Origin of the sequence: Chryseobacterium cucumeris (assembly GCF_001593385.1) — a bacterium.
GTDB classification, from domain to species: domain Bacteria; phylum Bacteroidota; class Bacteroidia; order Flavobacteriales; family Weeksellaceae; genus Chryseobacterium; species Chryseobacterium cucumeris.
The window spans coordinates 1-115,343 of record NZ_LUVZ01000045.1; the positions used below are offsets into that span (position 1 = coordinate 1).

Genomic DNA, 115,343 nt, shown 5'->3' on the forward strand with positions numbered 1-115,343 from the left:
ATCTTTATATCTTTCGCTTTTCAACGAAGCAATCTCTCTGTCAGTGTCGCTCCGTATTTGCGAGTGCAAAAGTAAAACTTTATTTTTTAATGACCAAATGTTTTTGAAGAAAATTTTAAAGTTTTTTTAAGTAACCTTAATCCTTCTCAAAACCTTAATCTCTCTACTCCTGCGCTCCCTCTAATTGGGACTGCAAAGATACAAACTCTTTTTAAACTGGCAACTTTTTTTTCAAAAAGTTTTAAAGTTTTTTTCGTCCGTCTCTTTTTGGAAGTAATATCGTTTCTGCCCAGCTAAAGGCTCTTCTGCGCTACTGAATGTCTTTCGTTTTTCAGTGGGGCAAAGATAGTAACTTCATACAACGCAAAACAAGTTTATTTAACATAAATTTCATATTCGGATAGGTTTTTATCCTAATCAGCTGGAAGGCAGAGAGAAAAATTTTAAACATTTGTTTGGAGGAGTAGACGAGAGGGGATTATTCGGCCGATGAGATGTGGGATTTTGGGGGTGGAACATCAAATAAGGTATCTATAATAATAAGGTGCAGGTTTGAATTGAATTCAAATGGAGGGAGTATCTTTATTAAATGGGATTCATTTGACTAAGCTCAGGATTATAGCCCGTTCCCTATTGATATATATAATAAGATAAGGGAAGATTTTCAATAAAGCCTGTAAAAAATGTGACTGGAAATACATTTGAGCTAAAGCTCAGTACAAAGATTATATAAAAGAACGGGCTGAAGCCCGTTCCTATTGTTGATTTATATAGGCCAAAACCTACAATTGTTTAGTATAGAATGTTTCTAATGTTTGATTTCCTTATATATTAAGCTCAAAAACTCAGCGTAGGACTTCTCCAGGCCAATAATATCCCCGGATTTCAGATTCAAACCTCCTACTCCTGAGTTATCTGGTTTTACTTTTAGAGAAGAAACCTGAAAATAGAGGTTGTCATCATTAGCTTTTGGCTGAACTTTCACCGTAGAGCCTAAAAGTTTTTTGGTTGAGATGGTATAAATTTCTCCCGGGACAATTTTTAATTTTAAAAAAGATCTTGGAGAGATTGTATAATCTTTACGGTTGATGTTGATCTTTTGATCTTTTTCAGAAGAGGCAAATATATACATCTCACCATGTTTAGCTGCTAGTTTTTCTTTGGGTGTATAATATAAAGCGATTTTATAATTGGCAGCATTGAATGCCTGAGGTGTACCATCAACATTTTCGAAAGGTTTTAATTCGAATGTATTGGCACCAATCTCTTTTGCTTTTTTATATACCAGAGAAAATACGAGTGCATCATCTTTTGAAAAACCCTGTACTTCTACTTCTCCTAAATAAATAGCATCTGCTACGGCTTCTTTTCTTAGTAAGAATTTATCTGAGTTGTCATTTGTTTTTTCAACTCTGGTCATATAAACATTTTGTGCGCTCCACAACTGGATACATAACATGGAAAAGAGGATTGCAATATTTTTCATATATATAGTATTAGTGTGAAAGGATATCGACACATTCTTCAAGACTGTTTTCCCAATGTTTAGGTTCTATTTTGTAAACTTCCTCTATTTTATCCAAAGACATGGTACTTCTTACAGGTCTTTGGGCAGGTGTTGGGTACTGTTCGGTTGTTAATGGATTTAATTTTATTGATGATTTTGAAAATTCAGCAATTTTTCTGGCAAATTCAAACCAGGTTGTCTCCGGATAGTTTGAGAAGTGGAAAATCCCATAGGTTTTCTGTGGCGTTTCAATAATCCTCATAATAGCTTCTGCCAAATCGTTTGCGTTAGTAGGCTGCCCAAACTGATCAGCAACGATTCCCAGCTCTTCTTTTTGAGAGAAAAGATTTAACATTGTTTTCACAAAATTCTTATTAAATTCAGAATACAGCCATGAAGTTCTTAGGATGATTGTTTTTGGATTAATTTCCAGAGCAAGCTCTTCTCCTTCTCTTTTTGATGCACCATATACTCCTATCGGGTTTGTAAAATCATCTTCAGAGTATGGAAGATTTGTGGTACCATCAAAAACATAATCTGTAGAAACATGAATCAGAACAGATTTATAATCTGCGCATGCCTGAGCAAGATGAGCTACTCCACCAGCATTTACGGCAAAGGCTTTTTCTTTTTCTTTTTCCGCCAGATCAACTGCGGTATATGCAGAGGCATTGATGCAATAATCAGGTTTGTTATCATAAAAGAAATCATTCACCTGCTCTTCATTGGTAACATCTAAAATGGATGAGTCTGTAAATAAGAATTCATATAGATGTTCAAAATCCGGAGCAATCTTTTTTATGCAGTTTCCTAATTGTCCGTTACTCCCTATTACTGCTATTTTTTTCATTTGTTTATTATTAATTTTTAAATTGGGACCTTCAACAAGAAGTAGGTTTAAGAGTTCTTGGCATTCTGAGATCTTAAGAACTTCACTCTTGACTGGAAGTCTTTTTGGATAAGATCTACATAAAATTTATCAAAAATTTCTTTGATATCTTCGGGATGAACTTCAGATTTTCTTGTTTTGACATTAAAATAAATAACGGTTACCCAAAGTACAGCATGAATTGTTTTTTCATCAAGGCTTTTCATCAGAATTTCGACTTTTGCTGTTCTATCCTGTACATCGATGGTCTTGCTGCTGATCACTACCTGCGTATTATATCTTACTTCTTTCAGATAGGCTATTTCATTTTGAATAGCAATCCAGGTACAGCCGGTTTGCTTGGTATATTCTTCATAGGTAAATCCATAAAATGTTTCTACATGATCTTCCCGGGCATTGAACATATACTCAAGATATTTTACATTATTCAAATGTCCGATTGGATCACAGTCACTAAACCTAACTTTGACCGTAGTTGATACTTCTTTTTCCATTCGGCAAAAATAAAAAAACCACCTCTAAAAGAGGTGGTTAGTTTTATAAATCTTTGTTAATTTGCTGAAATTATTGAATTCCTAGTTCTTTCTTCACAGCTGGAGTAGCGTCTGGTCCTGCTTTATAAAGGAATGCTGTTGAGTTTGCATCCATAATATAATCATATCCACTAGCTTTAGCTACTTTTTCTACGGCATCGTTTAATTTTTTCTCAATAGGAGCGAAAGCTACATCTTGTTTAGACTGAAGATCTTTTTGAGCTTTTTCCTGCATTTGCTGGATTTCTTCAGCTAATTTTTTCATTTCTGCTTCTCTAGCATTGTTTTCCTCAGCTGTTTTCTTAGGAGCTTCAGTTTGGTATTGCTGATATTTAGTTTGAGCTGCGTCAGCTTTTTTCTTAATCTCAGCTTGTTTAGTATCCAAGAATGTTTTAAGATCAGCATCTGCTTTCTTTTTCTCCGGCATTGCGTTAAGAACTCCCATTACATCTAAAGTAGCAATTTTTTGAGCTTTTGCCATACCTACAGATACAACCATCATTACTGCTGCAAATAATACACTTAATTTTTTCATAACTGGTAAATAAATAATTTAATTTGTTTTTAGATTTTAAAATATAGCAAAAGTTAATTCTCTGATTATTTTTTGCCTTTGCTATTTGTCTTTTCCTTCTTGTCTGTCCCTTTTAATAGAATAGACAATACTTTTTCGGTGTAATCATATTTTGACTGAAGGAAAATAACACTAATGTTATTGCTTTTATCAAGAACTATGCCCAAGCCATTTTTTTCGGACATTGTTTTGATAGCTCCCCAAATCTGATCCTGAAATGGCTGAACAAGATTTGTTCTCAGTTTTGTAATTTCACCGTTAGCTCCAAAACGTAAGCTTGTTGTTGTTTTAATATTTTTATCAAGATCGATAACTTCTTTTTCTCTAAGTTTAAGCTGGTCACCTATCAATAAAACTTTTTCACTTTCAAAAGCAGCCTTTTTTCTTTCATATTCAGACTGAAGGCTTTGAAGTTCAGATTCCCAGGTATCAATCTGAGAATTCAACCTAGCTTCAGCTTCTTTATACTGAGGTAATTTATTCAAAATTTCATTAGTATCCACTACTCCTATTTTTTGGGCATTGTTCAACCCGAAAAGCAAGAGGAATGCGAACGTGAAAATTATTTTAAAGTGCTTCATATTTATAATTATAATGTTTGGTTCATCAAGAAGTGGTTTCTCCATCCAGACTTATCACCAGAAATAGTCTTATCAAGACCTAGCGCAAAGTCGAATCCGATCAATCCAAATGCTCCCATATAAACTCTTACACCAATTCCGACAGATCTTTTCAACTGGAATGGGCTGTAAGAACTCCATGAATTCCATACGTTACCACCTTCAGCGAATGTCAATGCGTAGATTTTTGCAGTCTGGCTCATTGAGATCGGATATCTTAATTCTAAAGTAAATCTGTTATAGATTGTACCTCCTCCTTTCTGTGTAATATCTTCTGCCTGGCCTCCTTCTGTAGTGGCATTTTCATAACCTCTTAAAGGAATCAATTCTCTACCATCATATCGACCTCCGAAAAGACCTGTACCTCCCATATAGAATCTTTCGAATGGCGGAGCACCCAATTGGCTGTTATATCCATCCATGAATCCCATTTCTGCAGAAGATCTCAAGACCAGTTTTCCAATGATTTCATTGTAAACATCTGCTTTAAACTTGATTTTATAGAATTCCATCCACTTATATTTGTCAATGGCAGACATTGTGGAGTAATCTTTCTTCTTAAACAATGAGTATGGAGGAGTCAGTTTTGCTGAAAGCTCGATATTGGATCCAGTTGTTGGGAAAATAGGGTCAATACCTGCAGAGTTTCTGCTCAATCCTAAGTTGACACTGAAGTTATTGGCAGTACCATTATTTTCAGTGGAATCTCCAAACTGGAATGGATAGTTTTTGAAGTCATACTTCTGGAACTGTAAACCAGTATAAAGAGAGAAATAGTCATCCGGCCAGTTCAATAGTCTGTTCAGACCTACTGAAGCAGAGAAAATGTTCAATTTCTGAGCGTCTCCATATTGATCTGTATATCTTACTCTTGAGTTATTCAAACTTACAGAAAGAGCTGTTGGTCTTGTACCAAATAGCCAAGGTTCAGTGAATGATACTCCATAGTTCTGGAAGTACTGTCCTGCCTGCACCTGAACCGAGAACGTTTGTCCGTCTCCCTGAGGTACCGGTTTGAAATCTTTAAACTTAAGGAAATTCTTTAATGAGAAGTTATTAAATGTTAATCCTAAAGTACCGATGAAGCTGTTACCACCGTAACCTGCCTGTAGCTGAACCTGAGAAGATCCTTTTTCTACTAGTTTCCAGTTGATATCTACAGTATTATCCACCTGATTTGGCTGGATATCCTGTCCGATTTGCTGAGGGTCAAAGAATGACATCCCTGCTAAATCGAAATAGGTTCTCTTAATTTCTGTTTTCTTGAATAGCTCTCCTGGTTTTGTTCTTAGTGCTCTAAGAATTACGTGGTCATGGGTTGTTGTATTCCCTTGCCATGTTACCTTATTCCAGGTAGCCTGCTCACCTTCATTAATTCTAACTTCAAGGTTTACAGTATCTCCTGTTACTGATTTTTCAACAGGTGTTACGTTTGAGAAAAGATAACCATTGTTCATGTAAACAGATTTAATATCTGAATCATCCTCTTTACCTCCGTCTTCACCGACTTTTTTGTTGAAACCTACAGCATCGTAGATATCACCTTTCTTATATCCTAATAATCTTTGTAAATATTCTGTCGCGTATACAGTATTACCCGTGAATGTAACATCCCCGATATAATATTTTTTACCCTCGCTAAGTTTTACATTGATTTCGTAGTTATTTCTTTTGTTTCTCCATACTGAATCTGAAACAATTTTAGCGTCTCTGTATCCGAGGGAGTTGTAATAACTGATAAGACTTTGCTTGTCTTCCTGATATTTATCTTCAATGAATTTTGAGGACTTTAATATTCCACCGATACCGAAACGCTTTTGCTTAGTTTCTTTGAAAGCTTTATTTCTAAGTTTTCTATCGGTTACATTATCGTTTCCTTCAAATTCAATATGATCAATTTTGATTCTTTTACCCTTATCTACATTGATTGTCCAGTCTACCAAAGAAGGATCACCTGCATTGACTTTATCCTCAATAGTGATTTTAGCATCTGCAAAACCTTTTTTGATATAATCTTTAGGAACATGGGTTTTAAGGCTTGAAACTAAGTTCTGAGTAATCTTAGTTCCTGGTTTAAGGTTATTATCCTTTGCCAGTTTTTCACTTTTAGATTTACCGATTCCTTTTCCTGCAAATTTAACTTCTCCAAGTTCTTTCAGATCCTGTAGATGAAATTTCAGAACAATCGTTTGTCCTTCAATACTTTGAACATAAACTTCCACTTCAGAAAAAGATTGGGTATCCCAAAGCTTTTTTACAGCGTTGCTGATTTTCTGTCCCGGAATGTCTACACTTTCTCCTTTTGTAAGGCCCGTAAATCTTAAGATCTGAGCTGGTGTATATTTTTTTACCCCATCTACAACGATGTCTTTAAGTGTATAAGTTCCTGCCTCATTTTCTGCATGTACAGCATTATTTACTTTTGTGCTGTCTTGTGGAGTTACTTGTCCATAAAAATGTGCAGAAGCAGCAAACATAATGATGGGTAATAGTCTAAACTTCATTTTATCGAGTCTTTCTTTTCTTAAAATTTTATTGGCCATTTACCTGTTCACCGGTTAAACCATATCTTCTTTCCTTGTTTTGATAATCAACAATACATTGGAAGAAAATATCTTTGGTGAAATCCGGCCACAGAACATTTAAAAACTGTAATTCTGCATAAGCAATCTGCCAAAGCAGGAAGTTGCTTATCCTTATTTCGCCGCTGGTTCTGATCAGTAAATCTACAGGAGGAAAATCTTTTGTATAAAGATAGTTTTCGAATAAACTTTCGTTTATATTTTCTATCTCTACTTTTCCCTCTTTTACATCAGAACTTATATTTTTTACGGCTTCCAGTATTTCATTTTGCGAGCCATAGCTAATAGCCAATACAAGGTTTCCTTTTGTGTTTTCTTTTGTAAGCTCTACCACACGTTCCAACTGCTCTTTTACTATTGTAGGCAGTTTCTCAAGATTCCCTATAACATGCATTCTCAATCCTTTGCTGAAGATCTCTTCTGCTTCCAGCAGTAAGGTCTCTACCAACAGATTCATAAGGGTATTCACTTCTTCACTTGGACGATTCCAATTTTCTGAAGAGAATGTATACAGTGTTAAATAAGGGATATTAATCTCATTACATGCATTAATGGCATTTCTTACTGCATTAATAGCATTTTTGTGACCGAAAGTTCTTTCTTCGCCACGAGATTTTGCCCATCTCCCATTACCATCCATAATGATGGCTACGTGTTTTGGTAAATTCTCAGAATTTATTTTTTCTTTAATCAACGACATATTATTCACAATAACATGGAGGTCTTCCGAACGAATATGTAAGTCCTAAACTGAAAGTATTTATCCAGTCGTTGGATCTTCCATCTCCAATATTTCTCTTTTTAATAAACTCTGCTTCTCTTTCTTTAGAAACCGCATAATAATTTCCTGACTGTAATAATGAACCACCTGTAGCGGGATCCAAAATATCAGCATTAAAAGAAGTTTTTACATCTTTGGAAAGGATCTTACTATGATCCAACTGATCCGTCAATGTATATCTGAATGTAGCTTCTGCAAATATAGCCCAGGAATGGTTGAATTTATACTTCAAACCCACCCCAAAAGGAATATGCATTGTTACTTTTTTCCCTAGTGAATAATCTGTGGTGGTTGTAAAATCCAATTCATTGATTGGAGCTTGTGCTACACCATCAGCATCTCTCCTGAAATCATTTACAAGAGTAGCTTTAGGAGCATCAAACATCAAAGCACCAATACCTCCGAAGATGTAAGGGCTCAGCATGCTGATCTGCTCATTATTTACAGGGAAAAAATTATATTCAAACATTAAACTCGCCTCATACACATTGTTTTTTCCGTATGAGTTTCTATTTCTTCTATAATCTTCTTTCGCCGCTTTATCACTAAACTGAATCTGATTGTATCCCAAATCCAATCTAACGGTCTGATGCGGATTAAAATTAAATCTATATAATAAACCACCATAAAATGGGATGCCCCAATCTGACGCTCTGCTTAAATCCAACGGCTTCTGTAAAATATAATTTGTCCTTCCTACATCTCCCACTAGGTTACTCATACCTAGACGAACTCCCAATTCGTTTCTTTGTGCTTTAACACTTACCACTCCAAGGAAGGCAAGGAAGCTAAACAATAATTTTTTATTCATAAAAGAATATGGATTTATGGTTATTTTAAAATTTAATTTTTGCAAATATAAAACATTTTTATATTAATGATAATCTTAATGTTTAGTTAAAAATAAACAAAAAAACATAATTTGTTATAAAGTAAACGGCAAAGTGGCAAAAATATTCTTTTTTTCATAGAATGAAAATACTTTAAATATGAAAAAACCCCCATTAAATGAGGGTTTAATGCTTTATTTTTTGTTGAATAATACCTGTACTTTATTTCTGATCCTTATCAGTAATGGCTCTTTATAATTTTTATCTTCATCAAAATAACCGTAACCATAGCCATATCCATAACCGTAACCATAGCCATATCCGTAGCCTTGCTTGGTATTATAGTCATTATAGACAAGTCCTAAATTATTAACTTCGTCATTATGATACTTTTCAGTAATCATTTTAAGCATATATTTTTCTGTGTATTCATGGCGTACAACATAAATATTAGCATCCGAATACTTCATCAGCTCATAGGAGTCCGCCACAAGCCCTACAGGTGGTGAATCTATAATAATGAAATCGTATTTTTCTTTAAGTTCTTCTATAAATCTGATATTTTTCTGGCTCATTAATAGCTCAGATGGATTTGGAGGGATAGGACCTGAAGTAGCAACATCAAGATTAGGGATCTTGGTTTTATTAATAATCTGGTCAATATCTACTTCACCTGTAAGATAATTTGAGATCCCATATTTATTATCAATCTTAAAGTCTCCAAAGATTTTCGGTTTTCTAAGGTCCATTCCTAATAAGATTGTTTTTTTATCACTTAATCCTATTACGGATGCCAGATTGATAGAAATATAAGTTTTTCCTTCTCCCCCAATGGATGAAGTAATCAAAATAACTTTTCCTTTTTCACTTTCATTGTCCATCAGGAATCTCATATTGGCTCTTATTCCCCTGAAGGCTTCTGATACAGATGATTTTGGCTGCTCCAGAACGGTAAGCATATTTTCATTGCTGTTATTTCCTATTACTCCGAGAAGTGGAATTTTTGTAGCACTTAAAAGCTCTTTAATATTTCTGATTTTACTGTCTAATACTTCACCTACAAAGATAAAGAGTAATGGAAGCAGCAACAATCCAGAGATAATGGCAGTTTTCGCTAACTTGACATTAGGCCCGATAGGTCTTTGTCCCAGATTTTTTGCAGGGTCAATCACTGTAATATCGGATTGATTGGTCGCCATTCTCATCTTAGTATCACTCTGTCTTCCCAGAAGACTATTATAAGTGGCCTCGATCATATTATAACCTCTTTCTGCATCCAGATATCTTCTTTCTTTTTCAGGATAAGATGCTAAATCTGAATTGGCTCCTGAAATATCACGGTCAATTTTGTTGATCTCATCATAATATCTGCTATAATATCCTCTTAAGCTATTCGATGATCCCATTCTTGCTTCATCAATAAGCCTGTTGATTTCTCTCATCGGCTCTGATGAAGGCTTATAAATAGAAGCCATTTCTGCTTTTTTGGTATACAGAGCTTTCAGTTCAGAAACGGTTGCTGAGAATACGCCATCTTCAAAACCAGCAGCATTGGTTCCGATCATTTTATCAAAATTTTGAGACTGCAGCGTGTTCTTTATATTGTTAAGTGAATTGATTTTGCTTATGATATCAGCTTTTTTAGCTTCCAACTCTTTTATTTTCTCAAGAGATTTTTCATCTCTGTCTTTAATATTATAAAGTTTTTCTGAGGTTTTTAAATAATTCAGCACATTAGCACTTGAATCAAGCTTTTTACGGATATTATCCAGATTTTCTTTTAAAAAGATGTCTGTGTTTTTATTAACTATATTTTTATCAGCCAATCTCTTTTTTTGTAATTCTGCAACAGATTTATTAAGGAAATTAACTGTACTATTAAGATTATATCCTGTTTTGGTAATAATCATAATGGATCTGATCTCTTTATCAAAGTCAACACCTGTAGTAGAAACAATCTCATTTACACTCTCATTTACTGAGTTCAGTTTTACAATGATATTATCCAACTTGATTTTAGTGGGAACAGGATTTCTAACCAGTCTGAATCTCAGGTTTGGGGAATTGTACCACTCATTGATTTTAATGATTTTATCAGCGGGTCTGCTATATGCGTTGATACTCTGGAAGCCTTCAATCTCATAATTATACAAGTTGGTAGATTCTCCTTCTTCGGGTAAAACTACTTGATAGGCTCCATCTCCTTTGGGTATCAGGGTAATAGGATAATTAATCTGCTGAAGATGGTTTTTATCGATCTGAAGAAAGACAGGTGAGTCATCTTTATCCAGATAGGTAGATTTTATCAGTCCTTTAGTAGAATAATTGACAAAAAGGTCAAGTTCTTTTACCAAAAATTCATTATGCGATCTGGATAAAAGCATTTTCTTCAGATAAAGTCCATCCTGATTTCCGGTATCTCCCCAAATGAAGTTGATAGATTGATTAGCCTGTGTTGGTAAAAACTCAGACCCTTTACTGGAAGTACTTAATGATAAATCTGATGCATAAATATTTTGTGCATAGTAGTGAGTGTATCCCCATGCAAGCGTATAGCCAATAAAAAACATGAATACAAACCAATACCAGTTCTTAAGAACCCTTCTTAAAAAGTGTTCTAAATCAAATAATGCAAATGATCCATACTTTTCTTTCTGAGAATTATTCTTCTCTGCAGCGTTTACTCTTTCTGGAATCATGACTAAAGATTTTTAAGAAGTAAATAAATAGACAATGCTGTAGTAATCACCGAAACTCCTGTTGTCAAAGTCTGAATAGGGTCCTTTCCGAATCCATTCAAGCTTTTTGCTCTTGTGTTCAGATAAATTTCATCACCATTCTGCACATAATAGAAAGGAGAGTTCATAAGATCTTCGCGGGTAAGATCTATTTTAGCAATTTTGATTCCTTCCGGAAGTTTTCTGTGGATAACGATCTCTTTTTTGTCGATCGTTCTGTTCAGCCCACCATTGATAGCTAAAGCTTCAGTAATGGTAAGGGTATTTTTATGGGCTACTTTCTCTCCTGAAAGTCCTGTTGTTTCTACATCACCAAGAATATAATAGGTGATACCGTCTGTATTCAGTCTTACTTCAGACTTTCCTTCCTGGAAATTTTCATTTACTTTTTCCTGAATTTCTTTTCTGATATCCTCTAATGTTCTCCCCTCGGCTTTTACATAGCCAATTCCAAAAACATTGATATCACCATTAGAGTCTACCTTCAGGCCATTAAAATAAAAATTCATATTTCCTCCCCTGCTCGCACTGGAACTATTCCCAATTCCACCTCCTACAGAACTGCCTCCAGACATGGCAGGGCTTATTGCGATTCCGGATCCTGCTCCAATTCCTCCTGAGGAATTGTAAGAAGAATAAAACTGTGCAGCATCTCCTTTGGGAGTTGTTACAATGTTAAGATTGAGGATATCATTTTTGGTAATCCTGTATACAGGAATATTGTAGGGAACGAGACCTTCTTCATTAATTACGAGACTCTCACTTGGCTGTAAGTATCTTACATCCTTTGTTGTAATACATGAGGTAACTAAAAGAGGGAATATTAAAAATAAATATTTAAAGTTTTTCATCATATATATAATATTGTTTACAAAAGTAATATTTAATTGTTAATTTTTGTTATTTCTTAATCGATATAGCAAATCTGGCAGATAAGCACCCAAAAAACCTATTGAAAGGATCACCAATAATAAAAGATTGACATTAATATGTCTTAAATAATAAGCTACTCCAACAATCATCAAATAGTAAAGGATAATATAAAAAGTTGATCTCCTATGGGTAAGGTTCAATTTTAACAGCTTATGATGAATATGGTTTTTATCGGCATCAAATGGGGATTTTTTATTGTAAAGTCTGATCATAATTACATTTAAAGTATCTACGATCGGAAGAATCAAAATGGCCACCGCAACTACAGGAGCAGACTGAAGGTGATATCTTGGAACATCGATGAGTTTCTTATCTATAAAAATATCTATAAAACAAATGGATGTAAAAGCCAATAAAAAGCCAAGGAGCATAGAACCGGTATCTCCCATAAATATTTTTCGGGTACGGTAGTTTGACAAATTATAATACAAAAATGCCAATACAGTCCCAATGATAACAACAGATAGTATTACGAGCGGATAGTTATATTCTCCCAAACGGTAATAGCTTATTCCAAATAAAGCACTACAGATAACGGAATAACCTCCTGCAAGCCCATCTATCCCGTCAATCAGGTTGAACGCATTAATCAGAATAATAAATGTTACGATACTGAATATCACACTTACGAAATACTCCAGTTCGTATACGCCGAAGATTCCGAATAAACTTCTTATTCTGATATCCGAACCAATAACAATGAGGGAAGACACAACAATTTGTGCAACAAGTTTTTTGTAAGCCCTCATTACAACAATATCGTCCATTACCCCCACATAGAGCAGGATAATTAATGAAGCAAATAAAAATTTGTAGAGATCAAACAATTCATAGGCAAAAATAGAGGCACAGATTCCAATTGAATAAAAGATGGCAATTCCACCAAGATTGGGAATTTCTCTAAGGTGCGAGCTTCTTATTCCAGGCTCATCCATCAGATTCTTTCTTCTTGAAATCTTGACAATGGTAGGAATAGAGAAAAATGTAATTAAAAAGGAGAATACGAAACCTAATCCTATTTTTATATAGAAAATAGGTATCCCCGATCCGCTTAAGAACAATTCAAAGTTTTTCATTCTTTTCTAATTCAGCACTTGTATCTCCAAAATAAAAAATCATAATAGAACTTTATTATCATTTTCTATTGACCGAAACAATAGTACTTACATTTGTGTTTACTAAATCAACTTTCTTATCAATCTTTTTTGTCCTGCAAAAAACAACAGATAAAAAATCTTTTTCTTCAAAGGCAAAGATAAAAGATAATTCTTACCAAAACGACTATACTTCAATATATCTTGAATTTTTATTTGTCTTTCCTTCATAAAAAGAGCTAATTGATCCGACATACTATAAAATATTTCTTCTTTTTTAACAAAGGCCAGATAGGCTAAAAATGAGTATACGCCTTCAAAAATCTGAAAATTTTTCAACTCTTCTTTTTTGTGGGAATATGGGGATTTACTGAATATTTTTTCCACATCAGACACGGCTTTTAACATATCAATCCCTTTTTCCGTATGGGTTTTTGTAATAGAATCAGTACGTTCAAGGTACTGGTAATGAAAATTCTGAGTCTGCGCTATGGTTTCACATTCCAGCAAAAGCTGTGGAATAAGCTGAATATCTTCAAAATGAATTCCTTTTTTAAATCTTTTCTGATTAAAAAGCTCCTTTTTAAACAGCTTATTGCATGCAAAATAGCTGATATCTGAAAAAACAGAAAAATAATCTCCAAGTAGTATTTTCTCAGGCATATTGGGAAGCTGGGTCAGTTTTTGGATAATTTTTCCATTTTCGTCTACTTTCTGAATATTACAGATCACCATCTTCGCCTGGTGTTTTTCTGCTAAAAGAAGCATTTCTTCAAACATAGTTTCGGTGACATAATCATCACTGTCTACAAAACCAATGTAATCACCGGTAGCCTTATCAATTCCAAAATTACGGGCATCACTTAGCCCTCCGTTTTCTTTGGTAAAAGCTTTTATTTTATCCGGATATTTTTGTGCAAATTCTTTAATTATTTGTTCAGAATTATCTTTACTTCCGTCATTCACTACAAGAATCTCAATATCAGGAAGACTCTGCTTCACCAGGGAGTCAAGGCATTTTGTCAAATAATTTTCTACATTATAAACGGGAACAATAATGGATACTCTTGAGGGAACATTTGTCATACATTAAATTTTCGTCAGTCTTGCATTCAACCAGCCTTTTTTAGCTTCATCAAAATCCTTTCTGGAGCAGGGAATGCAGTTTTCTATATTTTCATCATCACCAAAATACCACAAATTACTGAAAGTATCACGCCTGAATGCATATTGCCTGTCATCTATCAAAACATAGAACAGTTCATAATGCCTTTCTTTAGGATGGGAATGCTGGATATTGATTCCTTCAATCAGATACCACAGCATTTGTGCTAAAAGCTGATGATTCAGCTGGTTTTCAGAATAAATATTATAATTAAAAATCCCGACAGATTTCAGGTTTTCACTCAATCCGATTTCCTTCATATAGGCACAGATTTCTCTTCTGTTCAACCCATTTACCTGCGGATTCATTGAAAAGGGTTCACTAAAGCTTTCAATAGCATCACAGTTTACGGTCACCAGATCTGCTTTTCTGAAGAACGGTTCTGTTTTTTCTGTAGAATTCATCATTTCAGCCAGTCGGATAATATCAAACTCTACTTCTTTGATGAGCCTTACGGAATCCATTTCATTCAAATGTTTCTGGTAGCCCAGATGATGGTAGTTTTTAATGGAGAAATTTTTGGCTCCGAAAATCTTGCTTAAAAAAGTATGTTCATTGATGCTTTCTCCTTGCTGAAGAGAGATAATATTACTAATCTGGGTATAATTGAGGCTTTTCTTATGGAAATTCAATGCTGAAAATAATGAGAAAGCAAAATCATTGGAACCACCAATAATTACCGGAATAGCTCTTTTATAATGACATGCCGACAGCACTTCCTGTAAGATATAATGAGTATCCTGAACAGATTTTCCGGACACCAGATCTCCGAGATCAACAACAGGAATTTCGAAGTCCATCTGCGAAAGCTTGTAAAATTCTTTTCTTACCGCCGTAAAATCCTGCACTTCCGCATCGCCGCCCGCACCTCTGTAGTCTGATACAAACAAAAGAACAATACTGTCTTCTCTGATATCTTTTGTAATCCGATTTCCTATCTGCCAGCTTTCTGTTTTGAAATTTCTTGGTGAAATGATAAAGTCTTCGAAATCCATATTTTAATTTAAAATGTAATAATTGATTAATCGCTTGATGTAACAAACATACAAAAAACACAGGAACTGAGTAAGACTGTTTCTATTTGTTCATAAAAAAAGCCGTCAACAGGTGTTAACGGCTTGGTATTTCAATCTTAAGATTATTTATTTTTTAGCTGCAGGTTTCTTAGCAGCTGGTTTTTTAACAGCTGTAGTCTTCTTAGTAGTCGCTGCCTTTTTTGCTGCAGGTTTTTTCTTTTCTGCAAAAGCTTTCGGATCCTGATCTGTAATCCATTTTTTAACCTCATCTAAAGAAAGTTCTTTCAGTTCGTCAGCTTCATATTTTGTATCATCTGCTTTTTTCGGAATTTTGAACATGGCTTTTCCGAACTTGATGAAAGGTCCCCATCTTCCGTTTTCAATGGAGATTTTTTCTTTTTCCCACTGCTGGATATATCGGTTGGCTTCTTTCTCCAATTTAGCGTCAATCAGTTCATTGATATCACTTTGTGAAAGGTTTTCGAAATCATATCTTTTGGGAACATTCACAAAGATATCTTTGTACTTGATAAATGGTCCGAATCTTCCTGATCCTTTGGTTACCGGTTCTCCTTTATACGTAGCAATTGGAGCATCAGCAATCTTCTTTTCATTGATAATCTCCTCAGCACGTTTCTGATCTACAGAAAGCGGATCTTCACCTTTCGGAATACTGATATAGGTTTCTCCCCATTTCACATAAGGCCCGAACCTTCCTACTCCTACAGAAACCGGCTGTCCGTCAACTTCACTTAAGTCGAAAGGCAACTTGAATAACTCCAATGCTTCTTCAAAAGTAATGGTTGCAATATTCTGTCCCGTCATTAACGAAGCAAAGATTGGTTTCTCCTCATCATCCGTTTCTCCAATCTGGATCATCGCTCCAAATCTTCCGATTCTTGCATGAACATTTTTACCAGTCTTTGGATCTACTCCTAATAGTCTGTCTCCGGTTGCACGATCTGCATTTTCTTCTACATCTTCAATTCTCGGGTGGAATTTAGAGTAGAAATTCGTCATCATTTCTTTCCACTTCTGATCACCGCTTGCAATTTCGTCAAAACTTTCTTCTACTCTTGCTGTGAAACCATAATCAAGGATTTCTCTGAAATTATCTGTTAAGAAATCATTGACTACTTCACCAATATCCGTAGGAACGAATTTATTTTTATCACCACCAAATTTCTCTTCAAGAACTACTTTTTTGATCTTATCTTTTGTCAAAGACATTTTGATCACTTCACGAGTGTGTGGTTCGATTTCTCTTTTATCTACATACTCTCTGTTCTGAATCGTCTGAATGGTAGGGGCATAAGTAGACGGTCTACCAATCCCTAATTCTTCAAGCTTTCTTACCAAACCAGCTTCCGTGTATCTTGCACTTGGTCTTGTGAACTTTTCAGTAGCAGTAATGGTTTTATAGTTCAAGACTTCTCCCACACTTACTTTCGGCAGCAACTTATCGTTGTTTTCCTCATCATCATCTTCTGCCTTTACAATTCCATAAGCTTTCAGGAAACCATCAAATATAATAACCTCTCCCTGTGCTTCAAAATGATGTGGCAATGATGCATTCCCTATTTCAATCACTGTCTTTTCAATTTTGGCATTAGCCATCTGAGAAGCAAGTGTTCTTCTGTAAATTAATTGATATAGCCTGTTTAATTGGGCATCAGCTACAGTTTTCACTCCAAAATCTGTAGGTCGGATCGCTTCGTGAGCTTCCTGTGCTGAAGCTGATTTTGTAGTATAATTTCTTGGAGAAGAATATTCTGCTCCATATTCTGATATAATTTGTTTTTTAGCTCCTTCAATAGCTTCCTGGGAAAGGTTTACAGAGTCCGTTCTCATATAAGTAATAAACCCTTCTTCGTATAGCCTTTGTGCGAGACGCATAGTATTGGTTACATTATAACCCAATCTTGAGGAAGCTTCCTGCTGCAATGTAGAGGTTGTAAATGGTGCTGAAGCTGAACGGGTACCTGGTTTGGTTTCAACATTGAGAACTTTAAATTCTGTAGTCTTTGCCTGCTCCAGGAATTTCTCTGCCTCTTCTTCCTTTTCAAAGTCTTTTTTCAGCTTGGCAGCAATTTCCTGCTCTGTTTTATTTAAAAAGATCCCATCCAGTTTAAAGCTTGCTTTTGGTTTAAACTCACGGATCTCTTTTTCTCTTTCAACGATTAATCTTACTGCTACAGACTGTACTCTACCTGCAGATAGTCCAGGTTTTACTTTTTTCCATAAAACGGGAGACATTTCAAAACCTACAATTCTGTCCAGCACTCTTCTCGCCTGCTGTGCATTCACTAAGTTCTGATCAATATCTCTTGGATTGTCGATTGCTTTTAGAATGGCGTTTTTGGTAATCTCGTGGAAAACAATTCTTTTTCTGTTTTCAGGCTTTAGTTTCAATTCATCCGCAAGATGCCATGCAATAGCTTCTCCTTCGCGGTCCTCATCGGAAGCGAGCCATACCATATCAGCTTTCTTTACGGCAGCCTTTAATTCGGTTACCAATTTCTTTTTGTCTGCTGAAACTTCGTAATCAGGACTGAATGTGGCAAGGTCTATACCCATTCCTTTTTTAGGAAGATCACGGATGTGTCCGAAGCTGGATTTCACTTCAAAATCCTTTCCTAGATATTTCTGAATAGTTTTTGCTTTTGCCGGGGACTCTACGATTACTAAATTTTTCGACATTCTAACTAAAAATTTTTGCAAAAGTAAAGCTTTTTTATTATATACTTTTTGTTAAACAGGTTTAATTTAATAATCAGGTCGCTTTACAGCATCTTTCAATATTCATTTTTTGGAGAAACAAACCGTTTGCAGTATGGGTTTTAGACTGATATACAATTATCAACATTCATTGATATAGAATTTTTCATCAGCCATAATAGATGTAAGAAATATGCTATCTTATAAAAAAGCAGAACAAGAAGCCTCATTCTGCTTTTAGTCCCTTATTTTAAGATTTATTGTTTTATAATTTTCGCAACTGCTTCGGAGTTGTTTATTCTTATTACATATACTCCTGCGCTTAAAGATGAAAGATCTGTCTGATTGTTTATAAAATGTCCGGACCTTACTAGTTGACCCAGAACATTAAAAATCTGAAAATTATATTCTTTATTTTCTGTGGTGCTGATGTAAAGAATATTGGAAAAAGGACTCGGGTAGATAGAAATTTTGTTACTGACCGCCTTAGATTTCACATTTTCTTTCATCAATGCAGGCCTATTAGATATAACCGAAATTCCTGATGCAGGACCTTCTTCATTACCATTGGCATCATACTTTATTTTCACACATCGGCATCCTGTTCCGAAGTACGGATCATTATTATCATGAAAGACGATTATTCTATTGGTGGTAGAGGCCGCATCAAACAATACATTAATAGATCGTCCAATGTAGTTTGAATTTAAAGCAGCAGTCCATACTGCCGGATACTGAAAGTTGAGCACATTAAATGTTCCCTGCGCAGTCTGATTGGCTGTTACACTTCTGAATCCTCTTGAACCGGAATCAGGATAATTCCCTACAAGATATGCCGGATTATTAAAGACATATCCCACTGTAGCATTGGCAGAATTTCTCACTCTTATTCCTGAATAATCTGTAGCAATACTGTATGAAGTTGCTATATTTTTATCTTTTTTATACCAGGGAGTTTGTCCAAAATCCGCTCCTGAAACCAGAGCTACACTTGTAAGATCCGGCACTCTCCATCCTTCAGGACAAGGATCAAAAGGGGATTTCTTACCTCCTCTTCCCCATCTGTCAGAAGCCAGATTGGGCTCTTGCGCCAACCAGTCCGTACCATTGGTATAATTAGGAGTTGTACTGTTGTAAGGAGCAAAAGTACTTGGGATCATATATACCAGGGGGTTCTTCATAGAATAGGATATTATTTTGGAGATTCTGTCTGCCGGTTTATCCGTTATCTGTACGTTCGATGTTCCCGCATATGTGTCATAAGGTACAATATAGTTTCCTGAAAGATTATTATAATCCGACTGATTAAGTGTACTGTAAGCCACTGTTCCATTAGCAGCTACAGTTCCCAAAAACACATTGTAAAAGCTTCTGTTATCCGCATACTGGAATGCAGGAATAGGATCTTTCCTTCCCCATTGATAATGCAATCCTGTAGAAGCACGTATTTTCAGCAGCTCATCAGTTGTAGGTGCCTGAGGATTGGCTACATTAGGAAAAGCATCTGTTGCTCCAAGATTACGATCCATGAAAGTGGTCTGCAATACAGCATCAGCTTTATTAACATAGTTCACATAATTTTTGACAGTTATTGGAGTTTCTGTAAGATAAGTGTATGATTCCACGGGAGAATCCGTAACCCATATATGCCAGCTCCAATATACCGGCGAAGATATACTCCCATTATGTAATGTAACAACAGCATTTCCACTTTCATTGGGGGCAATTTCTACAGATATTTTAGAATTACCGATATCCTGCAATGACGAAGGTGAAGGATTTACCATTGAAATTCTACTGATAAGAGCTGTATTGGTTGACCAGAGAACATTAGTTTTTAAATTACTAAAACTGGAAGTATTTAATATATCAGCGTTACCCAGTAACTGACTTTGTACAGAGAATGCTTTACTGACTGGAATTTCAATGGTTGTAACCGTTGGTTTTTTAACGATCTGGTAAGTATTCGGATTATTGAAACCTTCTTTGTACTCTGTAACTGCAGGCAGATATTCTGTTGGAAAATCATAATCATTAATTGTATATAACGGATCTTTTATACATCTGCAGCCATTGGCATCCGAAGTATACATTCCGGCCATAGGAAAGTAATAATAACGTCCTTTGATATTAGGATAATTAGCATCCGGAATATCTGGCTGTCCTTTATCCGGAATCATAGAAAGCCCTCTTACAGTAACAGCAGGAGAAGCATCGAACAACCGGGTTAAAGTTGCCGTCCACAATGCAATGTGATGCTGATCACTATATTGTCCTAAATGCGCTCCCCTGATAAGCTGCCCATTTCCAGGAAAAACCCCCATATTATACCCACCTACAGCCGATAGATCAAACCCAAGATTAGGATAAATTCTAAATCCCGTCATGAAGGCAGGAACTCCAGCATCAGTAGGCATTATAATATGATACTTATTGGTTTCAAAAACATTTTTTGCCATATTGGTTTTGACTCCAAAAGGTGAAAAATCTATTCTGATATCATCTACATAAGAGGGAGAAGCCAAATTTGCAACCAACATAGAAGGGATACGCCATCCATTGGGACAAGGATCATAAGGGGACTTATCTCTATAAGGCTTCGTCTTATCATCGGTACTATAGACGGTCTCAATTTTCCCTTGTGCATTATCAGACCACAGATTGAGTTCTGAAAGCCTGTTACTCGACAAAGTCGTAGATTTACCAAACCAATTGACCGGAAGATTGAGATTATTGTTGTAGTAAGCCTGACCTGAATTATCATCTTTATTAACATAAATAAGACTCAAAGGATTTTTTACAGAGAGTCTTATATTATTGGTAACCTCTGCAGCGGAAAGCAGAACAAATTTCCTGAGATCATCAATACTTACAGCGTTGGTCATATTTTTAGCTCCTCTATGTCTTACTCTACCTATAGATCCTGAAGCTTCATAAAAATCATTTCCTCTGGTTACTAAAGGGGGTATAGGATCTTTTCTTCCCCACTGATAAAGAAGCCCCATACTCTTATTCCAGTCTGATGCTGTGATAGAACTTGTGATAGCTCCAAGATTTCTATCCATCCATTTCCAATCGGAATCCGGGATAACTTCTGTTGTTCCGTCCGATTTCATTCTTTTGACGTTGTTGAAACTTTTATAGGCAACTCCATTGGTAGGATCATCTGTTACCCAGATATGCCAGCTCCAATAAATCTCTCCGTTTACTTTGAGAGCTACCACAGCATTCCCTTTTTTTGTCTTATTGACAGGGACTTTTATCTTAGCATCCTGCCCGGTTCCTATTATTTCAAGAGCATAATTTACTCCTGATTTTATAAGTCCATGAACATCTTCCCACAAAACATCTGCAGTTACCGTTCCTGCCGGAATACCGCTTCCGTTAAGATATCCGCCTCCTTCCCACATCGCATAAGCTTTTTTTACAGGAACCAACAATCCTTCGCTGTTCTGATTTGGATCAAAGATGTAACTGTTGGGAGCTTTTTTCCAGTCGGGAAGAAATAATGGTGTCAGTTCATTCAGTGGTCTTTTCAATGAGTCCTTACTCTCATTGAGCCATAGATTTCCTTTGATATTACCTTTGGAAATGATTCCAAATAACATCAGGCAGATGACTGCCGCTAATTTTCCAGCTAATCTTTTCATACCTTAGGTTTTAGTGTCATTAGCGAATGCAATTTTTAAGCCTTATTCAATAAAAAGCGATTTGTTTTATAAATAACATCATCATATTTAAATTACACTATTAATTATTCAACATAAATCTAATAAACAAAACAAGTCTTAACAAACCTTTTACACAAAAAAAAGACAGCCTCAAGCTGCCTTTATATTTTAACCTTCAAAATTTTACGGAAGAATATGGTTTTGATAACGATCAATCGAGAATCGTCCGGCTTTGATATTATTAAACATAGAGAAAATAACAAAATTGAAGACCACAAGTGCAATGATAAATGCATAAATCATATTTTTAACCCTTCCGGAAACAACATACATTGCATTCGGAATAATGATATACGAGAATCCAATAAATGCTCCTGCAAGTCTTGATGAGAAGATAGGGTTATTTCTAAAAATAAAGTAAAGACATATCCCGACTACAGCATAGTTCCTATGGTATTCATAGTAGGGATAGAGTTCTTTCATCTTGTTATCAAAAACAAAAAGGAAGAAGGTAAGGATAGCCATCATGACCTCCGGGATACCAATTCCCCCGTTAAGTCGCTGTACCGTTTCATCCATATATCCATTAAAACCCTCTACAAGTGTACTGTTAGAGGCCATACCATCTAAGAAACCTCCAAAACTCCTATAAATTTCAAAAGGAGATAAAAAGACAGAACCTACAATCATAATCAACATCATCGTTTTATTCAGCGGAATGCGAGCCAGCCAGTACATCGGCAGGAATAAATAGCAAACACTGTGTATACCTGATCCTATGAATATAAAAAACAGGTAATGCCAGAGTTTTCGTTCTTTAATATACCGTATTGCAAAATAAACGATAAAAGTTCCCAGGTTTTGTCTGATCTGCCCACTTTCCCCGATAAAGAAGTTGGGAATAAACATGAAGAGAGTAAAAGTAAACGGGTAAAAAGTATTGTCTTCTGTATATTCTACTTTAAAGATCATCGCAAAAACAGCAATGACGAATGTTACCATATAAAAAGGTGCATCAAAAAAGTTGAGAAGAACTTTATTAATCAAGGTATACAGCCATTCCACATCCAGAGTTTCCGTTCCTTCCATATGGAGCATCTTCATGAATATACTGTAGTAGCTTTTGGTATCAGAGTAAATATAGATTCCTTTGTAACTTCCGTAATCCGGGCCTACACTGTCTCTAAAACCGACAATAATAATAAAATAAACAGCAAGGAACCAGAACCACTTTTTATCAACCTTTTTTCCATATACTTCCTGAACACTGAAGAACAGCATATAGACGATTGCAATTATATAATATGGATGTAGTAAACTCATGCTAAATCTCTGATGTTTTTTTAAACTGATGATATGCTGTGATTATTCCTGTCAGAATTAAAGGCAGGAAAAGCCTCACTTCCCAGAAAAGTCCTACTAAAGTAATCATAAGGAGATAAGGAATGGAAAAGAAAAAATATTTTCCAAAAACACTTCTGTTTTCTTCTTCTGTACAAAGACCATATATAAAATAAATCACAATTAATGCAAACAGCAGTCCTGCAAGGTTGAAAGGACTGGAAAAGTTCCTGTTAATATAAAACCCTTCCACAAAAGTAGTTTCATCCTGAACAAGCAGAGCCCTCAATCCAAGATAGGGAATCAGAAAAGCAATAACTAACGGTATAATTTTCCAGATTACCTGATAATTTCCTTTTTTCAACTCCTCTATATTGAAAAATACTGCTGCAAAAAAGGCTATATTCAGACAAGCCGTTTCTCTTACCAAAGTAGAGATCCCAATAAGGCCAATGAGAATAAAAAAGAAAATATTTTTTTGGGTATCTAAATATTTCAAGGTTAAAAATACACCTGCCAGATAACAGAAAAGAGCAATGGTGTCACAGTTTGTAGGTGCATACTGTGTGATCACAATAAAAAATACGGATAAGAGATGAATAATCCTTCTTGCATTAAGATTCAGAAGAAGTCCCGTTGATTTCATGCGGAAAATTGTATTCAAAATCAAAGAACACAAAATAAAAAACACACTGTTCATCAGGAAAAGCCCATGATAAAAAGGGGTTCCGTTTTTTGACAAAAAATCTTTGAAGAAAGAAAGAGGTCCGTTAATCAGATTGTACATCAAATCTGTCATCTGTACACTCAGATAATTGGGAATCACTCTGTAAGCATATACCGAGGAAAATAAAAAGTCAGGGGTTGTCTCTGATGTTTTCAGTCTTGTATAGGAAGATTCAAATCCATAATAAGACATAGCAAACAACAGAAGCGGAAGTACTATTACAAATAGAAATCCGTTTATTTTTTCATCATTTCTTTTCAACATATCTAAAACAGATTCTTATTTTTTTAATAATAATGGTGATTTAAAATACATTTTTTCAAAAGGGAACTTTTGCAAAAGTAGAATATTTTTTCATTCTTCCTAGAATATTTTATTGATTTTCAGTGAAAACTTCTCGTTAACTATTTTGAACTAATGCTTAAAAAATTAAATTTGCAGACTTGATTTAAATGCAATGCATCGCTTTTTTATATTTTTATATTACCTGATTTCCAAAAATAAAATCCTGTCTGTATTTGCAGCTCTGGGAATTGCCGTTTTATGCATTTTCTTTGCGTCAAAGATCAATTTTGAGGAAGATATCAATCAGATTATTCCTAAAAATGAAAAGTCAGATCTTACGGCAAAGGTTCTTAAACAGCTTAATTTTTCGGATAAGATTATTGTTATTATTGAGAACAAATCCGGCGAAGACAGCTTCCTGCTTTCCGAAACAGCAGATACGTTTCTGAAAAAAATTGAGCCTTTACAGAAATACATCGGTTCTGTTCAGGGTAAGGTGAATGATAATGAAATCTCCGAAACCTTTGATTTTGTCAATCAGAATTTACCTCTATTCCTTAATGAGAGTGATTATAAGGAAATTGACCGGAAACTTCAGAAAGACAGCATTGCCAGACAGGTAGAAAATAATTATATATCATTGGTTTCTCCAACAAGTCTTGTTACCAAAGAGTTTATTAAAAAAGATCCTCTGGGGCTTACTTTTTTGGGAATCAAAAAATTAAATGCTTTAAACATCAGTAAAGATTTCAAACTCGAAGACAGCTATATTGTAACGAAAGACGGTAAGAACCTCTTGCTTTTCATTGATCCTAAAAACAAAAGTAATGACACGAAAGCGAATGAGGCCTTTGTAGATCAGCTTAATTCCATCAAAGACGGAATCAACAAACAGTTCAAAGGAAAAACAGAGATCAGCTATTTTGGTTCTCCAGTGATTGCCGTAGCCAATGCGAAGCAGATCAAAAAAGATATTCAGAACACAGTAGTCATTTCCATGACGGTTCTTCTGGTTCTACTGATCTATTATTTCAGAAATGTCTTTACTCCCATCATTGTTTTTTTACCAACAGTATTTTCTGTATTGCTTGCTTTATTGGTTCTTTATTTTATTAAAGATAAGATTTCGGCAATTTCACTAAGTGTGGGAGCTATTCTGATTGGAATTACCATTGATTATGCCCTGCATATTCTTACCCATTATAAGCACAACAATAATATTGAAGAGCTTTACAAAGAAATTACGCAGCCTATTATATTGAGTAGTGCAACGACGGCCGTTTCATTCTTATGTCTGGTTTTTGTTCGTTCTGAAGCATTGAAGGACTTAGGACTTTTTGCTGCGATCACCGTGATTCTTTCTTCAATCACCGCATTGATTATTGTTCCTCAGCTTTACAAACCAAAAGAGAAGAGTGAACAGCCCAATACCAACTTTATTGACAAGATCGGATCTTATCCGTACGAAAAAAACAAGCCTCTGATTATAGGATGCTCTATTATTATTCTTGCCTGCCTTTTTGGATTCAGACATGTAGGTTTCAATGAAGATATCGGCGATCTGAATTATATTCCCAAAGAATTAAAAATCAGTGAAGCAAAACTTCAGAAACTTTCAGATATTACTTCAAAATCAATCTACACTATCTCTTATGGCGATTCTGAAGAACAGGCTTTAAGCAGAAATTCTGAACTGAGCAGCTTCCTTGAAAAAGAGAAAAAAGAAGGCAAAATTTTAAGCTATAACTCTATCGGAAGTGTGGTGCTTTCAGAAAAAGACCAACAGAAAAAAATTGAGCAATGGAATCGATTCTGGAATGACCAGAAGAAAAGTCTAGCCATTTCCGAACTGATCAGTAACGGAAATAAATTCGGTTTCAACAGTTCCGCTTTTGATGGTTTTAATGAAGTTTTGCATAAAAATTATTCCGCATTGAGTCTGAAAGATTATCAAAAAGTAAAAGCGCTTCAGATTTCAGAATTCATGAGCAACGAAAATGGTTTTTACACGGTTTCCAATGTGGTAAAAGTAGATGAAAAAAAACGGGACGCTTTCATCAAGGATATTGAGAAGAAGCATGATGCCATTGCCATTGACCGCCAGCAGATGAACGAAAATTTCCTTGGTTTACTGAAAAGAGACTTCAATACACTGATCAATTATTCTCTTCTTGCCATTATTTTAACGATCATCGTTTTCTTCAGGAATTTTGAATTAACGGTTCTCACCATGTTCCCGATTGTTTTAACGGGAGTTGTTACAGCCGGAATCCTTTATTTTCTGGGATTGGAATTAAATATTTTCAGTACCGTAGTGTGTACGCTGGTATTTGGAGTCGGAGATGACTTCAGTATTTTCCTGACTCAGGCTATGCAGAAAGAACATACTACCGGAAAGAATGAATTACCCACGTATAGAATTTCGATTATCCTTGCAGTTTTCACGACGATCCTTTCAATTGGCTCTCTGATTTTTGCCAAGCATCCTGCCCTGCATTCCCTGGCTTTGGTTGCTTTGATAGGAATGTTCTCTGTGATTATCATTACCTCTACCCTATATCCTTTCTGGTTCAGATTATTCATTACCAACAGGGCGAAAAAAGGACTTTCTCCCATCACATTCAGATTGTTTGTATGGTCAGTATTCTCATTCCTTTATTACGGATTGGGTGGATTGCTGTTTTCTGCCTTCGGAAGTTTTTTTGTTAAAAATTCCAAAGGGCAGACGCTGAATATTATCAAACTTATTTTAGCCAGATTTTTAACTTCCGTTCTTTATTCTAATCCTTTTGTAAAGAAGAAGGTCATTAAAAATACATCTGAAGATTTCAGCAAACCTGCAGTTATCATTGCCAATCATACTTCTTTCCTCGATACGCTGGCTATTGCAATGGCGACCCACAAAATTATTTATCTGGTGAATGACTGGGTATATCAGTCTCCTGTTTTTGGAAAACTGGTAAGAGCACTGGGCTTTTATCCCGTTTCACAGGGAATCGAGAATGGAATGGACAAACTGAAAGAAAAAGTTGAACAGGGATATTCACTCGTTGTGTTCCCTGAGGCAGAACGTTCTTACACCAATGATGTGAAAAGATTCCATAAAGGAGCTTTTTATCTCGCTGAACAGTTCGGACTGGATATTCTTCCTATTTACATCCACGGAAACTCTGAGGTATTGCCGAAAGGAGACTTCATTATCTACGACGGAAGCATTACGGTAAAAGTGGGGAACAGAATCAGCAAAGACAACATGAGTTTTGGTAAAAACTATTCTGAGAGAACAAAGAAGATCAACGCTCATTTCAGGGAAGAATTTGCCAGACTGCGTGAAGAGATTGAGGATGAGAATTATTTTAAAAAGAAATTATTCCTGAGCTATCTTTACAAAGACAGTGAAGTGGTAAAAGAAGTAAAAGAGGATTTTAATGCCAACAAATCTGTTTATTTCGAACTGAACAAGCATATTCCGAATGACGCCAATATTCTTCATTTAGCTGATGATTTTGGGCAGAAGGATGCATTATTAACTTTATACCAGGCAAGCCGAAGAGTTTTTTCTCTGGTTCAGAATGATGAAAAAAGAGCAACAGCAGCACACAGCTATCTGGTAAAAAAAAGAAAGATCCAGTATATAAAAGACATTTCTGAGGCAAACAAAAAGATTGATGTACTCCTCATCTCCCATGATCGTTTTACATGGAATGATATTCAGGAGCTGCCGGAAACGATCATTTTTGTAAATACAAAAAATGATTCTTTTAAAAGTGATCATTATACACTAAAATTTAGTTCAGAATCATTAAAAGTATTTAAAACCAAATAATAAATATGAAAAACATATTTTTGTAAACGCTAAAGAAAACTAATGAAGAAAAATATACTTGTCATATATTATTCACAAACCGGGCAACTCGAAGATATTGTGAAAAACATCGCCAGGCCTTTTGAAGCTCAAAAGGAGAAATATGATGTTACCTATTATAATATTAAACTGAAAGAAGACTTCCCGTTTCCTTGGCCAAGTGATGTTTTTTTCAACACTTTTCCTGAATCTTATCTACAGATTCCAAAAGAAATCCTTCCTCCTTCAGAAGAAATTCTGAACAAAAAGTACGACCTTATCCTATTCGGGTATCAGGTATGGTATCTCACACCATCCATTCCTATTATTTCTTTTTTAAAGAGTGATTATGCAAAACCAATCCTTAAAGACACTCCTGTGGTTACGATCTCAGGAACCAGAAATATGTGGATGCTTTCCCAGGAAAAATTAAAGGTTTACTTAAGGGATTTACAGGCTAAACTCGTAGGAAATATTGCTTTGGTAGACAGACATGACAATTACACCAGCGTATTAACGATTCTCCGATGGCTTACCACAGGTCAGAAAAAAAAATCAGGAATGCTTCCTGCCGCAGGAGTTTCCAATGAAGAAATCGCAGGTTCTGTAAAGTATGGCGAGATTATTGAAAGACATTTTAATAATGACGACCTTAATAGTTTGCAACCAGATCTTGTGAAAAACGGAGCGATTGAAATCCGTGCGTTTTTAGTGCGTGTAGAAAAGGTAGGAAACAAAATTTTTACAGTATGGTCTAACCTGATTATCAAGAAAAAAGAGAAACGTCCATTGCTGATAAAATTCTTTAAGGTATATTTGATGGCAGCGATATGGATTATCTCACCTGTCGTTTTGGTTTTACACCTGCTTACAACCCCTATATTTTGGTTTAAAAGACAAAAACAAAAAAGATATTTACAAGGAATTAATTTAAAATAGAATGTACGACGTATTTATAACAAAAGCATCAAAATACTTACCCAATGAGCCGGTAGCGAATGATGAAATGGAGACTTATCTTGGGCTTATCAATGATGCGCCATCTAAAGCAAAATCACTTATCCTAAGAAATAATAAAATCACAACAAGATACTACGCCTTAGACAAAGAAGGGAATCCTACCCACTCTAATGCACAGCTTACTGCCAAAGCAATCGAAGGACTTTTTGATGAAAATTTCAAAAAGGAAGATATGAAATTACTATCGGTAGGAACTACTTCACCAGATCAGATCCAGCCTTCTCACGCTTCTATGGTGCATGGTGAGCTTAACATCGGAAAATCTATTGAAATTAATACTTCAACAGGTCTTTGTAATTCAGGAATGAATGCGCTCAACTATGGATTCCTTTCTGTAAAAGCCGGTGTACAGGACAACGCAGTATGTGCAGGTTCTGAAAGAATGTCTGCATGGATGACTGCTGACAAATTCAACCATGAAGCAGAAAATTTAAAATTACTGGAGGAAAGACCTATCATTGCTTTCAAAAGAGAATTCCTGAGATGGATGCTTTCTGATGGAGCAGGCGCTTTCCTTTTAGAAAATAAACCGAGAGAAAACAGTACTTCCCTAAAAATAGAATTCATTGATTTCTATTCTTATGCTCACGAAATTGAAGCATGTATGTATGCAGGATGTGATAAGCTGGAAGACGGAAGTCTGAAATCATGGGCTGACTACCCTTCTGATGAATGGCTGAAGCAATCTATTTTTGCCATCAAACAAGACACTAAAATCCTTGATAAATATATTCTTGTAAAAGGAGCAGAAAGTTTAAGATCATCTTTTGACAAGCATAATCTGGATCCGGAAAAAATTGACCACGTACTGGCTCACATTTCTTCAGGATATTTCAAAGATGGACTGAAAGAAGAGTTTGCTAAAAAAGGAATGGATTTCCCTGCAGAAAAATGGTTCTATAACCTTTCTGAGGTTGGAAACATCGGTGCAGGATCTATATTTATTGCCCTTGAAGAATTGATGAATTCAGGAAAACTAAAAAAAGGAGAAAAAGTACTTCTTTGTGTTCCTGAAAGTGGAAGATTTGCTTATTCTTGTGCTTTATTAACGGTTTGCTAATGAAACACAGACTGCCAACATCCGATAAAGATTTTGTAGAAAGCCTTATTCCGCAAAGGTTTCCTTTTGTGATGGTACATGAATTATCAGAATATTCTGAGAATCATCTTCTGTCTGGTTTTGAAATAAAAGAAGATAACCTTTTTATCCAGGACGGATTATTCCAGGCTTCAGGACTGATTGAGCATCAGGCGCAGAGCGTTGCCCTGCATACAGGATATAAATATTATCTGCTGGGAAAAGATGCACCTACGGGATATATCGGAGCTATCAAATCTTTTGAAGCCGAAATACTACCTAAAGTAGGAGACCACCTGAAATCTGAGGTGACCATCCTTAATGAAGTAATGGGAGTAACCCTTGTAGATATTGTTACCAAACTGAACGGTGAAGTGATTGCAAAATCTCAAATGAAAACCGCTGTAAAATAAACTGAAATGGAGATAAAGGAAGAAAATATCATCAATATACACAACTTTTTACCGCATCGTGAACCGATGCTGATGGCAGACTATATCCTGGAGCTGACCAAAGAAAAAGTAGTGACTTCCTTTGAAATCAAAGAAGATAATATATTTGTTCACAACAATCAGTTTGCAGAAGCCGGCTTAATCGAAAATATGGCCCAAACCTGCTCTTCTATCCTTGGACAAAGCTTCTTTGAAAATCCTGAAGCTGATACTAAAGTGATCGGGTTCATTACCAATATCAAGAAGATCGAGATTTTCGCTCTTCCAAAAGTACATGACAAAATCATTTCCAAAGCTTCACTTATTTCACAGTTTGAGAACATTTGCCATATTTTCTGTGAAACATTTCATCATGATGAATTATTGATCAGAGCGGAGATCAACCTTTTTATTCAGGAAGTAAAATCGTAATGATCAATTAAAAATATAATAGAAAAGCTGTACAAAATGTACAGCTTTTTCTTTTAAATCAATTTTATATTCTCTAATAGATTTGTGAACATTTGTGCATTCATTTGTGTTATTCATTTGTGTTATTCGTGTTTAAAATATAGGTTTAGGCTAAAGCCAATTGATTTTTCTCTTTTTTTAAGCGGGCTTCTTCGTCTCCGCTCAGAGTCATGGCCCACTCCTATTGAATTGATTACAATGATTTTACGGAAAAACGTCCGTTTTTTGTTTATTTACACAGTCATCACTTCTTCATAAACAAAATGAAAATCAGTTAATTACAATCAGGAAAACCTCATCACCAGATGAATTATTTCACGTGAAACATTTTATAAATCCGTGAAACTCTGATGGTCAGGGAGAAAGAGTTTTAAACAACAAAAAAGCGGAACATTTCTGTCCCGCTTTTATCATTATTTTAAACAAAGGATTAGTATCCGAAGATCTCTTCAAGAGATACTTCCTGGAATTCTCCCATTTTGTTGATAGACTCCATATTCAGATTTTCTTTCTTGCCGATGATGGCGGTATTGTATTTTACAGGTTTTACTTCAGTGTTGTAGAATCCTGTAAGCTGTGGTAATGTTAATCCCTGAATTTCAGCATAAATATCTTTTCTGATATCATAGTCAACCCCTAGTTTTTTCAATGCTAACTGATTGAAGAAAATATTTGTTCTGTTGATTCTGTTAGAAGCAATCTGTTTTAAGGCAGAACCTCTTGCATTCTCAAACTGTGCCGGGATTTGTGGTAAAGATACCATTAAGTCATTCATTGCATTTACAGCTAAAGGAAGCTTGTTTGCCTGTGTTCCGATATAATTTGTAACATAGTTTGCTTTCCCTTTTTCTGAAGCATTTCCATAAGAAACATAGGCAGTATAAGCCAATGACTTACTTTCTCTGATCTCCTGGAAAACGATAGAAGATAATCCTCTTCCGAAATATTCATTGAAAACATTTGCTTTCCCGAAATTACTAAGGTTTACGGTACTGGCTTTTGCTACTTTTGACATTTCCATTTGTACCATGTCATAATTTGTGAAATATACCTTTCCTTCAGTAGCCGGTTCAGCATATTCTTTTGCCTGTGCAGGCTGAAGGCTTGTATTAATGATAAAAGGTTTCACCGCTTTTTCTAATCCTGACTGATCCTGTCCGTAAAGAAGCACCTGATAAGGATACTGGTTCAACGTTTTCACTTTCTTCATCAATTCTACGGCGTCAATGCTCTCAAGACGTTCTTTCGAAACAATGTCTGTCATTCTTGAATTTTTACCGTATTTAGCATAGTTTGAAAGAGCAGCCATAATTCTCACTTTATCTTTCTTTGCAGAAGCTCTTGATTCCAGAATTGTTTTTACCGTTTGAGCATAAATTGCTTTATCAGCTTTTACATTCGTCATCCAGTGGTTCATTAGTTCTACAGCTTTCTTCATATTACTTTCAAGACCACTTAATGTAATGATCATCTGGTCATTGGAAGTTCTCAGACTATAACTTACACCCAGTTTAAAGAATTCTTCTTTCAGCTGTTCCGGAGTGTATTTATCGGTTCCAAGATATTCGAAAAGAGTTCCTGCAATAGAAAGTTCTTTATCATTATCTGTTCCGAAAGGGAAAATATAACTGATTTGAGCAACCTCATTATATTTATTCTTCACAAAACTTATCGTCTTATCTTTGATCTTTGAAGTCTGAATGGCTGTTTTAAAATCAATAAATTCAGGCTTACTTTCCGGTACTTTTGTATTCAGAATATCTTTAAGGAAAGGAGACTGAGCTTCTCTGTTCAGTTTAATCGGGGTAATTCCAGGGTTCTGTACACGTACAAGTTTATCATTCACCCCTTTTTCTTTATAAATAACAACATAATTATCTTTAAAGAAATCGTTGGCAAACTTCACTACGTCAGCTTTCGTAATTTTATCATACTGATTGATCTCATCCAGCTCCTGCTCCCATGTTCTTACATTGATATAGGAATCATACAACTCAGTAGCTAGTCCATCAGCTGTTTCCCAGCTCTTCATACGCTGAACTTTTTTATCATTTACGATAGCTTTCAGTATCCAGTCCGGGAACTGTCCTTTTTTCACAAGATCCAGCTGATCCATCAGAAGTTTTTTAGCTTCATCAAAGCTTTGACCTTCTTTAGGCGTTACCACTAATCCAAATGTACCATACATTTTGTAAGGCGACTCATACGCTCCTGCTCCAAGCGTTTTTTGCTTCTGGTTGATGTTAAGGTCAATTAATCCCGCATCTCCTCTGTTACTTAAAATTTCAGATACTACGTCTGCCAGTCTTGCTTCCTGAGTTCCATAAGAATCTGTTCTCCATGCAATAGTCATTCTTGGCGTAGTAGGACTTTTTACCGTTCTGGTAACAATGCTGGTCATGGGTTCTTCCGTAACCATCTTTTTCATCGGAAGTTCTTTGTATTTGAACGCACCGAAATACTGATCAACTAATTTTATAGTTTTATCATAATCCAGGTCTCCAACCAATACTACAGCCATGTTATTAGGCACATAATAAGTATCAAAATACTTGTGGATCGCCTCCATAGAAGGGTTCTTCAAATGTTCTGAAGTTCCGATTGTCGTTTGTTGTCCGTTCGGGTGTTTTGGAAAAAGAGCCTGCATCAATGAATAGAATACAAGACGACTGTCGTTATCCTGAGCTCTGTTATATTCCTCATATACCGCTTCAAGCTCTGTGTGGAAAAGACGCAATACCAATTCTGAAAAACGCTCTTTCTCTACTCTTAACCATTTTTCCAATTCGTTGGAAGGGATGTTGTTTTTATAAACCGTTTCATCCAGTGAAGTGTGAGCATTCGTTCCTGTAGCTCCTAATGAAGAAATTGCTTTATCATATTCATTAGCGATAGCATATTTGGAGGCTTCTTGGGAAACTTCGTCAATTTTTTTATAAAGTTCTTTCTTTTTTTCAGGATCTTTTTCTGCCTTATGCTGCTCATAAAGATCAGAGATCTGTTGTAGCAAAACTTTTTCCTTGGCCCAGTCCTGCGTTCCCAGGTGCGAAGTCCCCTTGAAAACCATATGTTCCAGATAGTGCGCTAAACCCGTATTATCACTTGGGTCATTATTAGATCCCGTTCTTACGGGGATGTACGTCTGGATCCTCGGGGCATCATCATTTTTTGCCAGATAAACCTTTAATCCGTTTTTCAGTGTATACACACGCACTCCGGTTTGGTCATTCTTTACCGTTTCATAGGTATACCCTTGAGCATCCGTCTGTTTTTGAGTCTCAAATTTCTGTGCCATTGCACTGATCATACAGAAAAGCGAAACCGAAATAAAAATCTTTTTCATAGTAGTTATTTAATATTATTTTTCAATCCAAATTTCCATCCATTAGTCTTATTTATATAAACACTTGTTACAAAGGAACCGTTACCAACAGAAACAATAAGCTTTATAGGATTCTTTTAAGATTCTTTTATATAGAATTAGTTAAAAGCTTCTTTCGAAACAGGGAAAAATAAAAACGGTTCTATAACAATTCTGGAGATTTATTGATGATACAGTCTCTATTTCATGGTAATAACTCCCTCAAATTTAATATGATTTACATATAATGTATTTTCACTATTTTAGCCACCTGATTAAAAGAATCAAAAAACAGGTGAGCCTTATGTCATCTGGAATCTAAAAATATAAACATTATTTAGATGAAAAAACAAGACCTGCCTCAAGACGAAAGTAACCTGAAATCCGCCAACATGACTGAAGTTCTGTATGTAACGGATGAGAACGACAACTACACGACAGCAAACAGTACAGGCTGGGATGCCAAGAAAGCTGCTCTGGATGAATCTATGGAACTTATTTATGAGAGAATTGAGGAAGCAAAACAAAATGTGGCCCATAATATAGCAAGTCCTATTGCCTATTTTATGGAACTGAACAAAATGGATATTGGCGTTCTGGCTTCATATGTAGGAATGTGGCAATGGAGGGTAAAAAGACATTTTAAACCAAAAATATTCAAAACACTAAGCGAAAATGCACTGAAAAAATATGCCGATGCATTCGGTATTTCAGTGGATGAATTAAAAAACTTCAACGGAAAATAAATGAAACAGGGCCAGAAATAATGCCCGTTCCATTTGGCCAGAGAAAAGATACAATCTGCAAATGAAATTAAACTTTGAACACCATCAGACTGCGCATTGCGAAAACGGTGTTGCTTCTAATCTACTGCTTAACAAAGGCTTGAAACTAAGCGAACCTATGATCTTCGGGATCGGTTCAGGACTGTTTTTTGTCTATCTTCCTTTTCTGAAGGTGAATTTTGCTCCGGGCTTCAGCTATCGTCCGATGCCGGGTGCTATTTTCAGTAAAGCAGCTAAAAGATTAGGAATTAAAATCAAAAGAGAAAAATTCTCCAATCCTCAGGATGCCCAAAAAGCGCTTGAAAGAAATCTGGAACAAAATATTCCTACAGGACTTCAGGTGGGCGTTTTCAACCTTACTTATTTTCCTGAAGAATATAAATTCCACTTCAATGCCCACAACCTTGTGGTATACGGAAAAGAAGACGGAAAATTTCTGATCAGTGATCCGGTAATGGATTATACCACTTCCCTTTCTGAAGCAGAACTGGAAAAAGTAAGATACGCCAAAGGAGCACTTCCTCCAAAAGGACATATGTACTACCCTGTGTATGTTCCGGAAAATGTGAATCTTGAAGATGCCATCAAAAAAGGAATCAAGGATACCTGTAAAAATATGCTGGCGCCAGTACCGCTTATCGGAGTAAAAGCTATGAGATGGGTAGCCAAAAGCATCCCGAAATGGGCTGAAAAGAAAGGTACAAAAGTGACTAACCATTATTTGGGACAATTGATCAGGATGCAGGAAGAAATCGGAACCGGAGGCGGAGGCTTCAGGTTTATCTATGGTGCATTTCTTCAGGAAGCGGCTGTTATTCTTAAAAATGATGAGCTGAAGGAATTATCAAAAGAAATTACTTCTATTGGTGACCTTTGGAGAGACTTTGCCGTGGATATTGCCCGTGTTTATAAAAACAGAAACTCCAAAAGCAATATCTATAACGAACTTTCAAAAACAATGCTGCATATTGCAGACCTGGAAGAAGCTTTCTATAAAAAACTGAGAAAAGCGATCTGATATGGCAGAAAATATGATTGAGATTAAAAACTTATACAAAAAATACAAAAATTCTGATGAGTTTTCTGTAAATGATATTTCTTTGAGCATCAGTAAAAATGAAATCTATGGTATTCTTGGCCCCAACGGAGCTGGAAAAACAACCTTGATTTCCATGCTTTCAGGATTAATCAAACCTACATCAGGACATTTTACCATCAATGGTTTATCTCCACAGAAGGACGGCTTTAAAATCAGACAGATTATCGGAATTGTTCCACAGGAATATGCCTTATACCCAACACTTACAGCCAAAGAAAACCTCATGTTTTTTGGAAGCCTGTATGGTTTAAAGCATAATCAGCTTAAAAAAGCCATTGACGAATCCCTTGAAATCATGGGGCTTTCAAAATTTGCCAACAAGCAGGTAGGCCAGTTTTCAGGAGGGATGAAACGCCGCTGCAACCTCATCGCCGGCACCCTTCACAATCCTAAAGTTCTCTTTCTGGATGAACCTACTGTAGGTGTGGATGTTCAATCTAAAAAAGCAATTATTGATTATCTTCTGGATTTAAATAAACAGGGAACGTGCATTATTTATACTTCCCATCACCTTTCTGAGGCTGAAGAATTCTGTACAAAAATTGCCATCATCGATCATGGAAAAATTCATGCTGTAGGAACCCCTGAAGAACTTGTTTCGCAGATTGCCAATGCCGAAAACCTGGAAGACGTTTTCATTTCATTAACCGGAAAAGAATTAAGAGATGTTGTTGTATAAACTGTGGAGAAGTTTTATTAAGGAAATTCTTCTGCTAAAAAGAGATATTGGAGGAATCGTCATCATCTTTGTGATGCCTTTGCTTTTGATTGTCACCATTACCCTTATTCAGGATTCTACCTTTAAAAATCTTGAAGGATCAAAGATTCCTATTATTTTTATCGATCAGGACAAATCTGAGGTATCAAAAAACATAAAAGCAGAGCTTGAAAACAGCAAAACATTTCAACTGCTGACCAACTTCAATGAAAAGTCGGCCCAGGATGCTGTTTTCTCCGGAGATTATCAGATGGCGATTGTCATTCCTGAAAATTTAACGAAAGATTTAAATTCCAATATTGATTCTAAAGTTCAGACCATTGTAAGCTCATTCGGACTGGAAGGAGATTCGGCAAAAGTAAAAACAGCAGCTCCAAAGGCAAAAGATATTCATTTGTATTTTGATCCCGCTACCAATGCCGGATTCAAAAACTCCGTGATGAATTCTGTGAATAAAATGGTTTTTGAGATTGAAAATAAAAAGATTTACAAGGCATTTCAGGAGCAGCTGGGAACAACAGAAAATCTTGACGAAAATAAAAACCTGATCAGTTTTAAAGAAATCACTCCCGAAAAAGGAGAAATGGATGTGATGCCGAACTCTGTTCAGCACAACGTTCCTGCATGGACACTTTTTGCGATCTTCTTTATTGTAGTCCCTTTATCCATCAATCTGGTAAAAGAAAAAAGTCAGGGCACAAGTGTAAGAGCAAGAATAAGCCCTACTCCTTATTTTGTCCATATTTTAGGAAAAACATTTACGTATCTTATCATCTGCCTTATTCAGTTTTTACTGATGGTTGCCGTTGGAATTTACCTTTTCCCTTATATGGATCTTCCGGCTTTTGATGTATCCGGAAAAATGTTCCAGCTTGTGGTAGTAACACTATTTGCAGGACTGGCCGCAATTGGATTTGGAGTTCTATTGGGAACTATAGCCGATACGCAGGAACAGTCTGCCCCATTTGGAGCAACCTCTGTAGTGGTTTTAGCTGCTATTGGCGGGATTTGGGTTCCTGTATTTTTAATGCCGGAATTTATGCAGACTGTAGCTAAATTTTCTCCTATGAACTGGGGACTGAATGCCTATTATGATATTATTTTAAGAAACAGCGGAATTGGTGGAATTGCCAAAGAACTGGTTTTCCTCTTCTTATTCTATATTGCCACTGTAGCTATTTCCATTTTTTACGAAAAAAAACAAAATGCAGTCTAAAGAAAATATATTAACCTGTACTGAAGAAGTGAGAGTACGCTTCAATGAAACAGATCCGCTGGGCATTGTCTGGCATGGGCATTATATCGTGTATTTTGAAGACGGAAGAGAAGCTTTCGGTCGTCTGCATGGTCTTACCTATCTTGATATCCAGAATGCAGGATATGTAACGCCTATTGTAAAAAGTACCTGTGAGCATTTTCTTCCTTTAAAGTATGGAGAAACATTTAAGATCGTAACGACTTTTATCAATTCTGTATCTGCCAAACTTATTTACAGATATGAGCTTTTCAATCAGGAAGATCAACTGGTATGCAGCGGAGAAACCATTCAGGTATTTCTTGATAGCAATGGAAGCTTATGCCTGTACAATCCGGAGTTTTTTCAAAACTGGAAAGATAAAATGGGATTATCATGAGCAAGGAAATTTATATCACAGACTACAATTGTATAACTCCTTTAGGTTTCAATGTTGATTCCAACTGGAACGCTCTGTTAGAAGGACAGTCAGGAGTTGCTTTACATAAAATTATAGACAATCAGGAGGCTTTTTATGCTTCTATGATTGATTCTGACGAACTGAATGAAGAGTTCAACAGATTCTTCGCTCAGCATACAACTGATTTCACAAGACTGGAGAAGATGCTTCTTTTAAGCTTACAGCCTCTTGTTGAAAAACATACCGTTTCGGAAAGTACGGCTTTCATCCTTTCCACAACAAAAGGAAATATCAGTCTGTTAAAAAACCAGCCGGAATTACCGGAAGGTGTTTATTTATCAAAATTAGCAGAAAAAATTGCTTATTTCTTTGGATTTAAAACCAAACCGATTATTGTTTCCAATGCCTGCGTTTCAGGGGTAATGGCGATTTCTGTTGCTAAAAATATGATTCAGGCAGGAAAATATAAAGATGCTTTTGTGATTGCAGGTGATGAGCTTTCTGAATTTGTTATCTCAGGATTCAATTCATTTCAGGCAATAGGATCAGGACCTTGTAAACCTTATGATAAAAACAGAAACGGAATTAATATTGGTGAAGCAGCTGCTGCTGCTTATATCACTTCAATGTCAACTGGAAACGAAAAATTCAGATTTAAAGTACTGGGAGATTCAGCAGTGAATGATGCCAATCATATTTCCGGACCTTCAAGAACCGGTGACGGTTTATATGCCAGTATCAGAAATGCTATGACTGAAGCGAAGGTTTCTCCGGAACAGATTGATTTTATTTCTGCCCATGGAACGGCTACTCTATATAACGACGAAATGGAAGCCATTGCCTTCAACAGACTGGATCTTCAGCATATTCCTCTCAACAGTATGAAAGGCTATTACGGGCACTGCCTGGGAGCGTCAGGGCTTTTGGAAAGTATTATTTCTATGGAAAGTGCTCTTCACAGTACTTTGCTTCCATCAAAGAACTTTGAAGAAACAGGAGTAACCCAGCCTTTAAATATCATCAGAGAAAACCAAACTGCAGATATTAAATATATTCTAAAGACCGCTTCTGGTTTTGGAGGATGTAATGCAGTTGTTGTACTGGAAAAATGTTAAACTGAAAGTGATGAAGAAAATAAATACCTGTACCATAGAACATTCAAAAATAACCTTTGACGGAAATCTTATTTTTGAAAGCCCAAGCGAAACCTTTCAGGAATTTGCCAAAGAAGCCTATAAAAGTTTAGACCTCAGCTATCCAAAGTTTCATAAAATGGATCATTTGAGTAAACTGGCTTTTCTTTCCGCTGAAACCATTTTGAAAGATGAAGACCACAGCAGAACAGCCATTGTTTTTGCCAACAGATCGTCCAGTCTGGATACGGATTTCAAATATCAGGAAAGCATCAACGATCAGGATAATTTCTATCCGAGTCCTGCCGTTTTTGTGTATACTTTACCCAATATTTGTGTAGGTGAAATCAGCATTAAACACAAAATGCAGACAGAAAATGCTTTTTTCGTACTGGATGATTTTGATGAAGAATTTTTGAATGACTATTCTGAACAGATTCTTCTATCCGGAAAAGCTGACAAAGTATTGTGTGGCTGGGTGGAATTGTATCAGGAAAATTACAAAGCTTTTGTATATTTGCTCACATTATAATTTAACAATGTACCAATCTGATAATGTACCAATGCTAAAGGCAATAACAACCATTGGTCAACTGGCACATTGATATATTGTACATTAAAATACTATTTATGGAAAACTTAAAAACAGAATTGAAACACAAAATTATCGAAGTTCTTAACCTTGAAGATGTATCTGTAGAAGAGATCAAAGATACTGACCCACTGTTCGGAGGTGGATTAGGATTAGATTCTATCGACGCTTTGGAACTGATCGTTCTTCTTGATAAAGACTATGGAATAAAATTAGCAGATCCTAAAAAAGGAAAAGAGATTTTCCAATCTATCGATACGATGGCAAAATTCATCGAGGACAACAGAACAAAATAAATTAATATAAAAATCTAACAGTGTAACAATGTAGCAATTATTGGTAAATTATCCGATTGATACATTGTTACATTATTGAATACCATGAGTCAAAAAATTGCCATAACGGGAATGGGCATCATTTCCTCCATCGGAAACAATGTGGAGGAAAATTTTATTTCATTGCAATCCGGAAAACATGGAATTTCAGATATCGAAATGTTTGAAACCCGTCATGCCGGAGCCATTAAAACGGGTGAAATAAAATTATCCAATGAAGAACTTGTACAACAGCTTCAGCTTGATGAAGACAATAACGTAACAAGAACTTCTTTATTGGGAATGATCGCTGCAAAGGAAGCTGTAGAAAGTGCAGGAATTTCAGATATCAATGGTTACAGAACCGGCTTGATTTCTTCTACCAGTGTAGGCGGAATGGATATCACTGAAAAATACTTCTACTCTTACGAAGACTTCCCTGAAAAGCAAAAGTATATTGACGCACACGATGCCGGAAATTCCTCATTGGCGATTGCCGGTTATCTGGGATTAAAAGGAATGGTTTCTACCATTAGTACAGCCTGCTCATCAGCAGCCAATGCGATTATGATGGGCGCAAAGCTCATCAAAAACGGAGTTTTGGACCGTGTTATTGTAGGGGGAACAGATTCTCTTTCAAAATTTACTTTGAACGGATTCAATACCCTGATGATTCTTACGGATTCCTACAACACTCCTTTTGACAACAACAGAAAAGGGCTGAATCTTGGGGAAGCTGCGGCTTTCTTAGTCCTTGAATCTGAAGAAATGGTCAAAAAAGAAAACAAAAAGGTTCTCGCTTATCTTTCCGGATATGGAAATGCTAATGATGCCCACCATCAGACCGCATCTTCGGAAAACGGACAGGGCGCATTTTTAGCAATGCAGCAAGCCCTGAAAATTTCCGGTTTGGAAAAAGAGCATATAGATTATATCAACGTTCACGGAACAGCTACTCCTAATAACGATTTATCTGAGGGAATTGCCATGATAAGAATCTTCGGAGAAAACCAGGTCCCTGAATTCAGCTCCACAAAAGCATTTACAGGACATACTTTGGCCGCAGCAGCAGGAATTGAAGCCGTATTTTCAATTCTAGCCATGCAAAACAGTGTGATTTTCCCGAACCTGAATTTTAAAACAAAAATGGAAGAGTTTGACCTTACTCCTGTTACCGAATTGAAAGAGAAAAAAATCAATCATGTGCTTTCCAATTCATTTGGATTTGGAGGAAACTGTTCCACCTTAATTTTCTCAAAATCATGAGTGCAGTATACATCAACAGTGCATCCTGTATCTCGGTTCAGGACACTTTAAACGACAATATTCTTCAAAACCTTACTGTTAAAAATTCTTCAAACATCATTAAAGCGATAGAACCCAATTACAAAGAGTTTATTCCGCCTGCGATGATCAGAAGAATGTCTAAAACCGTAAAAATGAGTTCCGCAGCATCTCACTACGCATTGAAGGAAGCTGAGATTGAAAAACCGGATGCTATCATTGTAGGAACCGGAATGGGCTGCTCTCAGGATTCTGAAAAGTTCCTAAAAAACGTGATTGATAATCATGAAGAGTTCCTTACGCCTACCTTTTTCATCCAGTCTACTCACAATACGGTAGCAGGACAGATTGCTCTGGGATTACAGTGTCATGCTTACAACTTCACGTATGTAAATACTTCTTCTTCACTGGAGTTTTCGTTACTGGACGCTCAGCTTCAGATCAATGACGGAGAAGCAGAAAATGTTCTGGTAGGTTCTACAGACGAACAGACGGACAGAACCATGGAACTTTACTGCTTAAATAATACGATCAAAAAAGAAGCAGATCTTCCTGCAGATTATTTACATTCCACTACCAATGGAGTGATCTGGGGTGAAGGTGCCAGCTTTTTTGTAATTGGAAAAGATAAGACCGAAAACTCTTACGCTAAGCTTAAGAATATCCAGATCAGCAACAAGGTTGAATTGAATGAAGTAAAGGATTTTATCCAGAATTTCCTGGTTCAAAACAATCTTTCCACTCATGATATTGATGCGGTTATTTTAGGATTCAGTGGAGATGCACAATCAGATATGTATTATACAAAAGCAATGAATCTGTTTCCGGATTCAGCACAGCTGTATTATAAACATTTGAGTGGAGAATTCAATACAGCAAGTGGTTTTTCAACCTTTATGGCCTGTCATATCCTGAAGGAACAGCAGATCCCGGAAATTATGATGATCAATGCAGAAAAAAAGGAAAGTATAAAGAATATACTTCTTTACAACCATCTGGCAGGTCATGATCACAGCCTGGTGTTATTGGAAAAGGCATAATTGTTGAAATTGAAAATTATACGGTCTATTTGTCATTCAGAGCGAAACGCAGTGAAGCGTGGAATCTAAATTAGAAATTAGTCTGGACTCCTACGGAGTGTGACAATGGTATACAATAAATATTACGACTATAAAACTTGTAATAAAACAATCAGCAATGAAACATTATCCCTTCATCCTGTTCTACCTTTTCTGTAACGTTTTTATTTATGCGTTCCACGGAAGTATTTGGGTATATCTGTTTTGTTTTTTTGCTTTTTCTGCAGTAGTTGTCTGGGGTTCTTTTGACATTGAGCTGGGATATTTTGTGAACAGTATTACTCATAAGCGTACCAGAATAAAAGAAGTGGCTCTTACATTTGATGACGGACCTACTGAATTTACCCCAAAGTTTTTAGACCTGCTTAAAGAACATCAGATAAAAGCAACTTTCTTCTGTATCGGAAAACAGATTGAAAAATACCCTGAGACGTTTCAGAGAATTATTGCAGAAGGTCATACGATTGGAAATCATACCTTATCACATTCCAATTCTACAGGATTTTTATCGACTTCAAAAATGATTACAGAGATTGAAAAGTGTGATAAGATCATGAAAAACGTGGGAAATATTAAGACCAATCTCTACAGACCGCCGTTCGGAGTTACGAACCCTAATATTGCAAAAGCAATCAAAAAAACCAATAAAGTAAGCATCGGGTGGAATGTACGCTCTTTGGACACCATCATTGATGATGAAAAAAAGATCTACAACAGAGTGACCAAAGGTCTGAAAAATGGGAGTATTATCCTTCTTCATGACACTTCAGAAAAGACCTTTCGGGTGCTGACCAATTTATTAGTATTTTTGAAGGATAAAAAATATTCAACCTTTACTGTTGATACAGTGATAAATTCAAATAGAAATGATTAAAAATATAGCTTTCGGAGTATTCTTACTGGTTTCAGGATTCTTTTTTGCGCAAAACACAGCAATGTCAGGAGCTGAAGCCAAAGCATTTGTATCGAAGGTTTCTTCAGACACAAAAGAAATTAAAACGTTACAGAGCGATTTTACCCAGACCAAAAAAATGGATTTCCTTGATAAAAGCATTGTCACCTATGGGAAAATGTCTTTGCAGACGCCCAATATGCTGAGCTGGAAGTACACTAAACCGTATCAGTACAGTATTGTTTTTAAAAGCAATAAAATCTTCATCAATGATCAGGGAAAAAAATCTTCTGTAGATGCGAAAAGCAAAACATTTGAAAAAATCAATAAACTTATTGTAGGAAGTTCGAATGGAACCATGTTTAATGATCCTGAGTTTACCGTCACCTACTTTAAGAACGGAAATTACAATGTGGCAAAGTTTATTCCTAAGACATCACAGCTGTTGAAATACATCAAACAGATTGAACTGTACTTCCCAAAGAACCAGTCGACAGTTTCACAGGTCAATATGACGGAGGCTTCCGGAGATACTACGAATATTGTTTTCAAAAATACCAAGATCAATGCTTCCATTCCTGCGTCAGAGTTTTCTTTATAGCCTGATTCTGATCCTGGCTGTTTCCTGTAAAACATACCAGTTAACAGAAGCAAAACCTGTTTCTTCTTCTGAAAAGATGGTTGAAAATTTATACTTTTCGTCTACTGAAGATTATGTATACAAATGCCAGATGGACATATATAAAAACCATGTGAGTGGAATTCTGATCATCAAAAAACTGAATGAAACAACGCACCGTGTCGCCTTAACTTCTGATTTCGGGAATAAACTGATAGATTTTGAAGTCTCTGATAATGATTTCAGACTGAATTATGTACTTCCTGATCTGGATAAAAAAATAGTGATCAACTTTCTAAAAAATGACTTTCAGCAGCTTCTGAAAAGAAAATATCCGGTCAGTGAAAGTTTTGAAAATAAAAATGCTAAAATCTACCTTTCAAAAATCGATAAGAAGAGCTACTATCTGTTCTTCAGCAAAGAAAATGGCTTACTGAAAGAGATTGTTTACACGAAAAATAACAAAGAGAAAATCGATTTCACTTTTGATGCAAAAAAACCTATCTTCGCAGACAGCTTAAACCTGCAGCATAAGGACTTTAAGATCAATATAAAGCTATTTCAAATAACCGAGACGGAATAAATTTCACATGAAAAAAATATATTTCTTGCTTTTTGCACTTTTCTCCGCCTTATCTTTTGCCCAGGTCACTTTCAATCCGGGAATCAGAGTAGGTGCCAATATTTCACATATATCTGACGGACCTGCTTATGAGTCCTTTTATTATAATGACAATCAGGGATATCACTATGGTACCAATGCTTATGATATCAAATCAAAAGTGGATTTCTACATAGGTTTCCAGGCCAATATCCGGTTTGCAAAATTCTATGCTCTTCAGCCGGAAATTTATTATACCCGCCAGGGCGCAAGATTTGAAAGCCAGAATCCTGCTGTTTCTTCAAAAACAGCGACACTTTCTTATGTAGGAGGAGCAGTAGTGAATAAATTCTATTTTGAAAAGTTTAATATTCATTTTGGTCCGACCTTGGAACTTCTGACAGATCATAAAAATATCGATTCGCCTATTGAGGCAGATTTGGGACTGTTATTTGGAGCCGGTTATGATATTACAAAAAATATAGGCGTAGAGGCCCGAATTAAAAAAGGTTTTGTGCATATTAACAATGACAATACCAACGTAACATTCCAGATGGGAATGTATTATACATTTAATCTTAAAAAATAAGATCATGCAAACGATTCTTACAGACTTTTATACTTTAACATCATACGATAAGGCAGAAGACGGAAAGTTTACTGCTCATATTCATCTTAATAAAGACCATGATATTTTCAAAGGCCATTTTCCTGGAAATCCGGTAACTCCCGGTGTTTGTATGATGCAAATTATTAAGGAACTGACTGAGGAATTTACAGGTTCAAAGTTATTTCTGAAAACAGCTTCCAATGTAAAGTTCATGGCGATTATCAATCCTTTTGAAACCCCTGATCTGGTACTTCAACTGGATATTGCTGAAAATGAAGAAGATGTTAAAGTAAAAAACACGACTTCTTTTGGCGAGACTATTGCATTGAAATTGTCTGTAAGCTATAAAAAAATATCGTCATGAAACTAATCTTATCATTCATAGCAGCATTTGTTTTTTTCTTTCAATCTGATCTTGAAACGCTGAGAAACAGCTATGCTAAGGCGAATGAATCCACTACCAATACTGCGAGCTTTATTGAAACTGCGGAAAAACAATCCGGCTCTGATGCTGTAACTGTAGGATACAAGGCCGCAGCAAAGATTATGGAAGCCAAAATTGCCAAAAGCAACAGAAAAGCTCTGGTAAAGACAGGTGCTACAAGTCTTGAGGGCATTATTAAAAGTAATCCTAACAATGCAGAACTTCGTCTTATCAGAATGAGTGTTCAGGAAAATATTCCGAAAATTGTAGGATATCGTGGAAGTTTGAAAGATGATAAAGCTTTCCTGCTGAATAATTACAGCAAACAGAATACAGCTCTGAAGGGCTATATCAAAAGGTTTGCAATGCAATCTAAAACCATGACAGAGGCGGAAAAAGCCACTTTAAAATAAAAAAATGTTTCTTGCTGAAGTACAAAATGCTATTTCTGAAAAGAAGATATGCGTTTTAATCCCTACCTACAATAATGAAAAAACCCTGAAGAGGGTTATTGACGGTGTTCTCAACTACACCGGAAGTATTATTGTAATTAATGATGGTTCTACGGATTCCACGCCTCAGATTCTTTCTCAATATCCTCAGATCACTGTAATTTCCTTACCGGAGAATAAAGGAAAAGGAAACGGCCTAAAAACGGGTTTCAGAGCAGCAAAGAAATCAGGATATGATTACGCCATCACAATAGATTCGGATGGTCAGCATTATCCGGATGATATTCCGGTATTTGTAGAAGCTCTTCTTCAGGAAAAAGAGGAAGTTCTTCTTATCGGAAACAGAAATATGTCTCAGGATGGGATTCCTAAGAAAAGTAGTTTCGGAAACCGTTTTTCCAATTTCTGGTTTTGGTTTGAAACCGGTATCAGGCTTGAAGATACACAGTCCGGCTACAGACTTTATCCTTTGCATAAAATTCCAAAGAAATATTTTACCCCAAAGTTTGAATTTGAAATAGAAATTATTGTAAGAACTGCATGGAGGCATGTTCCGGTAAAAAATGTTCCAATCAAGGTTTTATATGATCCGGTGGAGCGGGTTTCCCATTTCAGACCTTTCAAAGATTTCACAAGAATCAGTATTCTGAATACAATTCTGGTAACGATTACTCTACTTTATATTATTCCGAGAAATTTCGTGAATAATTTCAAAAAAAAAAGCTTTAAAAGATTCATACAGGAAGATGTCTTAGAAAGTGACGGAAGTAACCGAACAAAAGCATTTTCCATAGCACTGGGCGTTTTTATAGGACTTTCTCCTTTCTGGGGATTCCAGACTCTTCTGGTGATCAGTTTATCTGTACTTTTTAAGCTTAATAAAGTCCTTGCATTTGTAGCTTCCAATGTGAGTCTTCCTCCTTTTATCCCTTTCATTATTGCCGCTTCTCTGTTTCTGGGAGCACCATTTGTAAGTGGAAACAGCGATATTTTAAGCCAGGATTTAAATTTTGAACTGATCAAGAACAATCTTTTGCAATATGTGATTGGTAGTTTTATCTTAAGTATTACACTTTCGGCCATTGCAGGAGTGACCTCTTTTCTGTTTCTGAATAAGGTAAGCCCGGAAAACAATTAAAAAAAGCCCGGAACAAAGTTCCAGGCCTATCACAATGAATTATTATTTTCTATTGTACACGGAATACATTATTGCAGAATAAACTGAACCAAATCTTTTAAAAACTGTTCATCCACTTTTCCTTTTATTTCATAATCTTTTGGAGATGGTTTTCCGGAACCTGCAATAAATAAGTGACTTAATGCAGGATAAAACTTAAATACAGCAGTCTTATCATTTTTCAATGTTTCTTTCCAAAGGCTGAAATCTTTCTCAGTTACCTGATAATCTCTTCCCCCTTGTGCAAAAAACATCGGAGCTTTGACTTTTTTAACTTCGTTAAGCTGATTGTAATCCTTCAAATACTTCCAATATGCGGCAGACTGGCCCAAAGGAAGCTCTGATGAAGGAGAATGTAAGTTAAATTGGGATGAGTTTAAAAAAGCAGCCTGCTTTTTAATTTCCTGAACAGCTTCAGCTGGAACTTTAGCCGGGTCAATCGTATGAAGGTATTCATATTGCTCAACAAGCAGGTCTTGCAGCGGTCTCGCATTCCCGGCCATAAAAACATATTTTGAAACCTGTGCCTTTTCTGCAATTTTAGGCATCATATATGCTCCCTGGCTATGCCCAAGAATGATAATCTGGTATCCTTTGTAATCAGCATTATTTTTAAAATAAAGAGCTGCGTTTACAGCATCATTGATGGTTTCTTCTTCTACAGTAGACTTTTCCGTAAATGCTTCAGGGTGGGAATAGGTTCTTTTATCATATCGATAGGAAGCAATTCCGTTGTTTAAAAGATATTCTGCAATGTCTTTAAACGGCTTGTTTTCTCCAATGGTTTCATCTCTGTCATGAGGTCCGGAGCCGTGAACGAAAATAACCAATCTCTTTTTATTGTTGGAAGGTGGAATTAATAATGTTCCGTTCAGCTCAATAGCATCGCTTTTTATTTTCAGTGTGGTTTTCTCATCTCTTTTTTCAAATGTTTTGTGAGGAACTAAGAAGAAACCCAGCAATTTATTATTCTCACTAAAAGTAAGCTGAACATCCAGTTTTTCCTTTTCAAATTCAGAATAGTAATAATAGGTGTTTCCTTCGTTATTTACTTCAAGGATATTTTTAAGTCCTCCAATCTGCCCCTGAAGTTGTTGCGGAATCGCTTTGAGCTGTTCCACCGGAATTTGTCCCGCTACGGTAGGATCAAAATAAGCATGTGCTTTTTCTATATTTTTATCAACCAGCAAGGCTTTAATGAAAGTATTTCCGATCTCTTTTCTGTCCTGAGAAAATGATAACAGAGCGAATGCGGTAAAGAATAAGGTTAAAAGTTTTTTCATAATCAATTATTTAAAGACCACATCAGCGAATGATAGTGGTGTCATCATTATGGTAACAAATATCGAAATAATAACCAGGGCGAGCTGGGTGATATGGTATATTTTTTCTCTTTCCTCCTCATTGATTTCAAAAGTAAATTTTATTTTATCAGGCCTTCTAATGATCAACCAGATAAATAAAAGAACAGCGAGATTCATCAGTACAGGAAACACAAGAAAGATTTTGCTTCCATAATTGTCTTTCATACTTCCGTACCCGTGAATAGTGATGGTGTCAGGTATTGAGCTGTAAACGGTGCACAAATACACAGAATAACAGATAATAATAACAAAAGGAATACAGAACAGCAGTTTTATATATTTGGGGATCATTTCAGTTTCTTTAAAGATTTCTTCAGGTATTTTTCAACATTTTTTCTGTCCGGAACTGTTGTAATTTCTTTCGTCAATGCTTTCTCAAACTCCATTTTTGCCTTTGAATATTCTTTTTTGCTAAAATAATACTTTCCTGATTGATAATAGACCAGCCAAAAATCGGGATTCATAGCCTGATACGATGGGATAATATCGTCTGTCAACAGCGCGTTTTTATCATCAGCGGCCTCATTGATTTCTTTACCGTACATTTTGGATAGTTCATAGTTTTGAAATTCTTCAGAATCTGCGAACGGATCTCTTGCAATATTCAGTTCTGTTTTCGCCAGCAGACTTTGCGATAATGGCTTACCGGAAAAAATCTCATTCAGGTCATAGCAAACAAATTCTCCAAGCTGATAAGGATTGGAAGAAACCCAAACCAGTTTTTTCTGAGGCGAAAATATAACGGCATGGTGAGCCAATAGCTGATTGAGTGCTTTTTCATTTCCATAACCGATACTTTCATCTTTTAAGCCGGACTTATTTCTTAAAATGGAGGCCATCTTTTCGGGAGTGATCTTCTTTTCTTTCTGCAAAAGCTCCTGAAGTTTTTCATAACGGTATTCTGAATGGCTTTCTTCAATCTGCTTCTGATTTCTTTTGTCATCTTTATAAGCTTCAGATTGGAAATGATTGGTACAAAGCACTCTGCTTGTATTTTGTACTCTATATACCCCGAAATTTTTAGGTGAAACTTCAATAATGACGGCATTTTTATCAGCCGCACTTCCCACAAGGATAGATTCCGAAACAAATACCTTTCGTTTTTTAGCAATGGCAATGGCTTCTTCTATATTTTTTGCATACTGTAAAATCTCTCTTGTAACCAGGGAAATAGGAGTCTTTGCCGTTAAAGGAATTTTTGATTTTCCGGCATTAATGGTCACGGTAATTCCTTCTTTATTCATTCCTGAAACTACACCTATCATTCCGGGCCAGCTTACCGACATATAGGGAATTCCTTCTTCGGGTTGTACAAACTCTACCAATTTATTTTTAGCAAAATCGTCTCCCACATAAAAGTCGAAATTCCTTCCAATCAACAAGTCTCCGTCTTCAGTATTTTCATTCCATACAGCAAGAGATGTACAGCCTACCATGGCAAGATCCTGCATGGCATGCCCGATATCATGAGCACCGTGCAGGTAAAGGTTTCTTAAATATTTAGGAGCAATAAAGTCATACTGATCGGATGAATATCGTGACAAGCCAAATAATTCTGCCTGATAATCTTCTCTTACATTGAGGTACATTTTTCTGTTGTACCATTTTAAAAAACCTCTTAACAGCCCTTGTCTGAATTTTGATGGTACAAAACCTTCCACTTTTGAAAAGAAAATGTTCTCCTGCTTCTGCATTAAGTTTTGGGTCAATGCTCCGCTATTATATCCAAGCTGCAAAGGATTTCCTTTAATATAGAGTTCCCAGAGCTGATGTTTATTTTTGGTAAGATAATTCTGATTGTAGCTGAAGGTACTGTCATTGATCTGGTTTACTTTCGGGATCTCCAGAGCATATTGTTTTACATCGGGAATATGTTTGATAGACTTTGAGATTCCGCAGGATGTGAGGAAAACACAAAAAGTGAGATAAAGTAAAGTTCTTTTACAGGATGAATAAATGGTTTTAGTTTTTTTCACTTTAGTTTTTATTAATCATTTGGGTCAGCCGCATGTCTATCGTTTCTTTTCCGATAATTTCAGCACAGGTGTTAAAAGCTCCGATAGTAACGCCTAAGATGCCATGCATATTCACGGATTGTCCGGTCAGAAAAAGATTGTCAATTTTGGTACGGGGAGAAACCATCGTTTTAAGAGGATTCTCCGAGCTTTTCATATATCCATACATATTTCCTTCACAATTTCCGATATAGTCCCGATAAGATAAAGGAGAGGAAGTATAGAGTGTTTTAATGGCATGCCTTAGATTCGGAATTTTCTTTTCCAGAGCATCAAGCATTTTTTCTGTTTTTTCAAGCTTAAATCTTTCATAAGCATTTCCTCTTTCATGTTCATCGGCAACGGTATTGAAGGTATTCTCCCATTCTTTAACCTCATCAAAATCCATATACGATATCGCCGTCAGACTTTCTGCGAATTCAGGATGACGTTTCGAAGGTGTAGAAGAAAGCATAAACGTTTCCGGCCACGATTCTTTCCGGTATTGGAATGCATTCCAAACCTGTTCTTCAGAGGAGTAGTGATATCTGTTATAATTAAAATTCGGAAGATAATGAGGCTTTAAAACAAGATAAATACTAAAGCACGATGAAACCGGCTTCCAGCTTAAAACCCTGTTCAGAAAAGATTTCTTAAGTCTTTCGTCACCAATAAGTTTAATGGTGGAACGGATTTCTATATTTGAAATAAATTGTTTGGCGGCGTATTCTTTTCCTTTTTTTGTTTTAACAGAGGTCAGTGTATTATTTTCATTAAAAACAAATTCTGAAACTTCCGAATGCTTGTGTACTTCGGCTCCATATTCCCGGAGTTTTCTGATTAAAAGTTTAGAGATCTGGCTTCCTCCTTTCACACATTTGTAAGCACTTTGGATATAAGAATTTACCGTCAGAGCATGTACATAAAAGGGAACATTCTCCGAGTCTCCGGCATATAAAAAGTTGGAACCCAGTAAAACTGACTGCAATTTTTTATTCTGAGTAACAGATTCAATGAATCTTTTGGTATTTAGATGCAGGATTTCCTCGTTGTAATTGTCTTTTCCCACCACATGATATCTGGGAAACTGGCTGCATACATACTGAATTTCTTCGCAATAGTTTTCAAGGTTTTCTTTTTCTTCGGGAAAATACTTTGAAAGCTGTTCAACAAAATTCTGATAACCCTGTGCATGAGGATATTCTATTTCATCTTCTCCGAAACTGATTCTGTCATAGCCGTCTTCATCCATCAACTGAAGTTCAAGATCATCCATGATTTCCAGATAGGAAAAGAACTGGTTAAGATTCTGTCCTTTGGATAAACCTCCAAGATAATGGACTCCGGTATCAAAAATAAGCTTATCTCTTGAAAAGGTCTGCAGATTTCCCCCATACTGGTTATTTTTCTCCAGAACGCATACTTTCAGACCTTCTTTCGCCAAAATAAGAGCTGAAACAAGGCCTCCCAATCCGCTGCCGATTACAAGTATGTCGTATTCTTTCTTCAAAAGAAAATGTGCTTTTAATAATTAAGAAACAGGGAATTTAAGATATTTAAAGTTTACTTCAGTAAAGTAAGCATAGAAATTTTATGAGTTCTCTTAAATCTCGGTAAATCTTAATGGTTTTTTAGTTTTTATTCGTTTTTACGGGATAAAAATAGAAAAATTAATCAACATCATCCCAAAAATCAAAATAATTAAACCATTGAAGCGGGTATTTTTTCACCATAGTTTCAAGATTTTGCACATAAGACTGTAAAAGTCCCTGTGAATCACGGTTTTTGATATTCTGTGCCACTCTTGCGTACAGATGGTAATGAAGATTATTCTCTTTCATCACATAGACATATACTACGGGAACGCCTAACCTTGTGGCGATCAAAAACGGGCCAGCCGGAAATTTTGCACTTTTTCCCAGCAGTTCTGCCTCCAGATATTTGGACCCTTCGAAATAACGGTCTCCGGTAAAGCAGATGAGTTCATTATTGGACAAAGCCTGATTGATCTCAAAGATATGAGACATGTCCTCCTTCACGTAAATAAACTTGATATTACTCTTTTTTACCGCAACACTTTCCAGATATTCCTTGATCACGGTCACTTCCTGATCTGTTGTAACCAGATTGATCTGGCAGTCGAAGTCGATATCTGCAAAAAAGTGTTCCGCAATTTCAAAATTACCAATATGGGCACTGATGAGTACACCTCCTTTTTTAGCAGCTAAAAGATTTCTGAGGTTTTCAATACCGTCAAATTCATAGGTATATTTTTCTCTGAGTCCGGCAGAAATCGCAGTTTTATCAATCAGAACTTTTCCGAAGGTAAAATAGCTTTTAAAGATGGAAGCTTTGGATTTCCAGTATCCATAGTTCAGTCTTTTCTGAAAATAATAAAGAATGTATTGATTGCTTTTCTTCTGAAACAGGGAGTAGTAGGCCGCCACAAAATACAGCACACCATATGAACTTCTGATCCCGATATTTCTAATACACCAGACGAATATTCTGTATCCGAGTACTGTTCCTTTAGATTTACCTTTCCACTTGTTCATATCTAGAATTTAATATAACAGAGAGCCAATGTAATAATACCTTTTTGAAGTGTCCGTTACCGGATCACTGTGATATTGTTACATTGGCACATTTTATAGAATAAAGAATTACTCAATAACTACGCGTTTTTTTCAGCAATCTTATGTTCAATCGTTGTATAGAAATCATCAAATGTTACCATTTTTTTGAAATCTGCTTCTCCTAATTTCACCCCGAAATTGGATTCAATCACGACTACCATGTCGATATAATCTAAGCTGTCTAAGCCCAGTGTATTTTTAAGGTTGGCATCGTTACTGATTTCGTCTCCGTCTACCTCGAATTCGTTGACAAGAAAATCATTAACAATAGCAACAATTTTTTCCCTTTCCATGTTTTTAATCAAATTTTTTAACTATTAGTGCAGAATTGGTTCCCCCAAACCCAAAAGAATTCGACAAAAATACATCAATTTTTTGATTTTTTGTTTTTGCAACTAAATTTATCTTTTGTGCTTCATTATCAGGGTTTTCCAGATTAATATTGGGAGCAACAAAATCGTTCTGCATCATCAGAATGGAGTAGATAACTTCACTTGCACCTGCCATCCAGCACTCATGTCCGGTCATGGATTTGGTAGAACTTACCGGAACTTCGCTCCCGAAGATCTCATAGATGGCTTTTGCCTCGTTGGCATCACCAATTGGAGTAGAAGTTGCGTGAGCATTGATATAATCGATGTCTGAAGCTTTTAATCCTGACTGTTTTAAGGCTCTGTCCATTGCCAAAGCCGGTCCATCCACGTTTGGTGTTGAAATATGCCCTCCGTTGGAAGAGAAACCGTACCCGATAATTTCTGCAATAATCGGAGCGCCTCTTCTTTGGGCAGATTCCAAGCTTTCAACAATCAGACTGGCAGCTCCGCCACTTGGAATCAATCCGTCTCTTTCTGCATCGAAAGGTCTGGATGCTTTTGCAGGCTCATCTTCTCTGGCTGAGAACACTCCCAATCCGTCAAAGCTCGCCATGGAATATTTGTTGGTTTCCTGAGCTCCGCCGCAGATAATCATATCCTGGAAACCATTTTTAATCATCATATAAGCCAGTCCTAAAGAATGAGAACCGCTTGCGCATGCTGCGCTGATGGTAAGATTGATTCCTTTCAGTTTAAAAATCGTAGAAAGGTTCATCGTTACCGTTGAATTCATTGATTTGAAAATCGCTCCCGATCCCATCAATGTTGTATCTTTCTTTTCCCTTGCAATATCGATAGATTCTACGACTGCCTGAGAAACACTGTCATTTCCGTATAAGATCCCCACTTCATGAGCATCCAAGAATTCTTCATCTAGATTTGCCTGTTTTAAAGCATCAAGCGTAGCAAGATAAGCATATTCGCTTTCTTCTCCCATACTGACACGCTGGCGTCTGTTTAAAAGATTTTTCAGATCAGGCTTTGGAACAACTCCTGTGAGGCCAGACCTAAAACCAAATTCTTTTCTGTCCTGATCTAAAACAATACCGGATTTTCCTTGATATAGGGATTCCCTGACCTCTTCTAAAGACGTCCCGATGCAGGAATAAATTCCCATTCCGGTAATTACAACCCTATTTTCCATTTGTTTATATTGAATTTAACAATGTATCAGTCTAGTAATGTAACAATCTTTTCATTGATATCAATCAACATTGGTACACCGGTACATTGGTATATTGTTAGATTATTTATGAATAAATTCCTCCGTTAATATTAATCACTTCACCTGTAATGTAAGAAGATTTTTTAGATGCTAAAAATGCGACAAGATCTGCCACTTCTTCTGCTTCTCCAAATCTGTTGGCAGGAATCATTGCTTTAAGCTCATCTTCATTAAACTCCTGGGTCATATCCGTTTTGATGAAACCCGGTGCAACGGCATTTACCGTAACATTTCTTTTGGCAACTTCCTGTGCAAGGGCTTTTGTAGCACCTACCAAAGCTCCTTTCGCAGCAGAATAATTTGTCTGCCCGGCTGTTCCTTTTACTCCGGATACAGAAACCATATTGATGATTCTTCCGTATTTGTTACGAAGCAGCTTTTGAATAAAGAAATTGGTCACATTGAAGAATCCGTCCAGACTTGTATTGATCACACTATTCCAGTCTTCCTTCTGCATCCACATAAAAAGACCGTCTCTTGTGATTCCGGCATTATTGACGATCACTTCTACCACGGCATCAGGATTTTTCTCCTGCCACTCCGTTAAAACAGCTTGTGTTTCTTCGCTGTTTCCTACATCAAATTTAAGAATTTCTCCGGTAGCACCCAATTCTTCCACTTTAGCCAACGTTTCTTTGGCTGCCGTTTCATTTGAAGCGAAGTTGATAAGGATGTGATAGTTTTTCTCTTCAGCCAGTTTTATACAGATTGCTCTCCCGATTCCTCTGGAGCCTCCTGTTACAATTGCACATTTCATGCGTTAGTGTTTATATCGTTTTTAGTTTTTTAAGTTGATGCTGGAAGCCTTTTTTAAAAGACAATTGATGGCAACCAATAGTTACATTCCTTTCAGATATTTCTTTACTTCCTCCAAATACGGATACATAACCATATCGTCTGAGAAAGCAGGAATAATTTTTCTGATATCATCATACAGTTCTTTTGTAGAGGATGAAACCTTATCCTGGAATCCAAGATATTCAACCGCCTGAATGATGGTAATAGCTTCAATAGCCAAAACTTCAAAGGCATTTTCAATGACTTTTCTACAAATTACAGCAGCGTTTGTTCCCATACTAACGATGTCCTGGTTATCGTTATTGTTTGGAATACTGTGAACATACATAGAATTTGACAACATCTGGCTTTCTGCCGTGGTAGAAGTTGCTGTAAACTGTACACCCTGCATCCCGAAATTGAAACCTAATTTACCTAAATTGACAAAAGGAGGTAGAATTTCGTTGATTTTAGCATTCAGAAGGTAGTTTAGCTGTCTTTCTGCAAGCATGGTAAGTTTGGTTACCACAATTTTAAGCTTGTCCATTTCCAAAGAGATATAATCCCCATGGAAGTTTCCTCCGTGATACACATGCTGGTCTTCAACGTTGATAATTGGATTATCATTCGCTGAATTGATCTCATTCTCAAGAACTTTCTCCGTATATTCCAATGTATCCAATACCGGACCTAGAATCTGAGGAACACATCGTAAAGAATAATATTCCTGAACTTTTTCCTTGAATACTTTTTCCTGTTCTTCAAAATGGGTATACAGATGTTCTTCTCTTTTTCTGATCAGTTTACTGTCTGCCAGGTGAGCACGCATTCTTTCTGCCACTTTCTGTTGACCGTAGTGTTTCTTAGTTCCGTTCAAGGCTTCTGACAAATGATCATCATAAGCCTGTACAATCTCATTGATGGCACAAGAAAGTCTAAGAGAAATATCAGTAAGCTGATTGGCTTTATAAGCATTTACGATACCGATTCCTGACATTACGGAAGTTCCGTTCATCAATGCAAGACCTTCGCGGATCTCTACTTTGATCGGTTCTAAGCCTTCAACTTCAAAAACTTCTTTGGTAGATTTTCTTTCTCCATTGTAAAAAACTTCTCCTTCTCCAATCAATACCAAAGCCAGGTGAGCCAGCTGAACAAGGTCACCGCTTGCTCCTACTCCTCCATGTTCAAAGATCAACGGGGTAATATCTCTGTTGATCAGCTCCTGAAGCAGATAAATAACAGACTGGTGCACTCCTGAATTCCCTAATGATAAGGTATTCAATCTTGCAAGCATACATGCTTTTACTTCTTCTACAGGCAAAGGGTTTCCAATTCCTGAAGAGTGGCTTCTTATCAGGTTATACTGAAGCTGGTGTGTATCTTCATCACTGATTTTAAACTGAGCCATTGGCCCAAAACCGGTGTTCACACCATATATTACTTTATTTTTTGAAAACTCTTTTAAAAACTGAAAACTTTTATCCACTCTTGATAAAAGTGATTCATCCAGTTCTATTTTTTCATTCTCAATGATAATTTTTTGAAAGTCTTTCAGTTCTAAAAAGTTATTTATTTTCATCAATTAAAAGTAATAGTTGATAATTTTGTAAAATATTAATTATTTGTCACTAATTTTGCGGCAAAGATAAAAGTTATTATTAAAATAAAAAATCAAAGATGAGCAAAGAATTTGTTGACGTTCTTGTAATCGGAGCCGGACCCTCCGGATGCGTGTCTTCTTCGTACCTGAAGAACAATAACGTCAGCGTAAAAGTAGTCGAAAAGACAAAATTCCCCAGACTCGTAGTTGGAGAAAGCTTAATTCCAAGGGTAATGGACCACTTTGAGGAGGCCGGACTTTTCCCTGCATTAGATAAAATGGGCTTTGAAAAAAAGCTTGGAGCTCGTTTTCTTCGTGGTGACGAAGTCTGCATTTTTGATTTCAGCAACAAATTCGGGGAAGGCTGGGACTGGACCTGGCAGGTTCCGAGAGCTGATTTTGATAATACGCTTGCTCAGGAAGTCATTAACAAAGGAATCGATCTTGAGTTTGAAACTGAGGTTATAGACATCAAATTTGACGGAACAAATTCTATAACTACGGTAAGAAATAAGGATGGAGAAACAAAAGAGATCCATGCTAAGTTTGTTATCGATTCCAGTGGCTACGGAAGAGTTTTACCTCGCCTGCTTGATCTTGAAAAACCTTCAAAACTATCCCCTCACTCTGCGATTTTTTCTCATGTGAATGATATCAACAGAGAACCGGGAGAGGAAGGAACTTTGATTTCTTTTGACATTATTGAAACAGAAGTATGGCTTTGGGTAATTCCTTTTTCCAACGGAAACACAAGTTTAGGAATTGTAGGTCCTACTGAATATATTGACAAATTATCTGAAAACGGAGATACAACGGAAGCTTTAAGAAAAGCTATTTCTCTTTCTGAATATTATGTAAAACGTTTTGGAAATGTAGATTTCCTTTTTGAACCTAAACATCTGAAAGATTATTCCTGTTCAGTAAAAAGTTTATTCGGAGACGGATTTGCTTTAACAGGAAATGCCTCTGAATTCCTTGATCCGGTTTTTTCTTCAGGAATGGCTTTTGCCACAGAATCCGGAATGCTGGCCGCCAAACTGGCATTAAGACAATTAAACGGAGAAAAAATTGACTGGCAGAGGGAATACACAGACTACATTTTATATGGAGTGGATGTTTTCACCACCTATGTAAAAGAATGGTATACCGGAAATCTTCAGGAATTATTCTTCCATCAACCGGAAAATCCGGACGTAAAGAAAAAGATCTGTGCTGTTTTAGCAGGCTATGTCTGGAATAAAGACAATCCTTTTGTGAGAAAGCATGATACAGTTATTAAAAACCTTGCAAACCTGATCAAGCTGGAAAAACAGGAACAGCAAAATCAAGCATAAAAAAACGGTCTGAAAATTCAGACCGTTTTTCTTATTTTAAAGCATTTTTAATAGCTTTACCCAATTCTTTTCCTGTTTTTTCATATGCAGCGGATATTCTTCCGTATTCCATACGATAGCTACCTTTACTTCCTATCCCTTCAATCTTATCACCCTGAACTTTAGTTAAAACTTTAGATGGATTTTCAGTTTCAACAAATATCATTTCTGATGATAATTTAGCAGGCTGTGTTACAAACCCAGTCCATCCGGCGTAGATCCATTTTGTATGCAGTATTAAGGTGTACTTTGCCGAAGCTCCTTTAGTGAATTTTATTTTTTTCGCTTTACCATTTACTCCTTCAATAAACTTATCAAAAAAAACTGATTCCTTATGCTTTTGCCATTCTTCATCCCATTCTTTCCAGGATTGCTCGCCTTTCTTAGCCAATGTCTCTGTTTTTCTTCTTTCAAGATACTGGGCTTCAGTATAATTATCTGCCTGAAAAAGAGGATTTTCAAATTTAAACTGAACATTTACCTCAGTCTGATCTTTCAGAAAGTCAAAATTTCCAGATTCAATATTAATTTTGTCCTGGGCAAAAGTTGCCGTGGTAATGGCTGCAAAAAGCAGCAGAAATAATTTTTTCATAGTGTATTAGTTTTACTATTCAAGCCCCAAAGATATATAAAAAGACCTCTGTTAATTATTCTTTAGGTTTAATTTTATCTTAAGTCAATAAAAGTGATTGGCTTTCTGCTGTTTGGATTAAAAACTGTTTTAGAAAGAACATCAAAATCTATGATTTCAATTTTGGGACTTACTCTCAGTTTTGCACGGAAGTGATCTCTCACTTCATTGACAAACCCTTCGTGATCTGCTTCTGTACTAAGTTTAATGATAATCTCATCAAGTCCGATTTCGTTGGACTGAATCACAATCTGGTAGCATAAGATAGTATTAAAATCATTCAAAATATCATTCATAGCAGGAGGATACAGCGTTGTCCCTTTGTATTTGATCATCTGCTGCTTTCTTCCTACAACAGGTCCTAGCCTCATCGTATTTCTTCCGCACTGGCATGGCTCATAGTGGGCTTTTACAAGATCTCCGGTTTTAAACCTCAACAAAGGAATGGCTTCCACTCCCAAAGTCGTAATCGTAAGTTCACCGCTTTCTCCTTCTTTTACAGGGTTTCCTTCATCATCCAGGATTTCTGTAATAATCAGTTCCGGATGGTGATGTCCTCCGATCTGGAATTCACACTCTGTAAAAGCAGTGCTCATTTCCGTAGAAGCATAGGTAGAAAAGAGTTTGATGTCCCATTTTTCCTTGATTTTCTGTGAAAGAATATTATCTGTAAAATTCTGATTCTTGATGCTTTCTCCAATACATACAGCCCCATAAACACTGGAGTTTTTATAATCCAACCGGTGTTTTTCAGCGTAATCAATCATTTTCAACAGAAAAGAAGGAACGGTAATCAAATATTTTGGCTTGTATCTGAAAATAGAATCCCATTGCAGTTCAGGAATTCCCGGTCCCATTCTTACTACGCTTGCCCCCATTTTTCTTAAACCAAGAAAATAAGCAAGCCCAGCCATAAACCTTTTATCTATGGTGGTAATCATCTGCACAACATCTCCTTTCTGAATTCCTGCACAGGCGAAAGATATCGCTTCATTGTACGCAAGCCTTTCCAGATCACTGTCAGACAATCCGAAAGTCACCGGATCTCCCAATGTTCCAGAAGTGGTACTGTAATCCACAATTTTATCCGGTGGTATGCAGAAAAAATCATGATTGTACTGCTGAAGATCATTCTTTGTGGTGGTAGGAATCTTCTGAAGGTCTTCCAAAGTACGAATATCCTCAATAGTAATATTATTTTCTTTGAATAGTTTCTGATAAAACGGCGAATGAGTTTCAAGATACCTCAAAAGCTCATGAAGTTTTTCTTCCTGAAACAATTTGATTTCCTGAATCCCTGCTTTCTCGATTGACGGATGAAATTCCAATGATTTTAATTTTTTAAAAGGCAAATTTATCTAATTAAAATTAAAAGATTTAAAGATTCAAGTATTAAAAGATGAATTATCTCCTAAACGTAAAAGTTTGTGTATTGGTATTCCCGGCAGTATTGATAGTTGTTACTTTTAAAGTATGAGAACCACTTCCTTTAGGACATTTTTCATCAAAAATGTAGACAAAATTATCTTTTACACGGGTAAACCTCAACCATTTGCCATCCAGTTCGGCACGGAATGAAATAATATCACCCACTTTCGTTGTTCCTTTTAAGAGTAATAAACTGCTATTAACTAATGCTCCTTCTGCCCAGCCTGATGAAACGGATGGAAGATTATTGTCAATCAACAATTTTGCGGTACCCAATCTGTTGAATTTCCCTTCTGCCCAATCACCATTCCATTTTACCTTGACAACGGTTTTATCACTGCCATAGTCAAGAAGAATAATGGCTTTATCTTTTTCTGTATTGGTTAATTTTCTATTCGGTTTTATTTTCAAGGTATATTCATCCTGAACGGGAATATATGGATTATGCAAAACAATCGTATTTGAAACTGCATTCGGATCTGTATCAGGTTTTTCATAGGCACTGAAATTTACAGCATCATACATGGCATTTTTACTAAAAGCAATCTCTGTATTTTCTGTGGTAATGATTTTCCCTTGATTAGCCATTATTGTTTTTGCAGTATAAGATATTTTCTCTAAAGTTTTACTTAACTGAACTTTTGTTGTTAAGCGGCTTGTATTTCCTTTGACATCTTTCAGGACAATTTCAATGGCATGAACATTTTCATCCTGAAGTTTGATAATCCCACTTAAATTTGGAAGACTATAATGCTGCAGTTTCATTCCAGGTAAATCAGACAGGTGCTGGATTCCCATTTTATCTCTTATGAATTTGGTATAATCTATACAACCGTTGATGTATCGGGTATCATCATAGTGGATCTTATCAATTTTAAAACTGTACATCAGATTGCCATCCATAAACAGTTCTGTCTGATAAATACCAAGATTAAATCCTTTGTTGGCTTTATCTACAGCTTTAATGGCAAAACTTATCTCCGGAGAACTCACCTGAATAAGATTAGCCGTATAAGCATTTCCCTCTTTTTTTACGGCAATATTATTTGCTCCTGGTTCATACGTACTGAAACGTCGGTCATACCAATACAATCCGCTAATAATCGGGGCAATATTATCAGGAATGGCAAAGCCAAAAAGTAACGGATTTAAGCATTCCTCTGTTTTGGTATCTCTTATTTCAAAGTGCAGGTGTGGTCCTGCGGAACCTCCGGTATTTCCACTTAAAGCAATCTGCTGTCCTTTCTCCACAGGAAACTGTCCGGGCTGAAAAGTAATATCCTGTTCCCACTTTTCGTCTTTATATTGCCTCTCCTTTACGTATTCATCAAGTTGATTGAAATATTTATTCAGGTGAGCATATACCGTGGTATAACCATTGGGATGAGTGATGTACACTGCATTTCCAAATCCGTACCGTTCTACTTTTATCCTGCTTACATAACCTTCTGCAGCGGCAAGAACCGGCAGATTTTCCTGGCTGTTGGTTCTCAAATCCAGTCCCATGTGAAAGTGGTTGGTCCGCACAGCACCAAAATTGGCAGCGAGCTGCATGGGAATGTTTAATGGATTTCTGAAATAATTTTGAGGGTAATTATTTTGAGCTTGTACAATGCCTGTGTTGATAAAACAAACAAAAAGCATCAGGTAATAAAAGATTTTCATACAGCATTTGGGTTTAGTAGGTCTACTTAAATGTACAAAATTTCTGCCAATCAGTGCTTCGTACTCTAGCCAATCTTCGAATCAATTTTGTTTTTCACACCCCATATTTCCCCTGCTGAGTGAAACGTCTTTGCGATCGATCTTACATTATCCATACATCTTTGTGAACTTTGCGTTACCATTAAGTTTTGGCTAAAGCCATAAATAAACTTTATTATTCAAGTGAGCTAAAGTCCACTTCTATTGAATATACTGCATAAAATCTCACATAAAAGTTGTCAGAAAAAATTCATTTATTCACTATTCACCATCCACTTTCCCCCACTTTCTTTATTATATTTCTGAAATTGAACTTTTTAATAGAAATTACCTAAATAAAACATATATTATAAACCGACAAATTTTAGTAAATTTGCAGACTTAATTAATCAACGATATTGAGATATTTACAATGAGCCAATTTAAAGAATACAAAAACCTCAACCTTATTGACGTAGCAGAGAATGTAGCGGAATTTTGGAAACAAAATAAAACCTTCAATAAGAGTGTTGAGATTCGTCAGGGAAATCCTGAGTTTGTTTTTTATGAAGGTCCGCCTTCAGCAAACGGTATGCCTGGAATTCACCACGTAATGGCAAGAGCATTGAAAGATATTTTCTGCCGTTACCAGACTCAGAACGGAAAGCAGGTTTTCCGTAAAGCAGGCTGGGATACGCATGGTCTTCCTGTGGAACTGGGTGTAGAAAAAGAGTTAGGAATCACGAAAGAAGATATTGGCAAAAAAATCTCTATTGAAGACTATAACAAAGCTTGTCGTGAAGCCGTGATGCGTTATACCGATGTTTGGAATAACCTTACGGAAAAAATCGGATATTGGGTAGACCTTGATGATCCGTACATCACGTACAAGTCAAAATATATGGAAACCGTTTGGTGGTTGTTGAAGCAGTTGTATAGCAAAGATTTGTTGTACAAAGGCTACACTATCCAGCCTTACTCTCCAAAAGCAGGAACAGGACTTTCTTCTCACGAGCTGAATCAGCCCGGAACCTATCGTGATGTTTCGGACACAACGGTTGTGGCTCAGTTTAAAGTAAAGAAAGACTCTTCAGCATTGTTCAATGATGTTGACGGAGATGTTCATATCCTTGCATGGACGACCACCCCGTGGACACTTCCATCCAATACGGCTCTTACCGTAGGGAGAGATATTGAATATGTTTTAGTTAAAACTTTCAATCAATATACATTTGAACCTGTAACAGTGGTTTTATCCAGCGTTCTTTTACCTAAAGTTTTCGGTAAAAAATACGCAGAAGGTACAGATGAAGATTTTGCCAACTATACTCCGGAAACGAAAGTAATCCCTTTTAGAATACTAAAAGAATTTACAGGAGAAAAACTTATTGATACAAGATATGAGCAATTAGTTCCGTGGTTTACACCTAATGACAACCCTGAGAATGCATTCAGAGTGATTCTTGGTGACTTCGTAACCACAGAAGATGGTACAGGTATCGTTCACACAGCACCTACTTTTGGTGCGGATGATGCGAGAGTTGCTAAAATGGCTCAGCCTGAGGTTCCACCGATGTTGGTAAAAGATGAAAATGAAAATCTTGTACCATTGGTAGATTTACAGGGTAAATTCATCAAAGGAGATAATGTTCCTGCGGTATTCTCCGGAACTTATATCAAAAACGAATATTACGACGAAGGAACTGCTCCTGAGAAATCATGGGATGTGGAACTTGCCATCCTGTTGAAAACAGAAAACAAAGCCTTCAAAGTAGAGAAATATGTCCACTCCTATCCACACTGCTGGAGAACAGATAAGCCGGTATTGTATTACCCGTTGGATTCATGGTTTGTGAAAATGACTGCTGTAAAAGACAGACTGGTTAATTTAAACAAAGACATCAACTGGAAGCCAAAAGCTACGGGTGAAGGACGTTTTGCCAACTGGCTGGAAAATGTAAACGACTGGAACCTATCCCGTTCAAGATATTGGGGTATTCCGTTGCCGATCTGGAGAACAGATGACCTGAAGGAAGAAAAGATCATTGGTTCTGTAGAAGAGTTATACAACGAAATTGAGAAATCAATTGCAGCAGGACTGATGACTGAAAACCCGTTCAAAGGTTTCATCATCGGAAATATGGCAGAGTCTAACTATGAACTTGTGGATCTTCACAAAAACGTGGTTGACAAAGTGGTATTGGTTTCTGATTCAGGAAAAGCAATGAAACGTGAAAGCGACCTGATCGACGTTTGGTTCGATTCAGGGTCTATGCCTTATGCCCAGTTGCATTATCCTTTTGAGAATAAAGAATTAATCGACAATAATAAAGCATTCCCGGCTGATTTTATCGCAGAAGGTGTTGACCAGACGCGTGGATGGTTCTATACGCTTCACGCTATCGGAACTGCTGTGTTTGATTCAGTTGCTTATAAAAATGTAATGAGTAACGGTCTTGTTCTGGACAAGAACGGGCAGAAGATGTCAAAACGTTTAGGAAATGCCGTAGATCCGTTCGAAACACTTGCTGTATACGGACCGGATGCTACGCGCTGGTATATGATCTCCAATGCCAACCCATGGGAAAACCTGAAGTTTGACATCGAAGGAATCGACGAAGTAAGAAGAAAGTTCTTCGGAACCCTTTACAATACCTATTCATTCTTTGCTTTGTATGCGAATGTAGATGGCTTTAACTATTCAGAAAAAGAAGTGGAAAACCGTCCGGAAATCGACAGATGGATCCTTTCTGAGCTTAATCTTCTGATCAAAGAGGTGAAAGCATTCTATGAAGATTATGAGCCGACAAGAGTAGCAAGAGCGATCAGTACTTTTGTGAACGATAACCTGAGTAACTGGTATGTAAGATTATGCAGAAGACGTTTCTGGAAAGGAGACTATTCTGATGACAAAATCTCCGCTTACCAAACTCTATACACGTGTCTTGAAGTAGTAGCAAAATTATCCGCTCCTATTGCTCCGTTCTTTATGGATCAGTTATATCAGGACCTGAATAAGGTAACAGGTAAAGAAAACTGTGAATCTGTACACTTAACAGACTTCCCGGTAGCAGATGAAAGTTTAATCGATCAGGATCTGGTTGAAAAGACTCATCTGGCACAGAACATTACAAGTATGGTTTTCTCATTGAGAAAGAAAGAAAATGTAAAAGTTCGTCAGCCTTTACAAAAAGTATTGGTTCCTGTACTGGATGCTAAAACAGAAGAACAGATTCTTGCGGTTGCAGATCTGATCAAGCAGGAAGTGAACGTGAAAGAATTACAGTTAATTAATGCTGAAGAAGCATCCCATTTAATTGTAAAACAGATAAAACCGAACTTCAAAGCACTTGGTCCTAAATTAGGAAAAGATATGAAGGTGGTAGGTGCAGAGATTAGCAACCTTACAGCAGAACAGATTTCCACACTTGAAAAAGAAGGGAAAACAGACGTTCAGGGATATGAGATCACTCTTGATGATGTGGAAATTTCTACAAAAGATATCCCGGGATGGACAGTAACTTCTGATGGAAAAACAACTGTGGCATTAGATTTGACGTTAACCGATGAGTTAAAATCTGAAGGGATCGCAAGAGAATTCATCAACAGAATTCAGAACCTGCGAAAAGACAAAGACTTTGATCTGACAGACAGAATTTCAATCACATTGGAAGAAAGCTCTCCTTTCCTGAATGAGATTAAGAAAAATGAAGAATATATTTCTTCCGAAGTCTTGTCAAATAAAATAGAAATTGTATCTTCACTTTTAAATTTTAACGAAATCGAAATAGATGAGGTTAATTTTAAGATAAATGTTGAAAAAAATTAACCTGTAGTTATTATATTTCAAATTCCATTTCATAATTTTATTAAAAAAGAGAAAGAATATGTCAGACGAAAGAGTTAGATACAGCGATGCTGATTTACAGGAATTTAAAGCGATCATTAAAGAAAAAATAGAAAAAGCAGAAAAGGATCTTCAGCTTATCAGAGAAAGTTTTATCAATGACCAGAATAATGGTACTGATGATACTTCTCCTACTTTCAAAGCTTTTGAGGAAGGAGCAGAAACGCTAAGCAAAGAGCAGAATTCTATTTTGGCAGGAAGACAGGAAAAATTCGTGCGTGATCTTAAAAATGCTTTGATCAGAATCGAAAATAAAACGTACGGTGTTTGCAGAGTAACAGGAAAACTGATTCCTAAGGAAAGACTTTTAGCCGTTCCTCACGCTACGCTGAGCATCGAAGCGAAAAACATGCAAAAATAACCGTAAGGTTTGTAAAATAACATTGGGTTTATATCGTATTTACGGATACTTTATAAACCTAATTTTTAATGTATACCCATGAACGAATTATTAATTTTGGGAGTGATCATTGCCGTAGTTATATTATTTTTCAACAGAGAATGGATCAAAAACAGATTCTTCCCTGATCGGAAAAAAAATTATAATTATACCATTGATGATCAATTCAATTCTGATAAACGCGAGCGGGAGAAAGAAATCGACAGACTTTTGAGTAAGATGGGCAAAAACGGAGTGAATGATCTGTCTGAGAAAGACAGGAAAAGACTTGATGAGCTGTCCAAAATGTAAATAATAAATATAAGAAATGGAATCTATCATAGTACATCCTAAGAATTCTATGGAGCTGAGTGCACTGAAAAGCGTACTCAAAGAAATGGGCATTAAATTTGAAAAAGCACATGTTAAGAGCTCTTTCAATGGACAGAAAGTGGTCAAGAAAGCAAGCGATAATAAAAATGTAAAGCCGGCTTCAAAGCCTTCAAAACCTAAAGGACAATAATGAAAAAGATCTTAGCAATAACACTTTTAGTGTTATTCATTGACCAGGCTTCAAAAATTTATATCAAAACCCATTTTGAACTGAATGAGAGCATTCCTGTTATCAATGGTTTCTTTAACAAAACTTTTGTGGAAAATCCCGGAATGGCCTATGGATTTCATTTCGGAGGAATTATCGGGAAATATTTTCTGGTTATCCTCAGAGTTTTCCTGATCGGAGGGATGATCTATATGTTCAAAAAATGGTTGAAAGAAGGAGCTTCTAATTATCTTTTAGTTCCCATGGCGATCATTTTTGCAGGCGCTATCGGAAATCTTATTGACGGAATGTTCTATGGAATGATCTTCGACAGCGGAACAGTTTATGACGCCAGCACTGACCGATGGATTGGCTATGGCGGAATTTCCAAACTTGTTCCTTTCGGACACGGATATTCCACATTTATGAAAGGATGTGTAGTGGATATGCTTCATTTCCCGGTGGTAGACTGGTACGTTCCTGAAAGCTGGCCTTTGATAGGAGGAAAACATATTGAGTTCTTTAAATATATTTTCAATGTTGCTGATTCTGCGATCACAGTAGGTGCTGCATTCTTATTAATATTCAGAAAAAAAGCTTTCCCGAACGGTCTGGAGTTTTAAAAGATATATTTTCGGATGAAAAAAATAATCAAAAATATTTTTAAATTTTTCCTGCTTCTTTTCGTTGCAGGAATTATTTTTATTGCCTGGGCAAATTACAGCATCAAAAGGGACAGCGCACCATTTCTTTCCTACAATACTGCTGATGTACCACAAGTAAAAACCGCATTATTACTGGGAACCGGAAAACTTCTGAGCAATGGAACTCCAAATGCTTATTTCTATAACAGAATTAAGGCTGCAAGTGATTTATACAAAAGCGGGAAAATACAATACATCATCGTTAGTGGTGATAACAGCACCAAGGATTATAACGAACCTGAAGATATGCAGCTGGCATTGATGCAGGAAGGAATTCCACAGGATAAAATTATTTTAGACCATGCCGGATTCAGGACGCTGGATTCCGTGGTAAGAGCAAAGGATATTTTCAGCCAGACAAAACTGATCATTATCTCTCAGAAGTTTCACAATGAAAGGGCCGTTTTCCTGGCCAGAAAAAATGGTATGGAAGCCTTTGGATACAATGCAGCGGATGTGAATAAGTATGCAGGTTTAAAGACCAATTTAAGAGAGTATTTTGCAAAAGCTAAAGCCTATTGGGATCTTCTTTTTGGTGTGGAACCGAAATTTGGAGGAGAAAAAATTGTGATTCCTTAATATTTTTCCCACGGATTGCACAGATTTTCACGGATGATGCGTAAAGAGATATAGATTATTGAAGGTTGATACGTTTTGGCTAAAGCCAATGGATAGATGTTGAATTTTAAGCTGGCTGGGCTGAAGCCCACCCCTATTGAATTTTAATAACAACATCTTTTATCTTTTATCTTTTATCTTTTATCTTTTATCTTTTACCTTTTATCTTTCGTTATTCCCGTCAAACCTCGTAAATTTGCTATTCATTAATTTTTAAATATAAATTGTAAACAAATGTCAAGAATTCTTACCGGCATTCAAGCCACCGGAACACCCCATCTTGGAAATTTATTAGGGGCCATTATTCCTGCTATTGAGTTATCCAAACAGGAAGGAAATGAATCATTTTTATTTATTGCGAATCTTCATACGCTTACACAGATTAAGGATGCGCAGACTTTAAGACAAAATACCTACGAGATTGCTGCGGCTTGGCTTGCTTGTGGATTGGATACTGAAAAAACATATTTCTACAGACAAAGTGATATCGCTGAAACCTGTGAACTTTCTTGGCATTTATCATGTTTTTTCCCATACCAAAGATTAACATTAGCCCATTCATTTAAGGATAAAGCTGACAGACTTCAGGATGTAAATGCCGGTCTGTTTACCTACCCTATTCTGATGGCTGCAGATATTTTACTGTATGATGCTGAAATTGTACCTGTAGGAAAAGATCAGCTTCAGCACCTGGAATTTGCAAGAGATGTAGCTTCAAGATTCAACAACCAGATGGGTGAAATTCTTGTTCTTCCACAATCTGAACTTCAGGAGGACACTAAATATGTTCCCGGGACAGACGGACAGAAAATGTCAAAATCAAGAGGAAATATCATCAACATTTTCTTACCTGAAAAGGAGTTGAAGAAACAGGTGATGAGCATTGAATCAGATTCCAAGTCTTTAGAGGAACCTAAGGATCCTGAAACGGATAAAACATTCCAGATTTATCAGCTGATTGCTACGCCTGAACAGACTGAAGCATTAAGAGCAAAATATCTTGCCGGAAACTTCGGATACGGACATGCTAAGAAAGAATTGCTGGATCTTATCCTGGTACGTTTTGAGAAAGAAAGAGAAACGTTCACTTATTACATGAATAATCTTGATGAACTTGAAGCAAAACTTCAGCAAGGAGCAGAAAAAACAAGACCTATCGCGCTGGAAACACTTAAAAGAGTAAGAACAAGTTTAGGATTTTAATCCTGAGTTTTAAACATAAGAAAGCCTTTCGTCTGAAAGGCTTTTTCTATTGATATAAAGTATTATTAATGGGCATTATTCTTTGTCAGAATAAAGTAATGCATCTGATCTCCATATTCGTAATTAATATCCCAGCCCGGATATTGCTTGATAATGGTTTTGATGATAGACAGCCCTAATCCTGTAGAAGTATGATCTGATCCCCGTTTATAGAAACGGTTAAAGATTCTGGAATTATCTAAAGGTTCAGCACTTCCGCTGTTTTGAAATGTTATCCGATTATTTTCCACGATAATGTTTAAAATCCCTTCCTGATGGTTATATTTAACTGCATTTTTAAGAAGGTTGGATAAAAGAATATCTGCAAGATCCTGATTAAAATCCGCAACAAATTTTCCTTTCTCAATAATACTGACCTCTACTTTTTTGAATGCAATGAAATCTTCATAATTCTGAACTAATTGAGCGATCATCACATTAAAATCAACATCTGAAGTTTTATTAAACTGACTGTTTTCAATTTTGGAAAGCATTAATAACGATTTGTTTAACCCAACCATTCTTCTCAGATCATTCTTTACTTCAGTAAGAAAAGTAAGGTTCTTTTTATCAAGATCATCATTCTGGATCATCAGATCAATTTTATTAATCACGATAGCCAAAGGAGTCTGAAGCTCATGGGAAGCGTTTTCAATAAACTGTTTCTGCTGATAGAAAACCAATTCATTACGTTCAATCATTTCATTGATTTCCACATTTAATTCTTCAAATTCGGTGATCTTATAGTTCTGCTTTTCCTGAGAAAAAGGAATTCCAAACTGATATTTTTTAAGTTTATCCAATATCTGATAGAATGGTCTCATAGCTTTATTAAGGAGATATCCGTTAACTGCTACGATACTTATCACCAAAAGGATATAAAGCACAATTAAGGCTGTTGTAAGATCATATATCAATTCGTCTTCTTCTACCGTAGATGTTCTGATGACAAGCCGCTGATGCCCTTTGAACTGATCAATAAAGTCGGCTTCCAAAACCCTGTAAGGCTGGTCTTTATCATCATATTCCATATAATACATCTTATTGTACAGCCTGCTTTTATTCTGATAATCTGCGGCTTTGATCGGATTGATTTTAAATTCATTGAATCCAAATTCATTATTCTTCAAAAGCTGAGGATTAAGATAAACAGCTTTAATAATCTGTATTTTTCTATCTCTTAAACCATCATCTACATTATCGTGTACTTCATCCAGAATGTAGGCATAAAAAAGACCTGCCCATACTGCTATAATCAGCAGCAGGATCATGATCAGGTATTTTATCGTGTAATATTTTAATGAAGTCTTCATCAGATGAATTTATATCCTATTCCATATACAGCCTGGAAATCAGCTTCTGCATTGAGGGTTTTCAGTTTTTTACGAAGATTTTTAATCTGGGAATATATAAAATCCAGGCTGTCCGCCTGATCGATATAATCTCCCCAGATGGCTTCTGCCAGTGTTGTTTTTTGTAAGGTCTTTTCCGGATGAATCACAAAATAATAGAGAAGGTCATATTCTTTACGGTTAAGAACAAGCTCTTCATCACCTACTTTCACCGTTCTGTTCTCCGGGTCAATGCTGATATTTTTGTAGCGGATGATATTTTCGCCATCCTGATTTTTCCTTCTGATCACAGATTTGATTCTCGCCATCAGTTCTGCAAGATGGAAAGGTTTAGCAAGATAATCATCTGCTCCTATTTCCAGTCCGGCCACCTTATCATCTACTGAGTCTTTGGCAGAAAGGATGATCACAGGGTCTTTCTTGTGCATTTTTTTGATCTCTTTCAGCAGATCGATTCCGTTTCCGTCAGGCAGCATGATATCCAGCAAAATACAGTCGTATTCGTAAGAAATAATTTTTTCCAGTCCGCCACTGTAATTTTCTGCATACTCTACAATGAAGTGTTCTGCCTCCAGAAATTTCTGTACGGTATCTTTCAGTTCGGGTTCATCTTCTACTATTAAAATCTTCATATTCCGGATCTATATGCTCTGGTGCACGATTAACTTATGTCAAATATAGGAAATTATAAGGAGGGAAGCTGGAGAAAGGAATATACATCCGAAAGTCTACGATAATATCATCAGTATAAGGGTTATATGATAAATTACTGATAATAAATCTACAAAATGGAAATGCTCTCTGCCGGATTCCCTCAGGTTCTTTTTCATAAAGAATCTAATTTGATTTCACATTCAGGCCATCTGCATCAAAAACAAGACACAGACCATTCATCAAATGAATTTTGTAAGCACTGTATTCTTTTTCAATAGAATCAATGATGCTGCAAGGATGATTTCTTGTCATAAATGATACCATATTCTTTCTAATCTGAGCAGAAGACATCTTTCTTCCGTTACTCTTTATTACATTCCAATTGACCATAGTATTACTATTTAGTGTTTGTATTCGGTTAAGTGTTAATCATCGATTCTTTTAAAATTCCCGTTTCTATCGAATTCAAGCTCCAATCCATTGGAAAGTTCTGCTTTATAAGACCATCTTTTCTTTTCAATCTTAATAATGTAAGTGTTAGGAAAGTTTTTCGTGATGTAATTTCTGATTGAAACAGGAATGAAACCATATGGAATTTTCTGGTGTTTTCCATCTACTTCTTTCCAGTTTCCATTGCTGTCAAACTCCATTTTCATTCCGTTCGTCAGATATACTTTGTACTCATCTACTCCATAGATTTCTCTGTCTTCTATTGCCGAGGTCACAGGTATTCCTTTAAAATGAGCAGCAAGAAAGTTTTTAGCTGTTTTCGGTAACTGATTCGCATTGATTGCTCTGTCCTGTGCGGCTACTAAGCCTCCCACTAATAAAAAAATAATCATTAATACTCCTGTGATTTTCTTTACATTTTTCATACTATTACATTTTCTGTTATTATTATGAAGCAAAGTTGCTAATCAATTTGGGAAAGAATTGGGAAAAATGATTTTGGTGGAGAAATTTAAGTTAACCACACATTGAAACAGATGATCACCAACGTTTGTATTGATTTCTGAAAATTGAAAACAGAAAAGCCACTAAGACGGTCTTAGTGGCTTTTTATCAAATCTTATGATCTTATATATTTCTATAAATATTCTTTGATCTGCTGAAGATGGGTAATGGCTTTTAAACCTTCTTTCTGCTTATCTTCTTTATAAACATCGAAGAAGATCGCATCCATTCCGAAATCTGTAGCTCCCATGGCATCTGCAATCCAATCATCCCCAATCAGAATACTTTCTTCTTTGCTGGCTTCAGAAAGGCCTAATGAATATTCAAAAATCCTTGGATTGGGTTTTCTTACCCCTACTGCATCTGCACTGGTAATAGTCTTAAAATAAGGTGCAATTCCGGACAGGGTACATTTCCTTTCCGTTACTTCCTGAAAACCATTGGAAATAATGTGCAGTGTATAATTTTTAGCTTTCAGATATTCCAAAACATCTTCTGCACCTTCTACCAATTCGTTATGACTCACAATATTATCAAGGAAGTTTTCTTCAAAATAAAGGGCAAGCTCTTTATTATCTACTCCAAAATGTTTGAATGAATCATAAAAACGGTGTTCTCTCAAGTACTCTTTGCCAATAATTCCGTCTCTGATCTTTTCCCACAACTCTTCGTTAATATTGTGATAGACAGAATGAAACTCTTCAAAATCAATATGATATTTTGAAGTAATTTCCTGTTTTTCAAAAAGATCTTTAATGGTAAGATAGGCATTTCTGCGGTGATCCCAGAGTGTATTATCCAGGTCAAAAAAAACGTGCTGCATTTTCATACAGCACAAAGTTAATAATTTTAATTTTTTGTAATAGGATAATTTTTGCTCTTGCTTTTCACAATCTCAAGGCTTTTGGAAAAATTCAGCAAAAAATCAATTGTTTGTTTCTTAGGTTTCAAAGTTTTCACTTTTAAGGAGTCATTTTTTTTCATAAGCGAAGTATGTTTTCCTTAAAAACGTGAAATTTTACAAAATATTATTTATCTGGTTAATATTATATTGTTTTCGTCCATGATTTTTCTCAGGTTTATCAGTGCATACCTTACTCTTCCTAGCGTAGTATTAATGCTCATCTCTGTATGGTCTGCAATTTCTTTGAAACTCAGACCATCAAAAAACCTCAGTTTGATTACCTCCTGCTGGTTTTGTGGCAAAAACAGTAACATCCTCATAAGATCCTCCTGAATCTGGTTGGTCACAAGCTGGTCCTCAATATTTTCTGAAGGTTCTCTGATCAAATCAAAGATAGAATATTCATCTGTTTCAAAAGTAGTTTCTGAAACTTTGATATTCTTGGATTTTGATCTGAAATGATCAATGATTAAATTGTGGGAAATTCTTTTCGCCCAAAGAATAAATTTGCCTTCTTCGTTATAGCGTCCTTCTTTCAGCATGACAATAATCTTCATGAATGTATCCTGGAAGATATCGTTAGCTAAATCTTCATCATTAATTTTGTAAAAAATGAATGTAAAAAGTTCTCTCTGATGACGGTGAATGAGGGTTGATAATGCATTCTCATCACCTTTCTGGTAAAGGGAAATTAGTAAACTATCCGATTTTGATTTCATAACTCTTCTCAATATAAATATTTGCAGACAGGCATTCTACCAGATATTTCTTCTGGCCTTTGCTGTATAAACAAAACAGTTCTAGAGTAGAGTCTCTTCTATAGGCAGTAGTACAATTATTATGATGTAAATATAATAATTTTTTAATAACTGTTAACCTATTATTAAATTTTATAGAGAAAAATCTAAAAAAAATCATTTAAACATGTCATGAATAAAGACTGTAGGAACATTTAATGTAAAATTAATATTCAGTCCTTTCATCTCTTTGCCGTTCAGTCGGGTATCTCCGATAGGAAAAGCATAACCTCCTGTAAGATCAAGCATCCCAAATAAGGTAACTCCTATCTTAGGGGCAATGTATTTATTGGTTCCTTCCACACCTGCTAAAAAGTAATATGAATGATAGAAGTCTACATTCTTTTCAAAATTAAGAAGGACATCAGCCTGTAGTTTGGGCATAATAGCAAATTTAGAATCCACAGATCCCATCATTGCAGATCCTCCTACTCTGTAAATCACATCATCATTTTTAAGGAAAAGTAATTTACCTCCTATTTCACCAAAACTTTGATTTTGGTAAGTATACCCTACACTGATCATTTTATGCATGGTATATTGAGCTTTTACTAATGTACTTAGCAAAAACAGAGACATGGCAGCAACTACAGTTCGAAAATTCATCATCTTTCTATATTATTAAGGTGTAAAATTAAAAAAAACTGCCTTATCCAAAGATAAAGCAGTTCATTTATTATTCTTTAAAGAGAAATTAAATTCCAAAAGCAGCTTTAATTTCCTCTACTTTGTCTAGTTTTTCCCATGTAAAGAACTCAAGCCCTTCTAATGTAAGCTCATTTTTATGTCCTTTATTGAAAGTTTTATCAGCTATATAGTGCTCTTTACCCATATGCCCGTAAGACGCTGTTTCCTGATAAATAGGATTTCTTAATTTCAAGTTCTGCTCAATAGCATAAGGCCTTAAATCAAAAATAGCAGAAACTTTCTTAGCGATATCTCCGTCATGAAGGTCTACTTTCGCAGTTCCATAAGTGTTGATGTATAAACCACAAGGTTCAGCTACTCCAATGGCGTAAGAAACCTGTACCAAAACTTCATCCGCTACTCCGGCAGCCACTAAGTTCTTAGCAATATGTCTTGTTGCGTAAGCCGCACTTCTGTCCACTTTAGAAGGATCTTTTCCAGAGAAAGCACCACCACCGTGAGCTCCTTTCCCTCCGTAGGTATCAACGATGATTTTTCTACCTGTAAGACCTGTATCTCCGTGAGGTCCTCCGATTACGAATTTCCCAGTAGGATTGATGTGATATTTGATCTGATCGTTGAATAAAGCCTTGATTTCTTCAGTTTGCTGTGCAACAACTCTTGGAACCAGAATATTTTTGATATCCTCACGGATTTTGTTCAGCATTTCTTCTTCACTTCCAAAGTCATCATGTTGGGTAGAAACTACGATAGAATCTATTCTGATTGGTTTATGATCGTCAGAATACTCAATGGTTACCTGGCTTTTTGCATCCGGACGAAGATAAGTGATTTCCTTATTTTCTCTTCTGATAGCAGAAAGTTCTTTCAGGATCGTATGGGCAAGATCCAATGCAAGAGGCATATAGTTTGCCGTTTCATTGGTAGCATACCCGAACATCATACCCTGATCTCCTGCTCCCTGTGCATTTGCTTTAGCTTCGAAAGACTCATCATTTACAGCTCTGTCAACTCCTTGGTTGATATCAGGTGACTGCTCATGGATAGCAGAAATAACTCCGCAAGAATCTCCGTTGAACATATATTCTCCTTTCGTATACCCGATTCCGTTGATTACTTCTCTGGCAATGGTCTGTACATCAAGGTAAGCATCTGATTTTACTTCTCCTGCCAATACTACCTGTCCGGTCGTTACAAGAGTTTCACATGCTACTTTTGAATCTTTATCATAGGCTAAGAAATGGTCGATTAATGCATCGGAAATCTGATCGGCAATTTTATCCGGATGTCCTTCTGAAACTGATTCAGATGTAAATAAATAAGACATATAATTCTTTTGTTTTTAAAGATTTAAAAAATTGTATTGCGAAAAATATGAATGAAATTGCCCAGAAAAAAGAATACTGTTTTAGCATTTTTTTATAGAGGTTGCAATCAGGTCAAATTTTTCCTCGTAATAAACGTCAGCAAATTTAAGTACTATTTTCGTAATACTCAAAAATTTTGTTTATTAATTATACTTTTATTTAAATTGATGATTTCTATCACTTTAAAGCATTTCCATTACTGAGGCTTAATGCTTACAAATTCTTTCGGACTTTCGTGGTAATTCAACTTAAGTTCTAAAGAAGTTTTGATAGAATGTGATAATTCATCAATAATTTTTTGCTTAAAAGTCGGTTTATAGTAAATAATACTGATTTCCCGATACGGGAAAGGTTTTTTAAATCTGAAAACATTTTTCTTCTGCTCTTCTGAAAGCTGGCTCAGTGCCAGTTCCGGCAGAATACTGATTCCTCCTACTTTATCTACCATGTGTACCAGAGTCTGGATATTGGAAGCTAAGAAATCTAAATTTTTAGGTTTCAGGGTATTTTCTTTAAGGTGACAAATATTTTCAAACTGATTTCTCAGACAGTTCCCTTCTTCAAGAAGCCATACTTTCTCTACATTCAGATCTTCCGGAATGATATAAGAATTCTTTTTGTTAGCTTCTGTATTGGAACTGTAAATCATCAACTCCTCATTGAACAGAAAATCCTGATAAAACTCGTCAGCGGTATCGTAAGGAGTGGAAATAATTCCGGCATCTAACTCTCCTGCTTTCAGCGCTTTAATAATATTATCAGTTGTCATTTCTTTTACATTCATCTGAATCTTCGGATTTTCCTCCAGGAATTTGAAAATCTCTGTTGGCAGAATGAAAGAAGACACCGTAGGAATGATTCCCAGATTGATAGTTCCTCCTAGAATATTATTCAAAAGATTGGCTTTGTTTTTCAGCTCATTGACAGACTCGATAATTACCTTTGCCTGATCAATAATCTGAAGACCTACATCCGTGGTACGAATCGGGTGAGTAGTTCTGTCGAAAACCTTTACATCCAGTTCATCCTCAAATTTCTGTATCATGGCACTTAACGTAGGTTGGGTAATAAAACACGCCTGAGCGGCCTTACCAAAATGTTTATACTTATCAACGGCGATAAGATACTCCAGTTGCTGAATGTTCATTTGATTAATATTATCTATTACAAAGATATAACGTTTTTGCTATTAGCAATTAAAAATTCAAGTAAATTTGATATTCATTACCTTTACACTGGATTTAGGAAAAAGAAACAATTATTCAAATCATCAATTATATGGATTCTAAAAAATTAACGTTAAGTAACGGCGCACCTTATTTTGAACATCAGGATTCACAGACGGTAGGACCAAGAGGCCCGGTATTGCTGCAGGACTTTATTCTTCAGGAGAATCTTGCGCATTTCGTTAGGGAAAGAATTCCTGAAAGGATTGTGCATGCCAAAGGAAGCGGAGCTTACGGAACGTTCACTGTAACACACGACATCAGCCAGTACACAAAAGCAAAGCTGTTTTCAAAAGTAGGAAACTCATGCAGAATGTTCGCAAGATTTTCCACTGTGGGAGGCGAAAAAGGAAGCGCAGATACGGCAAGGGACCCGAGAGGTTTTGCCTTAAAATTTTATACCGAAGACGGAAACTGGGATCTTGTAGGAAACAATACTCCCGTATTCTTTATTAAGGATGCAAAAAAATTCCCTGATTTTATTCACACTCAGAAAAGAGTGCCGAAAACCAACTTAAAAAGCGCCACGATGATGTGGGATTTCTGGAGCTTAAACCCGGAATCACTTCATCAGGTTCTTATACTAATGTCAGACAGAGGAACACCTCACGGCTACAGACATATGCACGGTTTCGGATCTCATACTTTCTCCATGATCAACGATAAAAATGAAAGAGTATGGGTGAAATTCCATTTTAAAACAAAACAAGGCGTAAAAAACTTTACGGAGGAAGAAGCCGTAAAAATGGCCGGAGAAAACCCGGACTTTGCACAGGAAGACCTTTGCAACGCTATTGAAAATGGGGATTTCCCTAAATGGACGATGTACATTCAGGTAATGACAGAAGAACAGGCAAAAGATTTCAGATGGAATCCGTTTGATGTAACCAAAGTATGGTTCCACGATGATTTCCCTTTGATTGAAGTAGGAGAAATGGAACTGAACGAAGTACCTGTTAATTATTTCGCCCATGTGGAACAGTCTACTTTTTCACCAAGTAACTTAATTAACGGAATCAGTTTCTCACCGGACAAAATGCTTCAGGGAAGATTATTTTCATATCCTGACGCTCATCGTTACAGAGTAGGTGTCAATGCTCATCAGCTGGAAGTGAACAGATGTCCATTTGAAGTCAACAACTACCAAAGAGATGGTTATATGGCGGATTCAAGCCAGTACAAGGACAAACCTAATTATCATCCGAACAGTTTTGATGATATTAAAGCAGATTCATCTTATAAAAACTATGAATATGAGTTAGACAGTGCTCATGTTGCCAGCTACAACAGAAATGACAATGACAGTGATCACTATACCCAACCAGGGCTTTTGTATTCAAAAGCAATGAATGCTGAGGACAGAGATCATCTGATCAAAAATATTGTAGGCAGCATGAATGGCATTACAGGACCTAAAAAGGATGAGATTATCAACCGACAGCTATGTCACTTTTTCCGTGCTAACATAGAGCTTGGCATGAAAGTGGCTTCTCAACTAAACGTCAATATTGATGCAAATATGATGAATCATTCCAAATAATCATATTGAATGATAAATTAAAAAAAAGGAAAAAAAAATAATATTTTTTCCTTTTTTTTGTAAAAAATTCATAATTTGCAAAGGATGATATTTTAAAGTGGAAAAATGAGTTACGAGAACATATTATTAAAAAAAGAAGATAAATTATCTATTATTACCATAAACAGACCTGAGAGTTTAAATGCTTTAAATGCCAAAACAATTCAGGAAATCAGTACCGCACTGGATGAGCTTAACGCTGACACTTCATGTAGAGTCATTATCCTTACCGGAAGTGGAGAAAAATCTTTTGTAGCGGGAGCTGATATCAAGGAATTCAGTGAATTCGGACAGGAAAAAGCTGAAGAACTTGCAAGAAACGGACAAAATACATTGTTCAACAAGATTGAAAATATGTCTAAACCTGTCATTGCAGCCGTAAACGGTTTTGCATTAGGAGGAGGTTTGGAGCTTGCCATGGCATGCCACATCAGATATGCATCGGAAAACGCCAGATTAGGACTTCCTGAAGTAACACTTGGATTGATTCCAGGATACGGAGGAACTCAGAGGCTTCCAAAGCTTGTAGGAAAAGGTATTGCCAATGAAATGATCTTCTCTGCCAAAATGATCCCTGCTCAAAAAGCAAAAGAGATCGGACTGGTGAATGAAGTATACCCTATTGAAGAATTATTAACCAAAACGAAAGAATTAGCAAACACGATTGCCTACAATTCACCAATGGCAATATCGAAGGCTATCAATGCCGTGAATTTATCGGATACGGAGAAAGGTTTTGAAACTGAAATCAAATATTTCGGAGAACTTTTTGAAATGGAAGATAAGAAAGAAGGAGTTACTGCGTTTCTAGAGAAGAGAAAACCTAACTTCTAAATCTTTCTAAAAGATTTTAATCCAAATTATTTCGAAAAAAACAATGCTGCGGTATGAATAAGTTTGATAAAGCTTATCTAAAAATGGCTCAGGAATGGGCAAAACTCTCCTACTGTAAGAGAAAACAGGTGGGAGCTCTTATCGTAAAAGATAGGATGATTATTTCAGATGGTTACAACGGGACTCCTTCGGGATTCGAAAACTGCTGTGAAGATGAAGATGGAAAAACACACTGGTACGTATTGCATGCGGAAGCCAATGCTATATTAAAGCTGGCTGCCTCTACCCAATCTGCAAAAGGAGCAACGTTATATTTAACGCTGTCTCCCTGTAAAGAATGCAGCAAGCTGATTCTGCAGGCAGGGATTACGAGACTGGTGTACATTAATGAGTATTCGGATGACGATGGAATATCGTTCCTGAGAAACCATAATATTGAAATAGAACAAATATCGGACTGTGAACTAAAAAAATAAGCACAAATGACTTGGGATGAAAAGATCAAAGATTTTGAAATATTTCTTCGTTTCGAAAGAAATTTTTCAGAAAACACGCTCGACGCTTACGTTCGGGACATTAAGAAATTAAAAGATTACGCAGAAGAGGATCTGGAAAACGTCGGTCCAGACTCCATCGGTTACGAAAACCTGCAGGAATACATTTTCAATCTTTCCAAACAGAAATTCAGTGAGAGATCACAGGCAAGATGGATATCTTCCATCAAAGCTTTCTTCAAATTTCTGCTGGAAGATGAATATCGTGAAGACAATCCTGCGGCGTTACTTGAAGGCCCTAAACTGGGACTATATCTACCTGATACTTTAAGCCTGCCTGATATCAACAAAATTATTGCTGCTATTGAGGTCAATACAGATCTTGGAAAAAGAAACCACTGCATCATAGAGGTACTATATGGATGCGGACTTCGTGTTTCTGAACTGATCGATCTGAAGATCTCCAATATCAATTTCAAAGAGCAATATATCAAGGTACACGGAAAAGGAAATAAAACCCGCTTTGTTCCTTTAGCTGATTATACGGCTGATTTGCTTGAAAGTTATATCAAAGAGGTTCGTTCTAAAGGAAAAGTCAATAAGAAATATGAAGATACTCTGTTCTTAAACAGCCGTGGGACTTCTATGTCCAGAGTAATCGTATTTCTTATTATCAAAGAACTTACAGATAAAGCAGGGGTTAACAAAAAAATATCTCCACACACATTCAGACATTCATTTGCAACCCATTTGTTACAGAATGGGGCAGATTTACGTTATATCCAGGAAATGCTGGGACACTCAAGTATTACCACAACGGAGATCTATACGCATCTGAAAACGGAAGAATTAAGGGATGTTATTTTGAGTTATCACCCGAGAAATATTAATATTGCTCAATGAAAATATTGAAATATTGCCCAAGCTGTGGCAAGAAGTCCTTACACTGGGATGGTGAAAAGAAATGGAGCTGTCCGGAATGCGGTTTTACTTTGTATAATAATGTGGCAGGTGCGGTAGCAGTTGTCATCAGATGTGGAGACGAAATTTATCTTACCAGAAGAAACAGAGATCCTAAAAAAGGGAAGCTCGATCTTGCAGGAGGATTTGTCGACCCTAAAGAAAGTGCAGAGGAAACCTGTAAAAGAGAACTTTTTGAAGAACTTCAGCTTGACATCAATATTTCGAACCTGAAATACCTTACCAGCCTTCCTAACATCTATCAATACAAGGAGATTGATTATAATACGATCGATCTCTTTTATGAATACAATGTTTCGGAAAAGTTTGAGGTAAATCTTGAGCTCTCTGAGATTTCGGAAGCAGTCTGGATTCCTTTACAGGATCTGGATTTTGAAGATATCGCTTTCGATTCTCAGAAGAGATTTTTTGAGAGCTATATAAATAAATAATTTTTGTAAAATATTCTCCCGTAGATTTTACAGATCAGGCAGATCATTGTTTAAACAATATGCTTGGTTTGTAAAATCTGCGGGAGTTTTCTATGATAGAAACTAGTAGGTTTTAGTCTTCAACATTTCTTCAAAATACTGAATCAGCAATGCTCTTTCCGCTTCTGAAAGATTGGCTTCTTTATGATAAACAATATAACCCGGCATCGGCATTGTTTTGTTCTGAATGGTCTGAACGGATTTAGTCAGCATATTTTCCTTCAGATCCTTATTATATGTTCCCCAGACAGAAAAATTAAGATGTTCGCGACCTTCATTCACGTGACTCTTCACAGACCATGAAACGGGAGCAATAAAAGCATATTTCGGATAAACCGTTTCATTGGAATGACAGTCATAGCATGCATTTTTAAGCAGCGTTCTGATCTTTTCCGGTGATTTCCTTGCATCAACAAAGTTTACCTTCGTATCCACAGGCTGATTGGTTCTATCGATAGGAAAGAACTGAATCAGGGCAAACGCCACCAATGTCCAGAATATTATTTTCTTAGCGATCTTCATCAACTTACTTTACTGGCGTTAAAACAGCATTTTGAGATTTTAATTCTTTTTTAGCTTCCTGTTTCACTTCAGTCGCAGCTGGTGGTGTTTCCACTACAGGAGTTGCTACAGCGGGCGTAGCTCCTTTAGGATTATCAAGTGTTCTGGTATCCTTCAGATCCCACTCTTCTCTTGTTTCCCATAGACCTCTAATGATCACTTTTTTATAGAAAATATAGGCATCTTCAGCAAAAACATCATTTGCAAAATCTGCTTCATCCCAATATTTATTCCCGTTATTATCTACCAGAATTCTCACAATATATTCTCCAGGTTTCAGGATATCAAATTTTACTTTGTCTCCTTTTATATATCTCTGATAAGCAATTTTATCTGAAGAATCCAGCAGCTGAATCCAATAATTTGTCGTAGGTGCATTAGAAATGGAGAATTCAACACTTCCAAACTGGTCTATCTTGTCAACATCAAAATCGAAACGCTTAGACTGAGTATTTTTTGCATAGAAAGAGGATACGGTTTCTTTAGGTACGGTAAGCTCATAACTTTTCCCCATCACAAAATCTGACTGAACCTGAATCTGATAAGGATTTGTTTCTGAAATTTTCGCAGTAAACGGTAATGTTGTTAAACTGTCTCCTTTCATCTTAAGTGTCCATTTTGAAGGATCGATTTTATCAACGATATAATTGGAAGATATCCTAAAATCTGACTTTGGAGCTAATGATTCACCTCCATTATCACTGTTGAGATCCATGACATTCTTTTTATTGTATCTGTAAAATAAAGACACGCTGTAGGCACTGTCTTTTTTTGGACCTTTATTATGGGTGAATATCAGTTTTTCATTAGCGTCCTGCCCTACATTATCTTTTACCGCATCAAACCAGATTCTTACAGAGTCTGATTTCGGAGTATGGGTTATTTTTACATCTTTCAGTTTCTCATTCAGCGACTGAACTTTTACTTCGTCAGGATTTCCTTCAAAAGTCATCAGAACACCGCCTGAGATTTCTTTCATTTCAACATACTTTACAGCCTTTTTGGAAGGATATACTTTTAAGTTTAACCCTGAAATAGATTTCTCAAAATTGATGGGATCTTTCTGGAAACCTACTTTTTCTTTACCCGGATCATACATAGAATTTCCATTCTCGTCTTCAAAAGCAATAATTTTATATTTCCCAGGAGTCAGATAGTTTAATTCGTAATATCCGTCTTCATCTACCTTTGTGATATAGTAAGGTTTTTTCTTGTAATCCATTGTATCTTTTAGCTGATACAATCCTACCACAAGTTTATTTTCTGCTGTAGTTCCTTCTTTCTTTTTAGTATTGAGAGCATCCTTCACTTCACCGCTGATATAAAGATCGTCCAATTTATCTCCTGTAGAAAAAGCAAAATTGAAATACCTTAGTATATTGGATTCGTTATTATCAACAATTGAGTTTCCAAAATTGAAATTATACGTTGTATTAGCCTGAAGGGTATCTGACCATTGAATCAGAACAAATTTGTTGGCAATATTGGACGGAAGAATCCTCGTTATCCCTTTAATGGGAGGTGAAATAATCAGGTTTTTATTGATATCCTTCAACGTCACATATTCATCAAAATCCAGACGGAGCTGGTGAATATCTCTTTTGACATTAATTCTTGTTGTATCAATGTTTGAACTTAAAAATTTCGGTGCCAGAGTATCTTTAGGTCCTCCAACAGGAGATCCTACTCTTGCACATGAATGTACAAGAAAACAGATAACGAATAATAAAAGAAACCTTTTCATGAAAATGTTTAGGCAAAAGTAAACATTATTCTCCAAAAACTTCCTGTCCGGAATTTAAAGTATCTTTATTGTCATGCATCACCGTATGAAGTTTCTCTTTCTGTAAAGGGAAATCTTCAAATAATCCTGATAATGCAAGAGCTGTATATACTTTGTTTGAATATTTATTTCCAATAGCTACAATGGTAACCTTAGATTTTAAAAGATGGGCAAATACCGAGTTGGTGCCATGCCACCATCCGTTGTGATAGGTCAGCTTCTCGCCATTATCGAATATTTTCATTCTGAATCCTAACCCATAATTATTCATTCCTGCTTTCTCATTGCTGTAAGGAGTAAATACCATCTGCATCAGTTCCGGTTTCAGGAAATTTTTCGAAAACATTGCTTTTGAGAAGTTGTATAAATCTCTTGGTGTAGTGTACACATTTTTATCTCCGTAAATCAGATCAAGTCTGTCTAAAGGATACAACTTATTTCCTCCATAATAGAAAGACTGCGAAGCTGTAGGAATATCTTTTTCCTGGAAGATGTACGTGTTATTCATTTTCAATGGTGTGAAAACCATTTCTTTCATCGCCTGAGGGAAAGGAGTTTTAGTCACTTTCTCAATTAATAAAGCCAATAAAGCAAAATTCGTGTTGCAATACATAAATCCTGTATCCGTATCTCTTGCCAGATCAGGTTTATATTTGATGATCATATTCAATACATCTTCGTTGGTAATAAAAGGCTTGGAAAGTTCTGCCGGAGCAGGTTGTATCTTGGTAATAAAATATTCATATTTTGGAAGACCGCTTCTTTGATCCAATAAAGTCTGAACGGTAACATTCGGATAGGGAAATCCTGGAAAAAACTGCGTAAGGTGATCCGTTAATTTTATTTTTCCGGCCTCTATAAGCTTCATCATGGCCATTGCCGTTAAAGTCTTTGAAACTGAAGCAACGTGCAAAGGTGTATTTTTATCGATTGGCATTTGGTTTCCTTCTCTTCCGAAACCTCTGTAATTTTCATACAGGATTTCATCACCTTTGGCAACAAGAATTCCACCGCTAAGGTCTCCTCCTTCCCATATCTTTTTGTAATACTGATCTATATAACTTACGGTAGTTTGTCTGTTCAAAAGCTGTCCGTCACCTTTTGTAAAAATATCACTCAGATCTACATTTCCATAGTTGGGCAGATTGGTTGTATTTTCAGCCGAAACTTCTCTGGCTTCAGACTTTTTTTTACAGGAAAATATTGATAATAGAACAGTTAAAATAAGTACAAAATTACGCGTCGTCATGAGATTCAAAAATGAGCGGCAATTTAATAAAACTCAAAATAAATAATAAATATGAGGTGGATATTATGAATTATTTAACATAATTGAAATAGAAAAGTAAAATGTTAAAGGGTAAAATCATCATAAAAGGCGGATTTACTTTTTGTATATCCGCCTTTTATATTTTATTTTTTTAAATATCTTAACAATGTGAAGCCACAATTTTATCTACAATAAACTGAGCCAGTTTTTCTTTACTTTGATGGGTCCATCCGGCAATATGGGGTGTGACAATAGCTTTCTCTGATTCAAGAAGATATTTCAGATCTTCATTTTCTGATTCAATGTTCTCAAAGGAAGACTTTTCATATTCCAAAACATCCAGACAAGCACCTTTCACTTTTCCTGATTTCAATGCTTGTACTAAACTTTTAGTTTCAACATTCTTTCCTCTTGCAGTATTCACAAAATAAAATTCTTTTCTCATTTCTGCAATGAATGTTTCATCTATAAGATAATGGGTTTCCGCAGTTAAAGGAATGTGTAAGCTCACAATCTCTGCAGACTGCTTCAATTCATCCAATGAAACCTGTACTGCATATTCATCAGAAAGATCAGGAAGAATATCATGGAAAATCACTTTACATCCAAACCCTGAAAGTCTTTTTGCAGTAGCTTTTCCCATATTACCATATCCAATTAATCCTACTGTTTTCCCCAACAGCTCATCTCCTCTGTTTTCTTCACGTTTCCAGATCCCGTTTTTCACTTCCTGAGAAGCAATAAAAAGTCTGTTCATGATCACCAGTAACATTCCCACTACATGCTCAGCCACAGAATCTCTGTTTCCTTCAGGAGAATTGATCAATTGAATTCCCAGTTTTTCAGCAACGGGTATATCAATATTTTCCATTCCGGCTCCTACTCTGGCAATGAACTTCAGATTCTTTCCTTTTTCCAGAAAGTTTTTGTCTAGTGGAATACGGCTTCTGATAATAATTCCGTCGTAGTTCTCAATTTTATCACAAACCTCATCATAAGACGATGTAAAATCCTCTTCTAAAATAAAATTCTGAGCCAAAAGCTGTTCAGTGATGAGAGGATGGTTTTTATCTAAAAGAAGTATTTTCATAGTTTAAACACAAATGACACTAATTTATTTCACAAATAGCACAAATTATAAAGTACCGTTAATTACTCTCTTAACACCATTTTTAAACTGAAGTGTATTGAAGTTGATCAACATCCCAAGTTTACAATTACTTAGGCGAAGGTAGGTAAGTATTTGCGCTAAATGAATATCCTGTAATGATTCTATAGATTTTATTTCCAGCACAAATTTTTCCTCAATCAAAAAGTCAACTCTATAACCAACATCCATTTTAACCTCATCATAACCCTGCTTCGTAGACTATTTTTGATATATCATTTTCTGAAATATCCATTTTGCTTATTTTTTTCATCTTACTGAGCACAAACCATTTGTGAAAATTTGTGCCAGTCATTTGTGTTTTTTTGTGTTTTATTTTTTGTCTTTCTTAGACTCCTGCGGTTCCTGGAATAGTTTTTTAAGTTCTACAGACTCCAAAGGTTTCATTCTTCCGGAAAGGATCAATGAAAGTTCTTTTCTACGGAATGCTGCGGCAAATCTTTCTTTTTCTTCCTCTGTTTCAGGAATCATTTCCGGAATAGGAATCGGACGGTTGAATTCATCTACTGCAACGAAAGTATAAATCCCGGCATTCGTATGAACTTTTTTCTGATTGATAGGATCATCCAACCATACATCTACATACACTTCCATGGAAGTGGAAAATGCTCTGGAAACTTTAGATTCAAGCACCACAACTCCTCCTTCCGGAATCGGATGGTTGAAAGATACGTGGTTTACAGAAGCTGTAACTACTCTTCTTTCGCAGTGTCTTGCTGCAGAAATAGACGCACAACGGTCCATTTTTGCTAAAAGTTCACCACCGAAAAGGTTTCTTAGAGAATTGGTTTCGTTCGGAAGAACGATATTGGTCATAATAGTCAGAGATTCTGACGCTTTTTTTATTTTTGCCATCTAGTCTTAGTGTTGTTTGGGACAGCCGGGGCAGATTGTTTTACTTTTCCGGCGGGTTTTACTAATGAATCTTTTTTCAAAGAATCTGAAACGGATGTTTCCGGGGTATGTACCATTACTTTCACCGTATCTTTTACAATTCTATGGGTGGAAGTCTGTACTGAAACATTATTGAAAGATTTTTTTCCAAAAAGAAGTTCCTGTTGGGTAAACGCCAGATATAAAATTCCAAGAACCGGAATAACCAGAAGGAAAATCCAAAGAATTGTTTTTTTGAATTTAAAATCCTTTTCGCGATTCACTGTGGTATTTACTTTTTCCCCGTTATTGATATCTGAGAATCTGATTTCTTCCAATCCGTAAAAGTCCGGACGTCCGGATTCTATTCTTTTTCCCTTGAAATGAGTGTGTCCTTCTTCAATGAAGACTGTTCCAAGGTTTTGAATTTCAAGAACCTGTTCGGCCTGAAGTTTTTTCTTCCAAAAATCAGTCTGAATTTTAAGATCACTTTTTGAAGCTTCCAGAGACATTTGTTTTTGTTCTGCAATAAAAGCAGCAAGATCTTCAGTCTGTACTTCGTAATCTATTGTAAACTCAATCTGACTGGCCGGAGGCAGAATGCTTCCGTTTTCAGAATTAATAATTGCCTTAGAATTTTTCAGTGAAAACACCCCAAAGCCTGGAACTGTGGCAGTTCCAAATTGTTTTAAGTATTCTAAAATATATGCTGAAATATTCATTTGGCAGCAAATTTATAACTTTTTCGTGACTTTTTGTAATATTTAATGGATATAAAAAAGACTGCCGAAACAGTCTTTTACTTATTCTGTAGTAAAACAGATATACTGTTATTCAAACTGCTTTTTTTAAGCTTAAAAGGTCAAAACTGTTAAAAAGCAAAAAGGCCGATTTGTCAATTACTGAATTTTCCAGCTCACTCCAAACATAAAATTCGTTCCTGCCTGAGAAAAATAATAAGGCTGCCCATCATAAACAGATCCGTTATTCACATATTTCTTATTGAACAGGTTATTCACCAATAACTTCAATGCAATTTCATTATTGGCAATTTTAAACTGGTACTGAGCATTGAAATCTGTAAGGAAATAATCTTTAAGCTGCAGATTGGCATCTTCGGTATTATCCAGATATTGTTTTCCTACATACTGATTCATTAAAGCAAACTGGAAATTTTTTGTAGGATTGAATTTCAAGCCTAAATTGGCTATAACATTTGGAGAAAATGAAATCTGAGTATTTCCAAGGCTTTTAGGAACATCACCATTCTGAATATTAAAATCCTGATTTCTGTTCTGGCTTAATGTTACGTTACCGGAAACCTCCCATTGTTTGGATAGTTTTGCCAAAGCACCAACCTCAATACCTCTTCTGTAGCTCTTCCCTGAATTTGTTCTGATAAATGCCCCTACGTTATTCAGTTCTCCGTTCAGAACTAATTGGTTCACATAATACATATAATACACATTCGCAGTAAAAGAAACGATTCCGAACTGTTTTTCAAAACCGGCTTCAATATCGTGAAGCTTTTCTGCTTTTACATCATTATTAGCCATCAGATCGTCTCTGTTGGGTTCACGATGGGCGTGGGCGTAAGAAAGGAATATTTTACCTCCGTCAATTCTGTAATTTACTCCAGCTTTTGGATTAAAAAACAGCCAGTTTTTACTTAAATCTGCTCCTTCACCATCACCAGCCGTCAGAATCTTTGTGTTGTAATTTATTTTTCTGAGCTGCAAATCACCAAAGAATTCAAAATTATTCAATCTTAATAAAGCTTTTGCAAAACCAGACACCTCATTCTTTACAGAGCGATTTCTGTAATATTCGCTTTCATCAATCTGAGGAAAAAATACTCCTGTTACATTTCCATAGTGTCTTCCGTAATACTGATTGACCACAGCACCAAAGTTCAAATCTAAATTTTCAAACTTTCCGTACAATGTAGAAACCATTCCGTAGAAATCGTTATTCAGCCATTTTTTTCTGATAAAGTCTGAAGCTTTTATCGTTTCTCCTCCTTCTGTTATATTGGGAAGGTTATATCTTGAAAAAGGATCTCCCTGCTTGTAGTTTTCATAATATCCCTTTCCTTTTGTATAGTGGAACGTGGTTTCCAGATTCCAGCGGTCGTTGAATTTCTGTTCCCAAAGCAACTGATAATGGTTCTGTCTGTAGTTATCCGTTTCATTATCATAGAAACTTACAATATTCTCCCAGTTGGCATCATAAATGGCTCCTGAAATATTGAATTTAGGATCAGTCTCCCAGGTTTTACGATCAATCCCGTTCCATGCCTGATATGTTTTCTCTTTTCCACCAAAAGCCATTAAACGTAATTTCGTGTTTCCTTCTTCAAATAAGGCAGTGAAATTATAAGAATGTAAGTTAGATGAAGCTCTGTCGATGTATCCGTCAGAATGAATATGAGTATATCTTCCCATCACAGAAAGTCGGTTTTTCCAGAATTTCCCTGAGCCAACTTCTGCTGAATATTTATAAGTATTAAATGATCCGTAGCTGTCATCCGTTTTAAAATAAAATTTCTCTTCAGGATCCTTAGAAAGTACGTTAATACTTGCTCCGAAGGCAGAAACCCCATTATTGGAAGTTCCTACTCCTCTCTGAATGACAATCTGTGACGCAGAACTTGTCAAATCCGGAACGTTGACAAAAAAGGTTCCCTGACTTTCAGAGTCGTTGTATGGAACACCGTTCATCATGACATTGATGGCACTTCCTGAAACACCACGAATTCGGAAACCTGTATATCCTACCCCGTTTCCGGCATCTGACGTCGAAATAATGGAAGTTTGATTTTTCAAAAGAATAGGAAGATCCTGTCCCAGATTCTTACTGTCCAGATCTTTCTGTACATTGATGATTTCCTTTGCTACCGGAAGCCTTTTGGTAAAGTTGACTGCTTCAATTTCCCTCACCTTTAGGGAATCTTTATTCTGAGCCTGTATAAAAGCTACTGAGCCTACACTAAGCCCTAAAAAAAATAATCCTTTCATTCTATAAATCTTTAACATTTAATGAATAAAAGGGGTTGAGCAATAATGTAACAATTTTATTAATTTAACAGTCTAGCAATTGGTATATTGTTATACTGTTTCATTGGTACATTTTCAATTCCCTAAACAGCATTACCTGTTCCAGGTTCATTGGGTATAATCTCAGCCTGTTAAAGCACCCCTTTATTTCAGCCGCAAAATTACAAAAAATATATGAACTGCGATCGGGTTACGAGATGCGGGCTTCTGAATATCAGATTACGTGGTAAATAAATAGTTACAGAATGGAAAAAACACTATGAAAAATAGGAGTTATCAAATGAATCATTCATCATTCATCATTTATAATTATTTAGTAAGTTTTGTTGTTGGCGTCTATGTAATAGTAATTGGAACCATCTTTTGTCACTTCAAACATCTTACCGAGTTTCCAGCTGAAATTTCTTTTAATATTGGAATATTCAAACGGAATAATAACTTTATTGTTAACATCAATGATTCCAAATTTATCATTATTGGAAGCAACAATCATTGGATTAGCTACATCATCCCCTTCAAGAATGAACAGATACTGATATTGAGGATAGATCTGATATTGTCTGTAATCTGCGGCATTTACAAATTTTGATTTTTCAATGATTCCGTAAAAACCATTCAGGATATAAGCCTGGAATAACTGTTGTTTATATTCTTCAAATTTACATTTTCCAAAATCGGTATCTTTAAACTGATAGACTCTCTTCCCGGACTTATCTATACGGTAAGAAATCATATTTTTCTCCACCGTAGCATAGTCTTTTGTTCCAAATTTTCTCACTTTTTCATTAGGAGAATTCAGAAGGTTGCAGTCTTCATAAAAAAATACGGCAATATGATATTCCGGCTGGATAATAAATTTCCCGTTCTGATTGACATACCCGAACTGATCTCCTTTTTTCTTAGGAATCAAAACAGGAAGATCTTTGTTGATCACCACCAGATCAGCATTAGGTTTGCTGGCTGATGCTGCTTTTTTAGCCGTGGTTTTCGGTCCTTTCTTCGCAGGGATTTTCTTCACAGATCGGGTCTGTGAGAAAACGAAAATCGAAATAAAAACACATAAAACATTCAGGATATTTTTCATATTCTCCATTTGATTACAAAAATACGACCAAAAATAGATATTATAAAATTCATATTTATAAAGAATCTAAATAATTTCATTCTTATAAAATTGTAAAATTTCGTAATTTTGGGAACATTTTGAAATGTTTGATAATTTTAAAAAACTTTTGAAAAAGTGTAGATTATGCTGACTTTATTCGGTTAATGTTGCATCAAAATGCGAGAACTCAAAATGTCATTAATTGTATTTATACACCCCGGTAAAGAAAAAGCAGGCCTACCTTTAATTTTGAAAGACCTTCTATTATGAGTATTTATAAGGATTACATCAAAGAGATTGAAGAAAGAAAAACCCAGGGGCTTCATCCAAAGCCAATTGATGGTGCTGAATTACTAAGCGAAATCATTGCACAAATTAAAGATTCAGGTAATGCTGACCGACCGGACTCTCTTAAATTTTTCATTTATAACACACTACCCGGAACAACAAGTGCAGCGGGAGTAAAAGCAAAATTTTTAAAAGAAATTATTCTGGGTGAATCCGTAGTAGAAGAAATTTCCCCGGCATTTGCCTTTGAATTATTATCTCATATGAAAGGCGGACCTTCTATTGAGGTGCTGCTGGACCTTGCTTTAGGTAATGATGCAGCGATTGCCAAAGAAGCTGCCAACGTTCTTAAAACTCAGGTTTTCCTTTATGAAGCAGATACGAACCGTCTGAAAGAAGCATTCAACAGCGGAAACGAAATTGCAAAAGAAATCCTTGAAAGCTACGCAAAAGCTGAATTCTTCACTAAACTTCCTGAAGTTGCTGAAGAAATTAAAGTAGTTACTTATATTGCTGGTGAAGGAGATATTTCTACAGATTTACTTTCTCCGGGTAATCAGGCTCACTCAAGATCAGACCGTGAACTTCATGGAAAATGTATGATCACTCCTGAAGCTCAGGAAGAAATCAAAGCTTTACAGGCAAAGCATCCTGATGCAAGCGTTATGCTGATCGCTGAAAAAGGAACAATGGGTGTTGGATCATCCAGAATGTCCGGAGTAAACAACGTGGCTCTTTGGACAGGAAAACAGGCCAGCCCATATGTACCATTCGTTAACATTGCTCCTATTGTAGGAGGAACAAACGGTATTTCTCCGATCTTCCTTACCACAGTAGACGTTACTGGAGGTATCGGTATTGACCTTAAAAACTGGGTAAAGAAAGTTGACGAAAACGGAAACCCGGTTCGTAATGAAAACGGTGACATTGTTCTTGAAGAAGCCTATTCAGTAGCAACAGGAACTGTTTTAACAATCAATACAAAAGAAAAGAAATTATATAACGGCGACCAGGAACTGATCGACCTTACCAAATCTTTCACTCCGCAAAAGATGGAATTCATCAGAGCAGGAGGATCTTACGCGGTCGTATTTGGTAAAAAACTACAGACATTTGCTGCTCAGGTTTTAGGTATTGAAGCGCCGACGGTTTTTGCTCCTTCAAAAGAAATTTCTCATGAAGGACAGGGACTTACTGCTGTAGAAAAGATTTTCAACAGAAATGCTGTGGGAACTACCCCAGGAAAAGTTCTGCACGCAGGATCAGACGTTCGTGTCAAAGTGAATATTGTAGGTTCACAGGATACCACAGGGCTCATGACTGCTCAGGAGCTTGAATCCATGGCCGCAACCGTAATCTCTCCTACTGTAGACGGAGCTTACCAGTCGGGATGTCACACCGCTTCCGTTTGGGATAAAAAAGCTCAGGCTAACATTCCTAAGCTGATGAAATTCATGAACGAGTTCGGACTGATTACAGCCCGTGACCCGAAAGGTGAATACCACGCTATGACTGACGTTATCCACAAAGTTCTTAATGACATCACTGTTGACGAGTGGGCCATCATCATTGGTGGTGACTCTCACACAAGAATGTCCAAAGGAGTAGCTTTCGGAGCAGACTCAGGAACTGTGGCTCTTGCTTTGGCTACAGGTGAAGCATCAATGCCAATTCCGGAATCTGTAAAAGTAACCTTCAAAGGAAACATGAAAGAACACATGGATTTCCGTGATGTGGTTCATGCTACACAGGCTCAGATGTTGAAGCAGTTTGGAGGAGAAAACGTATTCCAGGGTAGAATCATTGAAGTTCACATCGGAACACTTCCTGCTGATCAGGCATTTACATTTACAGACTGGACTGCTGAGATGAAAGCAAAAGCTTCTATCAACATTTCTGAAGATAATACTTTGATCGAATCACTGGAAATTGCAAAAGGCAGAATCCAGATCATGATCGATAAGGGTATGGATAACCACAATAAAGTTCTTCAGGGATTAATTGACAAAGCAAATAAGAGAATTGAAGAGATCAGATCAGGAGAAAAACCTGCTTTAACTCCGGATTCAAATGCTAAATATTACGCTGAAGTAGTTGTAGATCTTGACGTAATTGTCGAGCCAATGATTGCTGACCCGGATGTAAACAATGATGATGTATCCAAGAGATATACTCACGATACCATCAGAGATCTTTCTTACTATGGTGGTGAGAAAAAAGTAGACCTTGGTTTCGTAGGATCTTGTATGGTTCACAAAGGAGACCTTAAGATTGTTTCTCAAATGCTTAGAAACATTGAAAAGCAACAAGGTAAGGTAGAATTCAGTGCTCCTCTTGTAGTAGCAGCCCCTACTTACAACATCATTGATGAATTAAAGGCAGAAGGAGACTGGGAATTATTAGAAAAATATTCAGCTTTTGAATTTGATGATAACGCTCCAAAAGGAGAGGCCCGTGTTGAATATAAAAACGTAATGTACCTTGAGCGTCCTGGATGTAACCTTTGTATGGGTAACCAGGAAAAAGCAGCTAAAGGAGATACTGTTTTAGCAACATCTACCCGTCTTTTCCAGGGAAGAGTAGTGGAAGATTCTGAACGTAAAAAAGGAGAATCTCTGCTTGCTTCAACTCCGGTTGTTGTTCTTTCTGCGATTATCGGAAGAATTCCTAGCATTGATGAGTACAAAGCTGCAGTGGAAGGAATCGACCTTACTACTTTCGTTCCTTCTATTAAAGAATTAACAAGTACAAGCGCTCACTAAGAGATTGATAATAAGTCGCAAGACTATTGAATAACTATATTATTGGAAGATTTTAGTCCTTAAGGATTTAAAATCTTCCAATTTTTTGTTTAGAACGTTTCTATTTTAAGATAATTACGTTTTTTTTTCGATAAAAGCTGGAAAATAAATTCTAATTTTTCTTAAATTGAAAGTTATAAAATCTATTGATTTCAGAATCAAAAACACCCTGTTTATGGATTATAGGAACGTTTTTTGATGCATAGATAAGTGATTTTCTTTTTCAACACAGGGAAAAGAAGCATTAACGGAACAAGAACAAAACTAAAATACGATATGACTTTTGATATTGATATGATCAAAAAGGTGTACGAACGTTACCCTGAAAGAATTGCAGCAGCAAGACAAATCGTGGGAAAACCTCTTACCCTTTCAGAAAAAATCCTTTACACCCACCTTTGGGAAGGAAATGCTACACAAGCGTATGAACGAGGAAACTCTTATGTGGACTTTGCACCGGACAGAGTAGCGATGCAGGATGCTACCGCACAGATGGCACTTTTACAGTTTATGCAGGCAGGAAAAGCTAAAGTGGCTGTTCCTTCTACTGCTCACGCGGATCACCTTATCCAGGCTAAAGTAGGTGCTGATAAAGACTTACAGGAAGGGATCAACAAAAACTCCGAAGTATTCAACTTCTTAAGCTCTGTATGTGATAAATACGGAATCGGATTCTGGAAACCTGGAGCAGGTATCATTCACCAGGTTGTACTGGAAAATTATGCCTTCCCCGGAGGAATGATGATTGGTACCGACTCGCACACGGTAAACGCCGGCGGATTGGGAATGGTAGCCATTGGTGTAGGAGGTGCTGATGCGGTAGACGTAATGGCAGGAATGGCCTGGGAGCTTAAAATGCCTAAACTTATCGGGGTAAAATTAACCGGTAAAATGAATGGATGGACTTCTGCAAAAGACGTGATCTTAAAAGTTGCCGGAATTCTTACCGTAAAGGGAGGTACAGGATGTATCGTGGAATATTTCGGTGAAGGTGCAGAATCTCTTTCCGCAACGGGTAAAGGTACGATCTGTAACATGGGTGCTGAAATCGGGGCTACCACGTCTACTTTCGGATATGATGATTCTATGAGAAGATATCTTTCCGCTACAGGAAGACAGGACGTAGTAGATGCCGCTGATAAAATTGCAGAGCACTTAACAGGTGATGCTGAAGTATATGCTAACCCTGAACAATATTTCGATCAATTAATAGAAATCAACCTTTCTGAACTGACTCCTCACTTAAACGGACCTTTCACTCCGGACTTAGCGACTCCTGTTGCTGAATTCAGAGCTAAAGCTGAAGCTAACGGATGGCCATTAGAAGTGGAATGGGCGCTTATCGGTTCTTGTACCAACTCTTCTTATGAAGATTTATCAAGAGCTGCATCCATTGTAGAGGATGCAGTGTCAAAAGGGGTAAAACCTAAAGCAATCTTAGGAATCAACCCTGGTTCTGAGCAGGTGAAATTTACAGCGGAAAGAGACGGATTCTTAGATTCTTTCAGAAAATTTGAAAACGCAAGAATCTTTACCAACGCTTGTGGACCATGTATCGGACAATGGGACAGAGAAGGTGCGGAAAAAGGAGAGAAAAACTCTATTATCCATTCTTTCAACAGAAACTTTGCAAAAAGAGCTGACGGTAACCCAAACACCCACGCATTTGTAGCTTCTCCTGAAATGGTAGCTGCTGTAGCGATCTCAGGAAGATTGGATTTCAACCCGATTACTGATACATTAACTAACGAAGCAGGTGAACAGGTAAAACTTAACGAGCCTAAAGGTTTCGAACTTCCTTCAAAAGGATTTGCTGTAGATGATAACGGATATCAGGCACCATCAGAAGATGGCTCAAGCGTTGTTGTTAATGTAAGCCCAACTTCAGACAGACTTCAGTTATTGGAAGAATTTCCGGCATGGGATGGTAAAAACATTACCGGAGCAAGAGTATTGATCAAAGCTTTCGGAAAATGTACTACCGACCACATTTCTATGGCTGGACCATGGCTGAAATACAGAGGTCACCTGGATAATATTTCAAACAACATGTTGATTGGAGCAGTGAATGCTTACAACATGGAAACCAATAAAGTTAAAAATGAATTAACCGGTGAATACGGTGAAGTTCCGGCTGTACAAAGAGCTTATAAAGCGGCAGGTATTCCAACAATTGTTGTAGGAGATCAGAACTATGGTGAAGGTTCTTCCAGAGAACACGCAGCCATGGAACCAAGACATCTTGGTGTGAAAGCTGTATTGGTAAAATCATTCGCAAGAATCCACGAAACGAACCTTAAAAAACAGGGAATGCTTGGAATTACTTTCGCTAATGAGGCAGACTATGACAAGATCCTGGAAGATGATGTTGTTAATTTCTTAGATCTTGATCAATTCGCTCCAGGAAAACAACTGACTTTAGAATTCATTCATACCGATGGAACTAAAGATATCATTATGGCCAACCATACTTACAATGATCAGCAAATTGATTGGTTTAAGGCCGGTTCAGCGCTAAATCTGATCAAACAACAGGAAAAATAAGATTAATTGTTAGATTAATTAATAGAAAGGCGGCTTCAACTGAAGTCGTCTTTTTTTATTTCAACTTACTTGGTCTGAACTTGGTAAATATTCTAAACTTTACAGGTTTTAGGAACCTGTTTCAAATGAATATCATGATATTCCATCACTTTAATCTATCCAAAAGGCCTGCCCTATAACTTTCTCCAATAGGAATCTCGTATTCAGGAAGAATCACTTTTTTCGCTCCAATACTTTTGACTTTATCCAGGTTGACGATGAAAGATTTATGAATCCGAACAAATGTTGCAGGAAGCTGGTTTTCCATTGATTTAAGAGTATCCAGAACGATAAACTCATCATTTTCAGTCCGGATATTGACATAGTCTTTTATACTTTCAATATAAAGAATCGTCTGAAAGCCGATACGATGCCTCTGCCCGGAAGATTTTACAAAGAAATGGGTATTTTCTTCCTGTGGAAAAGAAAATCGCTCCTGAGCCTTTAATACACTCTTTTGAAATCTTTCAAATGAAATAGGCTTCAGCAGGTAATCCACTACATTATGCTCATATCCTTCCAAGGCATACTCTGAATAAGCCGTTGTCAGAATATACTTTTGATCAGGTCCTACAATCTTCATAAAATTGATTCCTGTAAGCTCAGGCATCTGAATATCAAGAAAGATGAGGTCGGAATCATTTTTTTGCAGATACTCCAAGGCCAGAATAGGATTCTCTGTTGAAAATACCAATTCAAGAAAGGGAATCTTCTCTACATAATGTTCCAGAAGAGAGATGGCCAGTGGCTCATCATCCACAATGATGCATTTTATCTTATTCATCCCTTAAATCAATTTTTAAGTCTACAATAAATTCCGTCTCCGAATCTTTGATCTCAAGCTGGTGTTTAGGATACAATATTTCCAGTCTTTTTTTCACATTCTGAATTCCTATTCCAGAAACGGTGTCTTTCATTTTCTGTGTTTTAAAATTTAAAAGATAAAAATGCAGCACCTTATCATGATCTGAAATTTTCATATCAAAACCTTTATCACGAAAATCACCATGTTTAAAGGCATTCTCAACAAAAGGAACCAACAGCATGGGTGAGATCTTCAGATGAGGGTGTTGAATATCCTTTTGTATACTCAACAGTTCAGGATTTCTGATTCTAAGCTTCTCCAGCGCAATCAGACTGTCTATATATCCAATTTCCTTATCCAAAGAAATTGAGTCTTTTTCAAGATCTTTGGTGCTGTATCTCAGCAATTGCCCAAGTTCTTCAATGGCCGGAAGTGCTTTATCTGACTTTTGATACACCAAAGAGTAAATATTATTTAATGAATTAAAAATAAAATGAGGATTGATCTGAGTCTTCAGTGCCTGTAACTCTGCCTGTTTTTTTTCAATCAGAAGTTGTTTTTTATCATTTTCAGCAACTCCGTATTTCTCCACGATCCACAAAATTCCGGCAATGAAAACCGTCAGTGAAGCATTGTAAATATTATCTGTCAAATAATATAAAAGTCCGGTATCTTTATTATAATTTCTGAATCCAAGAGTAATTGGAAGCAGTACTTCTTCTATTCCATACCGAATGACACCAAAGCTTAATATAGAGATTAAAAAAACTAAAACTGCAGAATAAAGTTTCTCAAGATTTAATACTTTCGGAATAATAACAAGATACAAAAGATAAAAAGTAGAGATTTCAGTAATAAAATAGGTAAAGTTCAGCACATACGTTTCAAATCCCCTTCGCTCAGGGAAAAAGAAATAAGGCGTAATGTTGTTCCCTATAAAATTGAAACACCAATAAAAAATCTGAAGCCAGATAATTTGCTTTTTATTCATATTCAAATATAAATCACTGTAGCGATACTCCATCTACTCTTTTCGATAAAAACCTGTTTTTTTCCGATGAAACTTTTTTGACACGCATAATGTTGCCCTTCATCTAAATGCTCTTTCCATTCAGAAGCCCTTCCAATACTTTTGTGAGAGAAATTTAACACAACCATTATTTTAATCTGTCATTAATATTCCATGAAAAAAGATTTTTTATTTATAGCTACCTTGATTTGTTCTTTAACAGCAGCACAAACAAAAGACACTATTAACGTCAACAAAATTGAAGCAGTGACGGTGAATGGTAAAAAAGTTCTGGTAGAACGTAAAGTGGATCGTCTTGTTTACAACGTTCAGAACTCAATGCTTTCACAGGGAAGCTCAGGGACTGAGGTTCTGGCGGGAACTCCTTTATTGCAGGTGGATGAAAACAAAGGACTTCTTTCTATTGCCGGAAAGAATGGGGTTTCTGTAATGGTGAATGACCGGATGCTGAATCTTTCCGGATCAGAACTCATCAATTATCTGAGAAATATTCGTTCTGAAAATATTTTGAAAATAGAAGTGATTACGACTCCACCTGCTAAATATGAAGCTCAGGGAAACAGCGGAATTATTAATATCATCCTCAAAAAGAATCAGAATCTTGGATGGAGCGGCTATCTGAATTCCAATTATACTCAAAAAACATATGCCGGTTTCAGCAGTGTGGCAGGAGTAAATTATCAAAACGAGAAGATAAAAGCTTCTGTAAAGGTGACGGGATATGACGGAGATAAAAGATCGGTAGAAAAATATAATATTATCGGCCAAAATTCTTCTGTCAGCAAGGATGACAGAAGAGATATGAATGACGGACTTGGGCTGAATGCCAATTTCGACTATTCTCTTTCTAAAAATTCCAATATAGGATTGGTATACGACATTACAAAAGGACATACCAATATGGATATCAATTCGACACAAAGTTACTTTACAGATGGTACGTCTACTTTGCAAACAGAGACAGATTCAAAGCATCGGTCTCCTTTTACTACCCAAATGCTTAATCTCTATTTTGATCAAAAACTGGGTGAACATAAACTTAGTTTCGGATCTAATTATTATGGAAATTTGCCCGATACTGAAGTTAATTTTACAACAAAAAATCTTGCCACTAATGCCACTCAGATCGTTAGAAATCGCTCTACGGTAGATTATAAAATATACTCCGGACAAGCAGACTTGACTTTAAATTTCAAAAAAATTCAATTGGAAACAGGTACGAAATACAGCCAGTTTTCTAATAATTCAGATATAGAATATTTTAATTTCACCAATGGGAATTATATCATAGATCCGGCAAAGAGTAATCTTTTTGATTATGATGAAAAGAATTATGCAGCTTATATCAGTGCCAGTAAGGACCTAGGTGAAAAATGGTCTGTAAAGGCCGGACTTCGTTATGAATATTCACAAACCAGCGGCTTCTCTCCTACTACGCAATCAAAATCGGAGAATAATTACGGAAAGTTTTTCCCAACAGCTTATGTCTCTTATAAAGCCAATGAAAACAATCAGTTCAGTATTAATTATTCACGAAGAATCAACCGGCCTTACTTCCGGGCTTTAGATCCGTTCCGATGGTATTCTAATCCCAATACGTATTATACAGGAAATCCAAGTCTGCAGCCATCTTTCAATCATAACATCGAATTCAATTATATTTTTAAAAGTAAATTTTCTACCAATCTTTATTATCAGAGAACAACGAATAATTTTGACCAGATTTCCTTTCTGAATGGGATTAACCTTGTCAGTACCTATGAAAACTATTATAGTCAGAATGTTTACGGAATCAATCTCAATTATACGAACACCTATTTCAAAATCTGGGAAAGTAATATCTCTACTTCCTTCAGCTATAATGAAACTCAGATTACAAGATTCAATCTGGTTGCTAAAAATGGACAGTCATTTTATTTTTCTTTGAACAATACCTTCCAGCTGAATAAAGCAAAAACATTCATGCTATTTGTCAACTACTGGAACAATCTTCCTTCCAGAGACGGATATTTTTCTGCGAAAAACAGTGCAAGCCTGGATGCAGGATTAAAGATGAGCTTTGCAGAAAAGGCACTTCAGGTCAATCTTTCAATGAGTGATATTTTCAGACAATCCGGATTGAGGGCTGATATGTACTTTACCGATAACACACAGTCCTTCAACAACTATTGGGATGCCAGAAGAATGACACTCAGCATCACTTATAATTTTGGAAATCAGAAAGTAAAATCAAATAACAGAACGGTGAATTTCGAAGAGAAAAACCGTGCACAATAATAATGTAATAGTAATTAAAAAATAAAATCATGAAAACTTTTATTTATATTTTTCTTGTATTCATGTCTACATCAGTGTTTGCTCAAAAAAAAACTTCCGATTATTTTAAAAATCCAAAGACAAAAGTTTTGGTTGTCGGATCATTTCATTTTGATTACCCAAATCTTGATGCCAATAAAATCAATACAGAAGATCAGATAGATGTACTTTCTCCTAAAACTTCAAATGAAGTCACCGAGCTTGTAGAATATATCAAAAGATTTAAGCCAACAAAAATTGCAATTGAGGCCTGGCCAAGCTGGAATGCTAATCAAAAGCTTAAGGAATACAATGACGGCAAACACCGGGACAAAAGAGACGAACGTTATCAGCTTGCTATGAGAATCGCCAGGGACCTTAAAATAAAAGAACTGTTCAGCATTGATGCGGAATCTATTTGGGATGATCTTCAGAAGAAGTTTGGAAAAAGCGATTCTTCATTTTTTAATACCCTCAGCAAAGAGTATGATTTTAGAAGTAATGATGCAATTTCTCAACAATTTAACAGGTTTTTCAAGAGTTCTGAACCTAAAAATTTCAAATCGCTCTTAGACACTTTTATTTATATGAATTCTAAAGAAAGCCATCAATATGGATATGGGGCTTATCTGAGCGGAGATTTTAAACTGAGAGAATATGATGGTGCAGATATGCTTGCTCTCTATTGGTACAGCAGGAATCTGAGAATGTTCCGCAATATTCAAAACATTCCTCATAATAATGAAGACAGAATTCTTGTTATTGCAGGAAATGGCCATGCGGCTGTATTAAGACAACTTTTTACTTCTTCTGCAGAATATGATTTTATTGAATTTTCTTCATTAAAATAAATAAATTACTGTGCTGACTGTAACAAAATTTATTTTTCATCGTCTAACCGAATAGTAGTAAAAACATTATGAAAAAAACTATATTCGCTTTATCTCTGGTAAGTTCTATGCTGGTTTTCTCTCAGGAAAAGACCAATAGCACTCCTAAAGAGAAACAAATTGAAGGTGTAGTGATCACCAAAACTAAAAAAGCCGTTGAACAAAAGGCTGACCGTACTATTTTTGATTTTTCTGAACAACCTCAGCTCAATAACGGAAACGTTCTGGAAGGAATTAAAAAACTTCCGGGGCTTGTATCTACCGACATCGCAGGGATGATGTATCAGGGAAAAATGCTGGAAGTATATCTTAACGGAAGACCTTTGAACATTACGTCCAATGAACTGAACTCCTTCCTGGAAGGAATGCCTGCCAATTCTGTAGAAAGGATTGAAGTGATTACTCAGCCTGGTGCTGAGTTTCCGGCCACTTCCGGAGGTGCAATTATGAATATCATCACCAACAAAAACGCTAATAAATATTTAACTGCTACCTATTCTGGAAATTATTCTTTCACGAATTATGATAAATTCAGAAGCAGAACCACAAACTCTGTTAACTTAAACGCCAGAAATAAATATTTCGGGTGGCAGCTGAATGTGGGGCAAAATTACCGTGAAAGTATGCTGAATGGTAAGCAGGATGAACTTTTGAACAGCCATACAGATCGATATGCACGCGGATATTTTGCAAAATCCGGATTGACTTTTGATTTAGGACAGGACAGATTATTATTGAACTACGATATTTATCACAACAATAATGATAACTATACTTTAAGTGACGGACATGGAGATCTACCATTCAAGAGAAACCCGAAGGATTTAAGAGAAGCTTTTTACACTTCTTCGGATGTTGCCCATACCAATACCTTGAGACAGGAAGCCGTGGTAACGTATCAGAAACGTTTTGCTGACAAATCTCAAAAACTTGATTTCCAGTTTGGGTATACAAAATCAGACAGCAAGTTTTCTCAGGATAATTATTTTCAGGATGGAACATTTGTAAACTATCCCAATGAACCTCTTGATAGCCCTACCAACGGATTAAAAGATATTCTGAACAATAAATCTGTGATGAATATCGCGAACCTGAAAGTAGATTATGCACAGCCAATCAAACTTCTTGATGGCGGAAAGGTAAGTTTTGGTGGGTTATATGAAAGACAGGATTATGATACGAAAAGTTTTGGCCTGACCAATCTGGAATATCAAAGACAGACAGCTTCTACCTACTTAGAGTTTCAGGCTAAATTGAAAAAATTTGATTTCACATTAGGTTCCCGTGCTGAGAACTATGATATTTCCGGAGTAACAAGATATTTTGATAAAGATGCAAAACTGGTAGAGGCTAATTTAATTCCTTTCAATAAGTTTAAATTTTTCCCTAATGCAAGCGTGCAGTATAACATGATGAATCAGGTTTATATTGCCGCGAATTACAACAGAAAAATCAGTCTGCCGAGTATTTCTGCCCTTAACCCGAACAACGTGACGTTCTCAGGACCCAGTACAGAAGTAAACGGTAACCCGAATCTACAACCTACTATTTTTGATAATTATGAATTGAAAATTTCAGCTTTTGATTATGCATTTATCGGATATAGTGTAAGTTCGGCAAGCAATCAGGTGGCACAGATCATCCGAAAAGACGGAAGAAAACTCTACAACGAGCAGGTGAATATTTCAAATATGAAAATTCACAACTTCAACGTGGGATTGCCGGTTCCTTTTATGATTTTCAGTAAGCCTATGAGTGAGATTATGAAGTTTGATTTCAACCCTGATAAAATTAACTTCATGTACTTATATGCCGGTTATCAGAAACATGAAATTGACAATCTGAATAATAAAGGGTTCTGGATTTTCAATATCATGACGCAAATTCTTTTGCCTAAGGACATCAAAATGACAGCTAATTACAGCTATCTGACACCCAAAGCAGGATATTTCTACTTTACAGCAGAAAAACCGTTCAACAACTCGCTTGATATTACGCTGACGAAAAAGTTTATGAACAATCGTCTGACACTTTCTGTTTTTGCAAATGATATTTTCAACGGACAGATGATGCAGGTACGTTCTAATCCTCCATCAGGAACTCCTGTAATGATCAGCAGTAAATATGATACAAGAAATTTCGGACTTTCTATCAACTACAAAATTCCGACAAGAAATAAACTGGCAAAAGAGGATCCGAATATCCTTAACCAGACTAAAAAAGAGGATAACGGTGGCGTAATGCAGCAGGCACAATAATCCTTTCCAAGATAAATAAAAGAGGCAGTAATCATTTTACTGCCTCTTTCTATTGATATTAAAATGGTGTTATTTGGTAAAATATCAGTGATATTAGTGTTTACATTTACTTCAGAAATCTATCGTCTGAAATCTCCACTTCATCGTATCTACCAATGTCATTTGATTCACACTCACCGGAAGATCTATGATAATTTTTAATGCCTGAAGAGCCATCATGCTGCCTATCATTCCGGGAAGAGCTCCTAATACACCAAGACTGTCACAATCGGGTACATCCTCATCGAAAGGCGGTTCAGGGAAAATATCCCGTAAATTTTTACTTCCACTATGATTAAATACAGCAACCTGTCCTGAAAACCCTAAAATACTTCCATAAACCAAAGTCTTTTTCAGTTTCACGCAGGTATCATTTACCAGATATCTTGTTGAAAAGTTATCTGAGCCATCAACAATAACATCATATTGAGACAGAATTACCTCTGCATTATTTTTATTGATTTTTTTTTCAATACCGATAAATGTAATCTGGTGATTGAGTTCTCCTACAAAGGTTTCAGCACTTTTCACTTTGGATAATCCTACTCTGTTTTCGGTATGGATAATCTGCCGGTTCAGATTGTGAAGTTCAACCTCATCAAAATCTGCAACACCTAAAGTCCCTACTCCTGCAGCAGCCAGATATTGAATAACAGGACTTCCCAAACCTCCTGCCCCAATGACAAGAACTTTGGATGAACTTATTTTCTTTTGTCCTTCCAATCCTATTTCTTCAATAAATATCTGCCGGCTGTACCGTGAAAAATGATCTTCTTTTTTCATACTTTATGATAATTGAGCCATTAAGTTTCTTTAGCTTTTTAGGAAAGTTAAGCTTCGCTTTAAAAAGATACTATCTTAAAAATCTCCGATTTTTATTAATTCAACTTCACTCCTTCAAAATCCTTAATGGCTTTAAAATTTTAAAATCCATTATATACGGAATCCCAATCTTTCATCACAGGATCATAACCTGCTTTTTTAATCATGATTTTAATTTCATCCATACTTCGCTCGTCACTGGTTTCAAACTGTTCCAGAGATTCTTTATCCACCGCATATCCTCCGGGGTTTGTTTTTGAACCTGCACTCATAGCGGTTGCTCCCAGAGAAACAATATTATTCCTAAACACTTCATTTTCCCTGGTAGAAATGGAGATTTCAAGGTCTTCATTCCAGATTCTATACGCACAGATCAATTGAAGAAGATCTTTGTCCTCCATTATGAAATTAGGTTCAATAATCCCTTCTGCCGGTCTGAGCCTTGGAAAGGAAACAGAAAATTTACTTTTCCAGTATTGTTTCTGAAGATAATCAATGTGTAATGCGTTAAAAAAACTGTCAACTCTCCAATCTTCAAGTCCAAGAAGAACTCCTAGTCCAATTTTATGAATTCCTGCTCTTCCTATCCTGTCGGGAGTTTCCAGGCGGAAATGGAAGTTAGATTTTTTACCCTTTGGGTGATATTCTCTGTAAACATCCTGATGATAGGTTTCCTGATACACCAAAACGGAATGTACTCCTTCCTCATGAAGCAACTTATATTCTTCTTCCAATAAGGGCTGAACTTCAATGGAAATGTTGGAAAAATGAGGCTTTAACTTACGGACAGCATTCTGAAAGTAAGGAACTCCTACTATTTTATTGGCTTCACCACTTACCAGCAGCACATGATTCACTCCCATTGATTTCAGAACAGATGCTTCAATCATCAGTTCCGTATCGGAGAGGGTTTTTCTTTTCAGATGATTATCAAGACTGAATCCGCAATAGGTGCAGATATTCTGACATTCATTACTGAGATACAGCGGTGCATACAGCTGAATGGTTTTTCCAAATCGTTTTTGGGTAAGCACCTGCGTCATTCCTGCCATAAGTTCCAGTTCCTGAGAGGCAGCTGGTGAAAGGAGATTCAGGAAATCGTCCAGAGTTTTATTTTTTTTCTGAAGACTGTATCTTACATCTGCCAGACTTACTTTTCCAAGCTTATTCTTCACCTCATCCCACTGATAGTTTTCAAAAACATCTTTAAAGCTTTTCATAAGTTTGATTTATTCAAATAAAAATGAAGTAAGCGGACTTGAAGCTTCGGCATGGTTGGCAATAGCTCCCAATCCAGATTCAAAGGCTCTTCTTCCTGCAATCACACCTTCTTTAAAAGCAACAGCCATATTCAACGGATTTCTGGCTACAGCAATGGCAGTATTCACCAAAACGGCATCTGCTCCCATTTCCATTGCTTTTGCAGCATCTGATGGTGCCCCGATTCCGGCATCTACCACTACAGGAACATTACTCTGACTGATGATTATTTCCAGAAAGTCCTGAGTTCTCAATCCTTTATTGGTTCCAATGGGTGCCCCCAACGGCATTACTACAGCTGTTCCGGCATCTTCAAGACGTTTGCATAAAACAGGATCGGCATGGATATAAGGCATGACAATAAATCCTAATTTAGCCAATTCTTCCGTGGCATATAGAGTTTCAATTGGATCGGGAAGTAAATATTTTGGATCCGGATGAATTTCCAGTTTTACCCAGTTGGTTTCCAGTGCTTCTCTGGCTAATTGAGCTGCCAATACAGCTTCTTTGGCGGTTCTTGCTCCGGAAGTATTAGGCAGAAGGTGAACGTTGGTTTCTTTTAATGAATCAAGCAAATCGTCTTCACTGGATTGAGCATCAATTCTTTTAAGCGCCATTGTCACCATAGTGGTTTCTGATGCGATAACAGACTGCACCATATCTCTCATACTTCCGAATTTTCCTGTTCCTAAAAACAGTCTTGATTCAAAAGTTCTTCCTGCTATTTCTAATTTCTGATTGTTCATATCATTACTTTTTTTAGTTCGTTAATAATAGTCGGCTGCCTGGTAATAAGTCCGGATACAGCAACACCATAAATCCCGATTTCCTGTAACGGTAAAATATCTTCGAGAGTAACACTTCCGATGGCAAATATTTTGGGAACGTCTATTGATTTTTCTCTTAATCCATCAATGATAGCCTGGTAGCCTTCAAACCCCAGAACAGGGCTTAGTTTTTCTTTGGTTGTAGTAAATCTCAATGGTCCTAAACCGATATAATCACAAGATTCTTTGATTCTCTGAATGACATCTGAAAGGGTATTAGCCGTTCCTCCAATTATTTTATTTTCGTCTAAGATCAGTCTTGCTTCTTCAATGGCACTGTCGTTCAATCCTAAATGAACACCATCTGCATCTATTTCTTTGGCTATTTGTACATGGTCATTGATAATACAAACCGCCTGATATTCTGAACAAAGTTGTTTTGAAATTTCACAAAGATTGATTAATTCGTTTTCAGGAGCATTTTTCCATCGAACCTGTACCCATTTGATCCCGTTGTCTAAGGCTTTCCGAATACAAAGTTCCTGTTCCTGCAGGGTATTTCCTTGTGATATGTATTGTAATTTTTCCATGTTTTCTATGAATGCGCTCCCAATAAAGAGGGATTGCTTTTTAAAAATTTTTCGATGTATCGTTTTCCGTTTCGGCATGCCTTCTCCATATTTTCGCCTTTCGCCAGTTCTGCTGTAATGGCTGAAGATAAAACACAGCCGGAACCATGTTTAGGAAAATAGATTGTATTGTCTTCGGACGGGAGTAAAAAAGTTTCTTTTTCGTTTTCAACTAAAATATCCGTTCCCAAATGATCTTTCCGGTGTCCTCCTTTGATCAGTAATGAGCATTGATTTGTATCCGGCAAAAGATTATCTCCTCTTAAAATGTGGTATTCGTTATAATTAGGAGTTATTAAACTAAGTTTATTAACCGTACTTTTTAATTGAGGAAGTGTTTCAAGGTTAAAAAATGTAAATTCAGAAGTACTTTTCAGAACGGGATCCCAAACTATTTTCACTTCAGGATTTCCTTTTTGAACTGTTTTTACAATCTTACCCAGAAATTCGGCATCCTTCACAATTCCAATTTTCACGGCTGAAACGGAATAATTATCCATCAGTACCTGAATCGCTTCAGTTACTTCATGTATAGGCCGCCATTCTAAACTCAGGCATTTCGAAGCAGTTTGCAAGGTTAATGCGGTACACACTCCAAGCCCCATCACCTTTGATTGCTCAAAAGTTTTGCTATCTGATAATAAGCCTGCTCCGCCACTGGGATCGAAGCCTGCAATACTTATGACATAAGGACGTTCCTGCATTTTTTGAATACTTTTAAAGGTTCTTCACTTTCCCAGATTGCACCTAATAAAGCTGCTCCATCAGCATCTGAATCGAAAACTTCATAAATATTATCCTGATGAATTCCTCCAAGAGCAATCAATTTTACATCCGGATTGTTCCGATGTTTTATTTCTTCTTTAATGGTAGAATTCAATCCATATCCTTTTTTGGAGATACTTGGAAAGAACGGGCTTATGAAAGCATATTCCCATTCTTTTTCCAAAGTATTGTAGGTTTTAATATCATGTACAGAAGTTGAAATGGTATTTTCTTTCGCAAAAGACTTATACATTTCTTCCTGCCGATCAATCTCTCTGAAATGAAACCTTGAAATAGTAAATTCTTTCCTAAGGTCATAATACGTATGCAAAACCAGCTGTGTATAAAAAGATTCATCAATCTGAGTGATAAATTCAATCATTTCATTCCGGCTGATCCATGGTTTACGAATGTGAAGCAGATCAAGACCTTCCTGAAACATCTGATTAATGAAATCTGTCTCGTTCGGGACAATCAATTCAGGAGTAATGACCAGGATCATATATAAATTTCTTTCCCTTTTTCGATGAACTCCTGTGATTTATCAAGCATTCCTTGTTCTGCTGATTCACGAATTTCCTGTGTAATTTTCATGGAACAGAATTTCGGTCCGCACATGGAACAGAAATGGGCAATTTTTGCTCCTTCTGCAGGCAGTGTTTCATCATGATAAGCTCTTGCTGTCTCTGGATCTAATGAAAGATTGAACTGATCTTCCCATCTGAATTCAAATCTGGCTTTACTCAATGCATTGTCCCTGTACTGTGCTCCCGGATGACCTTTAGCCAAATCTGCAGCATGAGCCGCCAGCTTATAGGTTATTACTCCAACTTTTACATCGTCTTTATTCGGAAGCCCTAAATGTTCCTTCGGAGTTACATAGCAAAGCATCGCACATCCAAACCATCCGATCATGGCTGCACCGATTCCTGAAGTGATGTGATCATAGCCCGGTGCAATATCAGTGGTCAATGGGCCTAAGGTATAAAACGGAGCTTCATGGCATTCTTCCAATTGCTTTTCCATATTTTCTTTGATCATGTGCATTGGTACATGCCCAGGTCCTTCAATCATTACCTGTACATTATGTTTCCAGGCAATTTTAGTGAGTTCACCTAAAGTTTCCAGTTCTGCAAACTGCGCTGCATCATTGGCATCTGCAATAGATCCCGGACGAAGACCGTCTCCCAGAGAGAAAGCTACGTCGTATTTCTTCATGATTTCACAAATCTCCTCAAAATGGGTATACAGGAAACTTTCTTTATGATGAAATAAGCACCATTTTGCCATAATCGATCCTCCTCTGGATACAATTCCGGTTACTCTGTTGGCTGTCAGATGAATATATCTTAGTAAAACTCCTGCGTGGATGGTAAAATAAGAAACTCCCTGTTCAGCCTGTTCAATCAAAGTATCTCTGAAGATTTCCCATGTAAGATCTTCAGGAACACCTTTTACTTTTTCCAATGCCTGATAGATTGGAACGGTACCAATCGGAACCGGACTATTTCTGATGATCCATTCTCTTGTTTCGTGAATATTTTTACCGGTTGAAAGGTCCATAATGGTATCTGCTCCCCATCGGCAGGCCCATACTGCTTTTTCCACTTCTTCTTCAATACTGGATGAAACGGCACTGTTTCCGATATTCGCATTGATCTTTACCAGGAAATTTCTCCCGATAATCATCGGCTCGCTTTCCGGATGGTTGATGTTATTGGGAATAATAGCTCTTCCGGCAGCAATTTCGTCTCTTACAAATTCCGGGGTGATTTTACTTTTGGGAGTATTCGCCCCAAAGCTTTGTCCGGCATGCTGAAAAGCCATTTCTTTTGATACGGATTCAAGCTGCTCTATTCTTTGATTTTCTCTGATGGCAACATACTCCATTTCCGGAGTAATGATTCCCTGTTTGGCATAGTAAAGCTGTGTAACTTCTTTTCCTTGCTGTGCAACTTTAGGTTTATGATCATAGGAAAACCTCAATTCATCAAGACGAGGATCTGCCAAACGCGCTTTGCCGTATTCAGATGTAATTCCGTCTAAGATATTCACATCATTTCTATCCAGAATCCATTGTTCTCTGATTCTTGGAAGCCCTTTCTGAATGTCAATGACTGCATTTTCATCGGTATAAGGCCCCGAAGTGTCATAAATGGTTACCGGAGCATTATGTTCAAAGCCGCCATTGGTCAATTTTGTGGGGCTAAGCTGTATTTCACGCATGGCTACATTGATAGGATGTAATTTTCCTTCAACATAGATTTTCTTTGAGTTCGGAAATGGCGAACATGTAATGGAGTGAGCCATAAGTATTGGTATTAAATATGAGAATTAACCGCCCTGAGTGGCAGTAATGATTAACACTGAATCGTTATTGTTTAGCATGGTTTCCGCCCAGACTGACAGCGGAATAATTCGGTTGTTGAGCGCTACAGCAATACCTTTTTTCTTTCCGGGTAACTCAATAGTCAGTAATGCTTCCAGGTTTGCAGGAAGTACATCAAATGTTTTTCGGGTGTGGTTGATTATAAGTTCCATTCCTAATAAATTAAATATACTTTAGGAATGGCCATTATTGTACAATAGAATGTACAGCAAAAGTCATCTACTTTTCCCTACGCTGGTATGATCCAGATCAGGTTCAAAGGGTAAAGTCTCAGTCTGTTGGTAACAGACACCCCTAAAGTTGGGAACGAAGTTAGACATTTTTTTAGAATGCGCAAAATCTGAAATGATAATATAGAAAAAGTCCATCTCAAAATTGAGACGGACTTTTATGTTTGCCTTTAATTAACTAAAAATCTTTAGTTATTCCTCACAAGCTCTCCAGATCGCATCATTCTGCGGCACGGGAGCTGTTATTTCAATATTTTCTTTGGTAACAGGATGAATAAACTCCAGCTTTCTGGCGTGAAGATTGATTCCTCCATCAGGATTGGAACGTGGTGCTCCGTATTTCAGATCACCCTTAATCGGAACTCCGGTCTTGGACAGCTGTGCTCTGATCTGATGATGCCTTCCGGTTTCAAGATCAATTTCAAGAAGGAGATAATTATCCAGTGTTTTGATCACATGATAGGTAAGAATAGCTTCTTTCGCCCCTTCAGTAGCTTTTGGAAAAACAATAGCCTTATTATTTTTTTCGTTTTTCTTTAAATAATGTACCAGCCTCTGACTTTGTGGGATCATTTCTTTTCCAACAACTGCCCAATATGTTTTTTTGACTTCACGGTTTTTCACCATCTGTGTCAAACGGGAAAGTGCTTTGGAAGTTTTTGCATAGATCACCAGCCCTGATGTGGGACGGTCTATACGATGAACCAAGCCGAGAAAAACATTTCCCGGCTTAGCATCTCTTATTTTTATAAAGTTCTTGATGGATTCTAATAGTGATTCATCGCCGGTCTTATCGCCTTGTACAAGCTGACCAACCTTTTTATTAATCACCAGAAGATGGTTGTCTTCATATATAATCTGCTCCTTCATACTTGTTCCGTCTATCTTCTTCTGTTGGATAAAGACAGGATAATCCCTGCAAGAAGGCCTACCGTTTTAACAGCTGAAAGTTTTGAGCCTTCCGGAATAAACGCTCCGAATACACAGATAGCCGCTGCAGCATACATGGCATAAACAAAATTCTTATTGGTAAGCAATGGAGCCTGAATAAAAAAGCTCGCTCCAATCAGAACATAAAATACTTTTCTTGAAAGCAAATGATTGATTTCCGGGGAAAATAAATTAAACCATCCCACGGCCAGACAAATCAAAGCTGCAATAGATAATATTCCCTGGATAGATTGTTGGTTCTGCATGGATTAATAACTTTCGTTTTCGTTTGGAAACTCTACACTTTTCACATCTTTTACATATTGAGAAACTGCTCCTGTAATTTCTGTGTAAAGGTCAAGGTATCTTCTCAGGAATTTCGGGCTGAAACCTTTGTTCATTCCTACCATATCATGATACACCAAAACCTGTCCGTCACAATCTGCACCAGCACCGATTCCGATGGTAGGAATAGAAATACTTTCTGTTACTTTCTTCGCTAAATCTGCAGGAATTTTTTCCAATACGATAGAGAAACATCCTAGTTCTTCCAAAAGCTGTGCATCAGCAATTAATTTTTCAGCTTCAGCTTCTTCCTTAGCTCTTACTTTATACGTTCCGAATTTATAGATAGACTGTGGTGTTAAACCCAAATGTCCCATTACCGGAATTCCGGCATTGATGATTTTTTTGATAGACTTGGAAATTTCTTTTCCACCTTCAATTTTTACAGCATGTGCCCCACCTTCCTTCATCATTCTTACCGCAGACTCCAGTGCTTTTTCAGGATTACTCTGATAAGTTCCAAAAGGTAAATCCGCTACCACCAAAGCTCTGTCGGTTCCTCTTACTACACTTTGAGCATGATAAATCATTTGATCCAGCGTAATGGGTAATGTAGTTTCGAAACCAGCCATTACATTCGCTGCAGAGTCTCCAATCAAAATAGCATCTACTCCACCTGCGTCTACCATCTTCGCCGTGGTAAAATCATAGGCTGTAAGCATTGTTATTTTCTCCTTGTCGAATTTCATTTTACGCAAGGTTTCAGTTGTAACTTTTTTAATTTCAGAGTGAACAGACATAATTTATCTATTTTTAAAAGTTAAAAAGTCGGCCTTGAGCCGACTTAAGTTTTTGTATGATTATAAAACTACGTGACCGAGTTTCATGAGTTTGTCGTGATTTAAGATCTTGATATTTCTTCCGTCCACTTCAATCAGGCTATCCTGTTTGAATTCCGAGATCAGGCGGATGGCACTTTCAGTAGCAGTACCGATGATATTAGCTATCTCTTCTCTCGTTAATGAGATCTTGATAAAGCCTTCAGGATCTACTCCCAGTTTCTGTTCCAGCAGCAAAAGAATTTCTGCCAGTCTTTCTCTTACCGTTTTTTGTGCAAGGAAAGTAATGGTATTGGAAGATTCTCCTAGTTCGTATGAGATTTTCTGAAGCATTACAAAAGACAATTGTGGGTCTACCTCCAAAAGATACATGAAAATATCTGCAGGTAAAAATACACATTCAATATCTGTCATTGCTTCTGCCTTGGCCTGGAAATTTTCCCCGCAAAGCAAAGAACGATAGCCGATGATATCTCCTTCTTTGATAAATCTTAAAATCTGATCTTTACCGAACGCTCCTGATTTCGAAAGTTTGGCAGCACCTTTTTCCAGGACAAACACTCCTTTTGGAGTTTCGCCATCCTCGAAAATAGTATCATGCTTCTGAAAACTCAGTTTCTTCTTGCCATTAATGTATTTTTCAAAATCTGCGCTAGAAAGTCTTTCTTTAAATGATTTATCATTAAAAACTCTGGCGAACCTCTCTTCAATTGCTATCTGTTGTTCCTGCGGCATTTTATATGATATTTATCACAAAAATAGAACTTTTTAACGCGATAAACAAAAAAAATTGTTATAATTTTGTAGTTCAATATTTTATGGGGTGAGCGAGAACTGTTTTCATTGTGGTCAAGGTATAGAAAAAGAGAGAATTTTATTTGATGAAAAGACTTTCTGTTGTAACGGATGTAAATCTGTTTACGAGATTCTAAATTTAAATCATTTAGGCAATTTCTATGAGCTTAATAAAGGAGCAGGAATTCGTCCGAATGATGAAAATTCTTCTCAATTTGATTACTTAGACACGCCGGAAATTTTTGAGAAAGTTACTGATTTCTCTGAAGGAAGCACCAGTCTTGTTACTTTCAAAATCCCTGTCATTCACTGTTCTTCCTGTATCTGGCTATTGGAAAGCCTTCATACATTAAATAAGCACATTAAATATTCGCAGGTAAACTTCACAAGGAAGACTTTGCAGATTTCATTCAACCATAACGATCTGAAATTAAGCGAACTCGCT

102 protein-coding genes, 1 pseudogene and 1 riboswitch (1 of these 104 running past the window's edge) are annotated in these 115,343 nt (G+C 36.4%); of the genes and pseudogenes, 41 read left to right on the forward strand and 62 right to left on the reverse strand.

The features are described 5' to 3' along the window. Positions 1 to 808 precede the first annotated feature (808 nt). The 17 genes from A1704_RS20740 to A1704_RS20820 all read right to left on the reverse strand — a co-directional run bounded on the left by A1704_RS20740 (position 809) and on the right by A1704_RS20820 (position 23,983). Positions 809 to 1,486 (reverse strand): hypothetical protein, encoded by a 678-nt coding sequence (locus tag A1704_RS20740; RefSeq protein ID WP_062675926.1) that lies wholly within the window; start codon positions 1,484 to 1,486, stop codon positions 809 to 811. 10 nt (positions 1,487 to 1,496) lie between these two features. Then, a complete protein-coding gene (rfbD, locus tag A1704_RS20745; protein ID WP_062675927.1) occupies positions 1,497 to 2,357 on the reverse strand; it encodes a dTDP-4-dehydrorhamnose reductase in 861 nt (286 codons plus the stop codon). 47 nt (positions 2,358 to 2,404) lie between these two features. Beyond that, positions 2,405 to 2,890 carry an acyl-CoA thioesterase gene (locus A1704_RS20750; protein ID WP_062675928.1) on the reverse strand — a complete coding sequence of 162 codons (486 nt, stop codon included), beginning with the start codon at positions 2,888 to 2,890 and terminating at the stop codon, positions 2,405 to 2,407. 70 nt (positions 2,891 to 2,960) lie between these two features. Then, complete coding sequence (locus A1704_RS20755; RefSeq protein ID WP_062675929.1) at positions 2,961 to 3,464, reverse strand: OmpH family outer membrane protein; 504 nt, start codon at positions 3,462 to 3,464, stop codon at positions 2,961 to 2,963. 65 nt (positions 3,465 to 3,529) lie between these two features. Further along, the gene (locus tag A1704_RS20760; protein WP_062676116.1) at positions 3,530 to 4,084 is read right to left on the reverse strand and encodes an OmpH family outer membrane protein; all 555 of its coding nucleotides are present in this window, start codon (positions 4,082 to 4,084) and stop codon (positions 3,530 to 3,532) included. A gap of 8 nt (positions 4,085 to 4,092) precedes the next feature. Further along, the gene (gene bamA / locus A1704_RS20765) at positions 4,093 to 6,627 is read right to left on the reverse strand and encodes an outer membrane protein assembly factor BamA (protein ID WP_062676117.1); all 2,535 of its coding nucleotides are present in this window, start codon (positions 6,625 to 6,627) and stop codon (positions 4,093 to 4,095) included. 28 nt (positions 6,628 to 6,655) lie between these two features. Next, a complete protein-coding gene (locus A1704_RS20770; RefSeq protein WP_062675930.1) occupies positions 6,656 to 7,405 on the reverse strand; it encodes an isoprenyl transferase in 750 nt (249 codons plus the stop codon). A 1-nt stretch (position 7,406) separates the two neighbouring features. After that, positions 7,407 to 8,297 (reverse strand): type IX secretion system protein PorG, encoded by an 891-nt coding sequence (gene porG, locus A1704_RS20775; RefSeq protein WP_062675931.1) that lies wholly within the window; start codon positions 8,295 to 8,297, stop codon positions 7,407 to 7,409. A gap of 213 nt (positions 8,298 to 8,510) precedes the next feature. Further along, positions 8,511 to 11,015, reverse strand: coding sequence for a polysaccharide biosynthesis tyrosine autokinase (locus tag A1704_RS20780; RefSeq protein ID WP_062675932.1), 2,505 nt, complete (start codon positions 11,013 to 11,015; stop codon positions 8,511 to 8,513). Positions 11,016 to 11,017: 2 nt separating this feature from the next. Then, positions 11,018 to 11,908 (reverse strand): polysaccharide biosynthesis/export family protein, encoded by an 891-nt coding sequence (locus A1704_RS20785; RefSeq protein WP_062675933.1) that lies wholly within the window; start codon positions 11,906 to 11,908, stop codon positions 11,018 to 11,020. Between the two features lie 36 nt (positions 11,909 to 11,944). After that, a complete protein-coding gene (locus A1704_RS20790) occupies positions 11,945 to 13,063 on the reverse strand; it encodes a glycosyltransferase family 4 protein (RefSeq protein ID WP_062675934.1) in 1,119 nt (372 codons plus the stop codon). A 102-nt stretch (positions 13,064 to 13,165) separates the two neighbouring features. Further along, positions 13,166 to 14,167: a glycosyltransferase family 2 protein gene (locus A1704_RS20795; protein WP_062675935.1), complete on the reverse strand. Its 1,002-nt coding sequence runs from the start codon at positions 14,165 to 14,167 to the stop codon at positions 13,166 to 13,168. A gap of 3 nt (positions 14,168 to 14,170) precedes the next feature. Then, positions 14,171 to 15,241 (reverse strand): formimidoylglutamase, encoded by a 1,071-nt coding sequence (locus A1704_RS20800; RefSeq protein WP_062675936.1) that lies wholly within the window; start codon positions 15,239 to 15,241, stop codon positions 14,171 to 14,173. A gap of 147 nt (positions 15,242 to 15,388) precedes the next feature. Beyond that, positions 15,389 to 17,962 carry a type I DNA topoisomerase gene (gene topA / locus A1704_RS20805; protein ID WP_062675937.1) on the reverse strand — a complete coding sequence of 858 codons (2,574 nt, stop codon included), beginning with the start codon at positions 17,960 to 17,962 and terminating at the stop codon, positions 15,389 to 15,391. A gap of 275 nt (positions 17,963 to 18,237) precedes the next feature. After that, complete coding sequence (locus A1704_RS20810; protein ID WP_062675938.1) at positions 18,238 to 21,630, reverse strand: T9SS type A sorting domain-containing protein; 3,393 nt, start codon at positions 21,628 to 21,630, stop codon at positions 18,238 to 18,240. Between the two features lie 204 nt (positions 21,631 to 21,834). After that, entirely contained in the window at positions 21,835 to 22,974 is a 1,140-nt protein-coding gene (locus tag A1704_RS20815) for an EpsG family protein (RefSeq protein WP_228436860.1), read from the reverse strand. A gap of 1 nt (position 22,975) precedes the next feature. Beyond that, complete coding sequence (locus tag A1704_RS20820; protein WP_062675940.1) at positions 22,976 to 23,983, reverse strand: hypothetical protein; 1,008 nt, start codon at positions 23,981 to 23,983, stop codon at positions 22,976 to 22,978. Positions 23,984 to 24,176: 193 nt separating this feature from the next. On the opposite strand from A1704_RS20820, the gene A1704_RS20825 reads away from it, so the two are divergent. From A1704_RS20825 to A1704_RS20845, 5 genes are read left to right on the forward strand one after another with little or no spacing between them, the layout of a single operon-like run. Then, positions 24,177 to 27,830, forward strand: a complete 3,654-nt coding sequence (locus A1704_RS20825) for an MMPL family transporter (RefSeq protein WP_062675941.1) — start codon at positions 24,177 to 24,179, stop codon at positions 27,828 to 27,830. Between the two features lie 42 nt (positions 27,831 to 27,872). Beyond that, complete coding sequence (locus A1704_RS20830; RefSeq protein ID WP_062675942.1) at positions 27,873 to 28,787, forward strand: hypothetical protein; 915 nt, start codon at positions 27,873 to 27,875, stop codon at positions 28,785 to 28,787. A gap of 1 nt (position 28,788) precedes the next feature. Further along, positions 28,789 to 29,928, forward strand: a complete 1,140-nt coding sequence (locus tag A1704_RS20835) for a beta-ketoacyl-ACP synthase III (RefSeq protein WP_062675943.1) — start codon at positions 28,789 to 28,791, stop codon at positions 29,926 to 29,928. Continuing rightward, a complete protein-coding gene (locus A1704_RS20840; RefSeq protein ID WP_062675944.1) occupies positions 29,928 to 30,359 on the forward strand; it encodes a hypothetical protein in 432 nt (143 codons plus the stop codon). Before A1704_RS20835 ends, A1704_RS20840 begins: the two co-directional genes overlap by 1 nt. A 6-nt stretch (positions 30,360 to 30,365) precedes the next feature. After that, positions 30,366 to 30,809, forward strand: coding sequence for a hypothetical protein (locus A1704_RS20845; protein ID WP_062675945.1), 444 nt, complete (start codon positions 30,366 to 30,368; stop codon positions 30,807 to 30,809). A gap of 469 nt (positions 30,810 to 31,278) precedes the next feature. Here A1704_RS20845 and A1704_RS20850 read toward each other — a convergent pair whose 3' ends face one another. Next, the gene (locus A1704_RS20850; protein ID WP_062675946.1) at positions 31,279 to 34,191 is read right to left on the reverse strand and encodes a M16 family metallopeptidase; all 2,913 of its coding nucleotides are present in this window, start codon (positions 34,189 to 34,191) and stop codon (positions 31,279 to 31,281) included. A 359-nt stretch (positions 34,192 to 34,550) separates the two neighbouring features. On the opposite strand from A1704_RS20850, the gene A1704_RS20855 reads away from it, so the two are divergent. The 17 genes from A1704_RS20855 to A1704_RS20935 all read left to right on the forward strand — a co-directional run bounded on the left by A1704_RS20855 (position 34,551) and on the right by A1704_RS20935 (position 47,604). Further along, positions 34,551 to 34,955 (forward strand): hypothetical protein, encoded by a 405-nt coding sequence (locus A1704_RS20855; protein ID WP_062675947.1) that lies wholly within the window; start codon positions 34,551 to 34,553, stop codon positions 34,953 to 34,955. Positions 34,956 to 35,016: 61 nt separating this feature from the next. Next, entirely contained in the window at positions 35,017 to 36,012 is a 996-nt protein-coding gene (locus tag A1704_RS20860; RefSeq protein WP_062675948.1) for a BtrH N-terminal domain-containing protein, read from the forward strand. A 1-nt stretch (position 36,013) separates the two neighbouring features. Further along, a complete protein-coding gene (locus tag A1704_RS20865; RefSeq protein WP_062675949.1) occupies positions 36,014 to 36,772 on the forward strand; it encodes an ABC transporter ATP-binding protein in 759 nt (252 codons plus the stop codon). Further along, the gene (locus A1704_RS20870; protein WP_062675950.1) at positions 36,759 to 38,027 is read left to right on the forward strand and encodes an ABC transporter permease; all 1,269 of its coding nucleotides are present in this window, start codon (positions 36,759 to 36,761) and stop codon (positions 38,025 to 38,027) included. Before A1704_RS20865 ends, A1704_RS20870 begins: the two co-directional genes overlap by 14 nt. Continuing rightward, positions 38,017 to 38,445, forward strand: a complete 429-nt coding sequence (locus A1704_RS20875) for an acyl-CoA thioesterase (protein ID WP_062675951.1) — start codon at positions 38,017 to 38,019, stop codon at positions 38,443 to 38,445. The genes A1704_RS20870 and A1704_RS20875 overlap by 11 nt, the downstream gene beginning before the upstream one ends. Continuing rightward, entirely contained in the window at positions 38,442 to 39,581 is a 1,140-nt protein-coding gene (locus A1704_RS20880) for a beta-ketoacyl synthase N-terminal-like domain-containing protein (protein ID WP_062675952.1), read from the forward strand. Before A1704_RS20875 ends, A1704_RS20880 begins: the two co-directional genes overlap by 4 nt. A 10-nt stretch (positions 39,582 to 39,591) precedes the next feature. Continuing rightward, complete coding sequence (locus A1704_RS20885; protein WP_082798850.1) at positions 39,592 to 40,131, forward strand: 3-oxoacyl-ACP synthase; 540 nt, start codon at positions 39,592 to 39,594, stop codon at positions 40,129 to 40,131. A gap of 98 nt (positions 40,132 to 40,229) precedes the next feature. Further along, positions 40,230 to 40,487: a phosphopantetheine-binding protein gene (locus tag A1704_RS20890; protein WP_034692439.1), complete on the forward strand. Its 258-nt coding sequence runs from the start codon at positions 40,230 to 40,232 to the stop codon at positions 40,485 to 40,487. Positions 40,488 to 40,571: 84 nt separating this feature from the next. Next, on the forward strand, positions 40,572 to 41,771 hold the full coding sequence (locus A1704_RS20895) for a beta-ketoacyl-[acyl-carrier-protein] synthase family protein (protein ID WP_062675953.1): 1,200 nt from the start codon (positions 40,572 to 40,574) through the stop codon (positions 41,769 to 41,771). Then, positions 41,768 to 42,829: a beta-ketoacyl synthase N-terminal-like domain-containing protein gene (locus tag A1704_RS20900; RefSeq protein ID WP_062675954.1), complete on the forward strand. Its 1,062-nt coding sequence runs from the start codon at positions 41,768 to 41,770 to the stop codon at positions 42,827 to 42,829. The genes A1704_RS20895 and A1704_RS20900 overlap by 4 nt, the downstream gene beginning before the upstream one ends. A gap of 157 nt (positions 42,830 to 42,986) precedes the next feature. Then, the gene (locus tag A1704_RS20905) at positions 42,987 to 43,742 is read left to right on the forward strand and encodes a polysaccharide deacetylase family protein (protein ID WP_062675955.1); all 756 of its coding nucleotides are present in this window, start codon (positions 42,987 to 42,989) and stop codon (positions 43,740 to 43,742) included. Then, a complete protein-coding gene (locus tag A1704_RS20910; RefSeq protein WP_062675956.1) occupies positions 43,735 to 44,361 on the forward strand; it encodes a LolA family protein in 627 nt (208 codons plus the stop codon). The genes A1704_RS20905 and A1704_RS20910 overlap by 8 nt, the downstream gene beginning before the upstream one ends. Further along, positions 44,327 to 44,962, forward strand: coding sequence for a hypothetical protein (locus tag A1704_RS20915; RefSeq protein WP_062675957.1), 636 nt, complete (start codon positions 44,327 to 44,329; stop codon positions 44,960 to 44,962). The genes A1704_RS20910 and A1704_RS20915 overlap by 35 nt, the downstream gene beginning before the upstream one ends. A 7-nt stretch (positions 44,963 to 44,969) precedes the next feature. Further along, positions 44,970 to 45,569: an outer membrane beta-barrel protein gene (locus A1704_RS20920; RefSeq protein ID WP_062675958.1), complete on the forward strand. Its 600-nt coding sequence runs from the start codon at positions 44,970 to 44,972 to the stop codon at positions 45,567 to 45,569. Positions 45,570 to 45,573: 4 nt separating this feature from the next. Further along, positions 45,574 to 45,954, forward strand: coding sequence for a 3-hydroxyacyl-ACP dehydratase (locus tag A1704_RS20925; RefSeq protein ID WP_082798844.1), 381 nt, complete (start codon positions 45,574 to 45,576; stop codon positions 45,952 to 45,954). Beyond that, entirely contained in the window at positions 45,951 to 46,427 is a 477-nt protein-coding gene (locus tag A1704_RS20930; RefSeq protein WP_062675959.1) for a hypothetical protein, read from the forward strand. The genes A1704_RS20925 and A1704_RS20930 overlap by 4 nt, the downstream gene beginning before the upstream one ends. A gap of 4 nt (positions 46,428 to 46,431) precedes the next feature. Then, a complete protein-coding gene (locus tag A1704_RS20935) occupies positions 46,432 to 47,604 on the forward strand; it encodes a DUF2062 domain-containing protein (protein ID WP_062675960.1) in 1,173 nt (390 codons plus the stop codon). A gap of 68 nt (positions 47,605 to 47,672) precedes the next feature. On the opposite strand, the gene A1704_RS20940 is transcribed toward A1704_RS20935, so the two are convergent. The 9 genes from A1704_RS20940 to A1704_RS20980 form a co-directional block, all read right to left on the reverse strand. Beyond that, the gene (locus tag A1704_RS20940; RefSeq protein WP_238590665.1) at positions 47,673 to 48,926 is read right to left on the reverse strand and encodes an alpha/beta hydrolase; all 1,254 of its coding nucleotides are present in this window, start codon (positions 48,924 to 48,926) and stop codon (positions 47,673 to 47,675) included. A 6-nt stretch (positions 48,927 to 48,932) separates the two neighbouring features. Beyond that, positions 48,933 to 49,298, reverse strand: a complete 366-nt coding sequence (locus tag A1704_RS20945) for a hypothetical protein (protein WP_062675962.1) — start codon at positions 49,296 to 49,298, stop codon at positions 48,933 to 48,935. Continuing rightward, positions 49,295 to 50,983, reverse strand: a complete 1,689-nt coding sequence (locus A1704_RS20950; protein WP_394361648.1) for a C45 family autoproteolytic acyltransferase/hydolase — start codon at positions 50,981 to 50,983, stop codon at positions 49,295 to 49,297. The genes A1704_RS20945 and A1704_RS20950 overlap by 4 nt, the downstream gene beginning before the upstream one ends. A gap of 1 nt (position 50,984) precedes the next feature. Continuing rightward, entirely contained in the window at positions 50,985 to 52,511 is a 1,527-nt protein-coding gene (locus A1704_RS20955; protein ID WP_062675963.1) for a phytoene desaturase family protein, read from the reverse strand. Between the two features lie 160 nt (positions 52,512 to 52,671). Continuing rightward, positions 52,672 to 53,556 carry an LpxL/LpxP family acyltransferase gene (locus tag A1704_RS20960; RefSeq protein ID WP_062675964.1) on the reverse strand — a complete coding sequence of 295 codons (885 nt, stop codon included), beginning with the start codon at positions 53,554 to 53,556 and terminating at the stop codon, positions 52,672 to 52,674. 119 nt (positions 53,557 to 53,675) lie between these two features. Next, positions 53,676 to 53,930, reverse strand: coding sequence for an acyl carrier protein (locus tag A1704_RS20965; RefSeq protein ID WP_034692469.1), 255 nt, complete (start codon positions 53,928 to 53,930; stop codon positions 53,676 to 53,678). Between the two features lie 4 nt (positions 53,931 to 53,934). Then, positions 53,935 to 55,155: a beta-ketoacyl-[acyl-carrier-protein] synthase family protein gene (locus A1704_RS20970; protein WP_062675965.1), complete on the reverse strand. Its 1,221-nt coding sequence runs from the start codon at positions 55,153 to 55,155 to the stop codon at positions 53,935 to 53,937. Positions 55,156 to 55,261: 106 nt separating this feature from the next. Further along, a complete protein-coding gene (fabG, locus tag A1704_RS20975) occupies positions 55,262 to 55,993 on the reverse strand; it encodes a 3-oxoacyl-ACP reductase FabG (RefSeq protein WP_062675966.1) in 732 nt (243 codons plus the stop codon). A gap of 81 nt (positions 55,994 to 56,074) precedes the next feature. Continuing rightward, positions 56,075 to 57,595: an HAL/PAL/TAL family ammonia-lyase gene (locus A1704_RS20980; RefSeq protein WP_062675967.1), complete on the reverse strand. Its 1,521-nt coding sequence runs from the start codon at positions 57,593 to 57,595 to the stop codon at positions 56,075 to 56,077. Positions 57,596 to 57,693: 98 nt separating this feature from the next. Here A1704_RS20980 and A1704_RS20985 point away from each other — a divergent pair, with 98 nt between their 5' ends. Then, on the forward strand, positions 57,694 to 58,950 hold the full coding sequence (locus A1704_RS20985) for an NAD(P)/FAD-dependent oxidoreductase (RefSeq protein WP_062675968.1): 1,257 nt from the start codon (positions 57,694 to 57,696) through the stop codon (positions 58,948 to 58,950). Positions 58,951 to 58,981: 31 nt separating this feature from the next. On the opposite strand, the gene A1704_RS20990 is transcribed toward A1704_RS20985, so the two are convergent. From A1704_RS20990 to A1704_RS21000, 3 genes are all read right to left on the reverse strand, one after another. Next, positions 58,982 to 59,581, reverse strand: a complete 600-nt coding sequence (locus A1704_RS20990; protein ID WP_062675969.1) for a hypothetical protein — start codon at positions 59,579 to 59,581, stop codon at positions 58,982 to 58,984. A 74-nt stretch (positions 59,582 to 59,655) separates the two neighbouring features. Next, the gene (locus A1704_RS20995; RefSeq protein ID WP_062676121.1) at positions 59,656 to 60,948 is read right to left on the reverse strand and encodes a phenylacetate--CoA ligase family protein; all 1,293 of its coding nucleotides are present in this window, start codon (positions 60,946 to 60,948) and stop codon (positions 59,656 to 59,658) included. Positions 60,949 to 61,024: 76 nt separating this feature from the next. After that, positions 61,025 to 62,713, reverse strand: a complete 1,689-nt coding sequence (locus tag A1704_RS21000; RefSeq protein WP_062675970.1) for a M23 family metallopeptidase — start codon at positions 62,711 to 62,713, stop codon at positions 61,025 to 61,027. A gap of 451 nt (positions 62,714 to 63,164) precedes the next feature. Here A1704_RS21000 and ileS point away from each other — a divergent pair, with 451 nt between their 5' ends. The 7 genes from ileS to trpS all read left to right on the forward strand — a co-directional run bounded on the left by ileS (position 63,165) and on the right by trpS (position 70,083). Beyond that, on the forward strand, positions 63,165 to 66,560 hold the full coding sequence (gene ileS, locus A1704_RS21005; protein WP_062675971.1) for an isoleucine--tRNA ligase: 3,396 nt from the start codon (positions 63,165 to 63,167) through the stop codon (positions 66,558 to 66,560). Positions 66,561 to 66,618: 58 nt separating this feature from the next. Then, positions 66,619 to 66,999 carry a TraR/DksA family transcriptional regulator gene (locus A1704_RS21010; protein ID WP_002983772.1) on the forward strand — a complete coding sequence of 127 codons (381 nt, stop codon included), beginning with the start codon at positions 66,619 to 66,621 and terminating at the stop codon, positions 66,997 to 66,999. 78 nt (positions 67,000 to 67,077) lie between these two features. Beyond that, positions 67,078 to 67,329, forward strand: a complete 252-nt coding sequence (locus tag A1704_RS21015) for a DUF6576 domain-containing protein (protein ID WP_062675972.1) — start codon at positions 67,078 to 67,080, stop codon at positions 67,327 to 67,329. Positions 67,330 to 67,345: 16 nt separating this feature from the next. Then, positions 67,346 to 67,540 carry a DUF2683 family protein gene (locus A1704_RS21020; protein WP_062675973.1) on the forward strand — a complete coding sequence of 65 codons (195 nt, stop codon included), beginning with the start codon at positions 67,346 to 67,348 and terminating at the stop codon, positions 67,538 to 67,540. Continuing rightward, positions 67,540 to 68,181 (forward strand): lipoprotein signal peptidase, encoded by a 642-nt coding sequence (locus A1704_RS21025; protein WP_034692496.1) that lies wholly within the window; start codon positions 67,540 to 67,542, stop codon positions 68,179 to 68,181. The genes A1704_RS21020 and A1704_RS21025 overlap by 1 nt, the downstream gene beginning before the upstream one ends. A 15-nt stretch (positions 68,182 to 68,196) precedes the next feature. Beyond that, positions 68,197 to 68,841 (forward strand): SanA/YdcF family protein, encoded by a 645-nt coding sequence (locus A1704_RS21030; RefSeq protein ID WP_062675974.1) that lies wholly within the window; start codon positions 68,197 to 68,199, stop codon positions 68,839 to 68,841. 273 nt (positions 68,842 to 69,114) lie between these two features. Continuing rightward, a complete protein-coding gene (gene trpS / locus A1704_RS21035) occupies positions 69,115 to 70,083 on the forward strand; it encodes a tryptophan--tRNA ligase (protein WP_062675975.1) in 969 nt (322 codons plus the stop codon). Positions 70,084 to 70,148: 65 nt separating this feature from the next. Here trpS and A1704_RS21040 read toward each other — a convergent pair whose 3' ends face one another. The 9 genes from A1704_RS21040 to A1704_RS21075 form a co-directional block, all read right to left on the reverse strand. Continuing rightward, complete coding sequence (locus A1704_RS21040) at positions 70,149 to 71,435, reverse strand: sensor histidine kinase (RefSeq protein WP_062675976.1); 1,287 nt, start codon at positions 71,433 to 71,435, stop codon at positions 70,149 to 70,151. After that, the gene (locus A1704_RS21045; protein ID WP_062675977.1) at positions 71,435 to 72,106 is read right to left on the reverse strand and encodes a response regulator transcription factor; all 672 of its coding nucleotides are present in this window, start codon (positions 72,104 to 72,106) and stop codon (positions 71,435 to 71,437) included. Before A1704_RS21045 ends, A1704_RS21040 begins: the two co-directional genes overlap by 1 nt. A 205-nt stretch (positions 72,107 to 72,311) precedes the next feature. Continuing rightward, on the reverse strand, positions 72,312 to 72,518 hold the full coding sequence (locus A1704_RS24250) for a PepSY-like domain-containing protein (protein WP_117753124.1): 207 nt from the start codon (positions 72,516 to 72,518) through the stop codon (positions 72,312 to 72,314). Positions 72,519 to 72,553: 35 nt separating this feature from the next. Then, the gene (locus A1704_RS21050) at positions 72,554 to 73,003 is read right to left on the reverse strand and encodes a PepSY-like domain-containing protein (protein ID WP_062675978.1); all 450 of its coding nucleotides are present in this window, start codon (positions 73,001 to 73,003) and stop codon (positions 72,554 to 72,556) included. A 212-nt stretch (positions 73,004 to 73,215) separates the two neighbouring features. Beyond that, on the reverse strand, positions 73,216 to 73,911 hold the full coding sequence (locus tag A1704_RS21055) for a YjjG family noncanonical pyrimidine nucleotidase (RefSeq protein ID WP_062675979.1): 696 nt from the start codon (positions 73,909 to 73,911) through the stop codon (positions 73,216 to 73,218). 203 nt (positions 73,912 to 74,114) lie between these two features. Beyond that, the gene (locus A1704_RS21060; protein ID WP_062675980.1) at positions 74,115 to 74,705 is read right to left on the reverse strand and encodes an RNA polymerase sigma factor; all 591 of its coding nucleotides are present in this window, start codon (positions 74,703 to 74,705) and stop codon (positions 74,115 to 74,117) included. A 195-nt stretch (positions 74,706 to 74,900) separates the two neighbouring features. Next, positions 74,901 to 75,392, reverse strand: a complete 492-nt coding sequence (locus A1704_RS21065) for a hypothetical protein (protein WP_062675981.1) — start codon at positions 75,390 to 75,392, stop codon at positions 74,901 to 74,903. A gap of 85 nt (positions 75,393 to 75,477) precedes the next feature. Then, positions 75,478 to 76,758 (reverse strand): methionine adenosyltransferase, encoded by a 1,281-nt coding sequence (metK, locus tag A1704_RS21070; RefSeq protein WP_062675982.1) that lies wholly within the window; start codon positions 76,756 to 76,758, stop codon positions 75,478 to 75,480. A 236-nt stretch (positions 76,759 to 76,994) separates the two neighbouring features. Continuing rightward, the gene (locus A1704_RS21075) at positions 76,995 to 77,945 is read right to left on the reverse strand and encodes a LysR substrate-binding domain-containing protein (RefSeq protein WP_034692517.1); all 951 of its coding nucleotides are present in this window, start codon (positions 77,943 to 77,945) and stop codon (positions 76,995 to 76,997) included. 131 nt (positions 77,946 to 78,076) lie between these two features. Between A1704_RS21075 and A1704_RS21080 the strand changes: the two genes are divergently transcribed. From A1704_RS21080 to A1704_RS21100, 5 genes are all read left to right on the forward strand, one after another. Then, the gene (locus tag A1704_RS21080) at positions 78,077 to 79,564 is read left to right on the forward strand and encodes a catalase (protein ID WP_062675983.1); all 1,488 of its coding nucleotides are present in this window, start codon (positions 78,077 to 78,079) and stop codon (positions 79,562 to 79,564) included. A gap of 105 nt (positions 79,565 to 79,669) precedes the next feature. Then, positions 79,670 to 80,437, forward strand: a complete 768-nt coding sequence (locus A1704_RS21085) for an enoyl-CoA hydratase/isomerase family protein (protein ID WP_062675984.1) — start codon at positions 79,670 to 79,672, stop codon at positions 80,435 to 80,437. A 53-nt stretch (positions 80,438 to 80,490) separates the two neighbouring features. After that, positions 80,491 to 80,913, forward strand: coding sequence for a deoxycytidylate deaminase (locus tag A1704_RS21090; RefSeq protein ID WP_007844123.1), 423 nt, complete (start codon positions 80,491 to 80,493; stop codon positions 80,911 to 80,913). A 6-nt stretch (positions 80,914 to 80,919) separates the two neighbouring features. Further along, the gene (gene xerD / locus A1704_RS21095) at positions 80,920 to 81,834 is read left to right on the forward strand and encodes a site-specific tyrosine recombinase XerD (protein ID WP_034692523.1); all 915 of its coding nucleotides are present in this window, start codon (positions 80,920 to 80,922) and stop codon (positions 81,832 to 81,834) included. After that, positions 81,831 to 82,343: an NUDIX domain-containing protein gene (locus tag A1704_RS21100; RefSeq protein WP_062675985.1), complete on the forward strand. Its 513-nt coding sequence runs from the start codon at positions 81,831 to 81,833 to the stop codon at positions 82,341 to 82,343. Before xerD ends, A1704_RS21100 begins: the two co-directional genes overlap by 4 nt. 102 nt (positions 82,344 to 82,445) lie before the next feature. Here the strand turns inward: A1704_RS21100 and A1704_RS21105 are convergent, their stop codons facing one another. From A1704_RS21105 to A1704_RS21145, 9 genes and pseudogenes are all read right to left on the reverse strand, one after another. After that, positions 82,446 to 82,904: a heme-binding domain-containing protein gene (locus A1704_RS21105; RefSeq protein WP_062675986.1), complete on the reverse strand. Its 459-nt coding sequence runs from the start codon at positions 82,902 to 82,904 to the stop codon at positions 82,446 to 82,448. 4 nt (positions 82,905 to 82,908) lie between these two features. Then, a complete protein-coding gene (locus tag A1704_RS21110; protein ID WP_062675987.1) occupies positions 82,909 to 84,687 on the reverse strand; it encodes an Ig-like domain-containing protein in 1,779 nt (592 codons plus the stop codon). Between the two features lie 25 nt (positions 84,688 to 84,712). Then, positions 84,713 to 85,975, reverse strand: a complete 1,263-nt coding sequence (locus tag A1704_RS21115; RefSeq protein WP_062675988.1) for a serine hydrolase domain-containing protein — start codon at positions 85,973 to 85,975, stop codon at positions 84,713 to 84,715. A gap of 181 nt (positions 85,976 to 86,156) precedes the next feature. Continuing rightward, positions 86,157 to 87,086 (reverse strand): 2-hydroxyacid dehydrogenase, encoded by a 930-nt coding sequence (locus A1704_RS21120; RefSeq protein WP_062675989.1) that lies wholly within the window; start codon positions 87,084 to 87,086, stop codon positions 86,157 to 86,159. Between the two features lie 45 nt (positions 87,087 to 87,131). After that, positions 87,132 to 87,338: pseudogene (locus A1704_RS21125) on the reverse strand (GxxExxY protein); the annotation flags it as partial. 138 nt (positions 87,339 to 87,476) lie between these two features. Next, positions 87,477 to 88,019 carry an acyl-CoA thioesterase gene (locus A1704_RS21130; RefSeq protein WP_062675990.1) on the reverse strand — a complete coding sequence of 181 codons (543 nt, stop codon included), beginning with the start codon at positions 88,017 to 88,019 and terminating at the stop codon, positions 87,477 to 87,479. Further along, positions 88,007 to 88,759, reverse strand: coding sequence for a hypothetical protein (locus tag A1704_RS21135; RefSeq protein WP_062675991.1), 753 nt, complete (start codon positions 88,757 to 88,759; stop codon positions 88,007 to 88,009). Before A1704_RS21135 ends, A1704_RS21130 begins: the two co-directional genes overlap by 13 nt. 177 nt (positions 88,760 to 88,936) lie before the next feature. Then, on the reverse strand, positions 88,937 to 91,054 hold the full coding sequence (locus tag A1704_RS21140; protein ID WP_062675992.1) for a TonB-dependent receptor: 2,118 nt from the start codon (positions 91,052 to 91,054) through the stop codon (positions 88,937 to 88,939). Positions 91,055 to 91,406: 352 nt separating this feature from the next. Beyond that, a complete protein-coding gene (locus tag A1704_RS21145) occupies positions 91,407 to 92,177 on the reverse strand; it encodes a WG repeat-containing protein (RefSeq protein WP_062676122.1) in 771 nt (256 codons plus the stop codon). Between the two features lie 287 nt (positions 92,178 to 92,464). On the opposite strand from A1704_RS21145, the gene A1704_RS21150 reads away from it, so the two are divergent. Together A1704_RS21150 and A1704_RS21155 are read left to right on the forward strand one after the other, a co-directional pair. Beyond that, positions 92,465 to 95,248: a bifunctional aconitate hydratase 2/2-methylisocitrate dehydratase gene (locus tag A1704_RS21150; protein WP_062675993.1), complete on the forward strand. Its 2,784-nt coding sequence runs from the start codon at positions 92,465 to 92,467 to the stop codon at positions 95,246 to 95,248. A gap of 315 nt (positions 95,249 to 95,563) precedes the next feature. After that, the gene (locus A1704_RS21155) at positions 95,564 to 97,831 is read left to right on the forward strand and encodes an aconitate hydratase (protein ID WP_062676123.1); all 2,268 of its coding nucleotides are present in this window, start codon (positions 95,564 to 95,566) and stop codon (positions 97,829 to 97,831) included. A gap of 145 nt (positions 97,832 to 97,976) precedes the next feature. Here the strand turns inward: A1704_RS21155 and A1704_RS21160 are convergent, their stop codons facing one another. Beyond that, on the reverse strand, positions 97,977 to 98,654 hold the full coding sequence (locus A1704_RS21160) for a LytR/AlgR family response regulator transcription factor (RefSeq protein ID WP_062675994.1): 678 nt from the start codon (positions 98,652 to 98,654) through the stop codon (positions 97,977 to 97,979). Then, positions 98,647 to 99,666 (reverse strand): sensor histidine kinase, encoded by a 1,020-nt coding sequence (locus tag A1704_RS21165; RefSeq protein ID WP_062675995.1) that lies wholly within the window; start codon positions 99,664 to 99,666, stop codon positions 98,647 to 98,649. Before A1704_RS21165 ends, A1704_RS21160 begins: the two co-directional genes overlap by 8 nt. 192 nt (positions 99,667 to 99,858) lie before the next feature. On the opposite strand from A1704_RS21165, the gene A1704_RS21170 reads away from it, so the two are divergent. The 3 genes from A1704_RS21170 to A1704_RS21180 all read left to right on the forward strand — a co-directional run bounded on the left by A1704_RS21170 (position 99,859) and on the right by A1704_RS21180 (position 105,148). Then, a complete protein-coding gene (locus A1704_RS21170; protein WP_062675996.1) occupies positions 99,859 to 101,982 on the forward strand; it encodes a TonB-dependent receptor domain-containing protein in 2,124 nt (707 codons plus the stop codon). Between the two features lie 29 nt (positions 101,983 to 102,011). Next, on the forward strand, positions 102,012 to 102,851 hold the full coding sequence (locus tag A1704_RS21175) for a DUF5694 domain-containing protein (protein WP_062675997.1): 840 nt from the start codon (positions 102,012 to 102,014) through the stop codon (positions 102,849 to 102,851). Positions 102,852 to 102,919: 68 nt separating this feature from the next. Continuing rightward, entirely contained in the window at positions 102,920 to 105,148 is a 2,229-nt protein-coding gene (locus tag A1704_RS21180; protein WP_062675998.1) for a TonB-dependent receptor domain-containing protein, read from the forward strand. 111 nt (positions 105,149 to 105,259) lie between these two features. Here A1704_RS21180 and A1704_RS21185 read toward each other — a convergent pair whose 3' ends face one another. The 12 genes from A1704_RS21185 to A1704_RS21240 form a co-directional block, all read right to left on the reverse strand. Next, a complete protein-coding gene (locus A1704_RS21185; protein WP_062675999.1) occupies positions 105,260 to 105,970 on the reverse strand; it encodes a HesA/MoeB/ThiF family protein in 711 nt (236 codons plus the stop codon). Between the two features lie 140 nt (positions 105,971 to 106,110). After that, positions 106,111 to 107,229, reverse strand: coding sequence for a 2-iminoacetate synthase ThiH (thiH, locus tag A1704_RS21190; RefSeq protein ID WP_062676000.1), 1,119 nt, complete (start codon positions 107,227 to 107,229; stop codon positions 106,111 to 106,113). Between the two features lie 9 nt (positions 107,230 to 107,238). Then, positions 107,239 to 108,015: a thiazole synthase gene (locus tag A1704_RS21195; protein ID WP_062676001.1), complete on the reverse strand. Its 777-nt coding sequence runs from the start codon at positions 108,013 to 108,015 to the stop codon at positions 107,239 to 107,241. Further along, entirely contained in the window at positions 108,012 to 108,626 is a 615-nt protein-coding gene (locus tag A1704_RS21200) for a thiamine phosphate synthase (RefSeq protein ID WP_062676002.1), read from the reverse strand. Before A1704_RS21200 ends, A1704_RS21195 begins: the two co-directional genes overlap by 4 nt. 5 nt (positions 108,627 to 108,631) lie before the next feature. After that, entirely contained in the window at positions 108,632 to 109,369 is a 738-nt protein-coding gene (locus A1704_RS21205; RefSeq protein WP_062676003.1) for a hydroxymethylpyrimidine/phosphomethylpyrimidine kinase, read from the reverse strand. Continuing rightward, a complete protein-coding gene (locus tag A1704_RS21210; RefSeq protein ID WP_062676004.1) occupies positions 109,345 to 109,932 on the reverse strand; it encodes a thiamine phosphate synthase in 588 nt (195 codons plus the stop codon). Before A1704_RS21210 ends, A1704_RS21205 begins: the two co-directional genes overlap by 25 nt. Next, the gene (gene thiC, locus A1704_RS21215) at positions 109,929 to 111,740 is read right to left on the reverse strand and encodes a phosphomethylpyrimidine synthase ThiC (RefSeq protein ID WP_062676005.1); all 1,812 of its coding nucleotides are present in this window, start codon (positions 111,738 to 111,740) and stop codon (positions 109,929 to 109,931) included. The genes A1704_RS21210 and thiC overlap by 4 nt, the downstream gene beginning before the upstream one ends. A 24-nt stretch (positions 111,741 to 111,764) precedes the next feature. Further along, complete coding sequence (thiS, locus tag A1704_RS21220) at positions 111,765 to 111,971, reverse strand: sulfur carrier protein ThiS (RefSeq protein ID WP_062676006.1); 207 nt, start codon at positions 111,969 to 111,971, stop codon at positions 111,765 to 111,767. 57 nt (positions 111,972 to 112,028) lie between these two features. Continuing rightward, positions 112,029 to 112,125: riboswitch (TPP riboswitch) on the reverse strand. A gap of 116 nt (positions 112,126 to 112,241) precedes the next feature. Beyond that, positions 112,242 to 112,919, reverse strand: coding sequence for an RluA family pseudouridine synthase (locus A1704_RS21225; protein ID WP_047424699.1), 678 nt, complete (start codon positions 112,917 to 112,919; stop codon positions 112,242 to 112,244). An 11-nt stretch (positions 112,920 to 112,930) separates the two neighbouring features. Next, positions 112,931 to 113,245: a hypothetical protein gene (locus tag A1704_RS21230; RefSeq protein ID WP_047377337.1), complete on the reverse strand. Its 315-nt coding sequence runs from the start codon at positions 113,243 to 113,245 to the stop codon at positions 112,931 to 112,933. Between the two features lie 3 nt (positions 113,246 to 113,248). Beyond that, on the reverse strand, positions 113,249 to 114,064 hold the full coding sequence (gene panB / locus A1704_RS21235; RefSeq protein ID WP_062676007.1) for a 3-methyl-2-oxobutanoate hydroxymethyltransferase: 816 nt from the start codon (positions 114,062 to 114,064) through the stop codon (positions 113,249 to 113,251). A gap of 60 nt (positions 114,065 to 114,124) precedes the next feature. Beyond that, a complete protein-coding gene (locus A1704_RS21240; protein WP_034692595.1) occupies positions 114,125 to 114,838 on the reverse strand; it encodes a Crp/Fnr family transcriptional regulator in 714 nt (237 codons plus the stop codon). A gap of 88 nt (positions 114,839 to 114,926) precedes the next feature. Between A1704_RS21240 and A1704_RS21245 the strand changes: the two genes are divergently transcribed. Next, positions 114,927 to 115,343, forward strand: partial view of a heavy metal translocating P-type ATPase gene (locus A1704_RS21245; RefSeq protein WP_062676008.1) — the start only. Its footprint extends 1,962 nt past the window's final position; only the first 417 of its 2,379 coding nucleotides appear in the window; its start codon is at positions 114,927 to 114,929; the stop codon falls past the right edge of the window.

What these genes read in the sequence shown, in the direction of transcription:
- A1704_RS21225 (WP_047424699.1), bottom strand. Translation starts at nt 112,919, where the DNA reads ATGAAGGAGCAGATTATATATGAAGACAACCATCTTCTGGTGATTAAT.
- A1704_RS21090 (WP_007844123.1), top strand. Translation starts at nt 80,491, where the DNA reads ATGAATAAGTTTGATAAAGCTTATCTAAAAATGGCTCAGGAATGGGCA.
- A1704_RS21155 (WP_062676123.1), top strand. Translation starts at nt 95,564, where the DNA reads ATGACTTTTGATATTGATATGATCAAAAAGGTGTACGAACGTTACCCT.
- A1704_RS21145 (WP_062676122.1), bottom strand. Translation starts at nt 92,177, where the DNA reads ATGAAAAATATCCTGAATGTTTTATGTGTTTTTATTTCGATTTTCGTT.
- A1704_RS20900 (WP_062675954.1), top strand. Translation starts at nt 41,768, where the DNA reads ATGAGTGCAGTATACATCAACAGTGCATCCTGTATCTCGGTTCAGGAC.
- A1704_RS20790 (WP_062675934.1), bottom strand. Translation starts at nt 13,063, where the DNA reads ATGAAAAACTTTGAATTGTTCTTAAGCGGATCGGGGATACCTATTTTC.
- A1704_RS20830 (WP_062675942.1), top strand. Translation starts at nt 27,873, where the DNA reads ATGAAGAAAAATATACTTGTCATATATTATTCACAAACCGGGCAACTC.
- A1704_RS21170 (WP_062675996.1), top strand. Translation starts at nt 99,859, where the DNA reads ATGAAAAAAGATTTTTTATTTATAGCTACCTTGATTTGTTCTTTAACA.
- thiS (WP_062676006.1), bottom strand. Translation starts at nt 111,971, where the DNA reads ATGGAACTTATAATCAACCACACCCGAAAAACATTTGATGTACTTCCT.
- A1704_RS21080 (WP_062675983.1), top strand. Translation starts at nt 78,077, where the DNA reads ATGGATTCTAAAAAATTAACGTTAAGTAACGGCGCACCTTATTTTGAA.
- A1704_RS21240 (WP_034692595.1), bottom strand. Translation starts at nt 114,838, where the DNA reads ATGCCGCAGGAACAACAGATAGCAATTGAAGAGAGGTTCGCCAGAGTT.
- A1704_RS21150 (WP_062675993.1), top strand. Translation starts at nt 92,465, where the DNA reads ATGAGTATTTATAAGGATTACATCAAAGAGATTGAAGAAAGAAAAACC.
- A1704_RS21195 (WP_062676001.1), bottom strand. Translation starts at nt 108,015, where the DNA reads ATGAACAATCAGAAATTAGAAATAGCAGGAAGAACTTTTGAATCAAGA.
- A1704_RS20855 (WP_062675947.1), top strand. Translation starts at nt 34,551, where the DNA reads ATGAAAAAACAAGACCTGCCTCAAGACGAAAGTAACCTGAAATCCGCC.
- A1704_RS21000 (WP_062675970.1), bottom strand. Translation starts at nt 62,713, where the DNA reads ATGAAAATCTTTTATTACCTGATGCTTTTTGTTTGTTTTATCAACACA.
- A1704_RS20970 (WP_062675965.1), bottom strand. Translation starts at nt 55,155, where the DNA reads ATGGAAAATAGGGTTGTAATTACCGGAATGGGAATTTATTCCTGCATC.
- A1704_RS21160 (WP_062675994.1), bottom strand. Translation starts at nt 98,654, where the DNA reads ATGAATAAGATAAAATGCATCATTGTGGATGATGAGCCACTGGCCATC.
- A1704_RS20780 (WP_062675932.1), bottom strand. Translation starts at nt 11,015, where the DNA reads ATGATTCCAGAAAGAGTAAACGCTGCAGAGAAGAATAATTCTCAGAAA.
- A1704_RS21040 (WP_062675976.1), bottom strand. Translation starts at nt 71,435, where the DNA reads ATGAAGACTTCATTAAAATATTACACGATAAAATACCTGATCATGATC.
- thiC (WP_062676005.1), bottom strand. Translation starts at nt 111,740, where the DNA reads ATGGCTCACTCCATTACATGTTCGCCATTTCCGAACTCAAAGAAAATC.
- A1704_RS20925 (WP_082798844.1), top strand. Translation starts at nt 45,574, where the DNA reads ATGCAAACGATTCTTACAGACTTTTATACTTTAACATCATACGATAAG.
- A1704_RS20885 (WP_082798850.1), top strand. Translation starts at nt 39,592, where the DNA reads ATGAAGAAAATAAATACCTGTACCATAGAACATTCAAAAATAACCTTT.
- A1704_RS21180 (WP_062675998.1), top strand. Translation starts at nt 102,920, where the DNA reads ATGAAAAAAACTATATTCGCTTTATCTCTGGTAAGTTCTATGCTGGTT.
- A1704_RS20795 (WP_062675935.1), bottom strand. Translation starts at nt 14,167, where the DNA reads ATGACAAATGTTCCCTCAAGAGTATCCATTATTGTTCCCGTTTATAAT.
- A1704_RS20785 (WP_062675933.1), bottom strand. Translation starts at nt 11,908, where the DNA reads ATGATGAAAAACTTTAAATATTTATTTTTAATATTCCCTCTTTTAGTT.
- A1704_RS20915 (WP_062675957.1), top strand. Translation starts at nt 44,327, where the DNA reads ATGCTTCCATTCCTGCGTCAGAGTTTTCTTTATAGCCTGATTCTGATC.
- A1704_RS21050 (WP_062675978.1), bottom strand. Translation starts at nt 73,003, where the DNA reads ATGAAAAATGTAAAGAAAATCACAGGAGTATTAATGATTATTTTTTTA.
- metK (WP_062675982.1), bottom strand. Translation starts at nt 76,758, where the DNA reads ATGTCTTATTTATTTACATCTGAATCAGTTTCAGAAGGACATCCGGAT.
- A1704_RS20990 (WP_062675969.1), bottom strand. Translation starts at nt 59,581, where the DNA reads ATGAAAAAATTATTTCTGCTGCTTTTTGCAGCCATTACCACGGCAACT.
- A1704_RS20845 (WP_062675945.1), top strand. Translation starts at nt 30,366, where the DNA reads ATGGAGATAAAGGAAGAAAATATCATCAATATACACAACTTTTTACCG.
- A1704_RS21175 (WP_062675997.1), top strand. Translation starts at nt 102,012, where the DNA reads ATGAAAACTTTTATTTATATTTTTCTTGTATTCATGTCTACATCAGTG.
- A1704_RS21055 (WP_062675979.1), bottom strand. Translation starts at nt 73,911, where the DNA reads ATGAAAATGCAGCACGTTTTTTTTGACCTGGATAATACACTCTGGGAT.
- A1704_RS20740 (WP_062675926.1), bottom strand. Translation starts at nt 1,486, where the DNA reads ATGAAAAATATTGCAATCCTCTTTTCCATGTTATGTATCCAGTTGTGG.
- A1704_RS20750 (WP_062675928.1), bottom strand. Translation starts at nt 2,890, where the DNA reads ATGGAAAAAGAAGTATCAACTACGGTCAAAGTTAGGTTTAGTGACTGT.
- A1704_RS20940 (WP_238590665.1), bottom strand. Translation starts at nt 48,926, where the DNA reads ATGAAAAAACTTTTAACCTTATTCTTTACCGCATTCGCTCTGTTATCA.
- panB (WP_062676007.1), bottom strand. Translation starts at nt 114,064, where the DNA reads ATGTCTGTTCACTCTGAAATTAAAAAAGTTACAACTGAAACCTTGCGT.
- A1704_RS20755 (WP_062675929.1), bottom strand. Translation starts at nt 3,464, where the DNA reads ATGAAAAAATTAAGTGTATTATTTGCAGCAGTAATGATGGTTGTATCT.
- A1704_RS20945 (WP_062675962.1), bottom strand. Translation starts at nt 49,298, where the DNA reads ATGATCCCCAAATATATAAAACTGCTGTTCTGTATTCCTTTTGTTATT.
- A1704_RS21135 (WP_062675991.1), bottom strand. Translation starts at nt 88,759, where the DNA reads ATGAATATTTCAGCATATATTTTAGAATACTTAAAACAATTTGGAACT.
- A1704_RS21065 (WP_062675981.1), bottom strand. Translation starts at nt 75,392, where the DNA reads ATGATGAATTTTCGAACTGTAGTTGCTGCCATGTCTCTGTTTTTGCTA.
- A1704_RS20840 (WP_062675944.1), top strand. Translation starts at nt 29,928, where the DNA reads ATGAAACACAGACTGCCAACATCCGATAAAGATTTTGTAGAAAGCCTT.
- A1704_RS20935 (WP_062675960.1), top strand. Translation starts at nt 46,432, where the DNA reads ATGTTTCTTGCTGAAGTACAAAATGCTATTTCTGAAAAGAAGATATGC.
- xerD (WP_034692523.1), top strand. Translation starts at nt 80,920, where the DNA reads ATGACTTGGGATGAAAAGATCAAAGATTTTGAAATATTTCTTCGTTTC.
- A1704_RS20770 (WP_062675930.1), bottom strand. Translation starts at nt 7,405, where the DNA reads ATGTCGTTGATTAAAGAAAAAATAAATTCTGAGAATTTACCAAAACAC.
- A1704_RS21060 (WP_062675980.1), bottom strand. Translation starts at nt 74,705, where the DNA reads ATGAAATCAAAATCGGATAGTTTACTAATTTCCCTTTACCAGAAAGGT.
- A1704_RS21020 (WP_062675973.1), top strand. Translation starts at nt 67,346, where the DNA reads ATGGAATCTATCATAGTACATCCTAAGAATTCTATGGAGCTGAGTGCA.
- A1704_RS20965 (WP_034692469.1), bottom strand. Translation starts at nt 53,930, where the DNA reads ATGGAAAGGGAAAAAATTGTTGCTATTGTTAATGATTTTCTTGTCAAC.
- A1704_RS20825 (WP_062675941.1), top strand. Translation starts at nt 24,177, where the DNA reads ATGCATCGCTTTTTTATATTTTTATATTACCTGATTTCCAAAAATAAA.
- A1704_RS21200 (WP_062676002.1), bottom strand. Translation starts at nt 108,626, where the DNA reads ATGGAAAAATTACAATACATATCACAAGGAAATACCCTGCAGGAACAG.
- A1704_RS20810 (WP_062675938.1), bottom strand. Translation starts at nt 21,630, where the DNA reads ATGAAAAGATTAGCTGGAAAATTAGCGGCAGTCATCTGCCTGATGTTA.
- A1704_RS20905 (WP_062675955.1), top strand. Translation starts at nt 42,987, where the DNA reads ATGAAACATTATCCCTTCATCCTGTTCTACCTTTTCTGTAACGTTTTT.
- A1704_RS21010 (WP_002983772.1), top strand. Translation starts at nt 66,619, where the DNA reads ATGTCAGACGAAAGAGTTAGATACAGCGATGCTGATTTACAGGAATTT.
- A1704_RS20960 (WP_062675964.1), bottom strand. Translation starts at nt 53,556, where the DNA reads ATGAACAAGTGGAAAGGTAAATCTAAAGGAACAGTACTCGGATACAGA.
- A1704_RS20880 (WP_062675952.1), top strand. Translation starts at nt 38,442, where the DNA reads ATGAGCAAGGAAATTTATATCACAGACTACAATTGTATAACTCCTTTA.
- A1704_RS20875 (WP_062675951.1), top strand. Translation starts at nt 38,017, where the DNA reads ATGCAGTCTAAAGAAAATATATTAACCTGTACTGAAGAAGTGAGAGTA.
- A1704_RS21045 (WP_062675977.1), bottom strand. Translation starts at nt 72,106, where the DNA reads ATGAAGATTTTAATAGTAGAAGATGAACCCGAACTGAAAGATACCGTA.
- A1704_RS20895 (WP_062675953.1), top strand. Translation starts at nt 40,572, where the DNA reads ATGAGTCAAAAAATTGCCATAACGGGAATGGGCATCATTTCCTCCATC.
- A1704_RS20870 (WP_062675950.1), top strand. Translation starts at nt 36,759, where the DNA reads ATGTTGTTGTATAAACTGTGGAGAAGTTTTATTAAGGAAATTCTTCTG.
- A1704_RS21130 (WP_062675990.1), bottom strand. Translation starts at nt 88,019, where the DNA reads ATGGCAAAAATAAAAAAAGCGTCAGAATCTCTGACTATTATGACCAAT.
- A1704_RS20980 (WP_062675967.1), bottom strand. Translation starts at nt 57,595, where the DNA reads ATGAAAATAAATAACTTTTTAGAACTGAAAGACTTTCAAAAAATTATC.
- A1704_RS21025 (WP_034692496.1), top strand. Translation starts at nt 67,540, where the DNA reads ATGAAAAAGATCTTAGCAATAACACTTTTAGTGTTATTCATTGACCAG.
- A1704_RS20860 (WP_062675948.1), top strand. Translation starts at nt 35,017, where the DNA reads ATGAAATTAAACTTTGAACACCATCAGACTGCGCATTGCGAAAACGGT.
- A1704_RS20910 (WP_062675956.1), top strand. Translation starts at nt 43,735, where the DNA reads ATGATTAAAAATATAGCTTTCGGAGTATTCTTACTGGTTTCAGGATTC.
- A1704_RS21165 (WP_062675995.1), bottom strand. Translation starts at nt 99,666, where the DNA reads ATGAATAAAAAGCAAATTATCTGGCTTCAGATTTTTTATTGGTGTTTC.
- ileS (WP_062675971.1), top strand. Translation starts at nt 63,165, where the DNA reads ATGAGCCAATTTAAAGAATACAAAAACCTCAACCTTATTGACGTAGCA.
- A1704_RS21205 (WP_062676003.1), bottom strand. Translation starts at nt 109,369, where the DNA reads ATGCAGGAACGTCCTTATGTCATAAGTATTGCAGGCTTCGATCCCAGT.
- A1704_RS21110 (WP_062675987.1), bottom strand. Translation starts at nt 84,687, where the DNA reads ATGAAAAGGTTTCTTTTATTATTCGTTATCTGTTTTCTTGTACATTCA.
- thiH (WP_062676000.1), bottom strand. Translation starts at nt 107,229, where the DNA reads ATGAAAAGCTTTAAAGATGTTTTTGAAAACTATCAGTGGGATGAGGTG.
- A1704_RS20930 (WP_062675959.1), top strand. Translation starts at nt 45,951, where the DNA reads ATGAAACTAATCTTATCATTCATAGCAGCATTTGTTTTTTTCTTTCAA.
- A1704_RS20985 (WP_062675968.1), top strand. Translation starts at nt 57,694, where the DNA reads ATGAGCAAAGAATTTGTTGACGTTCTTGTAATCGGAGCCGGACCCTCC.
- topA (WP_062675937.1), bottom strand. Translation starts at nt 17,962, where the DNA reads ATGTCGAAAAATTTAGTAATCGTAGAGTCCCCGGCAAAAGCAAAAACT.
- A1704_RS21115 (WP_062675988.1), bottom strand. Translation starts at nt 85,975, where the DNA reads ATGACGACGCGTAATTTTGTACTTATTTTAACTGTTCTATTATCAATA.
- trpS (WP_062675975.1), top strand. Translation starts at nt 69,115, where the DNA reads ATGTCAAGAATTCTTACCGGCATTCAAGCCACCGGAACACCCCATCTT.
- fabG (WP_062675966.1), bottom strand. Translation starts at nt 55,993, where the DNA reads ATGAAATGTGCAATTGTAACAGGAGGCTCCAGAGGAATCGGGAGAGCA.
- A1704_RS21230 (WP_047377337.1), bottom strand. Translation starts at nt 113,245, where the DNA reads ATGCAGAACCAACAATCTATCCAGGGAATATTATCTATTGCAGCTTTG.
- A1704_RS20820 (WP_062675940.1), bottom strand. Translation starts at nt 23,983, where the DNA reads ATGTTGAAAAGAAATGATGAAAAAATAAACGGATTTCTATTTGTAATA.
- A1704_RS21100 (WP_062675985.1), top strand. Translation starts at nt 81,831, where the DNA reads ATGAAAATATTGAAATATTGCCCAAGCTGTGGCAAGAAGTCCTTACAC.
- A1704_RS20850 (WP_062675946.1), bottom strand. Translation starts at nt 34,191, where the DNA reads ATGAAAAAGATTTTTATTTCGGTTTCGCTTTTCTGTATGATCAGTGCA.
- A1704_RS20865 (WP_062675949.1), top strand. Translation starts at nt 36,014, where the DNA reads ATGGCAGAAAATATGATTGAGATTAAAAACTTATACAAAAAATACAAA.
- bamA (WP_062676117.1), bottom strand. Translation starts at nt 6,627, where the DNA reads ATGAAGTTTAGACTATTACCCATCATTATGTTTGCTGCTTCTGCACAT.
- A1704_RS21210 (WP_062676004.1), bottom strand. Translation starts at nt 109,932, where the DNA reads ATGATCCTGGTCATTACTCCTGAATTGATTGTCCCGAACGAGACAGAT.
- A1704_RS21105 (WP_062675986.1), bottom strand. Translation starts at nt 82,904, where the DNA reads ATGAAGATCGCTAAGAAAATAATATTCTGGACATTGGTGGCGTTTGCC.
- A1704_RS20920 (WP_062675958.1), top strand. Translation starts at nt 44,970, where the DNA reads ATGAAAAAAATATATTTCTTGCTTTTTGCACTTTTCTCCGCCTTATCT.
- A1704_RS20890 (WP_034692439.1), top strand. Translation starts at nt 40,230, where the DNA reads ATGGAAAACTTAAAAACAGAATTGAAACACAAAATTATCGAAGTTCTT.
- A1704_RS21185 (WP_062675999.1), bottom strand. Translation starts at nt 105,970, where the DNA reads ATGAAAAAAGAAGATCATTTTTCACGGTACAGCCGGCAGATATTTATT.
- rfbD (WP_062675927.1), bottom strand. Translation starts at nt 2,357, where the DNA reads ATGAAAAAAATAGCAGTAATAGGGAGTAACGGACAATTAGGAAACTGC.
- A1704_RS21075 (WP_034692517.1), bottom strand. Translation starts at nt 77,945, where the DNA reads ATGAACATTCAGCAACTGGAGTATCTTATCGCCGTTGATAAGTATAAA.
- A1704_RS21120 (WP_062675989.1), bottom strand. Translation starts at nt 87,086, where the DNA reads ATGAAAATACTTCTTTTAGATAAAAACCATCCTCTCATCACTGAACAG.
- porG (WP_062675931.1), bottom strand. Translation starts at nt 8,297, where the DNA reads ATGAATAAAAAATTATTGTTTAGCTTCCTTGCCTTCCTTGGAGTGGTA.
- A1704_RS21015 (WP_062675972.1), top strand. Translation starts at nt 67,078, where the DNA reads ATGAACGAATTATTAATTTTGGGAGTGATCATTGCCGTAGTTATATTA.
- A1704_RS21085 (WP_062675984.1), top strand. Translation starts at nt 79,670, where the DNA reads ATGAGTTACGAGAACATATTATTAAAAAAAGAAGATAAATTATCTATT.
- A1704_RS20760 (WP_062676116.1), bottom strand. Translation starts at nt 4,084, where the DNA reads ATGAAGCACTTTAAAATAATTTTCACGTTCGCATTCCTCTTGCTTTTC.
- A1704_RS20800 (WP_062675936.1), bottom strand. Translation starts at nt 15,241, where the DNA reads ATGGATTTCGAAGACTTTATCATTTCACCAAGAAATTTCAAAACAGAA.
- A1704_RS21140 (WP_062675992.1), bottom strand. Translation starts at nt 91,054, where the DNA reads ATGAAAGGATTATTTTTTTTAGGGCTTAGTGTAGGCTCAGTAGCTTTT.
- A1704_RS20815 (WP_228436860.1), bottom strand. Translation starts at nt 22,974, where the DNA reads ATGAGTTTACTACATCCATATTATATAATTGCAATCGTCTATATGCTG.
- A1704_RS21030 (WP_062675974.1), top strand. Translation starts at nt 68,197, where the DNA reads ATGAAAAAAATAATCAAAAATATTTTTAAATTTTTCCTGCTTCTTTTC.
- A1704_RS20835 (WP_062675943.1), top strand. Translation starts at nt 28,789, where the DNA reads ATGTACGACGTATTTATAACAAAAGCATCAAAATACTTACCCAATGAG.
- A1704_RS24250 (WP_117753124.1), bottom strand. Translation starts at nt 72,518, where the DNA reads ATGGTCAATTGGAATGTAATAAAGAGTAACGGAAGAAAGATGTCTTCT.